The 113,580-nt window shown below is 69.0% G+C and carries 107 protein-coding genes, 1 tRNA gene and 1 riboswitch (2 of these 109 cut by a window edge); of the genes, 61 read left to right on the top strand and 47 right to left on the bottom strand.

What is annotated here, in order from left to right; all coding sequences use genetic code 11:
• The 10 genes from G545_RS0108935 to G545_RS0108890 form a co-directional block, all read left to right on the top strand.
• A protein-coding gene (locus tag G545_RS0108935; protein WP_052106551.1) for a protein-disulfide reductase DsbD family protein crosses the window boundary here: on the top strand, nt 1-460 show its final stretch. 1,667 nt of this gene lie to the left of the window's left edge; the window shows 460 of its 2,127 coding nt (coding positions 1,668-2,127); its start codon lies beyond the left edge, outside the window; it ends in the stop codon at nt 458-460.
• Complete coding sequence (locus G545_RS0108930) at nt 457-1,047, top strand: TlpA family protein disulfide reductase (RefSeq protein WP_027070073.1); 591 nt, start codon at nt 457-459, stop codon at nt 1,045-1,047. Before G545_RS0108935 ends, G545_RS0108930 begins: the two co-directional genes overlap by 4 nt.
• 120 nt (nt 1,048-1,167) lie before the next feature.
• The gene (aroQ, locus tag G545_RS0108925; protein WP_027070072.1) at nt 1,168-1,617 is read left to right on the top strand and encodes a type II 3-dehydroquinate dehydratase; all 450 of its coding nucleotides are present in this window, start codon (nt 1,168-1,170) and stop codon (nt 1,615-1,617) included.
• 58 nt (nt 1,618-1,675) lie between these two features.
• Nucleotides 1,676-2,164, top strand: a complete 489-nt coding sequence (gene accB, locus G545_RS0108920; RefSeq protein ID WP_027070071.1) for an acetyl-CoA carboxylase biotin carboxyl carrier protein — start codon at nt 1,676-1,678, stop codon at nt 2,162-2,164.
• A 6-nt stretch (nt 2,165-2,170) separates the two neighbouring features.
• Nucleotides 2,171-3,538: an acetyl-CoA carboxylase biotin carboxylase subunit gene (accC, locus tag G545_RS0108915; RefSeq protein ID WP_027070070.1), complete on the top strand. Its 1,368-nt coding sequence runs from the start codon at nt 2,171-2,173 to the stop codon at nt 3,536-3,538.
• Nucleotides 3,539-3,544: 6 nt separating this feature from the next.
• Nucleotides 3,545-4,462: a 50S ribosomal protein L11 methyltransferase gene (gene prmA, locus G545_RS0108910; RefSeq protein ID WP_027070069.1), complete on the top strand. Its 918-nt coding sequence runs from the start codon at nt 3,545-3,547 to the stop codon at nt 4,460-4,462.
• 252 nt (nt 4,463-4,714) lie between these two features.
• Nucleotides 4,715-5,224 carry a DUF3426 domain-containing protein gene (locus G545_RS15375; RefSeq protein WP_161625783.1) on the top strand — a complete coding sequence of 170 codons (510 nt, stop codon included), beginning with the start codon at nt 4,715-4,717 and terminating at the stop codon, nt 5,222-5,224.
• A 114-nt stretch (nt 5,225-5,338) separates the two neighbouring features.
• A complete protein-coding gene (locus G545_RS15990) occupies nt 5,339-5,626 on the top strand; it encodes a helix-turn-helix domain-containing protein (RefSeq protein ID WP_036136113.1) in 288 nt (95 codons plus the stop codon).
• 105 nt (nt 5,627-5,731) lie between these two features.
• Nucleotides 5,732-7,312, top strand: a complete 1,581-nt coding sequence (gene purH, locus G545_RS0108895) for a bifunctional phosphoribosylaminoimidazolecarboxamide formyltransferase/IMP cyclohydrolase (RefSeq protein ID WP_027070067.1) — start codon at nt 5,732-5,734, stop codon at nt 7,310-7,312.
• Complete coding sequence (locus G545_RS0108890; RefSeq protein ID WP_027070066.1) at nt 7,312-8,385, top strand: calcium/sodium antiporter; 1,074 nt, start codon at nt 7,312-7,314, stop codon at nt 8,383-8,385. The genes purH and G545_RS0108890 overlap by 1 nt, the downstream gene beginning before the upstream one ends.
• Here G545_RS0108890 and G545_RS0108885 read toward each other — a convergent pair.
• Nucleotides 8,378-9,841: an alanine/glycine:cation symporter family protein gene (locus tag G545_RS0108885; protein WP_197050183.1), complete on the bottom strand. Its 1,464-nt coding sequence runs from the start codon at nt 9,839-9,841 to the stop codon at nt 8,378-8,380. The two genes, G545_RS0108890 and G545_RS0108885, sit on opposite strands and share 8 nt — an antisense overlap.
• 111 nt (nt 9,842-9,952) lie before the next feature.
• Here G545_RS0108885 and purD point away from each other — a divergent pair, with 111 nt between their 5' ends.
• Both purD and G545_RS0108875 read left to right on the top strand, forming a co-directional pair.
• A complete protein-coding gene (gene purD, locus G545_RS0108880; protein ID WP_027070064.1) occupies nt 9,953-11,233 on the top strand; it encodes a phosphoribosylamine--glycine ligase in 1,281 nt (426 codons plus the stop codon).
• Nucleotides 11,234-11,246: 13 nt separating this feature from the next.
• The gene (locus tag G545_RS0108875; RefSeq protein WP_027070063.1) at nt 11,247-13,130 is read left to right on the top strand and encodes an MFS transporter; all 1,884 of its coding nucleotides are present in this window, start codon (nt 11,247-11,249) and stop codon (nt 13,128-13,130) included.
• A gap of 4 nt (nt 13,131-13,134) precedes the next feature.
• Here G545_RS0108875 and G545_RS0108870 read toward each other — a convergent pair whose 3' ends face one another.
• The 6 genes from G545_RS0108870 to G545_RS14250 form a co-directional block, all read right to left on the bottom strand.
• Nucleotides 13,135-14,034 carry a hypothetical protein gene (locus G545_RS0108870; RefSeq protein ID WP_027070062.1) on the bottom strand — a complete coding sequence of 300 codons (900 nt, stop codon included), beginning with the start codon at nt 14,032-14,034 and terminating at the stop codon, nt 13,135-13,137.
• A 9-nt stretch (nt 14,035-14,043) separates the two neighbouring features.
• Complete coding sequence (gene nudC / locus G545_RS0108865) at nt 14,044-14,937, bottom strand: NAD(+) diphosphatase (RefSeq protein ID WP_407059637.1); 894 nt, start codon at nt 14,935-14,937, stop codon at nt 14,044-14,046.
• A 62-nt stretch (nt 14,938-14,999) separates the two neighbouring features.
• Entirely contained in the window at nt 15,000-15,389 is a 390-nt protein-coding gene (gene erpA / locus G545_RS0108860) for an iron-sulfur cluster insertion protein ErpA (RefSeq protein WP_036138834.1), read from the bottom strand.
• A 54-nt stretch (nt 15,390-15,443) separates the two neighbouring features.
• Nucleotides 15,444-16,157, bottom strand: a complete 714-nt coding sequence (locus G545_RS14255) for a DUF6776 family protein (RefSeq protein WP_052347302.1) — start codon at nt 16,155-16,157, stop codon at nt 15,444-15,446.
• A 129-nt stretch (nt 16,158-16,286) separates the two neighbouring features.
• A complete protein-coding gene (locus G545_RS0108850) occupies nt 16,287-16,721 on the bottom strand; it encodes a bactofilin family protein (RefSeq protein WP_036139544.1) in 435 nt (144 codons plus the stop codon).
• Nucleotides 16,721-17,452: a DUF6776 family protein gene (locus G545_RS14250; protein WP_052347301.1), complete on the bottom strand. Its 732-nt coding sequence runs from the start codon at nt 17,450-17,452 to the stop codon at nt 16,721-16,723. Before G545_RS14250 ends, G545_RS0108850 begins: the two co-directional genes overlap by 1 nt.
• A gap of 68 nt (nt 17,453-17,520) precedes the next feature.
• Between G545_RS14250 and G545_RS0108840 the strand changes: the two genes are divergently transcribed.
• The 8 genes from G545_RS0108840 to G545_RS15365 all read left to right on the top strand — a co-directional run bounded on the left by G545_RS0108840 (nt 17,521) and on the right by G545_RS15365 (nt 30,287).
• The gene (locus G545_RS0108840; RefSeq protein ID WP_027070058.1) at nt 17,521-18,099 is read left to right on the top strand and encodes a DUF4126 domain-containing protein; all 579 of its coding nucleotides are present in this window, start codon (nt 17,521-17,523) and stop codon (nt 18,097-18,099) included.
• 172 nt (nt 18,100-18,271) lie between these two features.
• On the top strand, nt 18,272-19,456 hold the full coding sequence (locus tag G545_RS0108835) for an efflux RND transporter periplasmic adaptor subunit (protein ID WP_197050168.1): 1,185 nt from the start codon (nt 18,272-18,274) through the stop codon (nt 19,454-19,456).
• 3 nt (nt 19,457-19,459) lie between these two features.
• On the top strand, nt 19,460-20,659 hold the full coding sequence (locus G545_RS0108830) for an ABC transporter permease (RefSeq protein ID WP_027070056.1): 1,200 nt from the start codon (nt 19,460-19,462) through the stop codon (nt 20,657-20,659).
• Nucleotides 20,652-21,353, top strand: coding sequence for an ABC transporter ATP-binding protein (locus G545_RS0108825; RefSeq protein WP_027070055.1), 702 nt, complete (start codon nt 20,652-20,654; stop codon nt 21,351-21,353). Before G545_RS0108830 ends, G545_RS0108825 begins: the two co-directional genes overlap by 8 nt.
• 374 nt (nt 21,354-21,727) lie before the next feature.
• Nucleotides 21,728-23,650, top strand: a complete 1,923-nt coding sequence (locus G545_RS15370) for a UvrD-helicase domain-containing protein (protein WP_081677814.1) — start codon at nt 21,728-21,730, stop codon at nt 23,648-23,650.
• 12 nt (nt 23,651-23,662) lie between these two features.
• Nucleotides 23,663-26,839, top strand: a complete 3,177-nt coding sequence (locus G545_RS14245; RefSeq protein ID WP_081677813.1) for a helicase-related protein — start codon at nt 23,663-23,665, stop codon at nt 26,837-26,839.
• Nucleotides 26,832-28,685 (top strand): DUF1998 domain-containing protein, encoded by a 1,854-nt coding sequence (drmB, locus tag G545_RS14240; RefSeq protein WP_036135763.1) that lies wholly within the window; start codon nt 26,832-26,834, stop codon nt 28,683-28,685. Before G545_RS14245 ends, drmB begins: the two co-directional genes overlap by 8 nt.
• A 6-nt stretch (nt 28,686-28,691) precedes the next feature.
• Complete coding sequence (locus G545_RS15365) at nt 28,692-30,287, top strand: DNA/RNA helicase domain-containing protein (RefSeq protein WP_081677811.1); 1,596 nt, start codon at nt 28,692-28,694, stop codon at nt 30,285-30,287.
• A gap of 102 nt (nt 30,288-30,389) precedes the next feature.
• Here the strand turns inward: G545_RS15365 and G545_RS15360 are convergent, their stop codons facing one another.
• Nucleotides 30,390-31,457 carry an HNH endonuclease gene (locus tag G545_RS15360; protein ID WP_231553146.1) on the bottom strand — a complete coding sequence of 356 codons (1,068 nt, stop codon included), beginning with the start codon at nt 31,455-31,457 and terminating at the stop codon, nt 30,390-30,392.
• Between the two features lie 692 nt (nt 31,458-32,149).
• Between G545_RS15360 and G545_RS0108805 the strand changes: the two genes are divergently transcribed.
• Both G545_RS0108805 and G545_RS15355 read left to right on the top strand, forming a co-directional pair.
• Nucleotides 32,150-32,641 (top strand): hypothetical protein, encoded by a 492-nt coding sequence (locus G545_RS0108805; RefSeq protein ID WP_027070053.1) that lies wholly within the window; start codon nt 32,150-32,152, stop codon nt 32,639-32,641.
• A 133-nt stretch (nt 32,642-32,774) separates the two neighbouring features.
• On the top strand, nt 32,775-33,455 hold the full coding sequence (locus G545_RS15355) for a recombinase family protein (RefSeq protein ID WP_081677809.1): 681 nt from the start codon (nt 32,775-32,777) through the stop codon (nt 33,453-33,455).
• A 166-nt stretch (nt 33,456-33,621) separates the two neighbouring features.
• On the opposite strand, the gene G545_RS0108800 is transcribed toward G545_RS15355, so the two are convergent.
• The gene (locus G545_RS0108800) at nt 33,622-34,527 is read right to left on the bottom strand and encodes a hypothetical protein (protein ID WP_027070052.1); all 906 of its coding nucleotides are present in this window, start codon (nt 34,525-34,527) and stop codon (nt 33,622-33,624) included.
• Nucleotides 34,524-35,360, bottom strand: coding sequence for a hypothetical protein (locus tag G545_RS15650; RefSeq protein ID WP_154656553.1), 837 nt, complete (start codon nt 35,358-35,360; stop codon nt 34,524-34,526). The genes G545_RS0108800 and G545_RS15650 overlap by 4 nt, the downstream gene beginning before the upstream one ends.
• Nucleotides 35,361-35,804: 444 nt before the next feature.
• Here G545_RS15650 and G545_RS0108790 point away from each other — a divergent pair, with 444 nt between their 5' ends.
• On the top strand, nt 35,805-37,016 hold the full coding sequence (locus tag G545_RS0108790; protein ID WP_154656552.1) for a hypothetical protein: 1,212 nt from the start codon (nt 35,805-35,807) through the stop codon (nt 37,014-37,016).
• A gap of 796 nt (nt 37,017-37,812) precedes the next feature.
• Here the strand turns inward: G545_RS0108790 and G545_RS15020 are convergent.
• Both G545_RS15020 and G545_RS0108780 read right to left on the bottom strand, forming a co-directional pair.
• Entirely contained in the window at nt 37,813-39,387 is a 1,575-nt protein-coding gene (locus G545_RS15020) for a site-specific integrase (RefSeq protein WP_331439504.1), read from the bottom strand.
• Nucleotides 39,388-39,470: 83 nt separating this feature from the next.
• Nucleotides 39,471-39,547, bottom strand: a tRNA-Met gene (locus G545_RS0108780).
• 153 nt (nt 39,548-39,700) lie between these two features.
• On the opposite strand from G545_RS0108780, the gene G545_RS14225 reads away from it, so the two are divergent.
• From G545_RS14225 to G545_RS0108695, 16 genes are all read left to right on the top strand, one after another.
• Nucleotides 39,701-40,279: an RNA pyrophosphohydrolase gene (locus G545_RS14225; RefSeq protein WP_081677808.1), complete on the top strand. Its 579-nt coding sequence runs from the start codon at nt 39,701-39,703 to the stop codon at nt 40,277-40,279.
• A 69-nt stretch (nt 40,280-40,348) separates the two neighbouring features.
• Complete coding sequence (locus G545_RS0108770) at nt 40,349-40,546, top strand: (2Fe-2S)-binding protein (protein ID WP_027070048.1); 198 nt, start codon at nt 40,349-40,351, stop codon at nt 40,544-40,546.
• 86 nt (nt 40,547-40,632) lie between these two features.
• Entirely contained in the window at nt 40,633-41,103 is a 471-nt protein-coding gene (gene bfr, locus G545_RS0108765; protein WP_027070047.1) for a bacterioferritin, read from the top strand.
• Nucleotides 41,104-41,317: 214 nt separating this feature from the next.
• Nucleotides 41,318-42,067 carry a glycosyltransferase gene (locus tag G545_RS14220; RefSeq protein WP_052106489.1) on the top strand — a complete coding sequence of 250 codons (750 nt, stop codon included), beginning with the start codon at nt 41,318-41,320 and terminating at the stop codon, nt 42,065-42,067.
• Nucleotides 42,068-42,133: 66 nt separating this feature from the next.
• Nucleotides 42,134-44,740 carry a Fe/S-dependent 2-methylisocitrate dehydratase AcnD gene (acnD, locus tag G545_RS0108750; RefSeq protein WP_027070046.1) on the top strand — a complete coding sequence of 869 codons (2,607 nt, stop codon included), beginning with the start codon at nt 42,134-42,136 and terminating at the stop codon, nt 44,738-44,740.
• Nucleotides 44,741-44,909: 169 nt separating this feature from the next.
• On the top strand, nt 44,910-46,109 hold the full coding sequence (gene prpF / locus G545_RS0108745) for a 2-methylaconitate cis-trans isomerase PrpF (protein ID WP_027070045.1): 1,200 nt from the start codon (nt 44,910-44,912) through the stop codon (nt 46,107-46,109).
• Between the two features lie 85 nt (nt 46,110-46,194).
• Entirely contained in the window at nt 46,195-47,592 is a 1,398-nt protein-coding gene (gene hemN, locus G545_RS0108740; RefSeq protein WP_027070044.1) for an oxygen-independent coproporphyrinogen III oxidase, read from the top strand.
• Between the two features lie 25 nt (nt 47,593-47,617).
• On the top strand, nt 47,618-48,364 hold the full coding sequence (locus G545_RS0108735; protein ID WP_027070043.1) for a helix-turn-helix domain-containing protein: 747 nt from the start codon (nt 47,618-47,620) through the stop codon (nt 48,362-48,364).
• A 130-nt stretch (nt 48,365-48,494) separates the two neighbouring features.
• Nucleotides 48,495-50,795 (top strand): nitric-oxide reductase large subunit, encoded by a 2,301-nt coding sequence (locus tag G545_RS0108730; protein WP_027070042.1) that lies wholly within the window; start codon nt 48,495-48,497, stop codon nt 50,793-50,795.
• 141 nt (nt 50,796-50,936) lie between these two features.
• Complete coding sequence (locus G545_RS0108725; RefSeq protein WP_027070041.1) at nt 50,937-52,166, top strand: NnrS family protein; 1,230 nt, start codon at nt 50,937-50,939, stop codon at nt 52,164-52,166.
• A gap of 19 nt (nt 52,167-52,185) precedes the next feature.
• The gene (locus G545_RS0108720) at nt 52,186-52,587 is read left to right on the top strand and encodes a SirB2 family protein (protein WP_027070040.1); all 402 of its coding nucleotides are present in this window, start codon (nt 52,186-52,188) and stop codon (nt 52,585-52,587) included.
• Nucleotides 52,571-54,550 carry a pyridoxal phosphate-dependent decarboxylase family protein gene (locus G545_RS0108715; protein WP_081677807.1) on the top strand — a complete coding sequence of 660 codons (1,980 nt, stop codon included), beginning with the start codon at nt 52,571-52,573 and terminating at the stop codon, nt 54,548-54,550. The genes G545_RS0108720 and G545_RS0108715 overlap by 17 nt, the downstream gene beginning before the upstream one ends.
• Nucleotides 54,547-55,635: a PLP-dependent cysteine synthase family protein gene (locus tag G545_RS0108710; RefSeq protein ID WP_027070038.1), complete on the top strand. Its 1,089-nt coding sequence runs from the start codon at nt 54,547-54,549 to the stop codon at nt 55,633-55,635. The genes G545_RS0108715 and G545_RS0108710 overlap by 4 nt, the downstream gene beginning before the upstream one ends.
• A 105-nt stretch (nt 55,636-55,740) precedes the next feature.
• Nucleotides 55,741-57,228, top strand: coding sequence for a UbiD family decarboxylase (locus tag G545_RS0108705; protein WP_027070037.1), 1,488 nt, complete (start codon nt 55,741-55,743; stop codon nt 57,226-57,228).
• Between the two features lie 67 nt (nt 57,229-57,295).
• Nucleotides 57,296-58,294, top strand: coding sequence for a ubiquinone anaerobic biosynthesis protein UbiU (gene ubiU, locus G545_RS0108700; RefSeq protein WP_027070036.1), 999 nt, complete (start codon nt 57,296-57,298; stop codon nt 58,292-58,294).
• A 19-nt stretch (nt 58,295-58,313) separates the two neighbouring features.
• Nucleotides 58,314-59,216 carry a U32 family peptidase gene (locus G545_RS0108695; protein WP_027070035.1) on the top strand — a complete coding sequence of 301 codons (903 nt, stop codon included), beginning with the start codon at nt 58,314-58,316 and terminating at the stop codon, nt 59,214-59,216.
• Between the two features lie 15 nt (nt 59,217-59,231).
• On the opposite strand, the gene ubiT is transcribed toward G545_RS0108695, so the two are convergent.
• Both ubiT and queD read right to left on the bottom strand, forming a co-directional pair.
• Nucleotides 59,232-60,095 carry a ubiquinone anaerobic biosynthesis accessory factor UbiT gene (ubiT, locus tag G545_RS15350; protein WP_027070034.1) on the bottom strand — a complete coding sequence of 288 codons (864 nt, stop codon included), beginning with the start codon at nt 60,093-60,095 and terminating at the stop codon, nt 59,232-59,234.
• An 86-nt stretch (nt 60,096-60,181) separates the two neighbouring features.
• Nucleotides 60,182-60,535, bottom strand: coding sequence for a 6-carboxytetrahydropterin synthase QueD (gene queD / locus G545_RS0108685; protein WP_027070033.1), 354 nt, complete (start codon nt 60,533-60,535; stop codon nt 60,182-60,184).
• A 63-nt stretch (nt 60,536-60,598) separates the two neighbouring features.
• Between queD and G545_RS0108680 the strand changes: the two genes are divergently transcribed.
• Entirely contained in the window at nt 60,599-61,378 is a 780-nt protein-coding gene (locus G545_RS0108680; RefSeq protein ID WP_027070032.1) for a helix-turn-helix domain-containing protein, read from the top strand.
• A 3-nt stretch (nt 61,379-61,381) separates the two neighbouring features.
• Here the strand turns inward: G545_RS0108680 and G545_RS0108675 are convergent, their stop codons facing one another.
• From G545_RS0108675 to nirK, 13 genes are all read right to left on the bottom strand, one after another.
• Nucleotides 61,382-62,110, bottom strand: coding sequence for a sulfite exporter TauE/SafE family protein (locus G545_RS0108675; RefSeq protein ID WP_027070031.1), 729 nt, complete (start codon nt 62,108-62,110; stop codon nt 61,382-61,384).
• A complete protein-coding gene (ccoS, locus tag G545_RS15345; protein WP_027070030.1) occupies nt 62,100-62,360 on the bottom strand; it encodes a cbb3-type cytochrome oxidase assembly protein CcoS in 261 nt (86 codons plus the stop codon). The genes G545_RS0108675 and ccoS overlap by 11 nt, the downstream gene beginning before the upstream one ends.
• The gene (locus tag G545_RS14215; protein WP_052347300.1) at nt 62,357-64,813 is read right to left on the bottom strand and encodes a heavy metal translocating P-type ATPase; all 2,457 of its coding nucleotides are present in this window, start codon (nt 64,811-64,813) and stop codon (nt 62,357-62,359) included. Before G545_RS14215 ends, ccoS begins: the two co-directional genes overlap by 4 nt.
• Before the next feature lie 9 nt (nt 64,814-64,822).
• Entirely contained in the window at nt 64,823-65,398 is a 576-nt protein-coding gene (locus G545_RS14210) for a FixH family protein (RefSeq protein ID WP_052347299.1), read from the bottom strand.
• Nucleotides 65,398-66,948 (bottom strand): 4Fe-4S dicluster domain-containing protein, encoded by a 1,551-nt coding sequence (locus G545_RS0108655; RefSeq protein ID WP_027070029.1) that lies wholly within the window; start codon nt 66,946-66,948, stop codon nt 65,398-65,400. Before G545_RS0108655 ends, G545_RS14210 begins: the two co-directional genes overlap by 1 nt.
• An 8-nt stretch (nt 66,949-66,956) precedes the next feature.
• Nucleotides 66,957-67,265, bottom strand: coding sequence for a hypothetical protein (locus G545_RS0108650; protein WP_027070028.1), 309 nt, complete (start codon nt 67,263-67,265; stop codon nt 66,957-66,959).
• On the bottom strand, nt 67,262-68,203 hold the full coding sequence (ccoP, locus tag G545_RS0108645) for a cytochrome-c oxidase, cbb3-type subunit III (protein ID WP_027070027.1): 942 nt from the start codon (nt 68,201-68,203) through the stop codon (nt 67,262-67,264). The genes G545_RS0108650 and ccoP overlap by 4 nt, the downstream gene beginning before the upstream one ends.
• Complete coding sequence (locus G545_RS14205; protein WP_036136692.1) at nt 68,200-68,409, bottom strand: CcoQ/FixQ family Cbb3-type cytochrome c oxidase assembly chaperone; 210 nt, start codon at nt 68,407-68,409, stop codon at nt 68,200-68,202. Before G545_RS14205 ends, ccoP begins: the two co-directional genes overlap by 4 nt.
• 3 nt (nt 68,410-68,412) lie before the next feature.
• Entirely contained in the window at nt 68,413-69,027 is a 615-nt protein-coding gene (ccoO, locus tag G545_RS0108635; protein ID WP_027070026.1) for a cytochrome-c oxidase, cbb3-type subunit II, read from the bottom strand.
• A gap of 19 nt (nt 69,028-69,046) precedes the next feature.
• Nucleotides 69,047-70,543: a cytochrome-c oxidase, cbb3-type subunit I gene (ccoN, locus tag G545_RS0108630; RefSeq protein ID WP_081677805.1), complete on the bottom strand. Its 1,497-nt coding sequence runs from the start codon at nt 70,541-70,543 to the stop codon at nt 69,047-69,049.
• A gap of 266 nt (nt 70,544-70,809) precedes the next feature.
• The gene (locus tag G545_RS0108625; RefSeq protein WP_027070024.1) at nt 70,810-71,376 is read right to left on the bottom strand and encodes an SCO family protein; all 567 of its coding nucleotides are present in this window, start codon (nt 71,374-71,376) and stop codon (nt 70,810-70,812) included.
• On the bottom strand, nt 71,373-72,143 hold the full coding sequence (locus tag G545_RS0108620; RefSeq protein WP_027070023.1) for a formylglycine-generating enzyme family protein: 771 nt from the start codon (nt 72,141-72,143) through the stop codon (nt 71,373-71,375). Before G545_RS0108620 ends, G545_RS0108625 begins: the two co-directional genes overlap by 4 nt.
• Nucleotide 72,144: 1 nt before the next feature.
• Nucleotides 72,145-73,683, bottom strand: coding sequence for a copper-containing nitrite reductase (nirK, locus tag G545_RS14200; protein ID WP_081677804.1), 1,539 nt, complete (start codon nt 73,681-73,683; stop codon nt 72,145-72,147).
• Between the two features lie 181 nt (nt 73,684-73,864).
• On the opposite strand from nirK, the gene fabA reads away from it, so the two are divergent.
• The 3 genes from fabA to G545_RS14195 all read left to right on the top strand — a co-directional run bounded on the left by fabA (nt 73,865) and on the right by G545_RS14195 (nt 76,289).
• Nucleotides 73,865-74,380 carry a 3-hydroxyacyl-[acyl-carrier-protein] dehydratase FabA gene (gene fabA, locus G545_RS0108610; RefSeq protein ID WP_027070022.1) on the top strand — a complete coding sequence of 172 codons (516 nt, stop codon included), beginning with the start codon at nt 73,865-73,867 and terminating at the stop codon, nt 74,378-74,380.
• A 1-nt stretch (nt 74,381) separates the two neighbouring features.
• On the top strand, nt 74,382-75,617 hold the full coding sequence (fabB, locus tag G545_RS0108605; protein ID WP_036136695.1) for a beta-ketoacyl-ACP synthase I: 1,236 nt from the start codon (nt 74,382-74,384) through the stop codon (nt 75,615-75,617).
• 123 nt (nt 75,618-75,740) lie between these two features.
• Nucleotides 75,741-76,289 (top strand): hypothetical protein, encoded by a 549-nt coding sequence (locus G545_RS14195; protein ID WP_036136697.1) that lies wholly within the window; start codon nt 75,741-75,743, stop codon nt 76,287-76,289.
• A 40-nt stretch (nt 76,290-76,329) separates the two neighbouring features.
• Here G545_RS14195 and bioD read toward each other — a convergent pair whose 3' ends face one another.
• Nucleotides 76,330-77,046, bottom strand: coding sequence for a dethiobiotin synthase (bioD, locus tag G545_RS14190; protein WP_052106650.1), 717 nt, complete (start codon nt 77,044-77,046; stop codon nt 76,330-76,332).
• A gap of 78 nt (nt 77,047-77,124) precedes the next feature.
• Between bioD and G545_RS0108590 the strand changes: the two genes are divergently transcribed.
• The 3 genes from G545_RS0108590 to btuB all read left to right on the top strand — a co-directional run bounded on the left by G545_RS0108590 (nt 77,125) and on the right by btuB (nt 80,219).
• Nucleotides 77,125-77,607 carry a GAF domain-containing protein gene (locus tag G545_RS0108590; RefSeq protein WP_027070020.1) on the top strand — a complete coding sequence of 161 codons (483 nt, stop codon included), beginning with the start codon at nt 77,125-77,127 and terminating at the stop codon, nt 77,605-77,607.
• On the top strand, nt 77,604-77,963 hold the full coding sequence (locus G545_RS14185; protein WP_081677803.1) for a TfoX/Sxy family protein: 360 nt from the start codon (nt 77,604-77,606) through the stop codon (nt 77,961-77,963). Before G545_RS0108590 ends, G545_RS14185 begins: the two co-directional genes overlap by 4 nt.
• 6 nt (nt 77,964-77,969) lie before the next feature.
• A riboswitch (cobalamin riboswitch) is annotated at nt 77,970-78,209 on the top strand.
• Between the two features lie 135 nt (nt 78,210-78,344).
• Entirely contained in the window at nt 78,345-80,219 is a 1,875-nt protein-coding gene (btuB, locus tag G545_RS0108580; protein ID WP_027070019.1) for a TonB-dependent vitamin B12 receptor, read from the top strand.
• Between the two features lie 115 nt (nt 80,220-80,334).
• On the opposite strand, the gene G545_RS15785 is transcribed toward btuB, so the two are convergent.
• The 3 genes from G545_RS15785 to glmS form a co-directional block, all read right to left on the bottom strand.
• Nucleotides 80,335-80,598: a hypothetical protein gene (locus G545_RS15785; protein WP_169449570.1), complete on the bottom strand. Its 264-nt coding sequence runs from the start codon at nt 80,596-80,598 to the stop codon at nt 80,335-80,337.
• A complete protein-coding gene (locus G545_RS14180; RefSeq protein ID WP_197050201.1) occupies nt 80,526-81,596 on the bottom strand; it encodes a BCCT family transporter in 1,071 nt (356 codons plus the stop codon). Before G545_RS14180 ends, G545_RS15785 begins: the two co-directional genes overlap by 73 nt.
• Nucleotides 81,597-81,738: 142 nt before the next feature.
• Nucleotides 81,739-83,571 (bottom strand): glutamine--fructose-6-phosphate transaminase (isomerizing), encoded by a 1,833-nt coding sequence (gene glmS / locus G545_RS0108570; RefSeq protein ID WP_027070018.1) that lies wholly within the window; start codon nt 83,569-83,571, stop codon nt 81,739-81,741.
• 183 nt (nt 83,572-83,754) lie between these two features.
• On the opposite strand from glmS, the gene G545_RS0108565 reads away from it, so the two are divergent.
• The 7 genes from G545_RS0108565 to G545_RS14175 all read left to right on the top strand — a co-directional run bounded on the left by G545_RS0108565 (nt 83,755) and on the right by G545_RS14175 (nt 91,220).
• Nucleotides 83,755-85,032 (top strand): efflux RND transporter periplasmic adaptor subunit, encoded by a 1,278-nt coding sequence (locus G545_RS0108565; protein ID WP_027070017.1) that lies wholly within the window; start codon nt 83,755-83,757, stop codon nt 85,030-85,032.
• Nucleotide 85,033: 1 nt separating this feature from the next.
• Nucleotides 85,034-85,180 (top strand): hypothetical protein, encoded by a 147-nt coding sequence (locus tag G545_RS15645; RefSeq protein WP_154656550.1) that lies wholly within the window; start codon nt 85,034-85,036, stop codon nt 85,178-85,180.
• Nucleotides 85,181-85,209: 29 nt separating this feature from the next.
• The gene (locus tag G545_RS0108555; RefSeq protein ID WP_027070016.1) at nt 85,210-85,920 is read left to right on the top strand and encodes an ABC transporter ATP-binding protein; all 711 of its coding nucleotides are present in this window, start codon (nt 85,210-85,212) and stop codon (nt 85,918-85,920) included.
• Between the two features lie 62 nt (nt 85,921-85,982).
• The gene (locus G545_RS0108550) at nt 85,983-87,293 is read left to right on the top strand and encodes an ABC transporter permease (protein ID WP_027070015.1); all 1,311 of its coding nucleotides are present in this window, start codon (nt 85,983-85,985) and stop codon (nt 87,291-87,293) included.
• Nucleotides 87,294-87,301: 8 nt separating this feature from the next.
• Complete coding sequence (locus tag G545_RS0108545) at nt 87,302-88,522, top strand: ABC transporter permease (RefSeq protein WP_027070014.1); 1,221 nt, start codon at nt 87,302-87,304, stop codon at nt 88,520-88,522.
• 9 nt (nt 88,523-88,531) lie between these two features.
• On the top strand, nt 88,532-89,869 hold the full coding sequence (locus G545_RS0108540) for a sigma-54-dependent transcriptional regulator (protein ID WP_027070013.1): 1,338 nt from the start codon (nt 88,532-88,534) through the stop codon (nt 89,867-89,869).
• Between the two features lie 28 nt (nt 89,870-89,897).
• Nucleotides 89,898-91,220: a sensor histidine kinase gene (locus G545_RS14175; RefSeq protein WP_052106884.1), complete on the top strand. Its 1,323-nt coding sequence runs from the start codon at nt 89,898-89,900 to the stop codon at nt 91,218-91,220.
• Nucleotides 91,221-91,229: 9 nt separating this feature from the next.
• Here the strand turns inward: G545_RS14175 and glmU are convergent, their stop codons facing one another.
• A complete protein-coding gene (gene glmU, locus G545_RS0108530) occupies nt 91,230-92,600 on the bottom strand; it encodes a bifunctional UDP-N-acetylglucosamine diphosphorylase/glucosamine-1-phosphate N-acetyltransferase GlmU (RefSeq protein WP_027070012.1) in 1,371 nt (456 codons plus the stop codon).
• A gap of 71 nt (nt 92,601-92,671) precedes the next feature.
• Between glmU and G545_RS15005 the strand changes: the two genes are divergently transcribed.
• On the top strand, nt 92,672-94,696 hold the full coding sequence (locus G545_RS15005; protein ID WP_027070011.1) for a hypothetical protein: 2,025 nt from the start codon (nt 92,672-92,674) through the stop codon (nt 94,694-94,696).
• Entirely contained in the window at nt 94,693-95,079 is a 387-nt protein-coding gene (locus G545_RS0108520) for a GtrA family protein (RefSeq protein WP_027070010.1), read from the top strand. The genes G545_RS15005 and G545_RS0108520 overlap by 4 nt, the downstream gene beginning before the upstream one ends.
• A gap of 59 nt (nt 95,080-95,138) precedes the next feature.
• On the opposite strand, the gene G545_RS0108515 is transcribed toward G545_RS0108520, so the two are convergent.
• From G545_RS0108515 to G545_RS0108475, 9 genes are all read right to left on the bottom strand, one after another.
• Nucleotides 95,139-95,567: a F0F1 ATP synthase subunit epsilon gene (locus G545_RS0108515; RefSeq protein ID WP_027070009.1), complete on the bottom strand. Its 429-nt coding sequence runs from the start codon at nt 95,565-95,567 to the stop codon at nt 95,139-95,141.
• 67 nt (nt 95,568-95,634) lie between these two features.
• Nucleotides 95,635-97,041, bottom strand: a complete 1,407-nt coding sequence (atpD, locus tag G545_RS0108510) for a F0F1 ATP synthase subunit beta (RefSeq protein ID WP_027070008.1) — start codon at nt 97,039-97,041, stop codon at nt 95,635-95,637.
• An 82-nt stretch (nt 97,042-97,123) separates the two neighbouring features.
• Nucleotides 97,124-97,987, bottom strand: a complete 864-nt coding sequence (atpG, locus tag G545_RS0108505; RefSeq protein WP_027070007.1) for a F0F1 ATP synthase subunit gamma — start codon at nt 97,985-97,987, stop codon at nt 97,124-97,126.
• Nucleotides 97,988-98,017: 30 nt separating this feature from the next.
• Nucleotides 98,018-99,583, bottom strand: a complete 1,566-nt coding sequence (gene atpA, locus G545_RS0108500; RefSeq protein ID WP_027070006.1) for a F0F1 ATP synthase subunit alpha — start codon at nt 99,581-99,583, stop codon at nt 98,018-98,020.
• A gap of 76 nt (nt 99,584-99,659) precedes the next feature.
• Nucleotides 99,660-100,184, bottom strand: coding sequence for a F0F1 ATP synthase subunit delta (locus tag G545_RS0108495; RefSeq protein ID WP_027070005.1), 525 nt, complete (start codon nt 100,182-100,184; stop codon nt 99,660-99,662).
• Between the two features lies 1 nt (nt 100,185).
• Nucleotides 100,186-100,656, bottom strand: a complete 471-nt coding sequence (locus G545_RS0108490; protein ID WP_027070004.1) for a F0F1 ATP synthase subunit B — start codon at nt 100,654-100,656, stop codon at nt 100,186-100,188.
• Between the two features lie 90 nt (nt 100,657-100,746).
• Nucleotides 100,747-101,046, bottom strand: coding sequence for a F0F1 ATP synthase subunit C (gene atpE, locus G545_RS0108485; protein WP_027070003.1), 300 nt, complete (start codon nt 101,044-101,046; stop codon nt 100,747-100,749).
• A 73-nt stretch (nt 101,047-101,119) separates the two neighbouring features.
• Entirely contained in the window at nt 101,120-101,917 is a 798-nt protein-coding gene (atpB, locus tag G545_RS0108480) for a F0F1 ATP synthase subunit A (RefSeq protein WP_027070002.1), read from the bottom strand.
• A 21-nt stretch (nt 101,918-101,938) separates the two neighbouring features.
• Nucleotides 101,939-102,304 carry an ATP synthase subunit I gene (locus tag G545_RS0108475; RefSeq protein WP_052106597.1) on the bottom strand — a complete coding sequence of 122 codons (366 nt, stop codon included), beginning with the start codon at nt 102,302-102,304 and terminating at the stop codon, nt 101,939-101,941.
• Between the two features lie 201 nt (nt 102,305-102,505).
• On the opposite strand from G545_RS0108475, the gene G545_RS0108470 reads away from it, so the two are divergent.
• The gene (locus G545_RS0108470; RefSeq protein ID WP_027070000.1) at nt 102,506-102,751 is read left to right on the top strand and encodes a DUF2061 domain-containing protein; all 246 of its coding nucleotides are present in this window, start codon (nt 102,506-102,508) and stop codon (nt 102,749-102,751) included.
• A 109-nt stretch (nt 102,752-102,860) separates the two neighbouring features.
• On the opposite strand, the gene lpdA is transcribed toward G545_RS0108470, so the two are convergent.
• Nucleotides 102,861-104,723: a dihydrolipoyl dehydrogenase gene (lpdA, locus tag G545_RS0108465; RefSeq protein ID WP_027069999.1), complete on the bottom strand. Its 1,863-nt coding sequence runs from the start codon at nt 104,721-104,723 to the stop codon at nt 102,861-102,863.
• 27 nt (nt 104,724-104,750) lie between these two features.
• Entirely contained in the window at nt 104,751-106,217 is a 1,467-nt protein-coding gene (locus tag G545_RS0108460) for a dihydrolipoyllysine-residue acetyltransferase (RefSeq protein ID WP_027069998.1), read from the bottom strand.
• Between the two features lie 221 nt (nt 106,218-106,438).
• On the opposite strand from G545_RS0108460, the gene G545_RS0108455 reads away from it, so the two are divergent.
• Nucleotides 106,439-107,065 (top strand): OmpW/AlkL family protein, encoded by a 627-nt coding sequence (locus G545_RS0108455; protein ID WP_027069997.1) that lies wholly within the window; start codon nt 106,439-106,441, stop codon nt 107,063-107,065.
• Between the two features lie 267 nt (nt 107,066-107,332).
• On the opposite strand, the gene G545_RS14165 is transcribed toward G545_RS0108455, so the two are convergent.
• Nucleotides 107,333-108,265, bottom strand: a complete 933-nt coding sequence (locus G545_RS14165) for a DMT family transporter (protein WP_231553172.1) — start codon at nt 108,263-108,265, stop codon at nt 107,333-107,335.
• Between the two features lie 90 nt (nt 108,266-108,355).
• Between G545_RS14165 and G545_RS0108445 the strand changes: the two genes are divergently transcribed.
• Nucleotides 108,356-108,838 (top strand): YajQ family cyclic di-GMP-binding protein, encoded by a 483-nt coding sequence (locus tag G545_RS0108445; protein WP_027069996.1) that lies wholly within the window; start codon nt 108,356-108,358, stop codon nt 108,836-108,838.
• A gap of 36 nt (nt 108,839-108,874) precedes the next feature.
• Nucleotides 108,875-109,426, top strand: a complete 552-nt coding sequence (locus G545_RS0108440; protein ID WP_027069995.1) for a DUF1415 domain-containing protein — start codon at nt 108,875-108,877, stop codon at nt 109,424-109,426.
• A 90-nt stretch (nt 109,427-109,516) separates the two neighbouring features.
• On the opposite strand, the gene G545_RS0108435 is transcribed toward G545_RS0108440, so the two are convergent.
• On the bottom strand, nt 109,517-110,227 hold the full coding sequence (locus tag G545_RS0108435) for a pseudouridine synthase (RefSeq protein ID WP_027069994.1): 711 nt from the start codon (nt 110,225-110,227) through the stop codon (nt 109,517-109,519).
• Nucleotides 110,224-111,324, bottom strand: a complete 1,101-nt coding sequence (locus G545_RS0108430) for a class I SAM-dependent methyltransferase (RefSeq protein WP_081677802.1) — start codon at nt 111,322-111,324, stop codon at nt 110,224-110,226. Before G545_RS0108430 ends, G545_RS0108435 begins: the two co-directional genes overlap by 4 nt.
• Before the next feature lie 38 nt (nt 111,325-111,362).
• Here G545_RS0108430 and G545_RS16120 point away from each other — a divergent pair, with 38 nt between their 5' ends.
• Complete coding sequence (locus G545_RS16120; protein WP_027069992.1) at nt 111,363-111,599, top strand: hypothetical protein; 237 nt, start codon at nt 111,363-111,365, stop codon at nt 111,597-111,599.
• An 87-nt stretch (nt 111,600-111,686) separates the two neighbouring features.
• The gene (locus G545_RS0108420; protein ID WP_027069991.1) at nt 111,687-111,953 is read left to right on the top strand and encodes a hypothetical protein; all 267 of its coding nucleotides are present in this window, start codon (nt 111,687-111,689) and stop codon (nt 111,951-111,953) included.
• Nucleotides 111,954-111,956: 3 nt separating this feature from the next.
• Here G545_RS0108420 and G545_RS16060 read toward each other — a convergent pair whose 3' ends face one another.
• A protein-coding gene (locus G545_RS16060; protein WP_052347298.1) for an ABC transporter permease crosses the window boundary here: on the bottom strand, nt 111,957-113,580 show its 3' portion. The gene runs 944 nt beyond the window's last position; the window shows 1,624 of its 2,568 coding nt (coding positions 945-2,568); the start codon falls outside the window, past its right edge; its stop codon occupies nt 111,957-111,959.

Here is a 113,580-nt window from a genome sequence, read left to right as displayed (position 1 = left end):
GCTACCCATCGTGGTGCTGGGCCTGCTGGCGATGGCTTGGCCGCTCTATTCCCTTCATACGCTCGAGCGCCCGGCGCGGGCGGAGGCCGGGGTGGCCGACGATGCGGGCGCGGAGCCGTTCTCGCAGGCCAGGCTGGCGGAACTGCGCCAGGCTGGCCAGCCTGTCTTCGTGAACATCACCGCCGACTGGTGCGTGACCTGCAAGGCCAACGAGAGCACGGTGCTCTCGCGCGATGCGTTCCGCGAGGCGCTGGACCGCACCGGCATGGCCTACCTGGTTGGTGACTGGACCGACGTGGACCCCGCGCTGACCCGCTACCTGCAGGAACACCGGGCGGTCGGCGTGCCGCTGTACGTGGTCTACCCGGCTGGCGGCGGCGAGGGCGAGGTGTTGCCGATCGTGCTGACGCCGCAGGTGGTCCGCGACGCCATCGAACGAGCAACGGAGGCGACGACATGAGCAACCGCGGGATCCTGGTCGCGGCGCTGCTCGCCGGACTGGCCGGCGTGGTAGCAGGCCTGGTGATCAACGGCCCGGGACCGCTGCTGGGTTCCGAGCCGGGCCAGCGCGCGATCCAGACGCTGGCCGCCGCCGGCGCCCCCGCCCCGCCGGAAGGACTCGAGGTGGCCGGCCGCGGCGATGCCATCCCGCGCCTGGAACTGCCCGGCCTGGACGGCGACGCGGTGGCGCTGCCCGACGGCAGCGGCCGGCCGCTGCTGATCAACTACTGGGCCAGCTGGTGCGCCCCGTGCATCGAGGAGATGCCGGAGCTGGACCGCTACGCCGACACCCAGGGCGAGGATGGCGTGCAGGTGGTCGGCATCGCGCTGGACGATCCGGACGCGGTGCGCCGCTTCCTGGAGCAGGTGCCGGTCGGCTACCGGATCCTGCTCGACCAGCCCGGCCCGGCCGACACCAGCGTGCAGCTGGGCAATCCCGCCGGGGTGCTGCCGTACACGGTGCTGGTCGATGCCGCGGGGGTGATGCGGCGGCAGAAGATCGGCCCGTTCAAGCACGGCGAGATCGATTCCTGGGTCGACCTCTGAGCCGGCGCGGCGAATCAAACACCTGCTTAAAACCTTACAACTTCGGCGATCCTGCAGGGATTTTCTGGACAGCCGGGACGGCGTGTTCCACACTGCCGCCCTTTCCCGTGGTCCCCGGCGATGGCGCAACTGCTGGTCCTGCATGGTCCGAACCTCAACCTGCTCGGCACCCGCGAGCCGGAGGTGTATGGCCGCATGACCCTCGCCGAGATCGATGCCCGCCTGCACCGCCGCGCCGAGGCGGCCGGGCACCGGGTCGAGTGCTTCCAGTCCAATGCCGAGCACGCCCTGGTCGACCGGGTGCAGGCGGCGGCGACGGACGGCACCGCGTGCATCGTGATCAACCCGGCCGCCTTCACCCACACCTCGGTGGCCCTGCGCGATGCACTGGCCGCGGTGGCGATCCCCTTCTACGAGGTGCACCTGTCCAACCCACATGCGCGCGAGCCGTTCCGCCACAAGAGCTACTTCAGCGACCTGGCCGTCGGCGTGGTCGCCGGCCTCGGGGCGGACGGCTACGCGCACGCACTGGACGCCGCCATCGCGCGGCTGGCCACGGACCCGGCCTGAGATCCCAGGCTGCCGCGACGCGCGGCGCCCTCCCGAAAACCAGAAAGAGGCTCCGACCATGGACCTGCGAAAGATCAAGAAACTCATCGACCTGCTCGAAGATTCCAACCTCGCCGAGATCGAGATCCGCGAGGGCGAGGAATCCGTCCGCCTGGCGCGTACCCCCACCGCTGGCACGCACACCTACGTGGCCGCCCCCGCCGCGCCCGCCCAGGTGATGCCGATGAGCTCGCCCGTGCAGGCCGCGACCGGCGGGCGCCCGCAGGCACCGGCCGAGTCCGAGCCGGCGCAGTCCGGCCCGGACTTGCCCGATGGCCACGTCGTGCGCGCGCCGATGGTCGGCACCTTCTACGCCGCCTCCGCGCCGGACAAGCCGCCGTTCGTCACCGTCGGCCAGCAGGTCAAGGCCGGCGACACGCTGGGCATCATCGAGGCGATGAAGATGTTCAACCCGATCGAGGCCGACACCTCCGGCACCGTGCTCAAGATCGTCCCGGAGAACGGCGAGCCGGTCGAGTTCGACCAGCCTCTGTTCGTGATCGGGTAAGCGGCCATGCTCGACAAGGTCGTCATCGCCAACCGCGGCGAGATCGCGCTGCGCATCCTGCGCGCGTGCCACTCGCTGGGCATCCGCACGGTCGCGGTGCACTCCACCGTGGACCGCAACCTCAAGCACGTGGCCATGGCCGACGAGTCGGTCTGCATCGGTCCGGCGCCGTCGGCGCAGAGCTACCTCAACATGGCGCAGATCATCGCCGCCGCCGAGGTCACCGACGCCCAGGCCATCCACCCCGGCTACGGCTTCCTGGCCGAGAACGCCGACTTCGCCGAGCGCGTCGAGGAGTCCGGGTTCGTCTTCATCGGGCCCAGGGCCGACACCATCCGCCTGATGGGCGACAAGGTCGAGGCGATCCGCGCGATGAAGGAAGCCGGCGTGCCCTGCGTGCCCGGCAGCGGCGGCCCGCTCGGCGATGACCCGGCCGAGAACATCCGCATCGCCCGCGAGATCGGCTACCCGGTGATCGTCAAGGCCTCCGGCGGCGGCGGCGGGCGCGGCATGCGCGTGGTCCACACCGAGGCGGCGCTGGTCAACGCGATCAGCACCACCAAGGCCGAGGCCAAGGCGGCGTTCGGCAACGACATGGTCTACATGGAGAAGTTCCTGGAGAACCCGCGCCACGTGGAGATCCAGGTCCTCGCCGACGGCCAGGGCAACGCCATCCACCTGGGCGAGCGCGACTGCTCAATGCAGCGCCGCCACCAGAAGGTGGTCGAGGAAGCCCCGGCGCCGGGCATCACCCCGGAGCTGCGCGCGGAGATCGGCAAGGTCTGCGTCGAGGCCTGCCTGCGCATCGGCTACCGCGGCGCCGGCACCTTCGAGTTCCTGTTCGAGAACGGGCGCTTCTACTTCATCGAGATGAACACCCGCATCCAGGTCGAGCACCCGGTCACCGAGATGGTCACCGGCGTGGACCTGATCCGCGAGCAGCTGATGATCGCCGCCGGCCAGAAGCTGTCCATCCGCCAGGAGGACATCGTGCTGGAGGGCCACGCGATCGAATGCCGGATCAACGCCGAGGACCCGGAGTCGTTCCTGCCCAGCCCCGGCCAGGTCCACCACTTCCATGCACCCGGTGGCCCGGGCGTGCGCGTGGACAGCCACGTCTATGCCGGCTACACCGTGCCGCCGAACTACGACTCGATGATCGGCAAGCTGATCGTGCACGGCCCGGACCGCGAGACGGCGATCTGCCGCATGCGCGTGGCGCTCAGCGAGATGGTGGTCGACGGCATCCGCACCAACATCCCGCTGCAGCAGCGGATCATGGCCGACGTGGGCTTCCAGCAGGGTGGGCAGAACATCCACTACCTGGAGAAGCGGCTGAAGGAGCAGAAGGAGAAGTCGCTCTCCATCGGGTGACCCGCCATGGCCTTCCTTGAACTCTCCATTCCGTGCACCGAGGCCGAGCAGCCGCGCATCGAGCGGGCGCTGGAGGACGTAGGCGCGCTGTCGGTGACGATGGTCGACGCGCACGCCGACGCGCCCGACGAGCAGGCGATCTTCGAGCCCGGCGTGGGGCAGACGCCGCTATGGGGCGAGATGGTGCTGACCGCCCTGTTCGAGGGCGGCACGCCAAGCGAATTGCTCCTGCATGCGCTGTCCGCGCTGGACCACGGCGTGGACTGGTCGAACGCCAGCTTCCGCGAGGTCGACGACCAGGACTGGGAACGGGCGTGGATGGACCAGTACGAGCCGCTGCGCTTCGGCGAGCGCACCTGGATCGTGCCGTGGAACCACGAGCTGCCGGCGGAGGCGGACACGCCCGACGCCGCGATCGTGCGCCTGGACCCGGGCCTGGCCTTCGGCTCCGGCACCCATCCGACCACCGCGCTGTGCCTGCGCTGGCTCGACCAGCTCGCCGCTGAAGGCGTGCTGCAGGGCGAGCGCGTGCTCGACTTCGGCTGCGGCTCCGGGATCCTCGCGCTGGCGGCGCTGAAGCTCGGCGCCGCGACCGCGACCGGGGTCGACAACGACCCGCAGGCGCTGGCGGCGACGGCCGACAACGCCGAACGCAACGACCTCGACGACCGCCTGCAGGTGTTCCTGCCCGCGGACGAGCCGGAGGCGCGCTACCCGGTGGTGGTCGCCAACATCCTCGCCTCGGCGCTGGTCGAGCTGGTCGATGTCCTCGCCGCGCGCGTGGAGTCTGGCGGGCGCATTGCCCTGTCCGGCATCCTCGCCGGCCAGGAGGACGAGGTGCTGGCGGCGTACCGCCCCTATTTCGACCCGCTGCGCGTCGAGCAGTCGGAAGACTGGATCCGCATCGATGGCGTGCGCCGCTGACCGGTTGCCCCCGCTGATGGACACCGTGGCCTGCTGATGTTCGTGCCCTGCCCCCACTGCGGCTTCCTGGTGGCGCTGAGTGCCGGCGGCGAGGCCGACCGGCAGCCCTGTCCCCGCTGTGGCGGGGCGCTGGAGGATGACGCGGCAGGGGCCGCGCCTGTGGCCGACGCCGCGACATCCAAGCAGCCGGTGCCGCCTGCGGCTGCCGTGAAGTCGCCCGCCACGAAGTCCCCTGCGGGCCGCGGAGCTCGCGTGGCGACCCCGGCATTTGCACGCCGCCGCGCGCCCGATGGCGGCCGACGCGGACAGGCGTGGTCCTGGCTGGCGGTCGCCGTGTTGGGGGTGCTGCTTGCGCTCCAGCTGTTCCTCGCGCAGCGGGCGCAACTCGCAGCCGACGCAGGCACCCGTCCGTTCGCCACTGCCGTGTGTTCGGTGCTCGGCTGCACGGTGCCGCCGTGGCGCGAGCCCTCCGCCTGGACCATGCTCTCGCGCGATGTCGCGCCCTCCGCCAGCGAGGCCGGCGTGCTCGAGGTGACCGCCGCCTTCCGCAACCAGGCGCGCTGGCCGCAACCGCTCCCGGTGCTCACCCTCTCGCTCACCGACCGGCATGGCCGGGTGGTCGCGGCGCGGGCGTTTACCCCGGAGGAGTACCAGTCCAGCGGCGTGCCGTCCGTGGTCGCCAGCGGCGAGGCGGCGCAGGTCCACCTGCGCGTGCGCGAGCCGGACACGGACATCGTCGCGTTCTCGTTCGAGTTCCGCTGAACCGTTCCGTCCCACGCAACGCCCTGCCTGCCCGGCGCGGTCGCGTTAGACTACCCCGCCGCCAGCGCGCGACCGGTGTGCGTGGTGCAGGGGGAGTTCCATCGGGGGAAGTCCTTGAACGCTGTATCCGACCGCAACGTGCCGGCGCCGCCGGCAGGCCCGCTCTCCAGGAGCCGCACGCCGCTGCGTGAACACGTCGGGATCGCCGTGCGCCGCTACCTGCGCGACATGGGCGAGTGCACCGACGCCGACCTGTACCAGGTCGCCCTGGCCGAGCTCGAGATCCCCCTGCTGACCGAGGTCCTGGCCCACTGCGACGGCAACCAGAGCCGCGCCGCGGAAGTGCTTGGCATCCACCGCGCCACGCTGCGCAAGAAGCTGCGCGAGTACGGACTGGCCTGACTGTCCCGGCCTGACGCGCCCTGCGGCGCAAGCGCCGTTTCAACGGGGCGACCCGGGGCGGCGGCTATACTTTGCCGCCCTCCCAGTCCGCCTTCCGGAGTCCCCATGCACGCCGCCTCCCTGCCGCCGGTGAAGATCCGCCGCGCGCTGCTTTCCGTCTCCGACAAGACCGGACTGGTCGAGCTGGCACGGGCACTGGCCGACCGGGGCGTGGAGCTGCTGTCGACGGGAGGCACCGCCAGGGCGATCCGCGAGGCCGGCCTTCAAGTGCGCGACGTCAGCGACGTGACCGGCTTCCCGGAGATGATGGACGGGCGGGTCAAGACCCTGCACCCGGTCGTGCACGGCGGCCTGCTGGGCCGCGCCGGCGTCGACGAGGACGTGATGGCCGAGCACGGCATCGGCGCCATCGACCTGCTTGTGCTGAACCTGTATCCGTTCGCGAAGGTCTCCGCCGACCCGTCCAGCAGCTTCGAGGACATCATCGAGAACATCGACATCGGTGGTCCGGCGATGCTGCGCTCGGCGGCCAAGAACTTCGCCCGCGTCACCGTGGCGACCGACCCGTCGCAGTACGACGCGCTGCTGCAGGAGCTGGAGGCCAACGACGGCGCGATCGGCGGGTCGACCCGCTTCGCGATGGCGGTGGCCGCCTTCAACAACGTCGCCTTCTACGACGCCTGCATCAGCAACTACCTGTCGGCGCGGCAGGACGACGGCAGCCAGGGACTGTTCCCGGCGCAGAGCAACAGCAACTTCACCAAGGTGATGGACCTGCGCTACGGCGAGAACCCGCACCAGGCGGGCGCCTTCTACCGCGACCAGTGGCCGGTGCCGGGCACGCTGGCGACCTTCACCCAGCTGCAGGGCAAGGAGCTGAGCTACAACAACCTGGCCGATGCCGACGCGGCCTGGGAGTGCGTGCGCCAGTTCGAGGCCCCGGCCTGCGTCATCGTCAAGCATGCCAACCCCTGCGGCGTGGCCGTGGCGTCGGGCAACACCGAGGCCTACGAGGCCGCGTTCGCCACCGATCCGACCTCGGCCTTCGGCGGCATCCTCGCCTTCAACCAGCCGCTGGACGCCGGTACGGTCAAGGCCATCCTCGACCGCCAGTTCGTCGAGGTCCTGATCGCCCCTGACTACGACGCCGGCGCACTGGAGTACGCCGCGAAGAAGGCCAACGTGCGCGTCCTGCGCATCCCGCACGGAGACGGGCGCAACAACTTCGACGTCAAGCGCGTCGGCTCCGGGTTGCTGATGCAGACCAGCGACAACCGCGAGGTCACCCGCGACGAGCTGAAGGTGGTCACGAAGCTGGCGCCGACCGATGCCCAGCTCGACGACCTGCTGTTCGCCTGGCAGGTGGCCAAGTTCGTGAAGTCCAACGCGATCGTCTATGCGAAGGGCGGCCGCACCGTGGGCGTGGGCGCCGGGCAGATGAGCCGGGTGGTCAGCGCGAAGATCGCCGGACTCAAGGCCGAGGAGGCCGGGCTGCAGGTACCGGGGTCGGTGATGGCGTCGGATGCGTTCTTCCCGTTCCGCGACGGCATCGACGCCGCCGCGGCCGCCGGGATCAAGGCGGTGATCCAACCGGGTGGCTCGATGCGTGACAGCGAGGTCATCGCCGCCGCCGATGAGCACGGGATCGCCATGGTGTTCACCGGCGTGCGCCACTTCCGCCACTGATGACGGTCGTCCTGCTCTTCCTGGTTGGCCTGGCGGCGCTGGTGGGTGGCGCCGAGGTGCTGGTGCGCGGGGCATCGCGGCTCGCCCTGGCGACCGGCCTGTCGCCCCTGGTCATCGGACTCACGGTAGTCGCGCTCGGCACCAGCGCACCGGAGCTGGCGGTGGGGATCGACGCCGTGCGCGGCGGATCGGCGGACATCGCGATGGGCAACGTGGTCGGCAGCAACATCACCAACGTGCTGCTGATCCTCGGGATCAGTGCGCTGGTGCTGCCGCTGGTGGTGTCACGCCAGCTGGTACGGCTGGACGTGCCGGTGATGATCGGCTGCTCGGTGCTGGTGCTGCTGCTTGCGCTGGACGGCACCATCGGCCGCTGGGAAGGCGGTCTGCTGGCGGCCGTGGGTGCCGCCTACCTGGCGCTGCAGGTGGTGCTTGGGCGGCGCGAGGGCAACGACGAGGCTCCCGGAGTGCCCGCCGGCAAGCCCGGGAACATGCTGCTCAACATCGCAATGGTCGTCGCCGGGCTCGTGCTGCTGGTGCTGGGCGCCGGCTGGCTGGTGGACTCGGCGGTGGAGATCGCCGGTCGGCTGGGCGTGAGCGAGCTGGTCATCGGGCTGACCGTGGTCGCGGTCGGCACCTCCGCGCCCGAGCTCGCCACCTCGGTGATCGCCGCCGTGCGCGGCGAGCGCGACATGGCGGTCGGCAACGTGGTCGGCAGCTGCGTGCTCAATCTGCTGGTGGTGCTGGGGCTGACCGCGGTCTTCGCGCCAAATGGCGTGCCGGTCGGCCATGCAGTGATCACCTTCGACCTGCCGGTGATGATCGCCACCGCGGTCGCCTGCCTGCCGATCTTCTTCACCGGCCACTGCATCCAGCGCTGGGAGGGCGCGGTGTTCCTGGGCTACTACGTCGCCTACACCGCGTACCTGTTGCTGGACGCGACCGGACACGATGCGCAGCCTGCCTTCGGCATGGTGATGATGTACTTCGTGGTCCCGCTCACGGTGCTCACCCTGGCCGTGGTGCTGGTGCGCTCGCTGCGCGAACGGCGGGCTGCGGGCGGCGTCAGCTAGGCCGGCGCTCGCGCCAGATTCCGGGATCTACCCCGTCCGCCAGGTCCGCGTGGTCGGCGATGTGGAACACCGGGGACCGGCCCGCCGCAAGCTGGCGGTCGTAGTCGCGGGTCAGCTTCACCACCACGCCCGCCAGCATCACGATCGCCACCAGGTTGATCGAGGCCATGATCGCCATCGCCGCGTCGGCCGCGTCCCAGACGATCTGCACCCTTGAGTACACGCCCCAGACGATCACCGCGAGCGCGGCGAGGCGCAGGACCAGCAAGCCCGCCTTGCCGCCGCCCAGGTAGAGCAGGTTGTTCTCGGCGTAGGTGTAGTTGCCCAGGATGGTGGTGAAGGCGAAGAAGAACATCGCGATCGCCACGAACCAGCTGCCGGCCTCGCCGAAGAACACCGTCATCGCCTGCTGGGTCACCCGCACGCCGTCGTGACCATCGGCGACCACGCCCGACAGCAGGATCACGAAGCCGGTCGCGCTGCAGATCAGCAGGGTGTCGATGAATACGCCAAGCGACTGCACCAGGCCCTGGCTGGCCGGATGGTGCGGCACTGGCGTGGCCGCGGCGGCGACGTTGGGCGCGCTGCCCATGCCCGCCTCGTTGGAGTACAGCCCGCGCTTGACGCCGTTGAGCATCGCCGCGGCGATGCCGCCCAGCACCCCGCCCGCCGCCGGTTCCAGTCCGAAGGCGCTGCGCACCACCAGCGACAGGACCGCCGGCACCTCGGCAAGGTTGGTCGCGACCACCCACAGCGCCAGCGCCAGGTAGCCGACCGCCATGAAGGGGACTGCCCATTCGGCGAAGCGCGCCACCGAGCGCAGGCCACCGAAGATGATCACCGCGGTGAGCAGCACCAGCCCGATGGCGATCTGCGCGCGGCTGAAGCCGAACGCGTCCCCCAGTGCCAGCGCCATTGCGTTCGCATGCACGCTGCTGAAGACCAGGCCGTAGGTCAGCAGCAGCGCCACCGCGAAGGTGATGCCCATCCAGCGCTTCCGGAGTCCGAGGGTCATGTAGTACGCCGGACCGCCGCGGTACTGCCCGTCGGCGTCGCGCACCTTGTACAGCTGCGCGAGGGTGCTCTCGGCATAGGCCGTCGCCATCCCGACGATCGCGGTGCACCACATCCAGAACAGCGCCCCCGGGCCGCCCACGCCCAGCGCGATCGCCACCCCGGCCAGGTTGCCCGTACCCACGCGCGAGGCGAGGCTGGTGCAAAGCGCCTGGAACGGCGAGATGCCCGCGTCGTCGCCGTCGGTGCCGCGGCCGATCACATGCAGCATGTGCGGCAGGCGGCGGATCTGCAGGAAACGCAGCCGCAGCGTGAAGAACACGCCGACGCCCAGCAGGCCGTAGACCAGCACGTAGTTCCACAGCACGCCGTTGACCAGGCCGACGACCGGCGACAGTGCCGACTCCACCAGCTGCACCAGGAAGTCCATCGGCGTTCCCATGCGGTAAACCGATGATGCTAGCAGCGGGCACGCAGGCCGGCGCCGCAACTCGCCCGGCGCGGGGCGCCCCCGTAGAATCCCCGGATCCCGCACGCCCTACCAAGGTGCCCCATGAAAGTGCTCGTCATCGGCTCCGGCGGCCGCGAACACGCCCTCGCCTGGAAGCTCGCCCAGTCCCCCCGCGTGGACGAGGTGCTGGTCGCCCCCGGCAACGCGGGGACGGCGACCGAGGTCGGGTGCCGGAACGTGCAGGTGGCGGCCACAGACATCGAGGGACTGCTCCGGCTCGCGGCGGACGAGGGCGTGGCGCTGACCGTCGTCGGCCCGGAGGCCCCGCTGGTGGCCGGGGTGGTCGACCGCTTCCGCGACTCGGGGCACCGCATCTTCGGCCCCACTGCCGCGGCCGCCCGGCTGGAAGGCAGCAAGGCCTTCGCCAAGAACTTCCTGGCCCGCCACGGCATCCCGACGGCGCGGTACGAGGTGCATACCGAGGTCGGCCCGGCGCTCGACTGCGTGCGCGCCATGGGCGCGCCGGTGGTCGTGAAGGCGGACGGGCTGGCCGCGGGCAAGGGCGTGATCGTGGCCACGACGATCGAGGAAGCCGAGGCCGCGGTGCGCGACATGCTGGCCGGCAACGCGTTCGGCGACGCGGGCGCGCGGGTGGTCATCGAGGAGTTCCTCGACGGCGAGGAGGCCAGCTTCATCTCGATCGTCGACGGCGCCACCGCGCTTCCGATGGCGACCAGCCAGGACCACAAGCGCGTCGGCGACGGCGACACCGGCCCCAACACCGGCGGCATGGGCGCCTACTCCCCTGCCCCGGTGGTCACGCCGGAGGTGCACGCGCGGATCATGCGCGAGGTGGTCGAGCCGACCGTGCGCGGCATGGCGGCGGACGGCGTGCCCTTCACCGGCTTCCTGTACGCCGGGCTGATGATCGGCCGGGACGGCGCGCCGAAGGTCATCGAGTTCAACGTCCGCTTCGGCGACCCGGAGACCCAGCCGGTAATGATGCGGCTGCGCTCGGACCTGCTGGACCTGTTGGAAGCCGCGGTCGACGGCAGGCTGGAGGGCGTCGAGGCCGACTGGGACCCGCGTGCCAGCCTCGGCGTCGTGATGGCCGCCGAGAACTATCCCGGCACGCCGCGCACCGGCGACGTCATCAGCAGCTGGGACGTACCCGAGCCGGAGGACAGCAAGGTCTTCCACGCCGGCACCCGGCTGGTCGACGACCAGGTGGTCACCGCCGGCGGCCGCGTGCTGTGCGTATGCGCCCTGGGCGAGGACGTCGCCGAGGCGCAGCGCCGTGCGTACGAGGCGGTGGCAGGCATCTCCTGGCACGGCGAGTTCCATCGCCACGACATCGGCTGGCGGGCGATCGAGCGCGGTTGAGGCCGCCCGCGCGATGGCCAACAACCAGTACGCGCTGCTCGGCCAGCGCCGCTTCCTGCCGTTCTTCCTGACCCAGGCGCTGGGGGCGTTCAACGACAACGTCTACCGCCAGGCGATCATCGGCATGCTGTTCTGGCTGGGCGTGTCCAGCGGCGACATGGCGCTGTACGCCAACCTCGCGCCTGCACTGTTCATCCTGCCGTACTTCCTGTTCTCGGCCATCGCCGGGCAGATCGCGGAGAAGGTCGAGAAGGCCACGCTGATCCGCATCACCACGGCGATGGAGATCGCCATCATGTCGCTGGCGGCGTTCGGCTTCGCCACGACGAACATGGCGCTGCTGCTGGTGGCGCTGTTCCTGACCGGCGTGCAGTCGACGCTGTTCGGCCCGGTGAAGTACTCGATGCTGCCGGCGGTGCTGCAGCCGCGCGAGCTGACCGGCGGCAATGGCCTGGTCGAGATGGGCACTTCCCTCTCGATCCTGCTGGGCATGATCGCCGGCGGCTCGGTGTTCGCCGTGGCCGGCGAGCATGGCCGCTGGGTCGCGGGCGCGGCGCTGGTCGCGCTGGCGGTCACCGGCCACCTGGTCAGCCGCGCGATCCCCCCGGCGGGTGCCGGCGAGCCGGGGCTGAAAATCAACTGGAACCCGATTCCCGAATCGCTGGCCGTGCTGCGGCTGGCGAAGAACCAGCGCGCGGTGCGCAACGCGGTGCTGGGCGTGTCCTGGTTCTGGTTCTTCGGCACCATCATCACCAGCCAGCTGCCCGCCTATGCGGACGTCAACCTGGGTGGCTCGGCGACGCTGTACATCTTCGCGCTCGCGCTGTTCTCGATCGGCACCGGTACCGGCTCGCTGCTGTGCGAGAAGCTCTCCGCGCGCACGGTGGAGATCGGCCTGGTGCCGCTCGGTTCGGCCGGCATGAGCGCGTTCCTGCTCGACCTCTACTTCGCCCGGCCCGGCCCCGCGCTGGCCAGCGGGCTGGACGTAGCCGGTTTCCTCGCCGCCGAGGGCAGCGCCCGGATCGTCATCGACCTGCTGGGCATCGGGGTGTTCACGGGCTTCTTCGTGGTGCCGCTGTTCGCGCTGATCCAGAGCCGTACGCCCAAGGCAGAAATGGCCCGCGTGTTCGCCGGGCTGAACATCCAGAACTCCGGCTTCATCGTCGCCGCCTCGCTGGTTGGCCTGGCCACGCAGCGCCTGCTGGGCTGGGACGTGCCGCAGTTGCTGCTGGCGCTCGCGATTGCCAACGCGCTGGTGGCGGCGTGGATCTTCACGATCGTGCCCGAGTTCGCGATGCGCTTCGCCAGCTGGCTGCTGGTGCGGACCCTCTACCGGCTGCGCGCACGTGGCATCGACCACGTACCGGAGGAAGGCCCCGCGCTTGTCGTGTGCAACCACATCAGCTACATGGACGCGCTGCTGCTCGCCGCGAGCATCCCGCGACCGGTCCGCTTCGTCATGTACTACCGGATCTTCAACGTCCCCGGCCTGCGCTGGATCTTCCGGACCGCCCGCGCGATCCCGATCGCCGGGGAACGCGAGGACCCGGCGCTGATGCAGCGTGCGTTCGAGGAGATCGATGCAGCGCTGGCGAACGGCGAGGTGGTGGGGATCTTCCCGGAAGGCCGGCTGACGGCGGACGGCTCGATCGCGCCGTTCCGGCCGGGCGTGGAGCGCATCCTGGAGCGCCGGCCGGTGCCGGTGGTGCCGATGGCCCTGCGGGGGATGTGGGCGAGCATGTGGAGCCGGCGGGATGGGCGGCTCGGGCGCTCGCGGCTGCCGCGGCGTTTAAGAGCGCGCGTCGAGGTGGTCGCCGGGGCGCCGCTGGATGGGAGCCGGGTCACGGCGGCGGAGCTGGAAGCGGTCGTGCGTGGGCTGCGCGGGGACGCGGAGTGAGCCGCTAGCTGACGAAGCCGGCGATCACGAACAGCGCCAGCACCACCAGCCAGGCGAGCAGGCAGCGCCACACCAGCGCCATGGCCTTGCGCAGGCGGACCACCCCGCCGTCGCCCACGTACGGATCCGCGCCCGCCCCGGGCGGCGCGACGGTGCCGTCCCAGGCCAGCTCGCTCGCCACGGCGGCACGCCCCGCGGCACCGAGGAAGTCCGCCCGAGGCTGCAGGCCGGCGCCGCCGGCGGCACGCCAGGCGGTGACCACGCGGTCGAAGCTTCCCACCAGCGCAAGCGCCAGGCTCATCAGCTGGGCCACGGGCCACTCGATCCAGCGCAGCACCGCACTCGCCCCGCGCGCGGTCCCAGCCGGCAGCCGCCCGGCCGCCGCGGCCGCGGCCAGCAGGGCCACCAGCCGGTAGCCGACCGCGCCCACCGGCCCGAGCAGCAGGAACCACAGCAGCACCCCGAACCAGCGCCGGAGCGCGTTCCGGAACACCGCAGTCACCAGCGCGTCGGCGTCGGCAGGCGCCACCCCGCTGTCGGAGAGCGCGACGGCGGCATGGCGGCGGGCAATAGGGTCCGGAGCGTCCACGACCGCATCCACGTCGCGGTCCAGGTCCCGCGGCCCCCATGCGTAAAACAGCGCGGCGACCCCGAACAGCAGCCCGCCCAGCCCCCACACCGCGTCGTCCAGCAGGCCCTGCAGCAATCCGACCAGCAGCAACGGCGGAACCACCGCCAGCACCACGCCCCAGCCGCTGCGCCACCATGCGGCGAGCGCCGGCCGCGCGGCCAGCCAGCGCAGCCAACGCGCGAACCAACGATGGTCGCGGACGGCCCGCGCTAGGCCCGGCGCAAGATGGCCGAGCACGAGCGCGAGCACGGTGGCGATCAGGGTCAGGGCCATGGGCGGATGCTACCGCGCGACCGCGTCCAGCCAGTGTTCGATCAGCCAGCGCGCGATCGAGACCGACGGCGGCAGGGTCGGACCGGTGCCGTCGTCGTCGACATCGCGCGCCAGCGCCCGGCGGACCTCGTCGGGGGTGAACCAGCGCGCGTCCTCGAGCTCGTCGAACACCCGGGGCTCGTCCGGATGCGCCAGCGCCATGTACCCGAGCATGAGCTGGCCGGGGAACGGCCACGGCTGCGAACCCATGTAGCGGCAGGCGCGGACGCGCACCTGCGTCTCCTCGAGCACCTCGCGGGCGACGGTCTGCTCCAGGGTCTCGCCGGGTTCGACGAAGCCCGCCACCAGCGAATAGCGGTGCGGGATCCAGGTGGCCGGCCGGCCGAGCAGCAGGCGCTCGCCATCGGTGACGGCGGCGATGATCGCCGGGTCGGTCCGCGGATAATGCTCGCGCCCACAGTTGCTGCACCGCCCGAGCCAGCCGCCGCGCTCGAAACCCAGCGTGCCGCCGCACAGGCCGCAATGGCGATGGCTGTGCCGCCAGTGCAGCAGCGCGCGCGCCTGCGCGAACACCCCGGCATGGAAGGCCGACCAGGTGCCTGCCGCGGTGCGCACGTCCACGCGCAGCGGGGCATCCACCGCGGCGGTCTCGGCATCCAGGGCGAACCAGGCCGTCCCTTCCGGATCCAGGCCCAGGAAGATGGAGATGCCCGGCCCGCTGCTCAGCTCGCGTCCGAGCGGGGCGTGCGGCGTATCGTCGGTATCCGCCAGGGCGCGGCCTTCGCGGTCGACCAGCAGCACGCGGCCGTCCCGCCAGTGCCGCGCCAGCGCCTCGGGGTCCTCACGCAGCGCATCGGCGCGGTCGAGCGCGCCCACGCAGGCCGGGTCGTCGCCGGTCGGCAGCAGGGAGCCGCCCGGGGCGAAGGCACCGGCCCCGACGAAGCCGAACGGGGCCGTCCGCCCGCTCACGCAGTGAACGAGGAACCGCAGCCGCAGGTGGTCTTCGCGTTCGGGTTGCGGATCACGAACTGGGCCCCATGCAGGCTCTCGGTGTAGTCCACCGTGGCGCCCATCAGGTACTGCAGGCTCAGCGGATCGACCAGCAGGGTGACCCCGTCGGTCTCCACGCCCAGGTCGTCCTCGGCCTGCTCCTCGTCGAACTCGAACCCGTACTGGAAACCGGAGCAGCCGCCACCCTGGATGTAGACCCGCAGCTTGAGGTCCGGATTGCCCTCCTCCGCCACCAGCTGCGCGACCTTGGCCGCCGCCGCGGGGGTGAAGTCGAGCGGACGCTCGATGGCGTGGTAGTCGGGCGCTTCGTCGAGGCCCGGCAGGGGGATGATCTGGCTTTCCATCCCTGCAGCATGGGGCGCGCGGCGGGCGCGTTCAAGCGCCCGGGGCCGGATGGTTCATTCCGCGGAACGGCTTTCCTGCGCGGGCTGGGAACCGGCGGACTGGGCGCCCGTCGCCTCGGCCCAGGTGAAGGACTGCTCCACGTCGGGGCCGTTCTCCGGGTCCAGCTGCACGTTCACCCGCACCGGCTCGAAGCCCTCGGGCAGGAACACGTCGCCGCGCACCTGCTGGAAGTAGCGGAACGAGAAGTCCACGCCCGGCGCACCCGGCTGCTGGCGCAGGTCCTCCCATTCCAGCGTCTGCAGCCGCCCGCCCAGCGAGCCCTCGATGGACAGGGTCACGTTGCCGGCGCTGACCACCTCGCGGTCCAGGTTGCGGGTCAGGGTGACGCTGAAGTGCCAGGCCCGCTCGCTCTGCGGCTGCATGCGGATGGCGTGCACGTTCAGGCCGCGGCGCTGGGCAGTGGAGCCGACCAGTCGCTCGTAGAAGGCGACGTCCGCCCGCAGGCCGGCGATCTCCTCGTCGCGCATCGCCAGCGCGCCCTGCAGTTCGCGGTTGGCGTCCCGGCTGATCTGGTCCGAGCGCGAGAGCGTGGCGGTCCTCTGCTGCTCGGACGCGAGCTGCGCCTGCAGCTCTTCCAGTTGTTCCTGCGTGCGCGACAGCTCCCCGCGCAGGTCGCCCGGGGCCGGCACGGCGACGCGCCACAGGCCCCAGGCACCGAACAGCAGTGCCAGCAGCAGCACACCGCCAGCGATCGCCAGCGTGCGCATGGGAATGAAGAGACCCGGGTCGGCCGTGCCGTCCGGGTCGGGAGGAGGTACGGGTTGTCCAGGAGGTGGGGTGGCCATCGGGTCACCGGCTGTGGACCGGCGCCAAGACTACCCGCACTGGCGTGATGATCAGCCTGCGACGGCGGAAAGGCGCGCCTTGGAGCCGGACTCTTCGGCCTCGGCCGCCTCGGCCGCCTCGGCCTGCGCCGCATGCACCAGGCGCCCGGTGAGCACCGCGCCGGCCGCCATCTCGACCACCTGGTAGTGCACGTCGCCGGTGACGCGCGCCTTGGGCGCCAGCTGGACCCGGCCGCTGGCGTGGATGTCGCCGTCGACCTGGCCGTTGATCACCACCATCGGGGCACGCACCTCGCCCTCGATGCTGCCGCCCTCGGCCAGGGTGACGACCGCCTTGGCGTCCTCGCCCGCGATCACCCGGCCGACCACGCGGCCTTCGATGTACAGCCCGCCGTCGAAGTGCAGGTCGCCCTGCAGCACGACCTTCGGTCCGATCAGCGTCTCGACCGGGCCGTCGACCGCCACGGCCTTCGAATTCTTGAACATCACACGTCCCCTCGGGATTGGGGCTGCATCCAGGCCAGCGCCTGCTCGAGGTTGGCGTCGGGCCCGCGCAGCTGGACCTTCACCCGCTGCGGGGTGAAGCCCTCGGGCAGCATCACGCTGCCTTCCAGGCGCTGGAAATAGCGGAAGGCGAAGGTCTGCGCCGGCGCCGCGTCGCGCTGGTGCAGCGCGTCCCAGTCCAGCTCGGCCAGCTGGCCGTCCTTCACCCCCTCGATGGTGAAGCGCAGCTGGCCCCGGCTGGGCGCGGTGCGCTCCAGGTCCTGGGTCAGCACGATGTCGTAGGCCCAGCTGCCCGCGGCCTGCGGGACGAACTCGGCCGAGTGCACGTTCAGGCCCTTGCGCGGGCCGTCGCCGGCGGCGATGCGCTCATAGAAGGCCAGGTCCGACCGCAGCCGGGCGATCTCGGCCTCGCGCTCGGCCAGCTCCTGCTGGATCTCGCGGTTGGCCGCGCGGCTGACCTGGTCCGAGCGCGCCAGTACCGCCTGCTGCTGCCGCAGCCGGTCCAGCTCGGCGCTGGCCTCGTCGAGCTCGGCCTGCAGCGCGCGCGCGCCGGCACCCTGCAGCACGGCGGGCGGCGCGGAGTGCCAGCTGGCGGCGGCCCAGGCCGCGGCCACGCTCAGCACCCAGCCCAGCGCGAGCGCCGGCCAGAACAGGCGTCGTCGGGGTGCCTGCGGCACCACCCGGTAGCGTTGGATGTTCCCCGGTGCGTCCATATCCCACGGGGCGCGTGGGCGCCCGTGATCCCCATATACTCGGCGTCCGAGTCTACGGGGTTCGCGCCATGAGTGATGCGCACCTGTTCGCAGTTGGGATAGTCCTTGCCTGGCTGGCCGGGGTCCGCGCCTACCTGACCGTGTTCGGCGTCGGCGTGGCCGGGTACTTCGGCTGGCTGGACCTGCCACCGGCCCTGGAGGCGACCACCTCGCCCTGGGTGCTGGGCGTGTGCGGACTGCTGGCGGCGGTGGAGTTCTTTGCCGACAAGATCCCGGGGGTGGACTCGGCCTGGGACCTGGTCAATACGCTGGCGCGGGTTCCTGCGGGGGCGTTCCTGGCGGCGGCGACGCTTTCGCCCGACGGGGAGCTGGGCGCGGGGGCGATGCTGACGGGGGCCGCGGTGGCCATGGGCAGCCACGTGCTGAAAGCCGGCTCTCGGGTCGCCCTCAACACCTCACCGGAACCGGTGACCAACTGGACGGCCTCGGTCGGCGAGGACGTGGCCGTCGTGGGTGGGCTGGCGCTGGTGTTTGCGTATCCGTGGGTGGCGTTGGGGAGTGCGTTGCTGGTGAGCGTGGCGGTCGGCGCGATGCTTTGGTGGTTGTGGCGGGTGGTGTTTCGGCGCAAGGGTGGAGAAACGCGATAGCGTCGTAGCGGGACGGACCCTTGGGGCGCAATGGCAGGACCCACCTTTCACGGGCATGGCTGCCGCCCTCACGAACTCCCGGGCACCATGCAGGCTCCTCCTGCAGGCATGCCCCATGTCCCGACCCTCTTCGCGGCGCAGATGGATGGTGGCCGTTGCGGCTGTTGGCCCGGTGTTACTCCTGGCCTGGCTCGTCGCGCTTCTGCGCGGACCGGTCGTGCCGGGCTACGAGGTAGCAACCGGGCCGCTGGTGCAGCAGGTCGTGGGTACGGGGCGCGTGGTGGCGCCGTCACGCGTCCAGGTGGGGGCGGAGATCGCCGGGCTGGTGCTGGAGCGGCGCGTCACCGACGGTGACCGGGTGGAACCGGGCGACGTGCTGGTGGTGCTGCGAGCAGCCGATCTGGAGGCGCGCCGGGACGAGGCCCGCGCCGCGCTGGAGACGCTGCGCGAGACGGAACGGCCCGATGCCCAGGCAAGGCTCCAACAGGCGCGGGCCGAATTGGCACAGGCCGAGCGGGAGGCCGCCCGGCGCAGTGAACTTGGCGATCGCCAACTGGTGTCCCGCGAGAGCGTCGAGCAGGCGACGCAGGCCGTGGTGGCAGCGCGGGCTGCCGCGCGGCAGGCGGAGCTCGCGGTCGCGAGCCTGGACGGCGGTGCGCGCGAAGCCCAGGCACGGGAGCGGCTGCGCGCCGCCGAGGCCGAGCTCGCGCGCTCGGTGATCCGCGCCACCGTGGCGGGCACCGTGCTGACCCGCGACGTGGAACCCGGCGACACGGTGAATCCCGGCGACCTGCTCCTGGAGATCGCCCGCGACGCGCCCGGCGAGATCCTGGTGCCGCTGGACGAGAAGAACCTGACCCGGCTTGCCGTGGGCCAGGACGCGACCTGCATCGCGGATGCGTTTCCGGCACGCCCCTTCGCAGCCAAGGTCCACCACATCGCGCCGGGCATCGATCCGTCCCGCGGGACGGTGGATGTCCGCCTGCGCCTGGATCCCGAAGCCGACTTCGTGCGCCAGGACATGACGGTCACCGCGACCATCCTCACCGGCCGCCGCGACGCAGCGCTGGCGGTTCCGAACGACGCGCTGCTCGATGCCCGGGACGGCTCGGACCAGGCCACCGTGCTGCGGGTGCGGGGTGGCCGGGTCCAGAGGACGCCGGTACGGCTGGGGCTGCGCGGACTCGCAATGAGCGAGGTGCTGGAAGGGCTGCAGGCCGGCGACCACGTGGTCGCCGCCGGCGCGCTGGAGCCCGGCTCGCTGCCCGCCGACGGCAGCCGCGTCCGCATCGAGGGCCAGCCCGCCCCGGACCCGGGCGCCAGCACCCGCGGCGAGTTGCCGGTCTCGTTCGACTGAGCGATGTGGATCGAGTCCACCATCGCGATGCGCTTCCTGCGGCAGGGTCGCGCGCAGACGCTGTTGATCCTGTTCGGCATCGCCGTGGGGGTTTCGGTGATCGTATTCGTGACGGCCCTGATCGCGGGGCTGCAGGACAACATCATCGAGCGCACCCTCGGCACGCAGGCGCATGTCCGGGTGGAGGCACCGCGTGAGGTGAGCCGCATTGCCCCGGCCCCGGAGGGGACGATCCAGCTGGTGCTGGAGGATCCGCGCCCGCAGGCGTTGCGCCCCATCGACAACTGGCTGCAGGCGCGCGACGTGCTCGACCGGCTGCCCGGGGTGGTCGCGGTTTCGCCGGTGGTGTCCGGCCCTGCCTTCGGGCGCCGCGGCGAGGCGGTGGAGTCGGTGGCGCTGGTCGGCGTCGACCTGCCCCGCTACCTGCAGGTGATCCCGCTGGACGAGAACATGGTGGAGGGCCGACTGATCGTCGGCTCGGGCAACGGCGTGGTGGGACGGCAGCTCGCGGAGGACCTCGGCCTGCGTCTCGGCGGCAAGCTCCGACTGGACGCCGGCGACGGGCGCGAGGCCATCGTCAACGTGGCAGGCATCTTCGAGCTGGGGGTGCGCGAGCTGGACGCGCGATACGTCTACCTCGACCTCAAGCAGGCCCAGGCGCTGCTCGGCCTGCCGGGCGGGGTCACGGTGATCGACCTGACCGTGGAAGACCTGTTCGGGGCGGACCGGATCGCGGCCCGGATCGACGGACTCACCGGCCTGCAGGCGGAGAGCTGGATGGAGACGAATGCGCAGCTGATGAACGCGCTGACCTCCCAAAGCATGTCGACGCGGATGATCAGCTTCTTCGTGGCGATCTCGGTCGCGCTCGGCATCGCCAGCGTGCTTGCCGTCAGCGTCGCCCAGCGCACGCGTGAGATCGGCATCCTGCGCGCGATGGGAACCCGCCGCCGGCAGATGTTGCAGGTGTTCCTGGTGCAGGGCGCGGTGCTGGGGCTGGCCGGATCGTTGTTGGGCGCACTGGCGGGCTGGGGCCTGGTGGCGGCCTTCAACAACTTCGGGCCCGGGCTGTTCACGGTCCCGATGCCTGCCGCTTTGATCCCGTCGGCGATGGCGGTGGCAACGCTGGCGGGCGTCGGGGCCGCGCTCGTGCCGGCCTCGCGCGCGTCGCGACTGGACCCGGTGGAGGCGATCCGTGGCTGAGGCAGCGAAGGACGTCCTGCGCCTGGAAGGCCTGCGCAAGTCCTACAACCTGGGGCGGCCCAACGAGGTCGAGGTGCTGCACGGCATCGACCTGTGCGTGGACAGTGCCGACTTCGCGGCCCTGGTCGGCCCGTCCGGTTCGGGCAAGAGCACGCTGCTGAACCTGATCGGCCTGCTCGACTCCCCGACCGACGGCGAGCTGTACCTGCAGGGCGAGCCCACGCGCGAGATGGACGACGAGGCACGCACGGCGTTGCGGGGGCGGCACATCGGCTTCGTGTTCCAGTTCCACCACCTGATCAGCGCCTTCACTGCCCTGGAGAACGTGCTGATGCCATGGATGGTGGCCAACGGAAGGCCCGACAGTGAGATCACCGACCGGGCCCGCGGCCTGCTTGCGGACGTGGGGCTGGAGAAGTACCTCGACCGGCGGCCGGACGAGCTGTCAGGCGGGCAGCAACAGCGCGTCGCCATCGCCCGCGCACTGGTCACCCGCCCGTCGCTGCTGCTGGCGGACGAGCCCACCGGCAATCTGGACACGAAGACGGCCGCGGAGGTGTTCGAACTGCTGCGGCGCTTCAACGAGCAGTTCGGCTGCGCCGTGCTGGTGGTCACGCACGACCCGCGGCTGTCGGAGACCTGCGACCGGACCATCAACCTGGTGGACGGGAGGATCGTGTCGGACGAGCACTAGCTCGTGGTGTTGCCGATACGGCGACGCTTGTTGCCCGCTCGGCACCAGCCGCGTGCAGGCACAAAAAAACCCGCGCTTGGCGGGTTCGGACCTGTCGCGATCAATGGTGGCTATGGGTGGACTTGAAGCGCAAGCAATCACGCTACTAAGTGCCTGATCCAGAAGCGTTTGACGTGGCCGCAATTCGATTACTGTACCAAACTTGAGGCCCGGTACTGTGGCGGGGGCGGCGCAAGCGTCGCGAGGTTGTTCAGTGGGCAATCCTGACTTCGCCTGTTGGGAAGGCGTGGAATTGGTGTGATCATCGGCAAGTGTGGCCTTCGGACAGTAGGCTGATGCCGCGTTGTAGCCAGCTAGCGAATCGCTAAGGAAGGGTGCTTGTGGGGGTACAGGGGCAGGGGGAGCAGCCCGGCAGCAGTGCCCTGAGGGGCGCGGGAACGCCGTGGACCGAGGAGCAGAGGCGCGTCATCGAGGCAGAGGCTGGGGCGCGAATCCTGGTCGACGCTGGGCCGGGGACGGGCAAGACAGCAACGGCGTGTGCGCGGATCGCTTGGTTGATCGAGACGGGAGGACTTGACGCGTCCGAAATCTGGTTAATCAGCTTTACCAGAACTGCTGTCCACGAGTTGCGCAGTCGAGTGGCGAGCTATGTTAAGGATCCGGCCACCATTGCTGCGCTCCGCATCGCCACAATCGACTCCCATGCGTGGGCTATCCACTCTGGATTCGACGAGCGCGCATCAATAAGCGGGTCTTTCGAAAGCAACATCGCGCGTGTCATTGAGCTTGTCCGTGAGCACGAAGGCGTTTTCGAGTACCTCTCAACAGTACGCAACCTCGTGGTCGATGAGGCTCAGGACATTGTCGGCTCGAGATCCGAACTGCTGCTCGAGGTTATCCACGCACTGCCGGAGGAAGCGGGCGTAAGCGTCTTTTCGGACGACGCTCAGGCCATTTATGGCTTTGCAGAGCCTGCCGATGGTGCGGTGGAGGGGAACCTGCCCGAGCAGATTCGCGAGTTCATGGCAGATCAATTCTGCGAAATGGATCTAAGTCAAGTGCATCGCACTCAGGACGCGACACTTCTGCAGGTGTTCGCTGAAGGGAGGCTGTTGATTCGAGGACAGGGACAGAAAGGCGCGGAGCGCCTTCAAGCCGTCAAGGATCTGATTGGATCAAGCAATCATGGACGCCTCGGCTTGTACCGCGATGATCTCAAGAGTCTGCCGGAAGATATCGAGGACGCTTTCCTGCTATTCAGGACGCGCGGAGAGGCACTGGACGCATCCAGCTGGTTAGCAGGCCGCCCTCATCGGCTGAGAATGGCCGGGCTGCCCGTCTGCGTCCATGGCTGGGTCTCGGTCCTATTCTGGGACTGGGTTGAGCCATATATGGAGGAAGCCGAGTTCACCAAGCGTTGGGCGTCACGGACGCCGACGTCCTCGGTGAACGCTGAGAGCGCTTGGAAGCTACTTCTTGGCTCGTTCGGACGAAACGATGGTCGGCTGTCGATTGTCAAAATGGCCACTCGGCTGGCAAGTGCCTCACCCCCGTTGGAGCTATCAACGCCCGAATTCGGAGCCACTGGCCCTGTGGTCGGGACCATCCATGGCTCTAAGGGAAGGGAAGCAAATGAGGTTCGCCTGTATCTGGCCGACTCCGCATTTCCTAATGGCGACGAGAGCAGTCTGGACGAAGAGGCAAGGGTTGTCTTTGTGGGAGCAACTCGTGCCCGGGGTCGACTTCATGTCGGGGGCGCCGCTTCGAAAGTGAGTTCAAAAACACTCAAACCCTCCGGTAGGGCATACACGCCCTACCATTGGGCCAACGGCAAGCCATGCGCGCGTGCGCGTGTGGAAGTCGGGCGGGCTCGAGATATTGACTCGGCGGGGCTTGTTGGTATTCGGCTTTTCCATTCACGTGCGGACGCCGAGGCAGCGCAAGCTCGAGTGATGAGCTTGGGCTCTCAAATGTGGCAAGGCTACGCCTCGTCGACGAGCGAAGCGACCGAATGGCGCTATCAAGTCTGCCTCAATGACTCTTCGGACCGCCTTTGTTACCTCTCGTCTACGTTGAACCACGACATGTTCGCCATAGCGAAGACCGTGGAGGAAAAGGTGAGGCTTGGACGCACCAGGCCTCCCTCCCAGCTGAGATACATGACGATTTTTGGGTTCCGAACGATCGCGCTCGCTCCGGATGACCCTGCTCGAGAGCTGCTTCATTCGCCGTGGCGGGAATCTGGGTTCCTTGCCGCACCAATGCTGCTCGCGTACCCGTTTGCTTACTTTCGGTGAGAGAAAGTGAAGATGTCGCCTGTTGAAGTCAGATGTCAAATCACGGAGCGCCTGCGCCGCGACCTGATCGGCCCGCATGAAAAGGACGAGGTTCTCGAGGGCGAACGCGTGCGGCCATCAGATGTCTATCTCACCGGGGTCCTGTGGCCGCTAGGTGAGCGAATGGGCGCTGAGGAAGATGACGGCGCTGAAGGTGACGATGAAGCGGATGATGTTCCATCAACATCTACCCCGGTCGGCCAACAGCGCCCCTGCACTATGGGGATCTCATTCTGTGTCGCCGAAACTGCCGGCCCAGCCTCTGTCGACATTGAGATCGAGTTCGCGACGTATCGCCACGAAGCGCTCACACCACCAAGGCACCGCTGGACGCGAGAGCCGCACCGCATCTGCCTGAAAAGCTACGAATTACCGGAGAGTAGCGAGAAAAGCCACTTGCTGAGCGCCGCGAACCTTGAGGCGACGGTGGATCTCCATGTCCGCACTCGTCGAAGCTCGGTTGGCACACTGGTGACCGTCACTCTGATCAACCGGAGCACGCCGCCGCGCGAGGAACGAAATGTCGGTGAGAGCCTCACGCTGTTTCAGACCAGAATGAGAATAACGCCCGCGGGCGACACTCGAATCATTCCTCGACCTCAGCGACTCGTTGCTAATGACGCGGATGAGAGAGTTGCTCGCCTTCTTTACCGGAACTCACCCGAGTTTGCGACAGGGCATCAATGCTCGGCGTCATGGCAATCAACCGGAGTTGAAGCCCAGGAAGTGACAACCGAGTGGATTCCCGAGACACCTGTCATTGCCTTTCGCGAAGATGGCCACGATGTCTTCGCCGGCTTGGTTGCAAGTGGCGCATTCCAAGCTGAGAGGTTGTCGCGTCTGGAGGACGACCTGCTTCTCGCGCAGCTCAAAAAGCTGCCCGAAGCATACGGTGAGTGGATCAAGCTCAAGCAGGGGGAGGCGGAAGGTTTGGCTGAGAGCCTCAGGCCGATTGCATCCTCCCATCTTCAGGTCTGCGCCGACGTCATGCGGAGGATGGAGACCGGCATCGATGCCATGGCAGCTGATCGTGAGTTGCTCGGTTCCTTCCGTCTCGCGAACGCAGCTATGGCGCTCCAACACTCCTGGAAGACTTCGGCCGGCCGTGGACCTTTGTGTTGGCGACCATTCCAGCTTGGCTTCATCCTCTTGGCGGCCGAGTCTGTCTGTAAGCCGGATGCTCACGGGCGCGATATCCTCGATCTGCTCTGGTTTCCCACGGGTGGCGGCAAGACAGAAGCCTACCTGGCACTGGTCGCAATGCTGGCGTTTCATCGGCGCACCCTGCACACCAACCCGGACGCCGGTGCAGGGAATGCTGCAGTTATGCGATATACGCTACGGCTCCTGACAGCTCAGCAGTTCGAGCGTGCGACGTCCTTGATACTCGCCTGCGAGCTCATCCGCAGGAACCGTGTAGCGGGTATGCCTTTCGATCGAGACGCTGGGAACGTGCCATTTTCCATCGGCCTGTGGGTTGGAGGCGATGCCACTCCAAACTCATTCAAGGACGCCTTGGCAAGCAGATCGAATCGAGACGGCACGAGTGCGGAGCAGATCGATTCCTGTCCTTGTTGCCAGGGGCCTGTCCGCTGGCACTACGATGAGCGCGCATCGTCGGTTCAGCCTTATTGCGAGAGCCAATCGTGTTCACTTGGCCCAGGTTTCGGTTCGTGGCCGGTGTTTACTGTGGACGAAGATATCTATCGCCAAAGACCTACTCTGTTGATCGGGACGATAGACAAGTTCGCTCTGCTCCCAACAAGAGCCGAAGTGGCAGATCTATTTGGGTTCGGAACAGACCAGTCACCCGACCTCATTATCCAGGATGAACTCCACCTGATATCTGGGCCATTGGGAACGATCGCGGGGATCTACGAAGTTGCTTTTGACTGGCTTTTGCGAAAAGGCCAGCGGCGAGCCAAGATCATTGGGTCGACCGCAACGATCAGGCGCGCTGCGGATCAGGTTCGAGCCTTGTTCGATCGGGAAAGTTGTCAGTTCCCACCGCCTGGAATCGATCATGATGACTCCGGCTTCGCCGTCAAGGATCTGACTAAACCCGCACGGCTCTATTTGGCAGTCACTACTGCAGGCCGGTCGGCCAAGTTTGCTCTGCAGGCCACCGCGGGATCGCTGCTTCAGTCGTGCGGCGATACTGTAGGCCTGTCGGACCAGAGTCGCGACGGGTACTCGACACTTCTCGCGTACTTCAATTCTTTGAGAGAGCTTGGCGGAGCGATCGTGCAGATGCTCGACGACGTGCCCGACTCCATGCGCTTGTACGCAACTCAAAGGGAGGAAGATGTGCGTTTAATGGCGCCTCCGCGTGAGCTTACCTCCCGCGTTTCACAGAAAGAGATCCTTGAAATACTGAATGAGCTAAAGATAAAGGCGGGCAATGCCGGCTCGGTAGACGTTGTGCTCGCAACGAACATGGTCAGTGTGGGCGTGGACGTTTCGAGACTAGGGCTGATGGTAGTCAACGGACAGCCAAAAACCCGATCAGAGTACATCCAGGCAACCAGCCGTGTTGGCCGTAGTGTCTTCCCCGGGATCGTAGTGTCGGTACTTAATGCTGCGAAGCCTCGCGATCGGTCGCACTATGAAACGTTCGTCGGGTGGCACTCCTCACTGTATAGGGACGTTGAGGCAACGAGCGTCACACCATTTGCATCCCGTGCTCGAGATCGCGCGTTGCATGCAGCCCTTGTGGCGATGATCCGCCACGGTGACCCGGCTATGCGGAGTCGTCCAGACTTGGGGGCTGCGCCGGACAGCCTGCTGGCGCACGTGGTAGCGGAGATAGAGCGGCGCGTGTCGTCAGTTGACGAGCGAGAGCTGCGGGCGTGTTCGAGTGAAGTTGACGAGCGCCTAGGTAACTGGGATGCGAGAAAGCCCGTCGCGTACAACAACCGGTGGAAGCCAAATGAATCGCTTCTCATCTCTGCGGACTTGAACGCACAGAGGCGGGCGGCGGGCAGGTTGCCCCCGGCGGCGTGGCCGACGATGAACAATATGCGCAGTGTCGAGGCTTCGACCCGCTTCAGAATGGCCGAAGTGTTGAGGCCGCGAGGCGGTCGACCGTCGGACCAAACTGCGGGCACTACGCAGAAGCCGGTCCCGAGGTGGAGGAAAACTAGTGGTTGATAACCTTGTGGGAGAGCTCCGGCGGAGCGCGGTCGTTATGACTTACGCACCCGGGGCCATCATGGATATGCGTGCCGAGCAGGGGCCTGTCTCAGGCGTGAGCGCAGGTCTTGAAGAGTGGGACTCAGGTGCCCCGCTCGCGGGGAACCTCAAATATCAGAAGGTGATCGAGCGGCGTCTCTGCAAGAAGCTCGGCAAGAAGTACTTCCGGCTTGCTCCCGTCTTGGACAAGGATGCGAAGTTGGCGGATGGCGTCACTCCAGATCCGGCCGCGCTCGTAATTCGACGATTTCCCGAGTGGCTCCAGTGCCCAAGCTGCGAGATCCTGCGGCCGGCGTCCAAGTGGGGCGCTCTTCCCGGACGTGCACACCGGTACTGCGCGGCGTGCACCAACGCGCGTCGGGACGAGAAGGTGTTCGCAATCCCGGTGCGCTTTGTGACTGCCTGTACCGAGGGCCATTTGGACGAGTTCCCATGGAACTGGTGGCTGCCCCACAAGCCCGGCTGCAAGTGTAGGGACAGGCTAAAGCTATCTTCCGTCGGTCCAGGCCTTGGCGGCCTCATCCTTGAGTGCCCAGAGTGCAGACAGCGTCGTTCGTTGGATGGGGCCTTTGGGGAGAAGGCGCTTTCGGGTCTGGTGTGCAACGGGAAGCGTCCATGGCTGCATACTCCTGATGCGTCGTGCAAATGCAGTGGAGATGAGGGGAGCTTTCGCGTCGTCCAGCGTGGCGCGTCCAACCTCTACTACCCTGTGACGGAGTCCGCGCTCGATATTCCACCATGGACTCGCACGCTGCAGCGGGTCCTGGGGGATTACTGGGACACGCTGCTGGATATTGTCGGGGAGGAGAGCCGGGTTGCCTACATCAAGTCCTCTCAGCATCTCAGCCGGGTCCTGGAGCGCGAAAACACTAGTGCCGAAGAGCTTGCAAGGGTGTTTGAGGAAATGCTCGTCGATGTTGACGCGATTGACACGGGTGACTTGAGGCGCGACGAGTACCAGGTGTTCACGGGGGCGGTCGATGAGCGGGACGAAGAGTTTGAAATCCATCGCGAGGTGGTACCGGACTCGTTGCGGGAGCACGTCATTCGAGTCGTCCGGGTGGCCCGTCTTAGAGAGGTTCGGGTAGTGAAGGGGTTCACGCGGATCTCGCCTCCGTTTGATCCGGAAGGAGGAGGTATTGCGCCGCTCTCCAATTCTGAGCTGGAGTGGCTGCCAGCAGTGGAAGTGAGAGGCGAGGGGATCTTCATTCAGCTCAATCCAGAAAGACTGAGCGTTTGGGAGCGTGATCCGGTTGTAGCTCAGCGCGTGGAGCCTGCAGCAAAGTCTTGGCAAGCTGATTGGAGGCGTCGGCATCCAAACGATCCAATCCCGTTTGATGCTTCACCGAGGCTCCTGATGGTGCACGCCTTTGCGCACGCGCTGATCTCACAGCTCACGCTTGAGTGCGGGTACTCAAGCGCATCCCTGAGAGAGAGGCTCTACGTCAGCGACGATGAGGACAGCGGGATGTGTGGCGTGTTGATCTATACGGCTACTTCCGACTCTGACGGAACCTTGGGCGGATTGCAGCGGCGAGCGAACCCAGAACTACTTGAACCCACTCTCCTTGGTGCATTGCAGTCAATGCGCTGGTGTGCAGCGGACCCTCTATGTATGAGTGGAGAGACTGGCGCGCCAGAGAGTCACTCGGTTGCTGCCTGTCACTCATGCCTGCTTGTGCCGGAGACGTCATGCGAGCTTCACAATCGCTTCCTTGATCGTGCTTTGCTTACCGAACGCATATGGGACGGCGCTCAGGGTGTCGAGGCGTCCGTCGGCTTCTTTGCGGACTTGGCGGAGTAGCGAATCATGGCAGTGATGTGGCCGCGTCGACTGCCGACGTGGGTGGTAAGCGATCCTCGCCGCCGCGCTGAGCGTGAGGTCTATGCTGCATTTCAGCAGACCTTGGATGACGCGTGGTCAGTTTATTACTCGCGTCCATGGTGGGGGCTGACTAGCACCGGCGCCGAGGTCGACGGTGAGGCGGACTTTGTGGTCGCTCATCCCCGTCACGGAGTCCTGTTCCTGGAAGTGAAGGGGGGGCTGGTCAGCCACAATCCGAGCGCCGGGTCTTGGACATCTAAGGACTCGATGGGAATAACTCATCGGATCAAGGACCCGCTCGGTCAAGCCATGAAGTCAAAGCATGAACTCCTGAAGAAGTTCAAAGCGGCTCGTGGATGGCCCGATGCGCGGGTTCGACTTAGACATGGGGCGATTCTCCCTGATTGCCAATCAAGAGATTCGCTGGTGGCGGGATACGAGCGCGAGCTCTTCTGCTTTTCAAGTGATCTCAGAGACAGATTTGAGGATTGGTTGCTGGCGCGCCTTTCGTCCCACGCCTGCTCTGATAGGGAGGTCGGCCCTGGTCGTGAAGGAATGGAGGCGATCGATAGAGTTATCGCTGCGCCTGCGAACCTGACAGTTCCGCTGCATCGCCAAGTTTCCGCGGATCTTGCCGAACAAGATGCACTTCTAACTGGCGCTCAGCTTCTGGCTATCAGTTCCATCGACGAATACCCTCGCGTCGTCGTAGAAGGCGGTGCAGGAACCGGGAAGACAGTTGTCGCGGTAGAGCTTTCCATCCGCTATGCAGGGAGGGGCTTGAGGACGTTGTTGTGCTGTTTGAGTGGCGCATTGGTGGAGGACTTGCGCCGCCGCATCGGGGATCAGGCCAACCTTGACGTTGAGACACTCGAGACCGTCGTGAGATCTCCTCGCGACCGCTACGATGCAGTGATAGTAGATGAAGGGCAGGACGTAGACTGGAATCAGTGGGATGAGCTTGAGCGCTGCCTCTTGTCCACCGGCCTGCTTCGCGTTTTCTTCGATTCGAATCAAGCAGTTTACCGAGCGAGGGATGACCTTCAGACGAGGCTGCAGGCGTCAGGATTTCCATTGCGCCTGAACTTGAGGAACACCCGGCGGGTCGCCGCAGTCACTGAGCGACTGTACCGCGGACCATTAATCAGCTGCTGCGGGCCTGAGGGCCGGCGCGTCGTTCATCTGGAGGTGCCATTTTCCAGAGGTCCGGATGAAGTAGTGGACGCGGTGCGTGAGCTGGTTCGTGATCAGGAGATGCTGCCGACGGAGATCGCCGTATTGGTTCCTGGTCTGAAGGTTGCCGATGCAGTAAGAGCCATGCTTTCCGCGGCGGGGTTCATGACAACGAACGCCCTTCAACGGGATGCAGGCGCTGTGACAGTGGACACCATAGCTGGATTCAAAGGCTTGGAGTCGCCAGCTGTCATTCTGTTAGTGGACTTCGTATCGGCCAACAATGACGAGCTCAGTTACGTCGGGGCATCCAGGGCCAGGTCACTACTAGTGATAGTGGGAGCTGTGGCAAGAACAAAGCTAGGGAAGGCAGTTGGCGCCGACACTGGGAGTGATGCTGGCGCATGACGTGTTCTGGTGGGCCGGCTCGGCAATACGGCAGGGCCGGGATGGTCACCGGCCCTAAGGAAAACACTTGGAGAGTTCGCATCTCGAAATTCCAGTTGCGTTTTATGGATGTCCTTCGGGTCCACCGGGATCCTTGTGAATTCCATGAGAATGCGCGGCGGGTTCCTTAGCCATTTTTTCTAGACCGCATGGGGTCATGTGGTTACGAACAAATATGCTCCACCTAAGTTGCAGTGCTGCCGCCGATGGTAGTGGTTTTGTAAGTCTAGTTCCGTCAAGCTGGGCGTAGCCGCCAAGAGCGGCGGCTTTCGAAAACTTGGCCGTCATGGTTATCGGCTCGATCGCCAGGTGTCCAAGGTCAAACAGTGTGTGCAGATCGGCGCGGAGCAATAGTCCGTTTTCAAGGTGGTGGTCTGCCGCGCCCTTATATGGAGAGATGTGTGCGGCTTCCAACAGGTCGAGAAGTTCGCATCCGCTAACCGCACAGCGACCTCCGTAGGCTCTTATAAGTCGCCTGCGAAAGCTCTGCTGCCCGCGTCGAATCCGGATTGATCTCAGCACTGCCTCGCGCTCGTCGCCCTCCCAGATCGCGTAATTCGATGGATTTTCGGTGGCTGGTGACGCATCAGCGTCTCCTGGATCAAGCGTCTTGCTGAGAGCCGCTGTGCGGAGCAAATCGCCTGCCGACAGAAAAGCGCCGCCTAATACTTTCGCAAGCTTGCCAACGTCAAGGCGTTCGATCGCAAGCTGGTCGTTGGGGGAGGCTGCAGCCTGCTTCAGTAGTCTTGCGTCGAGGTTGGGAGGCGCAGTCCGAAATGTCTTGCCGTAGTGGGCAGTAAACGATCTGACATCGACAATATTCTCGACCGGATTCTCGAATTCGGCGCGGCACTTCGAACAGCGCCAAGCCGGATTTCTCGATTTGCGCTCACGTACATTTACAGCGCCGCAGCTTGGGCACCGACGCTCCATCTTGCTTCCCGGTTGCGACGAAACTGACTCAACCAGAGCTGCACCAAGTATATGTGTGGCATTTCGGACGAAGACCACATCGCCCTCTGCGAGCTGTTTGTGGTTTGGAACTCGACTGTCATACGTGTAATACGCGGAGGGGTTTTCTTCGTAGCCATCGTTGCCCCCGTACTGACGACCTGAGTCGATTGTGATCAATGACCAAGCGTTCGACATGGCTTGTTATCCTTCCTCATCAACTCGCGTTAGGCCCGAGCATGACTGAGACGAGCTCAGGGGCCAAGGCATCGTCCGCGTCATCCTCTGATGCATTTCAAGCTCTGCGAATCCAGAATTAGTGGATCTCCTATAGCGCAGCCAGAGCTTTTCCTACCGTACCTGCGCGCCTGCAGAGTGAGGGTAGTAGCTCCTCTGGAGGTGATTGTATGGTCAGGATCATTGAGATTGCCGGCGGCTTCGAAGTTGTCTCCTCTCGGCACCGAGAATTCTTCGACAGCCGTCTTAGAGCACTGATGGCAGCGCATGCTCTTGCGGCCGGGGGGGGTGAAACAGATAGCCGCGATCACGAACGAGAGTCCTCAGGACCGGAGTGGCGCTGTGCGGCCCTTCGGTTCGCCCAGCGCGTAGTCCTTCCGGTGGCGAGTCGTGGGTCTGCCTGAGGCTGGGCTGACGCTTTCGAGAAAAATTTCCGCGGGCCTTCGATGAGCGACTGCTAGCTGGATTCCCCCCATGCCCCCGTCAGGTAGTAGTGATAGGGCGAATGTGGCGTGTGCGTTCGAGCGACTATAGCGGTGCAGCACGCAGGCTCAGAGAGCAGGCGCGGTTCCAGGCCGCCGCTTGCAATGGTGGCGGCCAAACCATTCAATGAGAAGACGTTGTCGGAGACTTGTATGCGTTCGAAGTACTCAGTAAGGGTAGTGCGGGCTGCTGTTGAGGCCGCGGTGATCGAAGTCGAGGCTGAAGATGCGTCGACTGCAATGCTTCGCGCTGTCGAGCTGGCCGCGAAAGATGTGGCGTGGGAGAGAATTACGGCCGAAGAGGACTACACCGTTCACCCGCTGTCCGCAGAGCGTGAGGGCGAGGCGTGGGCGCCGGACGATGGCCTCGTACACGGTTACGACAGGTTTCTCCTGCTCCATGCAGACACGAGTAGTGGCGAGGGCGAGCTCCTTCTCGAGCCTTGGATGAGTCAGGAGTCAGACTTGCTGGTGGCTGATGTGACCGGCGATTGGATCGGCAGGCTTGAAGCCGTGCTCGAGGACCAGGCGGGGGCATACCTCCGCGACCTGCAAGCGAACCACGCAGGTGGAAACGTCGTGGACTTTGGTCTGTGGGCTGCCAGGAGGCGCCTGCGGCAGATGGCCGACTTGGCTGACAAATGACCTTCGTTCGGAGCCGCGAGCTAGGTGTCGGCAGTGCCGCTCCTCTAGGCAGGCCGCTCAATGCGGACGCGCTGGACCTCCATAACCGCCTGATGTACAAAGTCGCCTAACGACCGTTACGCGGAGTTGTACAGTGAAGTACGTGGCCTACCTACGTGTCTCGACAGCCAGGCAGGGCCAGTCGGGGTTGGGGCTGGATGCCCAGCGTGGCGCCATCTCCGCATTCGTATCCCAGCGCGGCGGTACCGTCTTGGAGACTTTCGTCGAGGTTGAGAGTGGCAGGCTCGACGCCCGTCCTCAGCTCACCAAGGCCCTGCACCTTTCCAAGGTTACGGGCGCCACGTTGGTGATCGCCAAGCTCGACCGCCTCTCTCGCAACGCTGCCTTCCTTCTGGCACTGCAGGACAGTGGCGCAAAGTTCATCGCTGCCGATATGCCAGACGCCAACGAACTGACTGTGGGGATCATGGCGCTGGTGGCTCAACAGGAGCGTCAAGCGATCTCAAGGCGCACCAGAGAAGCCCTGCTGGCAGCCAAGGCTCGGGGGCAGAAACTCGGGAATCCGAACGGAGCAGCGGCACTGGTTCGGGCGGCACAGGGCAATGTTGCAGCTGTGGCAGCCGTGCAGCAGAAAGCAATCCGACATGCTGAGGCGCTCCGCCCAATTCTATGTGAGCTCCACACAGCTGGGGTAGAAAGTCTCGGAATGATTGCAGCCGAGTTGAATCAACGTGGCGTCCTGACGCCTCGAGGTGCGCGCTGGCATCGGTCCTCAGTCGCTAACCTCAAGAAGCTCTTAGAAAAGATGAACTGAAAGCCGCGATGGCCTTTTCGTGGGAGTCCTGCTTGGAGCCGGACTTGTGCGATTCAGCGTACGCGCAAGTGAAGGCGTTCAGACGTAGCTCTTCAAGGCATCAGGAATCAGCTTCGCCAAGTCCCTAACGTCCGCACACGGTGGCTGGTAGGTACAAGGATCCGCCTCAAGCAGCCTCAAGCCACTCCTCTAACTTCTCGGAAAGCGATTCTGCATCCTCTCCCTGCTCGACCTGGATGTTTGCCACCTTTCTCAGCTGCCACGAGGCCTCGTCAATTTCGTTGTCTATCGCGTTCAAATCGTCCTGCGAGTAGCCCTCCTCCTCCATCGGCCTCATGACGAATAAGCCCAGCCGCTCGGTTGGGGATTGTGCCTGCACCGTTCCGAGATCGAGACCGGCCTGAGCGAGCTGAAACTTCCGCCTGTACCTCTCCTTTGCCCAAAGCGAGACCACTGTCGCGCACAACTTCCCTGGAGCCCGAATCGGAAGATCCAGTTGGTGCACCTGACCTGTAGGTTCACTCAGTGTCCATGGACCGCGCGCGATGTACGGCAGCGCCCTCTGTCCCATACGCTGCATGAGGCGCTGAATGACGCTATCCCTTGCCGTTTGGGTAGAGATGCTCCTCGTGCGTGTTGTGCGCACTCCTTTGGCCCCTTCTGGCCGCTTGCCAATCGGCACCGTTGCCTCGTAGAAGCTCGAGAGGATCTCGCTGATGCTGGTACCGGAAGCGTACCTGCCGCCACTCAGCGAGACGTGTGCGCTCAGCTGGGACAGCCTGAAGTCTTCCCAGTTCGCACCGTCAAAGGCCTCTTCGATCAGCATTGAGAGCTGCTCGAAGCTTTGGACATCGACTCGGTCGTCATACAGGCACTTCAACCTGGACAGATCCCGGGCCATCCTCAGGTGAACGCGGCTTCCTTCGTCGACGAAGGCCACGCCGGCGTTGAGGAGCTCACCGCTTCCCAAGTCAGGGCGGATCTGGAGGTTGTGCCAGCGCCCTGAGACCGCGTGTTTCGCCCTGTGGTCTTGGCACGCGATGAAGGCTGCGATTTCATCTGGATTCTTCATGCAACCACCCCAATCCTTCGCGCAATAGAGCCGGGGGCAGAGCGCCCGTGGAGGAAATCATGTGCCGCCCTCGAGTCGAGAGGGTCAAGCAAGTGGTCGAGCAGCTGCTTCAGCTCGGGCATGGCAGGAGAGACCTTCGAGACGATGGTGGTGTACTCGGCCATTACCGCCCCCCTGAAAGGCAGCGTTTCTGCGGCCGGACCTAGGAGGTCACGAACAACGTTCATGAAGGCGTTCCCGGCCACGAGGTCCGGTCGACGCCACGCAGGGCCAGTCAGGGAACGTCCGTGGTCGATGAGGGTGAGCGAGCCGGGGCTGTGAAGCAGGTTGCCAAGGTTGCGGTCGACATTAGCGATGAGATCATCGAGCGCAACGATGCTTGGCGTGGAACAATGCTTAATCAGGAACTCCCGCGCCTGTGCCATCGCATGTATCAGGGCGGCTGACCCTTGGGGAAGCGCTTGGAGGTTCCAGGTAGCACGGATCGAGGGAAACCCGGCATCTTGCGACCACCAGCCGATCACGGGTTGACCGGGATCGAGCCACGCGGGCGGGGTGGAAAGTTGCGCGTGCTGCAACGAGATCAAGCCGGCCGTCGGGGGAACCGGCAGGCCTGCACGCTCCGCGCAAAAGTATCCGACCAGTTCATTTACCAGCCCGCGAGCCGTTTGGCCGCCTACGTAAGCCCTCGGGTAGACCTTCACGAATGCGCGCACAGGGGCTTCACTGGCGGCAACCGTGAGTGACGCTAGATGCGTGTACTCGACCCCACTTTCGTCGAGAGGTGCGAGTTCGCCCCGATACGAGTTGCTGCCCAGCAGTATCAGTGGCATGCCGCCTCCCCAGAGCGATGGATGCGCAACACTCTACACAGGAGCGTTCTCACTTGCTGAGCCGTGGAAAGGCGATTGCCGACTGGGCACGCTCGGCAGGCAAACCCTGAATGCCAAGGAAGCAAGACACCTGATTCCTCACAGGCTTTTTAAAGTGGTTCCCAAGGGCCGCCTTGGATCTACAGCTATCGTCAAACCGACGAACAGCGCCGTCTCCCTGACGGCTCTTCTTTAAGTTCCTGAGAGGGGCGAGAATACTAACGCGCGCGGGGCGCTGTGCGAGCCTCCGGTCCTCTCGCGCTGTCTCGACTCTCACACCCGCATCCCCTCCGCCCGGAACGGGGCATCGACTTTTGCAGCTGGCTGATGGACGAAACAACACGCAATATCCCGTTGGATAAAGACCGCCCTTTCGAACCTTCCAAGACCCCAGCCAGTCAACCAATGCGACAGCTGGTGGCCGAAGTGTTGGTGAAAATTGCCGAGACGGAGAACCGCGTTCGACGTCGGCGGCCGGCGGATCAGATAGTCCACGAGGCGGCAGTATCAGCGCTCGTCTGTGACCTAGTACACCGCGAGTTACGCGAGTCGCGAGCATGGCTGGTGGTGGAGCTGTCAAATTCTGCCTTGGCACCAGGGACCAGGAGAGCACCGTTCCTGACTGAGCAATTTCGCAGTCTGGTACGGACGTTAGGATCACCTGAGGTTGACATAGTCGACCTGCAGCTGGGTCATCGATCCCCCTTCGGGGGAGTTCGGTCGACGATTCGCGCCAGTGCTCGGTTGATCGAACGGATCAACGAGCTCGAACTGACTTTCAGGGACATCGGGCGAAACTCCGCTCTGATGGGTGACCCCATAGTCCTGCGAGGCCCCAAGATCAATGGCAGGTCGGGAAGACTTACTGTCCCTGATGCGCCGCTGGCTCACCAGCTCCGCGCCGAGATGGTAGAGATCAATGAGTGGCTAGCTCAAGCAGATCTCGGTTGGGCAGGGTGCGAGGTCTCCGACGGCGTCGACTTGGGGCAGCGCTACCTCAGGCGCATCTTCAACGATGGCTCGTTGGAGCGCGGCGGCCGCCTCTTCAACGGGTTCTGGCAAGAGCTCAAGAAGGAAGCACGGCAGGACTTGCTTAGAATCGAAGGCCGGCCTGTTGCGTCCTTGGACTTCGCTCAGCTCGCCGTACGACTCGCGTACGGCCAGGTCGGGGTTGAACCTCCCACTGGCGACCTCTATGGCGTGCCGGGCGTGGGGGCCTCACGCGAAGGGGTAAAGAAGGTCTTCAACGCGCTGCTTGCTGCAGACAAGCTCCCAACCCGGATGCCGCAAGGAACCCGGCAGCTCTTCCCGAGGTGGGTCAAGATTGAGGACGTGATCAAGGCAATCAGTCTTCGGCACCCCGCATTGGTTCCATTGTTCGGGACCGCGCAGGCTCTGGTGCACCAGAATATGGAAAGTCGTGTAGTGGTCAAAGCGCTGTTGGCGCTGAAGGAACGGGGGGTGATTGCTCTTCCTGTTCATGACTGTTTACTGGTCAAGGACGAGCATGCGTCACTAGGAAGAGAGGCTCTCGAAGAGGCCTTCAGGGACATAACGGGGGTGAGGGGCAGGGTGGAGGTGGAGCTACCTAAGGTATCTAGCTCGGCTCCCCTTTAGTGGGGGGCGTAAGCCCAAGTTCGTGAGGTCGTTAGTTGGTCATGCCCGGCTTCTTGACCTATCAGTCCGGCCTTCCGCCATTGTTTGCGCCGACCTCCGTTCGTACGCCCGTATTCTCTGCTCTCGGATTCCGCTGCTGTTCCGGCGGGAGCGGGTCCCGCAGCGTCAAGTGTTCAAAGGGTTCCCCCGTGGGGACGCGCTTTGCGGCCTGAACTCGATGGGTGTCCATTGACTTAGGATAGCGACGTCGGTCGCCACGCAGGCGACACATGGCGCGTAGCGTCTAGCCGGCGAGTAAGCCCGGCAGGCGGGCGTTCCAGGAAAGGGCGACCCTGGCCACTTCCGATTTCTCTGAGCGCTCGCTAGACGGGAAAGGCGCATACGCTTCCTGCTTGGCGGCTGCTGCCCCCTGAGTCCCACGCGGCGCGCCCCCGCAGTCGTGCGAGGTGGCTGACCTCTGGGGGTTCGATTACTCCTCACCCTAGGAGGACAGATATGGTCTGAGATGTTGGCCGCATGGGAAGCGGGTGACCCGTCCGCGTGAACACAGACTCCCTGAGTACGCGTCAAGCCGCTGCCCCTCCTTCGCCGCAGGAGCGTTCCTGACGCGCTTCAGGCGCCGCGGCTAGCCCTTCCCGGCGCCACTCTCTCACGAGGCTCTACGGGCCTCCTAGCGCGTCCCACGAGCCGCTGGGGAGTGCTCAATGCGCTTCGAGGAATGCGGCACTCCGTGCGACTCAGTCGCTGCCGAATGTGCCCCCTCCTATCAGTTTTTTTGCACGCGTCAGGCGCCAAGTCAGATAGGTAAGGAAAGCTGACTCAGCACTTGGTGAAGGCGTTGCACGTCGGTCCTCGCCCCATAGCGACCCGTGGTGATGCTGTCACTCTCATGGCCAAGAATTTCAGCGATGTGGTACTCGGGGACGTCAAGACCCTTTAGGCGTGTTGGGATGGTGTGACGGAAGCTGTGGGCCGCTGTCTTCTTTGGGTCGTCGACACCGGCCTTTCGCAGGCGATGCGCCAAGAGCTTCTGGAGCTTGTCGACAGCACTCCGTGTGGCATCGGCGGCTGTTCTAACCTCGGCCGGCCAAAGGAATCCTTCGGATGCACCGGCTACAAACTCCAGGAGTCCAAGCTCGACGAGGCGCGGGTGCAGGGGTACTAGGCGAGCGCTCGACGCGGTCTTCAGGCGTTTGCCGTCCGCGGCGTCATTGATGTCGATAACCCAGGTTTCGCCCTCGCGGCGGATGTCGCGCTTCTGCAGCTGCGCGGCCTCGCCGAGCCTGCACCCGCTGAACGCCATGATGTACGGGATCCAGTAGAGGTAGGGACGCCTCGTTCGCTCCTGTCGGAGAACATTGAAATAGGCGACTAGGTCCTCGTCGTCGAAGGGCTTGCGGTCGTCTTGCGCTCGACCACGTTTGACATCCTTCAAGACCGAAGCTGGGCTCTGCTGAACATAGTCATGCTCCTCCGCCCAAGAGAAGAAGCTCCGAACTGCTTGGTAATAGGCGTTGACGCTATTCGGCGCGAGTCTTGGGATGCTCGGGTCATCGCCAGCTGCCTTCAGCGCCGCGCTCGGCGTGAGGCCAGGAAAGCGCTTCTTCAGATTTGCCGGTAGCGCAATCAGGGACAGGCCGAGGCGGCGCATGTCGTCCTTGGTTACTGACCCGATCTCCGGGTCTCCCAGCAAATCAGCGAGAACAATTAGGTAACCGCGGTACTGGTGCTCTGTCCTGGGGGACCAGCTCTGGAGTGCCACTCGCTCGTCGCCGTAAAGCTGTGCGACTTCCGACACCCTTGGGGTCGCCTTGGGCGGCTCGGGATGCGCGTGTGGTTGGCTAGGTGCCCATCCCACAGGCAACCGCAGAGTTTCTCCTGAAAGCGCAGCGAGCTCTGCCTTGACGGCTTCGAGCTTCGCTTCAATCAGGCGGCGCGCAAGCTTCCTCTGGGTCTCTGGTTCCGCACCGGGCAGCATTTGCCGCGCCATCGCCATCCCCGGTGCGCAATCGGCATGCGCCAGTGCAGCGGACAGCCGCTCAGCCTCCTCAATAAGATCGAAGCGGTGAGCGTCCAGCCCTGTCTCTTCCCACCCCTCCAGAGCCAAGCGGTTCTCGATCTCATCAAAGGTCGCTTCGAGATAGCGTCGACTCAGCCGGTTCAGCTCTTCCTGCGTCATCTTGCTCTTGCGCTGACGTACGAGCGCCAGGTATGTACGGATGTGGGTTTCCCACAGTGCAAGGCGGCGGGATGCTTCCCGGCGGTCGCCCGTGCGCAGGCTGCGGGTGATCTCGACCCTGCAGAGGCGACCTTGGAGGTCAACCGGCACGATCACTCTAGAAGTGTAGGTCTTACCGCGTCGCTGTAGCACTTTCTGCAGCGTTCCCTGTAGCGCGGCGCTGGGAACGTCAGAAACGCTTGCAAGTCCTTGTCGCGTAAGCTATTCGCAAGGACTGGTGGCTATGGGTGGACTCGAACCACCGACCCCAGCATTATGAGTGCTGTGCTCTAACCGGCTGAGCTACATAGCCACGGGGAACCGCCAATTTTCCGGGCCTTGGGCGGCCGTGTCAATGACCACGGCACCCGCACTCTCCCCGCCTGTACGGCACGCCGTCGCCGCCTTGCCGACCCCGGCACCCCGTGGCAGAGTCGATCACAGTGACGCTTCGGGAGTCCGCGCCGTGATCGATCCGGACGGGTTTCGCCCCAACGTGGGCATCGTGCTGATGCACGACGACGGGCGGCTGTTCTGGGCCCGGCGGGTACGGCGTGATGGGTGGCAGTTCCCGCAGGGGGGGATGAACACCGACGAGACGCCGCTCGAGGCGATGTACCGCGAGCTGAACGAGGAGACCGGGCTGGAGCCGCGGCACGTCGAGGTCCTGGGCACCACGCCGGGCTGGCTGCGCTACCGGCTGCCGGAGCGTGCGATCCGCCGCCACGAGAAGCTCGTGTGCATCGGGCAGAAGCAGGTCTGGTTCCTGCTGCGCCTGACCGGCCGCGAATCCGACGTCCGGCTGGACGTGACCAGCACGCCGGAGTTCGACCACTGGCGCTGGGTGGACTTCTGGTACCCCGCCGAGCACGTGGTCATGTTCAAGCGCGGGGTCTACATCCGGGCGCTGCAGCACCTGGCACCGTTCGCGCGGGAGGTCGCCGGCCCCCACGCGGTGCCGCCCCCGCAGCCGGAACTCACCCGCAGGCGACGCCGGCCACCCCGCCCCGGCGGCGCGCAGCTGCACCGTCCGGCCCGCGCATGATTGACAATCATTCTCATTCGTAGTGGAATGACGACCGCGCCTCCCCCCGGCGCGCAATCGTCTTCCGCCGTGTACGTCTGCATCTGCAACGCCGTCACCGACCACGAAATCCGCCAGGCTGCGACGGCCGGGTGCAGCTCGATGGCCGAACTCACCATGCGCACCGGCGCCGGATCGTGCTGCGGCACCTGCATCCCGGAAGCCGACGACCTGCTGGCCGCCACCCGCGCGGAGCTCGATCTCCCGCTGCTCGAACAGGCGGCCTGACCCCTTCCACCTGCAGGTGATTCGCGTTCCGCCACCCCGCGTGGCGTCGCGCTAGAGTCGTGTCATCCCCACCACGGAGCACGGCCATGAAGGGCGACGCGAAGGTCATCGAGTTCCTCAACAAGGCGCTCTACAACGAGCTGACCGCGATCAACCAGTACTTCCTGCACGCCAAGATGCTGAAGGACTGGGGCCTGAAGGAACTGGCCGAGCACGAGTACGAGGAATCCATCGACGAGATGAAGCACGCCGACGTGCTCGCCGAGCGGATCCTGTTCCTCGAGGGCCTGCCCAACTTCCAGGCGCTGGGCAAGCTGCGCATCGGCGAGGGCCCGCGCGAGATCCTCGAGTGCGACCTGGCGCTGGAGCTGGACGCCCTGCCCCTGCTGCGCGAGGCGATCGCCTACTGCGAGTCGATCGGCGACTACGTCAGCCGCGACCTGTTCGCCGACATCCTCGAGTCCGAGGAAGAGCACGTGGACTGGATCGAGACCCAGCTGGCGCTGATCGCGCGCATCGGGGAGCCGAACTACCTGGCGCAGCAGCTCGACAAGTAGGCCCTGCAACGCTGCGGGAGACACTGCCAGCGATCGTGCGCGGCGCAAACTGGGTTGGACCCCGGTGCACACCGGCCTGGAGTCGATCCTGTCCAGCGCCTGGCGCTGGCACAGCGTGGTGGCGGCGCTCGATATCGCCGTCTGAGCCGCGCGGTTCACTTGCCCGGCCTGCGCGGAGGGCCACACTCGGGTGTCCACCTTGCCCGTGCCCGCGATGCTCTCGGTCATCATCCCCGCCCACGACGAGGAACGCCTGATCGGCGCCACCTTGGAGGCGCTGCGCGAGGCCACCGCCGGGCTGCCCGGCGGGGTCGAGGTGATCGTGGTGGACGATGCGTCCACGGACCGGACCGCGGAGATCGCCCGGTCGCTTGGTGCGCGGGTGCTGCACGTATCCCACCGGCATATCGCCGCGACCCGCAACGCCGGGGCGGCAGCGGCGCGGGGCGACCGGTTGCTGTTCCTGGATGCCGACACCCGGGTGGACCGGCAGGTCGTCGAGGCCGCCATGGCAGCGCTGGACCGGGGGGCCGTCGGCGGCGGCACCGCAGTGCGCTTCGCCGGCCCCCTGCCCCTGCACATGCGCGTGCTGGAGCGCGCCTCGATCCTGGCGTTCCGCGTGGCCGGCATCACCCCGGGCTGCTTCGTGTTCTGCACCCGCCCGGCGTACGAGGCGGTGGGCGGCTTCGACGAGCGGCTGTTCGCCGCCGAGGACGTCGCCTTCGGCAGGGCACTGGCGCGCCACGGGCGCGTGGCCATCCTGCGCGAACCGGTGCTGACCTCGGCGCGAAAGATGCGCACCTACTCGCTCGGTGAGAAGGCCCGCTTCCTGGCGCGCTTCGCCTGGGACGCCCCGCGGATGCTGCGCTCGCGCGAGGCGATGGTGTTCTGGTACGGCGGGCGGCGGCATGACGCGCTGGACGAGCCGGGCCCGGACCGGGAGCGCTCAGGGGGCAACCGGTAGAATGACCGGCTGACCCGCGCGGTGACCGCCACCGGCGCGGGACCCTCTCGCAACGCCAGGTCCGCCATGAATTCCCAGTACCGCAAGCCGCTCCCCGGCACCCAGCTCGACTACTTCGATGCCCGCGAGGCGGTGGACCGCCTGCAGCCGGGTGCCTGGGACCGCCTGCCCTACACGGCGCGGGTGCACGCCGAGAACATCGTCCGCCGCGCCGAGCCGGACATGGTCGATGCCTATCTGGGCCAGCTGGTCGAGCGCCGGCGCGACCTGGACTTCCCGTGGTTCCCCGCCCGCGTGGTCTGCCACGACATCCTGGGCCAGACCGCGCTGGTCGACTTGGCCGGGCTGCGTGACGCGATCGCCGAGAAGGGCGGCGATCCGGCGCAGGTGAACCCGGTGGTGCCGGTGCAGCTGATCGTCGACCACTCGCTGGCGGTGGAGTACGACGGCTCCGACCCGGCGGCCTTCAACCGCAACCGCGAGGTCGAGGAGCGCCGCAACGCCGACCGCTTCCACTTCATCGACTGGACCGCCGAGGCCTTCGAGAACATGGACGTGATCCCGCCGGGCAACGGGATCATGCACCAGATCAACCTGGAGAAGATGTCGCCGGTGGTCTACGTGCAGGACGGCGTGGCCTTCCCCGACACCTGCGTCGGCACCGACAGCCACACCCCGCACGTGGACGCGCTGGGCGTGATCGCGGTCGGCGTGGGCGGGCTGGAGGCCGAGAGCGTGATGCTCGGCCGCGCGTCCTGGATGCGCCTGCCCGACATCGTCGCCGTCGAGCTGTCCGGCCGCCCGCAGCCGGGCATCACCGCCACCGACATCGTGCTGGCGCTGACCGAGTTCCTGCGCCAGGAGAAGGTCGTCGGCGCGTACCTGGAATTCCGTGGCGAAGGGGCGGCGGCGCTGACCCTGGGCGACCGCGCGACGATCTCCAACATGGCCCCGGAATACGGCGCCACCGCGGCGATGTTCTTCATCGACGACAACACCCTGGACTACCTGCGCCTGACCGGGCGCGAGGAAGAGCAGGTCCAGCTGGTGGAAACCTACGCGAAGCACACCGGCCTGTGGGCCGACGCGCTGGCCACCGCCGAGTACGAGCGCACCCTGCACTTCGACCTGTCGTCGGTGGGCCGCAACCTGGCCGGTCCGTCCAACCCGCACCGGCGCCTGCCGACCAGCGCGCTGGCCGAGCGCGGCATCGCCGCGGACATGGCCACCGCGCGCGAGCAGGAGGCCCAGGGGCTGATCCCCGACGGCGGCGTGATCATCGCCGCGATCACCAGCTGCACCAACACTTCCAACCCGCGCAACGTGATCGCCGCCGGCCTGCTGGCGCGCAACGCCAACCGGCGGGGGCTGGCGCGCAAGCCGTGGGTGAAGTCCTCGCTGGCGCCCGGCTCCAAGGCGGTCGAGCTGTACCTGCGTGATGCCGGGCTGCTGGAGGAGCTGGAGAACCTCGGCTTCGGCATCGTCGGCTTCGCCTGCACCACCTGCAACGGCATGTCCGGCGCGCTGGACCCGAAGATCCAGCAGGAGGTCATCGACCGCGACCTGTACGCGGTGGCCGTGCTCAGCGGCAACCGCAACTTCGACGGCCGCATCCATCCGTATGCCAAGCAGGCCTTCCTGGCCTCGCCGCCGCTGGTGGTGGCCTACGCGATCGCCGGGACGGTGCGCTTCGACATCGAGAAGGACGTGCTGGGCGTGGACGCCGACGGCAACGAGGTCACCCTCAAGGACCTGTGGCCGAGCGACGAGGAGATCGACGCGATGGTGGCCGCGCACGTGAAGCCCGAGCACTTCCGCCAGGTCTACGAGCCGATGTTCAGCCCGCGCGCCGCCCTCGGCCGCAAGGTCGAACCGCTGTACGACTGGCGCCCGCAGAGCACCTACATCCGCCGCCCGCCGTACTGGGAGGGCGCACTCGCCCGCAAGCCGTCGTTGGCCGGCATGCGGCCGCTGGCGGTGCTCGGCGACAACATCACCACCGACCACATCTCGCCGTCCAACGCGATCATGGCCAGCAGCGCCGCGGGCGAGTACCTGGCGTCGATGGGCCTGCCGGAGGAGGACTTCAACTCCTACGCCACCCACCGCGGCGACCACCTGACCGCCCAGCGCGCGACCTTCGCCAACCCCAAGCTCATCAACGAGATGGCGGTGGTCGACGGCGAGGTGAAGCAGGGCTCGCTGACCCGGCTGGAGCCGGAGGGCAAGGTCATGCGCATGTGGGACGCGATCGAGACCTACATGGAGCGCAGCCAGCCGCTGATCATCATCGCCGGCGCCGACTACGGCCAGGGCAGCTCGCGCGACTGGGCCGCCAAGGGCGTCCGCCTGGCCGGCGTGGAGGCGATCGTGGCCGAGGGCTTCGAGCGCATCCACCGCACCAACCTGGTCGGCATGGGCGTGCTGCCGCTGCAGTTCGAGACCGGCATCACCCGCAAGACGCTGGGCATCGACGGCAGCGAGACCTACGACGTGCTCGGCGAAGTGGCCCCCGGCGCCACCCTGACGCTGGTGATCCACCGCCGCGACGGCGAACGCCTCGAGGTGCCGGTGACCTGCCGGCTGGATACCGCCGAGGAGGTGTCGGTGTACTCGGCCGGCGGGATCCTGCAGCGGTTTGCGCAGGATTTCCTGGAAGGGCACGCCGCTTAGGTTTTCCCTTCTCCCGCTAGCGGGAGAAGGTGCCCGAAGGGCGGATGAGGGCGCCTTTGCTTCTTTCGGATCAGATCAAAAGCAAAAGCTCCCTCACCCCAACCCTCTCCCGCACGCGGGAGAGGGGGTAGGAACGCGCGAAGCACATAGCACTAACCAGAGACGACCGATGACCCACGCCCCCCAACTCCGCATCCCCGCCACCTACATGCGCGGCGGCACCTCCAAGGGGGTGTTCTTCCGCCTGGAGGACCTGCCGGAAGCCGCACGCGTGCCCGGCCCGGCGCGCGACGCATTGCTGATGCGGGTGATCGGCTCGCCCGACCCCTACGGCAAGCACACCGACGGCATGGGCGGGGCGACCTCGTCGACCAGCAAGTGCGTGATCATCTCGAAGTCGTCGCGGCCCGACCACGACGTCGACTACCTCTACGGCCAGGTGTCCATCGACACCGCCTTCGTCGACTGGTCGGGCAACTGCGGCAACCTGAGCACGGCGGTCGGCCCGTTCGCGGTCGCCAACGGCTTCATCGAGGCGGAGCGCATTCCGGACCACGGCACCGTCGAGGTGCGGGTGTGGCAGGCGAACATCGGCAAGACCATCGTGGTGCACGTGCCGGTCGCCAACGGCGAGGTGCAGGAGAGCGGTGACTTCGAGCTCGACGGGGTGGCCTTCCCGGCGGCCGAAGTGGTGGTCGAGTTCATGGATCCGTCCGACGACGAGGGCGACGGCGGGGCGATGTTCCCGACCGGCAACCTGGTCGACGATCTGGAGGTGCCCGGCGTCGGCACGCTGCGGGCGACGATGATCTCCGCGGGAATCCCGACCGTGTTCGTCGACGCGGCCGACATCGGCTACGACGGCACCGAGCTGCAACCGGCGATCAACGGCGACCCGGCGGCGCTGGTGAAGTTCGAGGCGATCCGCGCCCACGCCGCGCTGCGCATGGGCCTCATCGAGGAGCTCGCAGGCGCCGCGAAGCGCCAGCACACGCCCAAGGTCGCCTTCGTGGCCCCGCCGAAGGACTACGCCGCCAGCAGCGGCAAGGCCATCGCCGCGGGCGACATCGACCTCAACGTGCGTGCGCTGTCCATGGGCAAGCTGCACCACGCGATGATGGGGACCTGCGCGGTGGCGATCGCCGCGGCCGCAGCGGTGCCTGGCACGGTGGTGAACCTCGCCGCGGGGGGCGGTGAACGCAATGCGGTCACCTTCGGACATCCCTCGGGCACGCTGCGCGTAGGCGCCGAGGCGCGTCAGGTCGACGGCCGGTGGACCGTGTCCAAGGCGGTGATGAGCCGCAGCGCGCGGGTGCTGATGGAAGGGCGGGTGCGGGTGCCCGCGGGCACGCTGGACGCCACTGGCTGAACGGCCGGGACGCCCTGCGGCGTCCGCGGCACCGGATTGACGCGGGTCAAGGCGGGGCGCCGGCGGCGCCCGTAGCCTGCTCTCCATGGCCAGCCAACCCTCCTTCGACACCGGGCTGCTGCAGCGCTACGACCGTGCCGGTCCGCGCTACACCTCCTACCCCACCGCCCCGCAGTTCCACGCGGACTTCGGCGAGGAAGCGCTGCGCGCGGCGGCGGCGGCCAGCAACGGCGACCCGATCCCGCGGCGGCTGTCGCTGTACGTGCACGTGCCCTTCTGCATGAGCCCGTGCTTCTACTGCGGCTGCAACCGGATCATCACCCGCGACCTGGCCCGCGGCGAGACCTACCTGGTCCGGCTGTACCGCGAGATCGCGCTGACCGCACAGCTCTTCGACCGCGACCGCGAGGTGATCCAGCTGCACTTCGGCGGCGGCACGCCGAACTTCCTGTCCCCGGCCCAGCTGGAGGAGGTCGTGGAGACGCTGCGAAGCCAATTCACGTTCTCCCAGTCAGGCGAGCGCGACATCTCGATCGAGCTGGACCCGCGCTTCGTCAAGCCGGCCGACGTGCTCGAACTGGGCCGGATTGGCTTCAACCGCGCCAGCCTGGGCGTCCAGGATTTCGACCCGGCCGTGCAGGAGGCGGTCAACCGCATCCAGTCGGTCGAAGAGACGATGGCGATCATCGATGCCTGCCGCCAGGCAGGCTTCCGCTCGGTCAACGTGGACCTGATCTACGGGCTCCCGCGGCAGACCCAAGAGGGGTTCTCCCGCACCCTGGACACCGTGCTGGAGGCGCGCCCGGACCGGCTGGCGGTCTACAGCTACGCCCACCTGCCGCAGATGTTCAAGGCGCAGCGCCAGATCAACGCCGACGAGCTCCCCAGTGCCGCCGACAAGCTCGCCCTGTTGCAGCTGGCAATCGGCAAGCTGACCGACGCTGGCTACGTCTACATCGGCATGGACCACTTCGCCCTGCCCGACGACGACCTGGCGCGGGCACAGGAGCGCGGCGGGCTGCACCGCAACTTCATGGGCTACACCACCCACGCCGACACCGACCTGGTCGGCATGGGCGTGAGCGCGATCAGCCACATCGGCGACAGCTTCAGCCAGAACCCGCGCGACCTGCCCAGCTGGCAGATCGCCCTGGACGAGGGGCGCCTGCCGGTCTTCCGCGGGATGCAGCTGAGCGAGGACGACCAGCTGCGCGCGGACCTGATCCAGCGCCTGATGTGCCAGGGCGAGATCCCGGTCGGCGCGCTGGAGCGGCGCTACCTGATCGACTTCAACGCCTACTTCGCCGATGCGCTGGAGCAGCTGCGCCCGCTGGCCGAGGACGGCCTGGTGCGGTTCGAGGACGGGATGATCCGCGCGACCTCGCGCGGCCGGCTGTTACTGCGTAACATTGCCATGTGCTTCGACGCCTACCTGACACCGCCGAGCGCGGACACCGCGCCCCGCTTCTCACGCTCGATCTGAGCCGCACGGGGGTTGCCCGGTGGCGCTGACGCCCTTCCCGCGCCAGGACGTGCGTACGCTCGCCGATGACGGCGACGAGTACCGGTTCTGCTCGACCTGTGCCTTCTCCCAGGCCTGCCTGGACGAGGGCATGGACAAGAGCGGCCTGCGCGACCTGCACATGCTGGTCGAGCACACCGGCCCGCTACATGCCGGCGACCACATCTTCCGCGAGGGCGATCCGTTCGAGGCGATTGCCGCCGTACGCGCGGGGACGGTCAAGACCTACATGATCGACCGCGACGGCCGCGAGCACGTGCTGGGCTTCTTCCTGCCCGGCGAGGTGATCGGCCTGGACGGCATCGACGGCGACCGCTACCCGGTCAACGCGGTCGCGCTGGACACGGTCATGCTGTGCCGCTTCTCATTCCCGAAGATCTCGGTGCTGGCGACCCAGCTGCCCGGGTTGCAGCGCCACCTGTTCCGGCTGCTCAGCCGCGACATCGGCCGCGCCGCCCTGCTGGCCGGGGACTGGACGGCCGACCAGCGCATGGCCGCGTTCCTGGTCGGCCTGTCGCGGCGCCTCGCCGCCCGCGGCTTCTCGCCCAACCGCTTCCAGCTGACGATGCCGCGCACCGACATCGCCAACTACCTGCGGCTGGCGCCGGAGACCGTCAGCCGGGTGCTCAAGCGCTTCCAGCGCGATGGCCTGGTCCAGGTCGACCGGCGCGACCTGGAGCTTGCCGACCGCGACCGGCTGGAAGAGCTGGCCGGGCCGGTGCTACGCAGCTGATGCCCCCCTGCCGGATCGTGCACCCCGGCAGAACCTTTCGAACCCCAAACGCCAGCTGACTTGATCCAGGTCAGCCCGGCCGCGCGCGCCCGGAACCAGACTTCCGCAACCTTTTCCGGGAGAGCGCACCATGGATACGACGAGGCGATTGTGGATGGGGCTCGGCGCCCTGCTCATCGTCAGTTTCGGGATCATGCTTTGGATCGGGCGGGACATCTACCAGACCGCGCCCCCCATTCCGGAGCAGGTCGTCACCGAGAGCGGGCGGGTGGTCTACACCCGCGAGGACATCGAGACCGGCCGCCAGGTGTGGCAGAGCATCGGCGGGCACCACAACGGCTCGATCTGGGGCCACGGGGCCCTGCTCGCGCCCGACTGGTCGGCCGAGTGGCTGCATCGCGAACTCGTCGCCATCCTCGACATGCGGGCGCGCGAGCAGTTCGGCATGGCGTACGCCGAGCTCGACGAGGGCGAAAAGGCAAGGCTGGAGGCGCAGCTGCGGCCCCGGTTCCGCGCCAACACCTACGACCCGGCCACGGGGACGATCACCATCACCGACGAGCGCGCGGCGGCGATCGACACCGTCGCCGCGCACTACATGAGCGTGTTCTCCGACGACCCGGCCACCGCCGACCTGCGCGAAGCCTACGCGCTGCGCGAGAACCCGGTGCCGGAGGCGGAACACCGCCGGCAGATGACCGCGTTCTTCTTCTGGGCGTCGTGGGCGACCGGGACCGAGCGTGGCGACGACACCGGGCTGACCTACACCCACAACTTCCCGCACGAGCCGCTGATCGGCAACACGCCCAGCGCCAGCAGCTTCATGTGGTCGATGTTCTCGATCCTGTTCATGATCGCGGGCATCGGCCTGCTCGGGTGGCACTACGCCGTCTGGCATGGCCGTGAGCCCAAGGTGGAACCGCCGCTGCAGGATCCGTCGCTCAGCATCGTGGTCACCCCCTCGATGCGAGCCATCGGCAAGTACTTCTGGCTGGTGATGGCCCTGTTCCTGACCCAGATCCTCCTGGGCGCGACCACCGCGCACTACCAGGTCGAAGGCCAGGAGGCGTACGGCTTCGCCCTGGCGGAGATCCTGCCCTACGCCCTGACCCGCACCTGGCACACGCAGCTGGCGATCCTGTGGATCGCGGTCGCCTGGCTGGCGACCGGCCTGTACCTCGCGCCGGCGATGTCAGGGCACGAGCCGAAGTTCCAGCGCGCCGGCGTCAACTTCCTGTTCGCCTGCCTGATCATCATCGTGGTGGGGGCGTTCGCCGGGCAGTGGTTCGCGGTGATGCAGAAGCTCGGGCTGGCCCACAACTTCTGGTTCGGCCACCAGGGCTGGGAGTACACCGACATCGGCCGCTTCTGGCAGATCTTCCTGTTCATCGGCCTGCTGCTGTGGCTGGTGCTGATGGGCCGGGCGCTGTGGCCGGCCCTGCGGCGCAAGAGCGAGATCACCTCCATCGCCGGGCTGTTCTTCCTCTCCACGGTCGCGATCGCGCTGTTGTTCGGCGCCGGCCTGATGTGGCGCGAGAGCACCCACATCTCGATCATCACCTACTGGCGCTTCTGGATCGTGCACCTGTGGGTCGAGGGCTTCTTCGAAGTCTTCGCGGTCGCGGTGATCAGCTTCATCTTCGTGCGCCTGGGCCTGGTGCGCGGCAAGTCGGCGACGATCAACGTGCTGTTCGCCACCATCGTGTTCATGGCCGGCGGCGTGCTGGGGATGTTCCACCACCTGTACTTCGCCGGCGTCACCACGGGCATCATCGCCCTGGGCGCGAGCATCTCGGCGCTGGAGGTGGTGCCGCTGGCGCTGATCGGCCTGGAGGCCTACGACACGTGGAAGAACGGGCGCGCCACGCCGTGGATGGCGCGCTACAAGTGGCCGATCCTGTTCTTCATCGCGGTCAGCTTCTGGAACCTGGTGGGCGCCGGCCTGCTCGGCTTCCTGATCAACACCCCGCTGGCGCTGTTCTACATGCAGGGCACCAACCTGACCGCGGCCCACGGGCACACGGCGCTGTTCGGCGTCTACGGCATGCTCGGCATCGGCCTGATGCTGTACTGCCTGCGCGGCATGCGGCCCGAGCGCCGCTGGCTCAACGGCCTGCTGAGCGGTGCGTTCTGGAGCTTCAACATCGGTCTGGCGCTGATGACGGTGCTCACCCTGCTGCCGATGGGCGTGCTGCAGCTGGAGGCCAACCTGACGCACGGCTACTGGTATGCGCGCTCGGCGGAGTTCATGACCCGGCCGATCATCGACGTGCTGGTCTGGCTGCGGGTGCCCGGCGATACGGTGCTGGCGATCGGCGCGTTCCTGGTCGCGCTGTTCGTGATCTCGCTGTGGCTGGGTCCGCGCCCGGTGTCGGAGGCCTCGCGGCAGCAGCGCGAACTTGCCCGGATCCGCGGGCAGGAAGCCGGCTGACGGGCGGCTCGCGGTAAGCGCCGGGTGCGAGCCCGGCTTGGAGAGGGGCGGCCACGGCCGCCCCTTTTCCATGGTTCGTGGGGACCGGTCCCTGACATGGATCAATGCGCCGGCCACTCCGCCGTTGCGACACTGCACGGCATGAACAGCCTTCCATCGCAAGGACGTCCCTCGCCGCGCCTGCTCGGTGCCGCACCCCATCGGCTGATGTTCTTCGTCGGTTCCAGCAACCTGCTGCTGGCCATGGCCTGGTGGGCCGCCTGGCTGGTATCAGCCCGCTGGCCCGGCGTGCTGCAGATGCACCAGCCCGATCCCTACGCCGGCTGGCTGCACGCCTTCATCATGCAGTACCAAGTGCTGCCGAGCTTCTTCTTCGGTTTCCTGCTGACGACCTTCCCGAAGTGGATGGGTCAGCCGGAGTTCGAGCGCTGGCGCTATGCGCCGGTGGGCGTCGGCCTGATGGGCGGGCAGCTCGCCACCCTGTTGGGCGTGCTCGGCTGGGAGGCGGGCATCACCGTCGGCCTGTGGATGACCATCGCCGGCTGGCTGGCCGGCGTGGCCACGCTGGCGCCGCTGACCTGGCGCGAGGCCGGCACCACCTGGCATGCACGCTCGTGCCTGGCCGCGCTGCTGCTGGGCCTGGTCGGGCTGGCAGCCTGGACGGCGGCGATGCTCGGCGCCAGCGCCATGTGGGTGATGGCCAGCATCAAGCTGGGCACTTTCGGGCTGCTGCTGCCGGTGTACTTCACCGTCGCCCACCGGATGTTCCCGTTCTTCGCCAGCCGCGTGGTGCCCGGCTACGAGGCCTGGCGCCCGTTCTGGCTGCTGGCGGCGATGTGGCCGCTGGTGCTGGGGCACATGCTGCTGGAGCTGTTCCATGCCTACGGCTGGCTCTGGCTGGTGGACCTGCCGCTGCTGGCGCTCAGCGCGCTGATGCTGTGGAAGTGGTGGCCGCGCGGCGACAAGCCCGGGCTGCTGACGGTGCTGTTCGTTGGCCTCGCCTGGCTGCCGCTGGCCTTCGCCCTGTACACCACGCAGTCGATCGCCTACGAACTGACCGGCGTGTATTGGCTCGGCCGCGGCCCGGCGCATGCGCTGTTCGTCGGCTTCTTCGGCAGCGTGCTGGTGGCCATGGTTACCCGGGTCACCCAGGGGCACGCGGGCCAGAAGCTGTACATGCCGGCGGTGGCCTGGTTCGCCTTCGTCGCCATCCAGGTGGTCGCTGCGGCCCGGGTACTGGCGGAGGCGCTTCCGGACATGCTGGCCTGGCACGCGATCGCGGCGGTGGGCTGGCTGGTCGCCTTCCTGCCGTGGGTGCTGCGCCTGGGGCGGATCTACCTCAGCCCGCGTGCGGACGGCCGCCCCGGATGACGAACCAGGACGCTCTTCGATGATCGAGTTCTATCCCCAGATCAAGCACGCCCATGTCGGATTGGCCCTGCTCAGCGGCGCGTTCTTCGCCGTGCGTGGGCTGGCCGCCATCGCCGGCATGCGCTGGCCGCGCTGGACCGCGGTACGCATCACCAGCTACGTCATCGACACGGGCCTGCTGACCGCCGCGTTGATGCTGCTGACCCTGCTGCCCAGCGCGTTCTTCGCCAACGGCTGGCTCACCGCCAAGCTCGTGCTGCTGGTGCTGTACATCGTGCTAGGCGTGTTCGCGATGCGCCGCGCCGCCGGGCGAGGCGCGCGCATTGCGTGCTACGTCGCGGCGCTGGCGACCTTCGGCATGGTCTACACCATCGCTCGCGCACACCATCCGCTGGGGTTCCTGCATGGCGTCGTCGGCTGAGGCACGGCTTGCGGCGGTGCCCGCTCCGGAGGCGGGGCCGGACGGTCTGCACGCGATGTTCCTCGGGCCGTACGCAGAGAACGACAGCCTGCTCGAGAAACTGGTGCTGGAGTTCCTTCGCGACCACGTCTACTGGCGACGCAACTTCCACCCCGAGGACCCGCCGGCGATCCCCACCGATGCCGCATCGCGCCCCGGCTACCAGGCGTTCGAGGCGCGGATGCGCCGCGAACTGCACCTGTTGTCGGCCGCGCTGAAGCGTTCGGTACCGTTCCACAGCCCGCGCTATGTCGGCCACATGGCGTCCGACCTGCTGCTCCCGGGCCTGGCGGCGCAGATCCTCACCCTGCCCTACAACCCCAACAACGTCAGCGAAGACGCCGCGCCGGTCACCATCGACCTGGAAGTCCAGGCGGGCCTGCAGCTGGCCAGGATGGTCGGCTATCCCGACGATCCGCAGCGGCCCGACTGCGCGTTCGGCCACCTGACCTCCGGCGGGACCCTCGCCAACTACCAGGCGTTGCGGCTCGCACTGGCGTTGAAGGCGTTCCCGGTGGCATTGCGCGCCGCGGGCGTGCCCGCCATCGACGTGCCCGAAGACGACTGGGCCGCGTTCAACCTGGGCCCGGACGCGTCGATCGCGCTGCTGTCGGACTGGACCACCTGGCTGGCCGGCCTGCCCCCGCGCGAGCGCCGGCACTGGAGCGCCGCGCTCGCCGCCGAGCGCGTGGAGACGCTGGGGCTGGTCGACTTCTTCGCCCGGCATCCGCAGCTCAAGGTCCCGAAGGTACTGGCCCCGATCACCGCGCACTACTCGTGGAGCAAGGGACTGAAGCTGCTCGGCCTCGGACGCGACCAGCTGGAGCTGCTCCCCGAACGCGGCATGCGCCTGGACCCGGTCGCGCTGGAGCAGGCGCTGGAGCGCTGCCAGCGCGAGCGCCAGCCCGTGCTCATGGCGGTCGCGGTGCTGGGCACCACCGAATACGGCACCGTCGACCCCGTGGATGCGGTGGTCGACGCGCGCGACGAATGGCGTGAGCGGGGGCTGGGATTCAGTGTCCATGTCGATGGCGCCTGGGGCGGCTACCTGGCGTCGCTGTTCCGCAATCCCGACGGCAGCTTCCGCCCGCTGCACGAAGTCCGGCAGGGGTTCCGCCGGTTCCCGCAGCCCGAGGTCCACGCCGCCTTCGCCGCGCTGGGGAGGACGGACTCGGTCACGGTCGATCCGCACAAGCTGGGCTACCTGCCATACGGGGCCGGGGCGTTCATCTGCCGCGACCACCGGGCGACCGCGCTGCTGGCCGAGTCTGCCGACTACGTGTTCCACGAGGACGCGGCGCGCGACGGGCGCTCCGAGGAGTACCTCGCGCGCTACCGCCGGCTCGGCCAGTTCATCCCGGAAGGCTCCAAGTCCGGTGCGGCGGCCGCGGCCGTCTACGTCAGCCACAAGGTGCTGCCGCTCGACCATGCACACTTCGGCCAGTTGCCCCGGCAGACGATCCTGGCAGCCGAGGCCTTCCACGAGGCCGCTGACCGGCTGGCACAGGAGCTGGAGGGCGTCGCGCGCGTCGTGGTGCCCTTCGCCCCGGACAGCAACCTGGTGTGCCTGGCGATCAATCCGCACGGGAACGAGCGGCTGGAGGTCGCCAACGCCTTCGTGCGCGCACTGCACCGGGAGCTGCGTACCGACGGCAGGCAGCCGTTGCAGATGCGGGAGTTCTTCGGCACCACCACCACGCTGCGCCCGCAAGCGGTGGGCGGGGCGGAAATGGCGCGGATCCTGCGGGACGTCGGCCTTGATCCTTCGACACTGGACGAGGAGGGCGATGGCGATGATGATCATCTGTTGATCCTCCGCCATACGCTCATGAACCCGTATCTCGTCGACCACGCCAACGGCATCAGCTATATCGACCGTTACCTGGAGTTCCTCGCGCAGCGCATCCGCGCCCTGCAGGCATGAGGACTCCCGCCAACGCCGCCACCCGCCAGTGGCTGGTCGACGCACTGGCCACCCTGCGCCGCGAGGCAGCCCGCTCGGCCGACACGCACCTGCTGCGGATCGAGTTCCCGGGCTTCCCGAACATCGAGTTCTACTTCAAGGACGAGGCGGCGCACCCGACCGGCAGCCTCAAGCACCGGCTGGCGCGTTCGCTGTACCTGTACGCGCTGTGCAACGGCAAGTTGAGCCCCGGCCAGCCGGTGGTCGATGCCTCCTCGGGCAGCACGGCCATCTCCGAGGCCTGGTTCGCGCGCATGCTGGGGCTGCAGTTCACCGCGGTGATGCCGCGCGCGACCGCTCCACGCAAGATCACCGACGTCGAGGTACTGGGCGGCAAGGTCGACCTGGTCGACGACCCGGGCGAGGTCTACGCGCGCGCCGCCTGGCATGCCGAACGCGGCGCCTGCCACCTGGACCAGTTCGGGCAGGCCGAGCGCGCCACCGACTGGCGCGGCAACAACAACATCGCCGAGTCGATCATCGGCCAGCTCGCGGCCGAACCGCACCCGGATCCGTCGTGGATCGTGTGCGGTGCCGGCACCGGCGGGACCTCGGCCACGATCGGCCGCTACCTGCGTTACCGCGGCCTGCAGACCCGGCTGTGCGTGGCCGAGCCGGAGGGTGCCGCGTTCGCGGTGGGCTGGCGCGCGAACGACCGCAGCATCACCGTCGACCGCCCCGCCGTCATCGAGGGCATCGGCCGCTGCCGGGTCGAGCCAGGCTTCCTGTTCGAGGTCGTCGACGAGGTGATCGAGGTACCCGACGCGGCCTCCATCGCGGCGATGAGGCTGCTGGAAGAACAGATCGGCCGGCGCTATGGCGGCTCGTCGGGCACCAACCTGGTCGCCTGCCTGCAGCTGGCCACCCGCATGCGCGAGCGCGGCGAGGAAGGCAGCATCGTCAGCCTGCTGTGCGACCCGGGCGAGCGCTACGACCAGACGCTGTACTGCCCGGACTGGCTCCGCCGCAACGGGCTGGACCCGGCCCCGGCGGAGAAGGCGCTGCGCGAGACGCTACGAAGCGGGGAGTGGCACCCGCTGGACTGAGGGCACGGCCGGGGCCCGCGGCGTCCGGGGCTGGCTTGACCGCCATCAAGGCACGGCACCGCCGTGGCATGGACGCTGGCGGCCCCTGTGCCGCCGGTGCCCGCCTTGAGCTTCCACGACCTCCGATCGTTCCTGTCCCGTCTCGAGCGTGACGGCCGCCTCGCGCGCGTGGCCGACCCCGTGGACCCTGAACTGGAGTCGACCTCGCTGTGCCTGCGCGCCCTTCGAGTTGGGGGGCCGGCACTGTTGATGGAACGGCCTGTCGGCTCGCGGCACCCGTTCCTGGGCAACCTGTTCGGCCACCGCGAACGCATCGAGGCCGCGCTCGCCGGCCGGCCCCTGGCCAGCCTGCGTGAACTGGGCGAACTGCTGGCCTCGATCCGCGAGCCGCGCTGGCCGTCCAGCCTGCGCCAGGCCCTGTCGAGCTGGCCGGAGCTGGCGCAGCTGGCCCATGTGGCGCCGCGCACGGTCCGCGAGGCGGCCTTCAACGAGCAGGTACTGGAAGGCGGCGACATCGACCTGTCACGCCTGCCGATCCAGCGTTGCTGGCCCGGGGATGCCGGGCGGCTGGTCACGCTCGGACTGGTGATCACCCGCGGCCCGAACAAGCCGCGGCAGAACATCGGCATCTACCGCATGCAGGTGATTGGCCGCGACCGGGTGATCATGCGCTGGCTACCGCATCGCGGCGGCGCGCTGGACTACGCGGAGTGGAAGGCCCTGCACCCGGACCGGCCCTTCCCCGTCCTGGTCGCGATCGGCACCGACCCGGCCACGCTGCTGGCCGCCGTGGCGCCGGTCCCGGACACCTTGTCGGAGTTCGAGTTCGCCGGGCTGCTGCGCGCCGAGCGCACCCGGGTGTGGCACAGCGAGCGCACCGGCCTGGACGCGCCCGCCGGCGCGGAAATCGTGCTGGAGGGCGTGATCCATCCCGGGGAGACCGCACCGGAGGGCCCGTTCGGCGACCACACCGGCTACTACAACGCGCAGGACCACTTCCCGGTGCTGACGCTCGAGCGCATGCGGATGCGCGACGGCGCGATCTACCAGGGCAGCTACATGGGCCGCGCCCCGTTCGACGAGCCCTCGGTGCTGGCAATGGCGCTCAACGAGGTGTTCGTGCCGCTGCTGCGCAAGGTGTTCCCGGAGGTGGTGGACTTCTACCTGCCGCCGGAGGCCTGCTCCTACCGCATCGCCGTGGTGTCGATCCGCAAGCACTACGCGGGCCATGCGCGGCGCATGATGATGGGCGTGTGGTCCTGGCTGCGCCAGTTCACCTACACCAAGTTCGTGGTCGTGGTCGACGACGACATCGACGCGCGCGACTGGTCGCAGGTGCTGTGGGCGATCTCCACCCGGGTCGATCCGGCGCGCGACACGATGCTGGTGGAGAACACCCCGATCGACTACCTCGACTTCGCCAGCCCGGTCGCCGGGCTCGGCTCCAAGCTGGGCATCGATGCCACCAACAAGTGGCCCGGTGAGACCAGCCGCGCCTGGAGCACGCCCATCGCGCTGGACGCGGCAGTCGAACGGCGGGTCGACGCGCTGTGGTCGCGGTTGCGCGTCGCGGCGGATCCTGCCGGGGCCTGACCCAGGTCAAGGACGGGCTTGCTGAACGGGGGCGACCATCCCGGCACCTTCACAGCCGGGGATGGCGATGCAACTGGTATGTCCGGCCGGCAACCTGCCGGCGCTGCAGGCGGCGGTCGACGCGGGGGCCGACGCGGTCTATGCCGGCTTCCGCGACCAGACCAACGCCAGGGCCTTCCCGGGCCTGAACTTCTCCGACGCGGAACTGCAGGCCGGCATGCGCTACGCCCGGGCGAAGGGCGCGAAGGTCTACCTGGCGCTCAACACCTACCCCGACAGCGTGCGCCTGAAGCAATGGCATGCCGCCGTGGACAAGGCGGCCGAACTGGGTGCCGACGCGATCATCGCCGCGGAGATGGCGGTGCTCGACTACGCCGCACGCACCCACCCCGCCATGGCGCGGCACCTTTCCGTGCAGGGTTCGGCGACGACCGAACCGGCGCTGCGCTACGCGTACGAGCGCTTCGGCATCGTCCGCGCGGTACTGCCGCGGGTGCTTTCGATCCAGCAGGTGGAGCGGCTGTGCGAACGTTCGCCGGTGGCGATCGAGGTGTTTGCCTTCGGCAGCCTGTGCATCATGGTCGAGGGCCGCTGCCAGCTTTCCAGCTATGTCACCGGCGCCTCGCCCAACCGGCACGGGGTGTGCTCGCCGGCCGGCTTTGTGCGCTGGGACGAGTTCGCCGACGGCAGCCGCACGGCGCGTCTCAACCACGTGCTGATCGACCGCTTCCAGCCGGCCGAGCCGGCCGGCTATCCGACCGTCTGCAAGGGCCGGTTCGACGTCGGCGGGGAGATCTTCCACGCCCTGGAGGAGCCGACCAGCCTCAACACCCTGGAACTGATCCCGCGGCTGGCCCGGGCGGGAGTGGTGGCGCTCAAGATCGAAGGCCGCCAGCGCGGCGCCGCCTACGTGCGCGCGGTCGCCCGGACCTGGCGCGAGGCGATCGACCGCCACGCCGCCGCGCCCGACCGCTGGGAACCCCGGCCGCAATGGAAGCAGGCGCTGTCCGCGCACGCCGAAGGCCACCAGACCACCCTCGGGCCCTACCACCGCTCCTGGCACTGAGCGCCACGGGAAATCGATGATGAAACTCAGCCTCGGCGCGCTGCAGTACTTCTGGCCGCGCGAAACCACCCTTGCCTTCTACCGCGAAGCCGCCCACTGGCCGGTGGACATCATCTACCTGGGAGAAACGGTCTGCAGCAAGCGCCGCGAACTGGGCACCGAGGACTGGCTGGAGCTCGCCAGGGAACTGGCCGGCAGCGGCAAGCAGGTAGTGCTGTCGAGCCTGGCGCTGATCGAAGCGGAGTCCGAGCTCGGCGTGCTCGAGCGGCTGGTGGCGGACGGCGGCTTCTGGCTGGAGGCCAACGACCTGTCCGCGGTCCAGGTCTGCCGGAATGCGGGCCTGCCCTTCGTCGCCGGGCCCACGCTCAACGTCTACAACCACGATGCATTGGCGATGCTGATGGAGGACGGCCTGCGACGCTGGGTGCCGGGCGTGGAGCAGGGCCACCAGCTGGTCACCGAACTGCGCGATGCGCTGGTGGAAGGCGGTCGGACGATGCCCGAGCTGGAGGTGATCGCCTGGGGCCGGTTGCCCTTGTCGTTCTCGGCACGCTGCTTCACCGCGCGCGCTCTGGACGTGCCAAAGGACCGCTGTGGCTTCCGCTGCATCGACTACCCGGATGGCCTGCCGCTGGCCACGCGCGAGGGCGAATCCTTCCTGCGCATCAACGGCATCCAGGTCCAGGGCGAGGAGATCACCGACCTGGGACCCGAGTTGCCGGAGTTGCGTGCGCTGGGCGTGGACGTGCTGCGGATCTACCCGCAGGCCACGGGCTGCCGCGAAGTGGTCGAGCACTTCGACCTGGCACGCACCTCGCCGGTGGCGCCACCCAGGCTCGGCGCGCGGAACGGCTACTGGCACGGCGAGCCCGGCATGCGGGCCGGGCATTCGCAGCCGGCGCTGGCGGACCCGGCCGGCTGACTGGCCAGCCGCTGGTCAGTGCCCGCGGTGCGCGGCGCGGGCCGCGCGCGCCAGGCGGGCGCCACGGTTGAGCGCGACGCGCAGCCCAAGCGGCACGGACTCCCATGGCAGCCGTTCCAGCAGGTTGCGCACCGTAAGGCCAAGCTCGGTGTCCCCGGTGAGTTCCAGCCGCCGCTGGAAGAACAGCGTGTCGGCGTCTTCGAGCCGGCTGGCCAGCAACAGCAGGTCGGTGGCGTCGCCGCGCACGCTGGCCTCGGCCCCGGCGTCCACCACTTCCAGTACGTCGCCGCGCAGCTCCACCACCCAGGACAGGCCAAGGTCGCGGACCTCGATGCCCAGCCGGCGCCCGCGCATGAAGTCGAGGTCGCCGCCCTCCAGGGACGGCGCAAGGACCCGCGCCATGGCGGATTCGAGCCAGCGCCGTTGGCGGCTGGCGGGGATGGCACGGAACAGCGGTGCCAGCCGGCGCGGCGGCGGGAGCAGGCGCAAGGCGCGGCGGGCGCCGGCGGCGGCCGGCTTCGCTTCGGTGTCGATGTGCATGGTGGAGGCGATGATCCCCCTCCCGGTACCGCCACGGCCTTGATCCAGGTCAGCTCCCAACCCCTGCCGCCTCCGGGCCTCGGCGACGGCGATGGCCTGAAGCGCGCCGGCGGTTACCGGCTCCACCCCGAAGCGTTCCGCCAGCCGCAGCGCGCGTTCCCGCACCCGCGCCTCGCGCTCCGGGTCGCTACCGGGCAGCCCGGCGAAGTGCTTGGCGCGTCCGGCGCGCACCGCCAGGCGGCCGCGCATGCCCAGCAGCGCGAGCTGCAGGGTGTCGATGGCATCGATGGCCGCGCGCACGCCGGCGAGCGCAGGCCGGTGCGGTCCGGGTAGTTGCATGGCGCCTCCTGGCGCCATCATGGCGGGCGCCGGCAGCGCGGTACCTGACGCAGGTCAGGCGAAGGCCAGCTGGTGTCGTGCCCGGCTCAGCCGCGGTAGCGGCACCCCGACGTGCAGGTCTCGTGGACCACCACCTCCGACAGCTGCGGCAGCGCGGGCTTCAGGCGCTCCCAGATCCAGACGGCGAGGCGCTCGCTGGTCGGGTTCTCCAGCCCTTCGATCTCGTTGAGGTAGTGGTGGTCCAGCTGCCGGTACAGCGGCTCGAAGGCGGCCTTGATGTCGGCGTAGTCCATCACCCACTCCGTGCCGGGCTGGAGTTCGCCCTCGACCCGGATCTCGACGCGGAACGAATGGCCGTGCAGGCGGGCGCACTTGTGCCCCTCGGGGACGTTGGGCAGCCGGTGCGCGGCCTCGAGGGTGAATGCCTTGAAGATCTCCATCCGCCGCATTGTAGCCCTGCGCGGCACATGTGCCGGACGGGGCGGCGTGGCACCATTGCGGCAATGGACAGCTCCGCCCCCGCCCGCCATGGGCGCCTCGACCTGGAACGCCTGCGGAGGAATTGCGCGCGCTGCTCCCTGCACCGGCTCTGCGAGCCCGCCGGCATCGGCGCCAGCGAGCTGGAACGCCTGGACCACGTGGTGCGCCGGCGGCGACCGGTCGCCCGCGGCGAGCGCCTGTTCCACGCCGGTGACCCGCTGGGCGCCCTCTTCGTGGGCCGGGAGGGCGCTTTCAAGACGGTGCTGGTGAGCGAGGACGGCGAGGAGCAGGTGCTGGGGTTCCACCTGCCGGGCGAGCTGATCGGCCTGGACGCGCTGGGCAGCGGCCAGCACCGCTGCGAGGCGGTGGCGCTGACCGACGCCAGCGTCTGCGAGGTCCCCTACGAGCGCCTGACCTCGATCGCCATGCAGCTGCCGGAACTGCAGCACCAGTTGCTGCGTATCATCGGCCAGCGCCTGGAGCGCGAGCAGGACCACATCGGCATGCTGGTGCGGCGGCAGGCGGGCGAGCGGATCGCGCTGTTCCTGCACGGGCTGTCGCGGCGCGTGGCGCAGGCCGGCGGCTCGGCGACTTCGCTGGTGCTGCCGATGAGCCGCGACGACATCGGCCACTTCCTCGGGCTTGCGCTGGAAACCGTCAGCCGCGGCTTCAGCCGGCTGCAGGACGAAGGCGTGATCCAGGTGTCGGGCCGGCGCGTGGAGATCCTCGACGCCGACGAGCTCGAGCGCATGGCCAACCGGGAAACCGACACCCCGCGCCTGCAGGCCCGCGGCTCGGCCTGAAACTCAGTGCGCCTGCGGCGGCAGGCAGCCCAGCGCGGCCAGCAGCCCGTGGAGCCCGGGGACCTGCATCAGCCAGGGCGAGAGCATGGTGAGCACGCCGGCAAGCAGCACCAGCGAGCCGGCCGCGGTGCGCAGACCTCCGCGCTGGAGGCGCTGCCCCAGGCGCGCGCCGGCCCAGGTCAGCGGCAGCATCATCGGCAGCGTGCCCAGGCCGAACGCGGCCATGGTCAGCGCGCCGTTGCGCGCGTCCGCCTGCAGCCAGGCGGCGGCCAGCATGGTGGTGCTCAGCCCGCACGGCATCCAGCCCCACAGCATGCCCAGCCCGATCCGCCGGGCGGGCGTGTTGGCCGGCAGCATCCGCCGTTGCAGCGGCCGCAGCCATTGCCACAGGGTGTTGCCGGAGCGCGAGAGGAAGGCGAGCCGGCCCTTGCGGTCCAGCAGCCGCAGCGCGGCGACGACCAGCACCAGGCCCACGGCCATGCGCAGGCCCCAGCCGAGCCAGTCGATCCGCGCCACCTCGACGATGCCGCGCCCGATGCCGCCGGCGATGAGCCCGGCCAGCACATAGCCCAGCACGCGCCCCAGGTTGGGCTGCAGCGCCACCCACCAGCTGGCGCGGGGCGCCATCGCCGAGAAGCCGGTGGCGATGCCGCCGCACATGGCCGCGCAATGCACCCCGCCCAGCAGGCCGGTGAGCAGGGCCGCGCCCAGGGTCAGCCAGTCAATCGGCACCGGGGTTCCTGTCCGTGCGGTCGTCTCCGGCCGGCCGCTCATCGGCATCAGCCGTGCCCTGCATGGCGGCAGCGCGGCGCGCCTCCACGCGCGCGCGGGTGGCGCGCTCGGTGGGGTCCTCGCGCAGGATGTCGATGGCCGGCGTGTCCAGGTCCTCGAACTGGCCGCGGCGGACCGCCCAGACAAAAGCCAGGATCGCGGCCACCAGCAGGACCAGCGCCAGCGGGATCATCAGCAGCAGGATGTTCATGCGGGGGCCTCCAGGGGCTGGCTCGAGTCCCGGCGACGGTCGCCGCGGCGGGACAGCCGCAGGGCGTTTACGGTCACCACCAGCGACGACAGCGCCATGCCCAGCGCGGCCAGCCACGGCGTCACAAGGCCAGCGGCGGCGAGCGGGATCGCCAGCACGTTGTAACCGGTCGCCCAGGCCAGGTTCTGGCGGATCACCCGCTGGCCCTTGCGCGCGACCTCGATCGCCTGCGGGATCCGCAGCAGGGTGGGCCCGGTGAGCACCAGGTCGGCGGCGCGCTGGGCCAGGGCCGCGCCCTCGCCCACCGCCAGCGACACATCGGCGCCGGCGAGCACGGGCGCGTCGTTCAGCCCGTCCCCCACCATCGCCACGACGCGCCCTTCGGCCTGCAGCGCACGGGCAAAGGCCAGCTTGTCCTCGGGGGTCTGGCGGGACCGCGGATCGGCGATGCCCACGCGGGCGGCGAAGCGCTCCACCGGCGCGGCTGCGTCCCCGCTGGCCAGGTGGACGCGCAGGCCGAGTCCGCGCAACGCCTCCACCGCGGCGGCGGCGTCGGGCCGCTCGGCCTCCGACAGGCGGAAGCGGGCCACCGCGCGGGTGCCGTCGCCAAGCCAGACATGGTCGTCGTCCGGCTCGCGGCCGCCGGTGGCGTAGGCCGCGCGCCCGAGCCGCCAGGCCGTCCCATCGACCTCGCCGCCAATCCCCTGCCCCGGCACCGCCTGCACGCCCGAGGCGACCGGCACGGCGTCGACGCCGGCGAAAGCGCGGGCGATCGGATGCCCGCTGTCGCACTCCAGCGCGGCGGCGATGCGCAGCACGCCCTCCCGGTCGTGGGCGGGGTCCAGCACCTCGATCGCGGCCAGCTCCGGGTGTCCGTCGCTGAGGGTGCCGGTCTTGTCGAACACGATGTCGGTGACGCCCGCAAGGGTTTCCAGCGCGTTCTCGCGCACCGCCAGCACGCCGAGGCGGGCGAGCGCGCCGTGGGCGGAGGTCAGCGCCGAGGGCACCGCCAGCGACAGCGCGCACGGACAGCTGATCACCAGCAGGGCCAGCGTGACCTCGAAGGCGCGGGAGGGGTCGTAGATGCGCCAGCCGAAGTAGACCAGCAGGGTCGCGACGATCAAGCCGGCGACGAAATGGTGGGCGATGCGCCCCGCGCTGCGGGCCAGCTCCGGGCGCTGCGACTGCGCCTGCTCGACCAGGTGCGACAGCTCGGCCAGGCGGGTCCCGGCGCCGATGGCGAGCACTTCCAGCCGGGTCGGGCGCTCGCGGCAGACGGTGCCGGCGTACGCGATGTCGCCGGCAACGTGCTCGACCGGGGCGGGCTCGCCGGTCAGCAGGGCTTCCTCCAGCCGCGCCGGCTCCAGCAGGCGCCCGTCGGCCGGTACCACCTCGCCCACCGCGACGCAGGCGATGTCCCCCACCTCGAGTGCGGCGAGCGGCACCGATTCGCGGGTGCCGTCGGGCAGCTCGCGGGTGGCGAAGGCCGGGCGCGCCCGGGCCAGCGCGTCCACCTGCGCCGAGGCAACCGCGCGCGCGCGCTTTTCCAGCATGCGCGCGGCCAGCAGCAGGAACACGAACATCACCGCCGCGTCGTACCAGACGTGGTCGTGGCCCTGCACGGTGGCGACCACGCTGGCGAGGTAGGCCAGCAGGGTGGAACTGGCGATAAGCGTGTCCATGCCGAGCTGGCGGTTACGCAACTCGCGCCAGGCGCCGGACAGGAACGGCCATCCGGAATAGAACACCACCGGCGTGGACAGCAGGAAGGTGATCCAGCGCAGGAAGTCGCGCGCCGGGATCGACATGGTGTTGTTGAAGTCCAGGTACAGCGCCTCGGCGACCATCATCGCCTGCATCGACGCCAGCCCGGCGATCCCGATGCGGATCAGGTCGCGGTTGCGCTCGGCGCGGCGGGCCTTCTCGCGCTCCTCGCCACCGGCCAGGTACGGCTTGTAGCCCAGTGCCAGCAGCCGCTGCAGCGGCAGCGACAGGATCGTCTTCTCCGGATCCCAGGCCAGGCGGATGCGGCCGGTGACTGCGTTGGCGCTGGCCTCGATCACGCCCGGCTCGCGCACCAGCGCGCGGTCGATCAGCCAGGCGCAGGCCGCGCAGCGCATGCCGTCGGTCAGCAGGGTGACCTCGCGGCCACCCGGGATCTCGCGCACGTGCTCGGCCTGGACCTCGCTGCGGTCCCAGACCGACAGGTCGACGGCCTCGGTGCCCACCCGGCCGGCGTGCTCGCTGCGCAGGCGGTAGTAGTCGTCCAGCCCGGCCTCGTCGATCCACTGCGCGGCCGCGGCGCAGCCGTCGCAGCAAAAGCGCTGCTCGACGCCATCGACGCGGTGCACCGCCGGCTGCGCCGGCAGCGGCTCACCGCAATGGTGGCAGGTAGCGGCCGCGGTCACCGCGCTGGCGGTCCCCCCGGCCTCCCATGGCAGCGTTGCGGACATCGCATGCGCCTACTGCGCCTGGCCGTTGGCGAACGGCTGGCGCGGCGCGTCGTCGGGCGCGCCCAGGTCCATCGACGGCCGCAGGCTCACGGCCTGCTGGCCCGCCGGCAGGCGGCCGTGCAGGCGCCACTGGCCGTCCATCGGCTCCAGCCGCACCCGCCAGGCGTGCTCCACGCCGGGCGTGCCGTCGGCCCGCCAGCCGGTCTCGGTCGGCTGGACCTCGAAGGCCTGGTCGCCGTCTTCCAGCGCCGGGTGCAGCAGGTGCAGCCGCAGCGGGGCCTCGCGGTCGAAGTCGCCGTTGACCGGGAGCACCTCGACGAACGCGCCCTCCAGGTCGATCCGTGCGATCGCGCTCAGCCGCATGTCATGCGCAGTCTGGTCGGGGCCCAGGTCGGCGGTCTGGATCTGCGCGGTGCGCTGGACGTCGTCGGGCACGACGTCGGTCGCGCCCTCGCCACCGGCCAGGATGATCATGATGATCCCGGCGATCACGACCGCCACGGGCAGTCCGATCACCAGCCACATCACGGGCTGGCGCCAGGGCGAGGACCGGGTCCCGGTTTCCTGCTGGTTCTTTTCAGTCATCACATCGGTCCGAAGAAGCTGCTGTCGACGGTCTCGCGGGCGCTGCCGTCGGCGCTCTCGATCACGAAGGTCACGTCATGGCGGCCGCGGGTGTCGGCCGGCGCGGTCAGTTCCACCGGCACCGAGAGCACCTGCGCGGGCCCGGCATCGACCTGCACGCGCCCGCCGCCGCGCAGCGAGATCGCGGGGTTGGCCGACTCCAGCGTCACCACGTACTGCTGGGCGGAATCGGTCTTGTTTACGAGCTTGAGGGTATAGACGTTGTCCACGTCGTCCCCGACCACCCGGTACAGGGCGTTGCGGTCGCGCAGCACATCGGCGATCAGGGTGCTGCGGGCGCCAATGCCCCAGGCAAAGGCGACCACCAGCGCCAGAAGGAACGCCCCGTACACCAGGATCCGCGGGCGCAGGACCCGGGTCGGCTCGCCGTCGATGGCGTTCTGCGAGGTGTAGCGGATCAGGCCACGCTCGTAGCCCATCTTGTCCATGACGTCGTTGCAGGCATCCACGCACAGCCCGCAGGCGATGCACTCGTACTGCAGGCCGTTGCGGATGTCGATGCCGACCGGGCAGACCTGCACGCACATGGTGCAGTCGATGCAGTCGCCCAGCTCCTCGGGCTTGAACTTCGGCAGCGGCGCGGCTTCCTGGTCGCCCGCATCGAAGGTGATCACGCCACGCGCCTGCGCCCGCGAATCCGCCGCGCTGGGATGCTTGGCCGCCCGGAACACGTAGTCGTAGGCCGTGAACTTGTCCAGCAGCTCACGCCCGCGCTGGGCCACGCTGCCCAGCCCGCGCTTGCGCGGACCGCGCGGTTCGCCGCGCATCGGGTCGTAGGCGATGATCAGCGTGTTGCGGTCGAACATCGCGCTCTGGAAGCGCGCGTACGGGCACATGTACTTGCACACCTGCTCGCGCAGGAATCCCGCGTTGCCCCAGGTGGCCAGGCCGTAGAAAAACACCCAGAAGGTCTCCCAGCCGTTCCAGGCGAACGGCCAGGCCCGGGCGGCCAGGTCATGGATCGGGGTGAAGAAGCCGACGAAGGTGAAGCCGGTCCACACCGCGAAGACGAACCACAGGAAGTGCTTGGCGCCCTTGCGCAGCACCTTCTCGCGGGTCCACGGGCCGGCGTCGAGCTTCATCCGCTTGCTGCGGTCGCCCTCGGTCCAGCGCTCCATCCACAGGAACACCTCGGTCCAGACCGTCTGCGGGCAGGCGAAGCCGCACCACAGGCGCCCGGCCAGCGCGGTGACGAAGAACAGCGTCAGCGCCAGGATGATCAGCAGCAGCGCGAGGAAGCTGAAGTCCTGCGGCCAGAAGGTCAGGCCGAAGACGTGGAACTGCCGTGCGGGCAGGTCGAACAACACCGCCTGGCGGCCGTCCCAGCTGAGCCACGGGAAGACGTAGAACATGCCCAGCAGCCACCACACGGCGAGGCGGCGCAGGCGGTCCAGCTTTCCATGCACGTCACGGGGATAGACCTTGCGCTCCTTGACGTACAGCGAGTCTCCGCCGCCGTCGAGCAGGTCGATGTCGATCTTCTTGCTCACTGTTCCCTTTACTTGCCGCCCTCACGGGGCAGCGTTCGGTTGAACCGGCTCGCCGGGCGCAGCAGCCACCAGGTGAACAGGCTCGAGGACGCGGTCGCCAGCCAGAACATGAAGAAGGCGATCGTGTAGCCCATCGACCGGGTGATCTCGACACCCGGGAAGGTGATGTCCCGCAGTTCCAGCGGGTCGACGAAGGCGAAGAACACCATCGTCGCCACGCCCGCGGCGAAGAAGCTTGGCCAGCCGATCGCCCCGATCCGCTGCGCGAGCGGACGGGGCGGGTAGTCGAGCCGCTGGGAGGGCGGGATGCGCGTCACCGCGTGCCTCCCGCGGCACCCTCCGCGTTGGGCTGGTTGGACAGCGACCAGACCCAGGCGGCGACCAGGCGCGAACGGGTTTCGCCGAGCAGCTCGCGGTGGGCGGGCATGACGCCGTGGCGGCCGTTGGCGATGGTCTCGTACAGGCTTTCCTTGCTGTCGCCGTACATCCAGTAGTCGTCGGTCAGGTCCGGCGCGCCGAGCGCCTGGTTGCCGGTGCCGTCGATGCCATGGCAGGCCACGCACACGCCCTCGTACAGGCGCTTGCCCTGGGCGGCGAGGAAGTCGCTGCCGACCGCCTCCTGCGAGTGGCCGAGGGTGCGCACGTAGGCGATCACGTAGTCGACCGCGTTCGGGCCGCCCATGCCTTCGAGCACGGTGCCCCACTCGGGCATGATGCCTTCGCGCCCGTCGAGCACGGTCTGCAGGACCTGCTCGGGCTCGCCGCCCCAGTGCCAGATGTCGTCGGCCAGGTTCGGGTACCCGATCGCGCCCTGCGCCGAGGAGCCGTGGCAGGTCGCGCAGGTGTTGGCGAAGATCGAGCGGCCCAGTTCCATCGCCACCGGGTCGGCGGCCAGCGCCGGGAGCGGCTGACCCTGGTAGGGGCGGAAGGTTTCTTCCAGCCGCGCGTCGGCGGCCGCCTTCTGGATCGCGTGCTCCTGCGCCGAGCTCCAGCCGCTGACGCCGGGGATCGAACCCATGCCACCGAACCAGATCAGGTAGCCGATGCCGAAGGCGATCGCGATGTAGAAGCCGGTGATCCACCAGCGCGGCATCGGCTTGTTGTACTCGGTGACGTCCTCGTCCCAGTAGTGGCTGGTCTCCTCCGGGCGCGGGTCACCGGGGCGACGCTTGGCCGTCCACCACAGCAGCCACGCCACGCCGAGCAGGTTCAGCGCGGTCAGGGCGATGATGTACCAGTTCCAGCCCATGCTCATGCTTGCGTCCCCTTCTTGGTGCCGCGCCCGGCGTCCGGGCCATTGCCGTTGCCGTTGCCGGCGTTCTTGTCCCGGGCGTCCTGCTCATCCTCGACCGCCAGCCGGGCCGTGGCGTCGAAGCTCTTCTTGTTGCGCGGCAGCCACGCCCAGATCGCAATGGCGATGAACAGCAGCAGCAGGAACAGGGTGATGATTCCCGACAACATGGCTCAGCTCCCGCGCGGCGCGTAGCGGCCCAGCCCCTGGAGGTAGGCGACGACCGCGTCCAGCTCGGTCCTGCCCTCGACCTCGGCCGCCGCGGCCTCGATCTCCTCGTCGGTGTACGGGTCACCCAGCTTCTGCAGCCGGCTCATGCGCAGCTGCACGGCCTCCGGGTCGACCAGGTTGCGCTCCAGCCAGGGGAAGGCCGGCATGTTCGACTCCGGCACCACGGCGCGCGGGTCGATCAGGTGGACCCGGTGCCAGTCGTCGGAGTAGCGGCCGCCCACCCGCGCCAGGTCCGGCCCGGTGCGCTTGGAGCCCCACTGGAACGGACGGTCGTAGACCGACTCGCCGGCCAGCGAGTAGTGCCCGTAGCGCTCGGTCTCGAAGCGCAGGGTGCGCACCATCTGCGAGTGGCAGTTGTAGCAACCCTCGCGGACGTAGACGTCGCGCCCGGCCAGCTCGAGCGCCGGGTAGGGCTTCATGCCCGGCAGCGGCTTGATCGCCTCGGCCTGGTACATGAGGGGGACGATCTCGGCCAAGCCGCCCAGGGACACCGCGATGGCGACCAGGACGGCGAGCAGGCCGATGTTCTTCTCGAGTTTCCCGTGTGCAATGCTCATCGAAACTTCCTCAGGCCGGTCAGCTGCGGGCGGTGTCGGGGTGCGGCGGGATCACCGGGTTGGCGACCGGCGCCTCGACCGACTTCCACGTCTTCCAGATGTGCCAGCCCATCAGCACCATGCCGGCCAGGATCAGGATCCCGCCGAACAGGCGGCCCAGGTAGTACGGGTAGGTGACCACCAGCGACTCGACGAAGCTGTAGGTCAGGGTCCCGTCGGGGTTGGTGGCGCGCCACATCAGGCCCTGCGAGATGCCGGCAATCCACATCGACACGATGTAGAACACCACGCCCAGGGTGTGCATCCAGAAGTGCACGTCGACCAGGCGGGTGGAGTACATCCCCGCCGCGCCGATCAGGCGCGGGTACATCGAGTAGATCGAGCCGACCACGATCATCGCCACCCAGCCCAGGGTGCCGGCGTGCACGTGGCCCACGGTCCAGTCGGTGTAGTGCGACAGCGAGTTGACCGTCTTGATCGACAGCAGCGGGCCCTCGAAGGTGGCGATCATGTAGAAGCTGATGGCCACGATCAGGAACTTCAGGATCGGATCGGTGCGCAGCTTGTGCCACACCCCCGACAGGGTCAGGATGCCGTTCATCGCGCCACCCCAGGACGGGGCCAGCAGGACGACCGAGAACACCATGCCCACCGACTGCGCCCAGTCCGGCAGCGCGGTGTAGTGCAGGTGGTGCGGGCCGGCCCACATGTACAGCGAGATCAGCGCCCAGAAGTGCACGATCGACAGCCGGTAGGAGTAGATCGGGCGCTGCGCCTGCTTGGGCACGTAGTAGTACATCATCGCCAGGAAGCCGACGGTCAGCAGGAACGCGACCGCGTTGTGGCCGTACCACCACTGCGCCATCGCATCGACGGCGCCGCTGTAGATCGGGTAGGACTTCCACAGCCCGGCCGGGATGGCCAGGTTGTTGACGATGTGCAGCAGGCCCACGCCGATGATGAAGGCCGCATAGAACCAGTTGGCGACGTAGATGTGCTCGACCTTGCGCCGGGCCACGGTGCCGAAGAACAGCCAGCCATAGGCGACCCAGGTGACCAGGATCAGCAGGTCGAGCGGCCACTCCAGCTCGGCGTATTCCTTGCCCTGGGTGATGCCCAGCGGCAGGGTGATGACCGTGCCGACCATGGCCAGGTTCCAGCCCCAGAACACGAAGTACGCCAGCTTGTCGGAGATCAGCCGGGTGTGGCAAGTGCGCTGCACCACGTACAGGCTGGTGGCGATCAGCGAGGTCGCGCCGAAGGCGAAGATGACGCCGTTGGTGTGCAGCGGGCGCAGCCGGCCGTAGCTCAGCCACGGCGTGTCGAAGTTGAGCGCCGGCCAGTACAGCTGGGCGGCGATCAGCACGCCCACGGCCATGCCGACGATGCCCCAGAAGACCGTCGCGACGGTGAACCAGTGGACGATCTTGTCGTTGTAGTGGCCGGTGGCCGCGGCCTCCGCGCCCCGTCCGGCGGACACGGGGCCAGCCGCCACTGCGGCGTCTTGGACAGTCATGGGCAGACCTTCAGGATAGTTGCGGATATTGTGGGGGCCGGCTTCGTTGGCCGGCTTGACCGGGATCAAATCGCTCCCGCCAGGAGCGGTTCCCGGTGGGGCTGCGTGGGGGGACGCCCCCTTTCAGGGGCGGATCTGCCGGCGTGGCGCCGGCGCGCCTCAGTGCGCCGTACAGGATAAACCACACGCCCCCGGACGGGCGTGACACGGAGCGTTTCGACGGCCGGGTCCCCCGCCTCTATTCAGCCAACGGACAGTGTGCCGTTTCAGTCCACCGCAGCCCGCACCGCGTCGAGGAACGCGGGGTCCACCCGACTGCCGATCTTCTCGGTCCGGGCCAGCTCGCGACCCTGCGCGTCGAGCAGCACCAGCGGGCTGGTGTGGTTGAACTCGCCGTCGGCGAGTCGACGATAGCGCACTCCCAGCACCCCCGCGGCCGTGCGGACCTGGTCGGCCGGAGGCGCGGCCAGGCTCCAGCGGGTCGTGTCCAGCTTCCGCTGCTGGACCAGCTGGCGCAACGCGGCGGGATCGTCCCGCTCCGGGTCGATGCTGATCAGCACGATTCCCAGCTGGTCGGCGTGCTCGCCGAGATGGCGCTCGACCACCTTCCCGCTGTCGATGATCAGTGGGCAGATGAAGTGGCACGAGGCGTAGAACATGCCCACGACGCGCGGCTTGCCACGCAGCTGCCGCCAATCCAGCGCGCGTCCGTCCTGGTCGACCAGGTCCAGCGGCACCTGGTAGAGGGAGTCGCGCGGCAGCGGGGCCTCCGCGGCCACTCCCAGCGGGAGCGCGAGCATCGCGGCGAGCAGCAGGACGAGAAGTTGCTTCATGGCAGGCTCCTTGCGCAGCGGAATCCGAGGTTGCCGGTGGTGTGGGAGGCCTGCAGCGAGGACAGCATCGCCACCCGCATGAGCGTGGCGTAGTTCTCCCGGTCGCGCATCGACAGCGCGCCGGCCCCGCAGAAGCGCGTCGCGTCCGGGTCTCCCTGCAGCCGGTCATCGGCGTCCATCAGCAGGGCCGAGAAGTCGTCGGTCCACTCCCAGACCAGGCCGTGGATGTCCCGGACCCCATACGCGTTGGCGCCCTGCAGCCCGGCGCGCACCAGAGGGCGGTTGGAAGGCCGCGAGTACCACGCCAGGATGCGCTCGCGCCAGAGCGGGTCGTGGCGTGCATCGCGGCGTGTCTCGTCGGCGGCTGCGACGTACTCCCATTCGTTCCAGGTAGGCAGCCGCGCCTCCTGCGCCCTGCAATAGGCATCGGCGGCGAACCAGCTGACCTGGACGACGGGCCGCAGCGGCGCGTCGCCCGCTCCCGGCTCCAGGGCGCCGTCCCAGTGGGAGAGATAGCGGCCTTCGGCCATCGCCGTAGGAACCCGGTCGCGCCGCCACTGGGGGTTGTCCCGGACGAAGGCGGCGAACTCGGCGTTGGTGACCGGACGCTCCATCAGCGCGAACGCCTCGAGCCGCACTTCGCCGGGCACGTCCTCGTAGGCGAGCACGCTCCTCAGGCTGCCTGCCGGGATCTCGACGAACTCCGCCGTCGCCCCCGGGGGGGCGGCGATCCACAGCAACCCCGCCAGCACGACGGCGCGTCGCACGTCAGTGGCCCTCCGAGGCGAACGCCGGGTTGGTGGCGCGCGCTTCGGCCGCCTGCTCCTTGCTCACGCGACCTCCCGGATTGCCCCATGTGTTGAGCACATAGGTGGCGATGTTGGCGACCTCGTCGTCGGTGAGCTGCGGCATCGGCGGCATGATCGAGTTGTATTCCACGCCGTTTACGGTCACAGGACCCTGCATGCCGTGCAGAATGATCTGCGGAAGCTGCTCCGGATGCTCGGCAATGTAGTCCGAGCCCGCCAGCGGCGGGAACACCCCGGCGAGGCCTTCGCCGCTGGCCTGGTGGCAGGTCGAGCAGGTGCCGAGGAACAGCGCCTCGCCCGCGGCCACCTGCTGTTCGAGGGTCAGGTCGCCGGCCGATGCCGAGGACGCGGCCTGCGCCACCGCATCCATGTTGGCCTGCGCGCGGTCACCGAGGTAGACCTCGTCGACCTCCAGGCCCGAATAGATCTCCGGGTTCTCCTCGCCCGACACCTGCAGGATGCCCAGTGCACCCTTATTGAAGGCGCGCGTGAGGCTGTGGTCGACCAGCACGTAGCTGCCCGGAACCTCCAGGTGGAACTCCATCATCGCCGCGCCGCCGGCGGGGATCAGCGTGGTCTGAACGTTCTCCTGGAAGTTCGTGCCGCCCTCGTACCAGACCTTGTCGAAGATCTCGCCGATGACGTGGAAGCTGGAGACGAGGTTGGGTCCACCGTTGCCGACATACAGGCGGACGGTCTCACCCACGTTGCCCGTCAGCGCGTTGTCGCCCGTCAGCGCACCCTCCATGCCGTTGAACAGCACGTACGTTGCGTTTTCGTCGATGGCCTTCTCGAAGTCGAAGTTCTGCAGGCCTTTCTCCCGGTACCGGCCGGTCGTGTAGAAGTCGCCCTGGACCACGTGGTACTCGCGATCGACCTCGGGCAGGCCCTCCGGCGGCTCGACCAGGATCAGCCCGTACATGCCGTTGGCCACGTGCATGCCGACCGGGGCGGTGGCGCAGTGATAGATGTACAGCCCGGCGTTGAGCGCCTTGAAGGTGAACTGGGTGCGGTGCCCCGGCGCGGTGAAACTCGAGGAGGCGCCGCCACCGGGACCAGTCACCCCGTGCAGGTCGATGTTGTGGGGCATCTTGCTGTCGGGCATGTTGCGCAGGTGGAACTCCACCGTGTCGCCCTGGCGCACCCGGATGAAGCTGCCCGGCACGGTGCCGTCGAAGGTCCAGAAGGTGTAGTCCACGCCCTCGGAGATCGGCATCACCTTTTCGACCACGTCCATCTCGACGATGACCTTGGCCGGGTAGTCGCGACCTGTCGGCGGCGGCACCAGCGGCGGCGCGGTGGTGACCGCATGGATCGGCTCGCCCTGTGGAGGTCCGAAGTCGCCTGCACGCGAGCCACCGGTCCCGCCGTTAGTCCCTGTTTCGCTGTCGGTGCCGGCGGCGCCGGCGCGGTCCCCGGCCTCCTGTTCGGTGACGTTGCAGCCAGCCAGCACCAGCATGGTGGCTGCGAGCAGGGTGGCCAGGGTTCGTCCTGTCATGGTCAACGGTGCTCCGCGTGGGCGGCCGGCATCCGGCCGGGGGGTCCACCCTGCAGGCGTTTGCGCTTTGTTCATGTGAAGATGCGGCGACGAGTGCGGAACATGGCGGGTTGCGCCGGTCACCGCCGCGGGATTTCCAGACGCGGCACAATGGCGGGCCCTACGCGCCTTTCCGAGCCCAATGGAACGACCTTCCTCGTTTGATCGCGACCAGCTGCTGGCCTGCGCCCGCGGCGAGATGTTCGGCCCTGGCAACGCACGCCTGCCGGCGCCCCCGATGCTGATGTTCGACCGCATCACCGAGATCTCCACCGAAGGCGGCAAGTACGGCAAGGGCGTGATCCGCGCCGAGCTCGACATCCGCCCGGACCTGTGGTTCTTCGACTGCCACTTCATCGGCGACCCGGTCATGCCGGGCTGCCTGGGCGTGGACGCGATGTGGCAGCTGTGCGGCTTCTATCTGCCCTGGCTGGGCGAGCCCGGGCGCGGCCGTGCCCTGGGCGTGGGGCAGGTCAAGTTCACGGGACAGATACTCCCGGACGCGAAACTGGTGGCTTACGAGATCGACATCCGCCGGGTGATGCGCGGCAAGCTGGCCCTGGTCATCGGGGACGGGCGCACGCTGGTGGATGGGCGCGAGATCTACACCGCCTCCGACCTGCGGGTCGGGCTGTTCACCAGTACCGAGGGGTTCTGAGATGTCCGCTGCTGCAGACCGCCGCGTCGTCGTGACCGGGCTTGGTATCGTCTCCTGCCTTGGCAATGACGCCGCCGCCGTCGCCGATTCCCTGCGCGCCCTGCGCCCGGGGATCCGCCACGTCCCGGAGTACGCCGAGCTGGGGCTGCGCAGCCACGTGGCGGGCGTGCCCGACATCGACCTGGCCGCGGAGATCGACCGCAAGCTCAAGCGCTTCATGGGCGACGCCGCCGGCTACGCGTACGTGGCCATGCGCGAGGCGATCGCCGACGCCGGCCTGGACGAGGCGCTGGTGCACGGCGAACGCACCGGCCTGATCGCGGGCTCCGGCGGCGGCTCGCCGCAGTGGCAGATCGAGACCGGCGACCTGCTGCGCAACAAGGGCGTGCGCAAGGTCGGGCCGTACATGGTCCCGCGCACCATGGGCTCGACGGTGTCGGCGGCACTGTCGACCGCCTTCGGCATCCGCGGGCTGAGCTATTCGATCTCCGCCGCCTGCGCCACCTCGGCGCACTGCATCGGCGCGGCCGCGGACCTGATCCGCCATGGCGCGCAGGACGTGATGCTGGCCGGCGGAGGCGAGGAACTGCACTGGGGCATGACCTCGCAGTTCGACGCGATGGGCGCGCTGTCGACGAAGCACAACGACACCCCGGCGACCGCGTCGCGGCCCTACGACGCCGACCGCGACGGTTTCGTCATCGCCGGCGGCGGCGGCATGCTGGTGCTGGAGGAGTACGAGCACGCGAAGGCCCGCGGAGCGAACATCATCGCCGAGCTGGTCGGCTACGGCGTGACCAGCGACGGCGTCGACATGGTGGCGCCGTCCGGCGAGGGCGCGGTGCGCTGCATGCGCATGGCGCTGGAAGGCGCACGGACGCGTGGACGCGACCGGATCGACTACCTCAACACCCACGGCACCTCGACCCCGGTCGGCGACGTGGTGGAGCTGCAGGCGATCCGCGAGGTGTTCGGCGACGACGTGCCGCCACTGTCCTCGACCAAGGCGCTGTCCGGCCACTCGCTCGGCGCGGCCAGCGTGCACGAGGCGATCTACTGCCTGCTGATGATGCGAGACGGGTTCGTCGCCGGCTCGGCCAACATCGAGCAGCTGGACCCGAAGGCGGAGGGCTTCCCGATCCTGCGCGAGAGCCGGGACGCGGAGCTGGGCGCGGTGATGTCCAACAGCTTCGGCTTCGGCGGGACCAACGCGACGGTGATCTTCGCCCGCGCCTGAGGCGTCGCCGCCCATGCGGCCTGCGCCACGGCGATAGACCGGAGGGGACGCCTGCCTGACCTGGATCAGCTACCTTCGGCGGCGGAGGCCCCAACATGGGGCCGTCCGCAAGGAGGAAACGCCATGAAGATCCTTACCCCCGCACTCGCCGCAGCGCTTGCCGTTGCCGGTGGCCCGGCGCTGGCCCAGGAAGGCCACGGCCACGATCACCACGCGACCGCGGACCACGCGGCGCATGCCGCCCACGCCGCCAACCCGACCCACCAGCACGACCCCGACCACCACGCGGCGCACCACGGCGCGATGGAGATTCCGGCAGACCATGTGCCCTGGGCGCCCGACGCGCCCCTGATGGAGGGCATGCGCCGCGTGGGCGGGGCGGTCGGAACCCTCCGGCATCACGAGATGGGGCACCTGGCCGACGAACAGGTGCTCACCCTGGCCGAGGAGGTCGACGGGGCGATCGCCTACATGTTCGCCAACTGCAGCCTGGATCCGGAACCGGACATCGCGCTGCACGGTCTGCTGGCGCGGCTGATGGCGGGAACCCGCGACCTCGCGGAGGACCCCTCCGATGCCACGCCCGTCGCGGGAATGCGCGCGGCGGTGGAGGACTACCCGAAGCTGTTCGAGGACCCGGGGTTCACCGCGGACTTGGCGCCGGCGGAGTGAGCTGGGGCATCGCGCCGAAGCCGGCTCCGTCCGCGCCCGGCTAAAGCGCCCCCTGCCCCACTGGCGGCACCAGGCCAAGCGCTGCATCCGGAATCTCCACGTGCCGGGCCAGCGCCGCCGGGTCCACCGGGTCGGTGAAGGGGATCCGGCCCCAGCATGGGGCGGCGAGCCGTTCCCCCACGACACGGAAGCTCTCGTCCACGCGCTCCATGCCGGGGTCGACCTCGCAACCGATCCAGCCGGCCACCCGCAGGCCGTCGTCGGCGATCGCCCGCATGGTCAGCCGGGCGTGGTTGATGCAGCCGGTGCGCAGACCGACCACGAGCACCACCGGCAGCCGCAGGGCGCGCGCCACGTCGGCCTGGTCCAGCGTCGGAGACAGCGGCGCGGCCCAGCCGCCCACGCCTTCGACGACCAGCGTGCGGCCCGGCGCCTGCAGCCGCTCGAAGGCCTCCAGCAGCGGTGCGAGCTCGACGCTGCGCCCCTCCGCCATCGCTGCCAGCTCGGGCGCGAGCGGCCGCTCGAGCGCGTACGGGTTGAGGTCGTCGTAGGCCGGGCGCGGGTCGCTGGCCTCCAGCAAAAGCAGCGCGTCCTGGCTGCGCAGCACGCCATCGACGCGCGTCGAGCCGCTGGCCACCGGCTTCATTCCCACCGCCTCGCGACCGGACGCCCGCAGGGCATGCAGCAGCGCGGCGCTGGCCACGGTCTTGCCGGCGCCGGTGTCGGTACCTGTTACGTAGAATCCCGGGATCTCCATCCGGGCAGCATACGGGAGGGCGTTGCATGCGCCGCGTGGATCCCGGGTCCGGCCCTGGACCGCTGCTAGACTTGGCCCATGTTCACCACCTCCACCCTCACCGGTTCCAAGCCGGAGCAGTACGCGCAGCTGGCCGACCAGGCACGTGCGCTGCTGGCCGGCGAGCGCGACCGCATCGCCAACGCCGCCAACCTGTCGGCGCTGGTCTACCACAGCCTGCCCGACCTCAACTGGGTGGGTTTCTACTTCTTCGACGGCACCGAACTGGTGGTCGGCCCGTTCCAGGGGCTGCCGGCCTGCGTGCGGATCCCGCTGGACCGCGGCGTCTGCGGGGCCGCGGCCAGCAGCCGCCAGACGCAGCGGGTCGAGGACGTGGACGCGTTCCCGGGCCACATCGCCTGCGACTCGGCCTCGCGCTCCGAGCTCGTCGTGCCGCTGGTGCTCGATGGCGAGCTGCTGGGCGTGTTCGACCTCGACAGCCCCCGACCCGGCCGCTTCGATGCCGACGACCAGGCCGGGCTGGAGGCGGTCGCCGGCGTGTTCCTGGAATCGCTGAAGTGACCGCCGGCCTGCGCAACATCGGCCCCAAGTCCGCGGCCCTGTTGCGACAGGTCGGTTTGCACAGCCGCGAGGACCTGCGTGGCGCCGGTTCGGTGGAGGCGTTCCTGCGCGTGCGCCGTGCCGGCTTCAAGCCAACGCTCAACCTGCTGTACTCGCTCGAGGGCGCCCTGCAGGACTGCCATTGGCAAGCACTGCCACGCGCACGCCGCGAGGCCCTCGCCGCCGAGGTGGAGCGGGCAGGCCAGGAAGCGGGCGATCCGGCCGACCCGAAGGTCGCCGGGCCGGTGCGTACCACCGTGCACGTGGCCGACACCCTCCCGGCCGCCCCGCCAAGGGACCCGACCCCTTCGTCCTGATCGCGTACACTTGCCGCGCTTCGAGGTGACCCTGCGGCGTCCTGCCGCCGGGTTGAAACGGGAAGCCGGTGACGCCGCCGACGCGGCCATTCCGGCACTGCCCCCGCAACGGTAAGCAGGCGGCCTGCAGATGCAGGCCCGGCCGCGGCCACCGCCACTGTGCCCAAGTGCATGGGAAGGCGCCGCGGACGCGTCGCACCCGCGACGACTGCGAGTCCGGAGACCGGCCCCGGAGCCGACTGGTTGCGATGCGGAGGGCATGGCGGCGGCGATCCGGCACGCGTGCGCGCCCGTCCCCGTCCGTCCCGTTCTCCCGCGCGACTCCATGCACACCGCAGCACGCTGCCGGGGACGGCACGGCTGCGCCAGGAGAGTCCGTCCATGCGATCCACCCGCTCCACCCTCGCCGCCGCCGTGGCGGCCGCGCTTTCGCTGTCCACCCTCGCCCCCGCCGTCCACGCCGACCCGGCACCGCGCGTGCAGGCCACCGACCTCGACGAGGTGGTGGTGACCGCCACCCGCACCACGACAACGGTCGCCGAGGCACTCGCCCCGGTCGAGGTCATCGACCGCGCCGCCATCGAGCGCAGCCAGGCCCGCTCGCTGCCCGACCTGCTGCGCGGACGCGCCGGGATCTCGCTCTCGCGCCAGGGCGGCGCCGGCAAGCTCACCACGCTGTTCATGCGTGGCGCCGAATCCGACCAGACGGTGGTGCTGGTCGACGGAGTCAAGATGGGCTCCTCGACCTCCGGCCTGGTCTCCTGGCAGAACCTGCCGGTCGAGCTGATCGAGCGGATCGAGATCGTCCGCGGCCCGCGCTCCAGCCTGTACGGCGCGGACGCGATCGGCGGGGTGATCCAGATCTTCACCCGGCGCGGGGAGGCGGAGGGCTGGACGCCGCGTGCCCACGTGGGCGGCGGCAGCAACGGCGCCCATGAGTTCGGGACCGGCTTCGACGGCCGCAGCGGGCGCGGATGGTTCGGCGCCGACTACTCGTTCCAGCGCACCGAGGGCTACGACAGCTGCAACGTCGCCACGCCGACGCCGTTCGCCGGCGGCTGCTTCATCAGCGAGCCCGAACCCGACAGGGACGGCTACGTGCAGGACGCGCTGTCGCTGCGCGGCGGCTACGACTTCGGCGAGGCCTGGAAACTGGCCCTGCACGCCACGCGCAGCGAGGGCGAGAACGAGTTCGACGGCAACTTCAGCAACTACTCCGAGACCCTGCAGCAGGTGGTCGGCGGCACGCTGTCCTGGCAGGCGGGCGACCGCACGCGGGTGAGCCTGGCCGCCGGCCGCAACACCGACGAGTCCGACCAGTACAGCGATGGAACGCCCGCCGGCTGGTTCGGCACCGACCGCGACAGCGCCACGCTGCAGGCCGACTTCGACCTCGCCCCGGGCCGGGTGTTCACCGTGGGCGCGGACTGGCTGCGCGATCAGGTCGAGTCCGACACCGCCTATGACGTCGACACCCGCTCCAACCGCGCCGCCTTCGCCCAGTACCAGGGCCGCTTCGGCGCGCACAGCCTGCAGGCCAGCGCGCGCCACGACGACAACGACCAGTTCGGCGAGCACACCACCGGTGGCCTCGCCTGGGGCCTGGAGTTCGGCGGCGGGTGGCGGGTGAACGCCGGCTGGGGCAGCGCGTTCAAGGCACCCACCTTCAACGAGCTGTACTACCCGTTCTTCGGCAACCCGGAGCTGGGCCCCGAGGAGTCGGAGACGACCGAGCTGGGCATCGCCTGGCGCGGCGCGGCGTGGGACCTGCGGCTGGACGCGTTCGAAACCGAAGTCGACGACCTGATCGCCTTCGACGCCGCCCTGGGGCTGCCCAACAACATCGAACGCGCCCGCATGCGCGGCGCCGAGCTGTCCGCCCACGGCGAGCTGGCCGGCTGGTTCGTCGATGCGAGCGCGGGCTGGCTGGACACCGAGAACGGCAGCGGCTTCAACGCCGGCAACGAGCTGCCGCGACGGGCCGGCGAAAGCGCGCGGGTGGACGTCGACCGCAGCTTCGGCCGCTGGAACCTCGGCGTGACCGGCGTGGCCGAAGGCGCGCGGTGGGACGACGTGGCGAACACGATCCGCCTGCCCGGCTACGCCACCTTCGACCTGCGCGCCGAGTACGTACTCACGCCCGCGCTGACACTGCAGGCGAAGCTGGCGAACGCCTTCGACCGCGACTACGAAACGGCCGCGTTCTACAACGAACCCGGGCGGGAGTGGCACCTGACGCTGCGCTGGGCGCCGTAGGGCGCAATAGCCGCAGGCGTATTGCGCCGCATGCGGACGGGCATGTCTTCGTTTGCCATCCGGCGCAATACGCCGCCCCGGGGCGGCTATTGCGCCCTACGGGCGTGCGGGAGGATCACCCCTTCCCGCCCTCGAGGTCCTCGACATCATCCGCGTCCGGGGGGATTGCCGGATGCTGGTCCTTCGGCAACACCGCGGGCGTCAGCACCGAGGCGGTGTCCGTCTCCGAGGAGAAGGTCAGGAACGCCAGGTGCGCCTCGTAGCGGTCGAGCACGTCGTCGATCACCTGCTGCCGGGTCAGCCCCATCAGGTCGTAGCCGCCCGAGCCGGTCTGGGTGAACACCTCCAGGCGGTAGTAGACGTCCGTTTCGCGGGCCATGCGGCCTCGCCAGCGCGCTCCACAGGTTGAGCTCGGAGATCCAGCGGATGCCCCGGTCCACGCCCGAGGTGGTCGCACCGATGGTCAGGACCACGGCGCCGATGACCAGCGCGATCTGCCGCCAGCCCGTCCTGCAGCCCGAACAGCAGCGAGAAGCCGACGCTCAGCAGTACCACGCCGATGCCCATCGAGGTCGCCACGCCGAACACGGTGCCGACCAGTGCGATAGTGCTGATACCGTCGCCCAGCGGCCCGCGCACGCGTTTGCCCAGCAACGGGTAGAGCGCGGCCCGGATCGACAGCGGCATGCCCCACCGATAGGCGAAGTAACCCATCGCCATTCCCAGCAGCGCGTACATCGACCAGCCCGCGATGCCGTAGTGGAACATCGTCCACACCACCGCGTCCTGCACCGCCCGCGGCGAGCCCCCGTCGCCGGTGGGCGGGTAGAGGTACTGCGCCACCGGGCCGGTGACCGAATAGAACAGCATGTCGATGCCGACGCCCGCCGCGAACAGCATCGCCACCCAGGTGCCCAGCCCGTACTGCGAACGCGAGTGGTCCGGGCCCACCCGGACGTTGCCCTCCTTGGACAGCGCCACCCACAGCACGAAGCCGATCACCAGGGTGATGGTCACCACGTAGTACCAGCCCAGGTTGGTCGCGATCCAGTCGACGGTCGCCTTCATCGTGGTGCGTGCCTCGTCGGGCACCAGGCTGACCCAGACCGAGAAGGCCAGGATCACCACCGAGGCGATCACCAGCACCCGCCAGTTGGTCCGCGAGGCGCGGTGCTCGAGCAGTTCCTCCGGCCCTTTGCTCAGGTCGCTGCGCGATACCGGGGTGTCGTCCTCCTCGGCGCGCGCATGGGGACGCTCGCTGCCGCCGAAGCGGCGGCGCTCCAGCGGCGGCGGTGGCGGCTTGCCCGCCTTCCCGCCGGCCTGCCCGCGGCCGGGGTCCTGTTCGCTGGGTTCGCCTGGAGGTGGATCGATCGGCATGACTTCACTCCTTTCACGGGCGTGCCGGCCCGTGAAGGAGCAGGCGGGGCGCCGCGGTCACAAGTGCGTACGGATTACACCGGCACGGATGAGGAGCAAGCGACGGCCGGTCGCAGAGGCGGCCGTCGGGGTACGAAGGGCGCTATTCGACGGTCACCGACTTGGCCAGGTTGCGCGGCTTGTCCACGTCGGTGCCGCGCGCCAGGGCCACGTGGTAGGCCAGCAGCTGCACCGGGATGGTGTGCACGATCGGGCTCAGCACGCCCACGTGGCGCGGGGTGCGGATCACGTGCACGCCCTCGGACGGGCCGAACTCGCTGTCGGCGTCGGTGAAGACGTACAGCTCGCCGCCGCGGGCGCGGACCTCCTGCATGTTGGACTTCACCTTCTCCAGCAGGCGGTCGTTGGGGGCGATCACCACCACCGGCATGTCGGCGTCGACGAGCGCCAGCGGGCCGTGCTTGAGCTCGCCGGCCGGGTAGGCTTCGGCGTGGATGTAGGAAATTTCCTTGAGCTTGAGCGCTCCTTCCAGGGCGATCGGGTAGTGCACGCCGCGGCCCAGGAACAGCGCGTTCGCCTTGGGCGCGAAGCGCTCCGACCAGGCGGTGATCTGCGGCTCCAGGTTGAGCGCGTGCTGCACGCTGCCCGGCAGGTGGCGCAGGGCGTCGATGTGCGCGGCTTCGGTCTCCGGGTCCAGCCGTCCGTGCAGCTTGGCCAGCGTGCAGGCCACGGTGAACAGCGCCACCAGCTGGGTGGTGAAGGCCTTGGTGGAGGCCACGCCGATCTCGGCGCCGGCGCGGGTGTAGTAGACCAGCCGGCTGGCACGCGGAATCGCGCTCTCGGGCACGTTGCAGATCGACAGCGTCGCCTCGTGCCCCAGTGACTTGGCGTACTTGAGCGCCTCCATGGTGTCGAGCGTCTCGCCCGACTGGGAGATCGTCACGACCAGGTGCCTGGGGTGCGGGACGGCGTCGCGGTATCGGTACTCGCTGGCGATCTCCACCGAGCACGGCAGCCCGGCGATCGATTCGATCCAGTAGCCGGCGACCAGCCCGGCGTAGTAGCTGGTGCCGCAAGCGAGGATCTTGATGCCCTCGATGCCGGCCAGCACCTCCGCGGCGTCCGCGCCGAACAGCTCCGGCCCGAAGGCGTCGTTGTCGATCACCGCCTCGATGGTGTCGGAGATCGCGCGCGGCTGCTCGTGGATCTCCTTCTGCATGAAGTGGCTGTACGGCCCCAGCTCCAGCGAGGCCAGCGACACGTCCGAGACGTGAACTTCGCGCTCGGCCGCCTGGCCGTCCTCGCCGAACACCCGGACCCCGTCGCGGGTCAGCTCGGCGGTGTCGCCCTCCTCCAGGAAGATCACCCGGCGGGTGGCCTGGATGATCGCCGAGACGTCGCTGGCGACGAAGTTCTCGCTCTCGCCCAGGCCGACCAGCAGCGGACAGCCCATGCGCGCCACGACCATCCGGTCCGGATCGTCCAGGCCGACGACGGCAATGGCGTAGGCGCCGGTCAGCTCGCGCACCGCGGCCTGCACCGCCGCCAGCAGGTCCAGGCCCTGCTTGCGGTGGAAGTGGACCAGGTGGGCGATGACCTCGGTGTCGGTCTCCGACTCGAAGGCGTAACCGGCGTCCTGCAGGCGCGCACGCTGGGCGTCGTGGTTCTCGATGATGCCGTTGTGCACCACCGCCAGCTCGCCGAAGCTGATGTGCGGGTGGGCGTTGTCCTCGGTCACCCCGCCGTGGGTCGCCCAGCGGGTGTGGCCGATCCCGAGGCTGGCGGCGAGGCCCTGCTCGCGCGCCGCGGCCTCCATCTCCGAGACCCGTCCGGTGCGGCGCACCCGGCGCAGCCGGCCGTCGTCCAGCACCGCCAGGCCGGCGGAGTCGTAGCCGCGGTATTCCAGCCGCTTGAGGCCTTCGACCAGCACCGGGACGACATCACGATCGGCGATCGCGCCAACGATTCCGCACATGGCCAAGCAGTCCTGGAAAGGGGGCGCGCCATTGTACCGGGGCGCCGGGCCTGCCGTCCGGCGGACACCCGGGTGTCCGCGGACACTTTCGCGAGACGCGTAATCCTTGTGCATCAAGGACTTGCAGGTTGGCACGCAACCTGCTTCATCCAGGGTGAGCACTCCACAAGGCCGACGCCCTCCATGAGCATCCGCGACACCTCCGCCCAGGACCGCACGCTGACCGGCACCACGGGAACCGGCACGCGCAGGCGGCGCCTGGCCGCGATCGCCCTCGGCGTCGGCGGACTCCTGCTGGCCGGCTGGCTGGTGAGCGCCTGGAGCGCGGGTGCGCGCTCCTACGACGCCTCGCGCCTGCGCATCGCCGAGGTGGTCCGCGGCGACCTGGTCCGCGACATCGCCGCCGAGGGGCGGGTGATCGCCGCCAACAACCCCACCCTGTACGCGGTCGCGGCCGGCACCGTGACCCTGTCGGTGGTGGCGGGCGACCAGGTGGCAAAGGGCGATGCGCTGGCGGTGATCGACAGCCCCGAGCTGCGCAGCCGGCTGGCCCAGGAGCAGGCGACCCTCGCCAGCCTGGAGGCCGAGGCCGGCCGCGCGGCGCTGGACGCGCAGGTGGCGCGCTCCGCGGCGCGCCGCACCCTGGACCAGGCCGGCATCGACCACCAGGCCGCGATCCGCGACCTGGAGCGCAACCGGCACGCCTTCGAAGGCGGCGCGGTGGCGGCGATCGACGTCGCCCGCGCCGAGGACGACCTGCACAAGACCGAACTCGCCCTCGCCCACGCCCGGCGCGAGTACGAGCTGGAGGGCCAGGGCGCCACCCTGGACCAGCGCAACAAGCAGCTGGTGGCCGACCGCCAGCGCGCGGTGGTCGAGGAACTGCAGCGCCAGGTCGACGCGCTGACCCTGCGCTCGCCGTTCGATGGCCAGGTGGGCCAGGTGCTGGTCGAGCAGCACCAGCACGTCGCCGCCGACACCCCGGTGCTCGGCGTGGTCGACCTGACCCGCTTCGAGGTGGAGATCCGGGTGCCGGAGAGCTTCGCCCGCGACCTCGCGCCGGGCATGCCCGCCGAGCTGTCCGGCGCCGGCTCGACCTGGCAGGCCGAGGTCTCTTCGATCTCGCCGCAGGTGGTCAACGGCGAAGTCATCGGCCGGCTGCGCTTCGCCGGCGAGCAGCCCCCGGGGCTGCGGCAAAACCAGCGGATGCGCGCGCGCATCCTGCTCGATACCCGGGACGACGTGCTCATGGTCGAGCGCGGTCCGTTCCTGGAACAGGGGGGCGGCAACCACGCCTGGGTCGTCGAGGACGGCGTGGCCACCCGCAGGTCGATCCGCACCGGTGCAAGCAGCCTGGGCGCGGTGGAGATCCTCGATGGGCTGGAGCCCGGCGACCGCGTCATCGTCGCCGGCGCCGACCAGTTCGGCAGCAACGAACAGGTACGCATCTCTGGAGACTGAAATGAACGCCCCACGCACCTACAACCACTGGACCCGCATCGCCGACGAAGGCCCGCAGGCCCCGCACTCCACGCCCCGGCGCCGCCCGCTGTCGCGCAGCTACCTGAGCGACCCGAGCCCGGCCCAGACCTTCCGCATCCACGGCTGACCGCCGCCAAAAACCCCAGGGAGCCTCCCATGCTGCAGATGCAAGCCGTATCCAAGGTCTACCGCACCGAGCTGGTCGAAACCCACGCCCTGCGCGGGCTCGACCTGCACGTGCGCGAAGGCGAGTTCGTCGCCGTGACCGGCCCGTCCGGTTCGGGCAAGACCACCTTCCTCAACATCGCCGGGCTGCTGGAAACCTTCACCAGCGGCACCTACCGGCTCGACGGGGAGGACGTCAGCGGGTTGTCCGACGACGCCCGCAGCCGCCTGCGCAACCGCAAGATCGGTTTCATCTTCCAGAGCTTCAACCTGATCCCGGACCTCAACCTGTTCGACAACGTCGACGTGCCACTGCGCTACCGCGGCATGGGCAGCGCCGAGCGGCGGCAGCGGATCGAGGGGGCGCTGACCCGCGTGGGCCTGGGTTCGCGCATGAAGCACTTCCCCGCCGAACTGTCCGGCGGACAGCAGCAGCGCGCGGCGATCGCCCGCGCGCTCGCGGGCAGCCCGCGCCTGCTGCTGGCCGACGAGCCGACCGGGAACCTGGACTCGCAGATGGCCCGCGGGGTGATGGAGATGCTCGAGGAGATCAACGCCGAGGGCACCACCATCGTCATGGTCACCCACGACCCGGAACTGGCCGCCCGCGCACAGCGCAACGTCCACATCGTCGACGGCGTCGCGACCGACCTGGCCGCGGCGCACGGGCTGGTGCGCGAGCGCGCCGTCGCCAACGGCTGAGCCGGCCCCCGCACCCACCCGCGGCCCAGCGCCGCCCACGCACTACAGAAGGCAGGCCCGCCATGCTCGGCTACTACTTCGACCTCGCGCTCCGCAGCTTCCGCCGCAACAAGGTGCTGACCGCCCTCATGGTGCTGGCGATCGCCCTGGGCATCGGCGCGAGCATGACCACCCTCACGGTCTTCCACGTGCTCTCGGGCGACCCGCTGCCCGGCAAGAGCGACCGGGTGTTCTACCCGCAGATGGACCCGCGCTCGATGAGCGGCTACAGCGAAGGGGAGGACCCGGAGTTCCAGATGACCCGCTTCGATGCCGAGGCGCTGCTGCGCGACGGGCGCGGCAAGCACCAGGCGCTGATGACCGCCGGTGCGGTGGCGGTCGAGCCCCAGCGCAGCGGGCTGGATCCGTTCCTGGCGGGGGCACGCTTCACGTCGGCCGATTTCTTCCCGATGTTCGAGGCCCCGATGCTCCATGGCACGCCCTGGACGGCGGCCGAGGACGAGTCGCGCGACCGCGTCGCGGTGATCTCCACCGAACTCAACGAGCGCCTGTTCGATGGCGCCAACAGCGTGGGCCGGACCCTCCGGCTCGACCAGAACGACTTCCGCATCGTCGGCGTGCTGGACCGCTGGCGCCCGACGCCGCGCTTCTATGACGTGACCGCCTCGCGGTTCGGCGAGGTGGAACAGGTGTTCCTGCCGTTCTCCACCTCGCGCGACCTGGACCTGGGCACCAGCGGGAGCATGAACTGCTGGGGCAATTCGAGCGGGGATCCGGAAGGCCAGCGCGGCGTGAATGCACCCTGCACCTGGCTGCAGTACTGGGTGGAACTGGATTCGGCAGGCGACGCAGGCGAGTACCTGCGGTACCTGTCGAACTACTCCGACCAGCAGCGCGAGGCCGGCCGCTTCGAGCGGCCCACCAACGTGCGGCTGCACGATGTCATGGGCTGGCTGGACGAAAACCAGATCGTACCCAGCGACGTGCGGCTGCAGACCTGGCTCGCCCTGGGGTTCCTGCTGGTCTGCCTGGTCAACACCGTCGGGCTGCTGCTGGCCAAGTTCCTGCGCCGCTCGAGCGAGATCGGCGTCCGTCGTGCGCTGGGCGCGTCCCGGCGCGCCATCTTCGCCCAGTGCCTGGTGGAGGCCGGCACCGTGGGCCTTGCGGGTGGCGTGCTCGGGCTCGGCCTGGCGTTGCTCGGCCTGTGGGCCGTGCGGCAGCAGCCGGTCGGCTACGCCAGCCTGGCGCACCTGGACGCCACGATGCTGGTGACCACCTTCGTGCTGGCGATCGCCGCCAGCCTGGTCGCCGGACTCCTCCCCGCCTGGCGCGCCTGCCAGGTCGCCCCCGCCATCCAGCTCAAGAGCCAGTGAGGCCCGCCATGGACATCCGACCCATCCTGTCCACCCTGAGGCGCCACAAGACCGCCTCGGCCCTGATCGTGCTGGAGATCGCACTGAGCTGCGCGATCATCTGCAATGCCGTGTTCCTGATCAGCACCCGGCTCGAGCGCATGGACCGGCCCAGCGGGCTGGCCGAGAGCGAGCTGGTACAGCTGCGCTACGCGGGCCTGGGCCAGGACGGCGGCGACGCCGCGGCGCGCGTGCGCGAGGACCTGGCGGCCCTGCGCGCGATCCCCGGCGTGGAGTCGGCGAGCCTGGTCAACCAGATCCCCTATGGCAACGCGGTCTGGCAGGGCTCCGTCGAGCTGGAGGCCGACCAGCCCAACCCCACGCTGAACGCGGCGCTCTACCTGGGCGATGAGCAATTGCTGGAGACCTTCGGCCTGCAGCTGGTGGCCGGTCGGGACTTCAGCGACGACGAGTTCATCGATTTCTCCGCCCTGCAGGCGCCCGAGGCGGAGATCAGCATCCCCGCGGTGATCCTCGCCCGGGGCACGGCGGAACAGCTGTTCCCCGGAGAGGACGCCGTCGGCAACGTGATCTACAGCTGGGGCGACACGCCGATCCGGGTCGTGGGCGTGGTGGACCGCCTGATCCGCCCCAACGACGAGGGCGGGCCGGCCCAGGTCCCGCTGTCGATGATCCTGCCGGTGCGCGTGACGCAGGGCAGCTACGTGCTGCGGACCGATCCCGCGCGCCGGACCGAAGTGATCGAGGCCGCGAAGGCGGAACTGGACCGGCTGAACCCGAGCCGGATCCTGCTGGACGACGGCACCTTCGAGGAACTCCGCGACGCCTACTACCGGGCGGACAAGTCGATGGCGTGGCTGCTGGTCGCGGTCTGCATCGGGCTGCTGGTGGTGACGGCCCTGGGGATCGTCGGGCTGGCCAGCTTCTGGGTCCAGCAGCGGACCAAGCAGATCGGCGTGCGGCGTGCGCTCGGCGCCACCCGGGGCCAGGTGCTGCGCTACTTCCAGGTGGAGAACTTCCTGCTTGCCACGGTGGGCATCGTCATCGGCATGATGCTGGCCTACGCCATCAACATGAGCCTGATGGAGCGCTACGAACTGGCGCGCCTGCCGGCGGTCTACCTGCCGATCGGCGCGCTCACGCTGTGGCTGCTCGGGCAGGTGTCGGTGTTCGGCCCGGCACGCCGCGCCGCCTCCGTGCCGCCTGCGGTGGCGACCCGCAGCGTCTAGAGTCACTCCATGCCCACGGTCCTGATCATCGACGACAACCCGGCCGTCGCCACCGCCCTGGAGGTGCTGTTCTCGCTGCACGACATCCAGCCCCGGTCGGCGGCTTCGCCCGAAGAAGGCCTGGCGGTGCTCGGCGACGGCGGCATCGACCTGGTGGTCCAGGACATGAACTTCCACGCCGATACCACCTCCGGCGAGGAGGGCGTGGCGCTGTTCGAGCAGATCCGCGAACGGCACCCGGACCTGCCGGTGGTGCTGCTGACCGCCTGGACGCACCTGGAGTCGGCGGTCGACCTGGTCAAGGCCGGGGCCGCCGACTACCTGGCCAAGCCGTGGGACGACCGCAAGCTGATGGCGACGGTCACGAACCTGCTGGAGCTGTCGGAGGCCCAGGCCGAGCTGCGGCGCGAGCGCCGATCCCGCCAGCGCCGGCGCGAACGCCTGGCCAGCGACTACGACCTGCGCGGACTGGTGTGGGACGACCCGGCGACCGAGCAGGTCCTGACCCTGGCCTGCCAGGTCGCCCGCTCCGACCTGCCGGTGCTGGTGACCGGACCCAACGGAGCCGGCAAGGAGCGCTTCGCCGAGATCGTCCATGCCAACTCGGCGGTCCGCGACGGCCCCTTCGTGGCGCTGAACTGCGGCGCGCTTCCGTCGGAGCTGATCGAGGCGGAGCTGTTCGGCGCCGAGCCCGGGGCCTACACCGGTGCCAACCGCGCCCGCGAGGGAAAGTTCGAGGCGGCGGACGGCGGCACCCTGTTCCTGGACGAGATCGGCACCCTGCCCCCCGCCGGCCAGGTGAAGCTGCTTCGCGTCCTGGAGACCGGGCGTTTCGAACGCCTGGGCGGCAACCGCGAGCGCACGGTCAAGGTCCGGGTGGTCAGCGCGACCAACGCCGACCTGCCGGCCCTGATCGCCGAGGGGCGCTTCCGCGAGGACCTCTACTACCGGCTCAACGCCATCGAGCTGCGGATTCCGGCGCTGGCGCACCGGCCGGCCGACATCCTGCCGCTGGCCCGCCACTTCCTGCCGCCGGGCCGCCAGCTCTCGCCGGATGCCGAGCGCGCGCTGCTGGCACATGGCTGGCCGGGCAATGTGCGCGAGCTGCGCAACACGCTGCAGCGCGCCGCGCTGCTGGCGCGCGGCGACCGGATCGTCGCCGCCGACCTGGGGCTGCCCACGCCTGCCGCAGGGGCAGCGGCCACGGAACAGGAGCCGGACCGCGCGGCGATCGAGGCGGCGCTCGCCGACAGCGGTGGCGTGCTCGCCCAGGCCGCCGCGGCGCTGGGCCTGTCGCGGCAGGCCCTGTACCGGCGCATGGACCGGCTCGGCATCCAGCGGCCCTGAGCCGCGGCCTTCCGGAGGCATGGAGCACATGAACATCTCGAGCCACTGGTCGCAACGCCTCCCCCTGAAGCTGACGTTCACCGCGACCTGCCTGGGCTGGGTACTGGTGGCCACCTGCCTGGCGACCTGGTGGTCGGACTGGCTCCCGCCGTGGCAGGTCGCGCTGGCGGTGGTGGCGTTGCTGGCGGTGCCGGTCGCGCTGCAGGTCCGCCGTTTGATGCGGCCCATGGACTCGCTGTTCCGGGCGCTGGCCGGCACGGTCGCCAGCTACCGCGACGGCGACTACGCGTTCGGGCTTTCGTGGCGGGGCGGCGGCGAACTGGGCGAGCTGGTGGCCGCGCACAACCGCCTCGGCGCCGCGTTGCGGGAGCAGCGCCTTGCACTGGTGCAGCGCGAGCTGCTGCTCGACACCATGGTGCAGAACACCCCGGTCGGCATGCTCCTGGTCGATGCCGTCGGACGCGTCGTGCTCGGCAACCTGGCCGCCCGGAAGCTGCTGGGCGGTGGCCGACGGCTGGAGGGGCAATCCTTCGAGGCACTGCTGGAGGACACGCCCGAGCCGATGCAGGACGCCTTCGCCCGCGGCGGCGACGGCATGTTCACCATCGGCGACGCGGACGACGAGGACATCTACCACCTCGCCCGCCGCAGGTTCCGCCTGAACGGGCGCCCGCACGAACTGGTGCTGCTGCGGCAGCTCACCGCGGAGCTGCGCCGCCAGGAAGTGCAGACCTGGAAGAAGGTGATCCGGGTCATCAGCCACGAGCTCAACAACTCGCTGGCGCCGATCGCATCCCTGGCGCATTCCGGCGCGGAGCTGCTGCGGCGCGGGCACACCGACCGGCTCGACGTGGTACTCGGGACCATCGAGGAGCGCGCCCGGCACCTGGAGCGCTTCATCCGCGACTACGCCCGCTTCGCCAAGCTGCCGGCGCCACGGCTGCAGAACGTCGCCTGGGGCGACTTCATCGAAAAGCTTCGCAGCCAGGTCGACTTCCGGGTCCATCCCATCGACCCGGGCTCGATGGGCCGCTTCGACCCGGGCCAGCTGGAACAGGCCCTGCTCAACCTGTTGCGCAATGCCCACGAGTCCGGATCCCGCCCGGAGGACGTGTCCCTGGTGCTGCGGCGCCTCCCCCAGGCCTGGCGGGTGGACGTGCTGGACCGTGGCAGCGGCATGAACGAGGCCGTGCTCGCCAATGCGCTGCTGCCGTTCTACTCGACCAAGCGCAACGGCACCGGCTTGGGGCTGGCGCTGGCGCGCGAGATCGCGGAAGCGCACGGCGGGCGCATCGCCGTGCTCAACCGCGACGGCGGCGGGCTGTGCGTGTCGCTGGTGCTGGCCGACTGAGGGCGGTTATTACGGCTTCTTGGCGGGGCGCTGCCAGCCCTCGACCACGGCCTGCCGGGAGCGGGCGACGGTCAGCTTGCCGGCCGGCGCGTTCTTCGTCACCACCGACCCGGCGGCAATAGTCGCGTCCTGGCCGATGGTCACTGGGGCGACCAGGGAGGAGTTGGAGCCGATGAAGGCGCCATCCTCGATGGTCGTGCGCGACTTGTTCACCCCGTCGTAGTTGCAGGTGATGGTGCCGGCGCCGATGTTGACCTTGGCCCCGATCACCGCGTCGCCCAGGTAGGTCAGGTGGTTGGCCTTGCTGGCCACGCCGACGGTGGTGTTCTTGGTCTCGACGAAGTTGCCGACGTGGGCGCCGTCGGCCAGCACGGTGCCCGGGCGCAGGCGGGCGAAAGGGCCGATGGTCGCGGTGCCCTCCACCACCACGCCGTCCAGGTCGCAATGGGCGCGGACCTCGGTGCCCGGCCCGAGCCGGACGTTGCGCAGGCGGCAGAACGGGCCGATGCGCACGCCCTCGGCCAGCTCGACCTCGCCCTCCAGGACCACGTCGACGTCGATCTCCACGTCGCCGCCGGTCACCGTGACCTCGCCGCGCACGTCCAGCCGCGCGGGGTCGGCGATGCGGGCGCCGGCCATGCACAGCCGCCGGGCCAGCCGGCGCTGGCACTCGCGCTCCAGCTGGGCCAGCTGCCACGGGTCGTTGGCGCCCTCGGTCTCGATCGCATCCTCGACGTGGACCATCTCGGCGGCGGTGAACTCGTCCGCGGCGGAGGCGAACACGTCGGTCAGGTAGTACTCGCCCTGCGCGTTGTCGTTGCCCAGGTGCTCCAGCCACCGGCGCAGCGGCTCGCTGTCGGCGACCAGGATGCCGGTGTTGATGGTGTTGATCGCCTTCTGCTCGTCGGTCGCGTCCTTCTCCTCGATGATGCGGGCGACGTTGCCCTGGGCATCGCGCAGGATGCGGCCGTAGCCGGTCGGGTCCTCCAGGTCGGCCACCAGCACGGTCAGCCGGCCGGGCACTTCGAGCATGCGGCGCAGGGTTTCGGCGCGGATCAGCGGGACATCGCCGTACAGGACCAGCACCCGCGCATCCTGCGGGACCTGGTCCATGGCCTGCTGCACCGCGTGGCCGGTGCCCAGGCGCTCGCGCTGCTCGGCCCATTGCAGGTCCGGCTGGCCCTCGAAGGCCTCGCGGACCTCCTCGCCACCGTGGCCGTACACGATGTGGATGGCCTCGGGGCGGAGCTCGCGCGCGGTCTCGATGACGTGGCCCAGCATCGGCTTGCCGGCCACCTTCTGCAGCACCTTGGGCAGGGCGGACTTCATCCGCTTGCCCTCGCCGGCGGCGAGGATGACGACATGGAGCGGCAGTGGCATGGCGGGACTCGTCCAGTCAGCTTGCGGGGGGACGCCGATTCTACCGGGGTCGGCCTTGGTAGGATGCCGCGGTGCCGATTCCCGCCCAACATCACGCGCCGCCGCCCCGGTGGACGCAGCTTCCGGTCTGGCTCGGCGTCGCCGCGTGCCTCGCCGGGCTGGCCGCGTTCCGCATGTGGAGCGAGGTCGCCGCCGGCCGGGTCGCCGAGAACCTCGCACTGATGGCGCTGGCCGCGCTGCTTGCCTGGCCGCTGCGGCGCTGGCGCGGGATGTCCTGGGCGTCCGCCCTGGCGGTGGTCTGGCTGGGATTGCTGGCCTGGATGGGCGGGGTGCTTCCCGTCGTCGCCGTGGCCGCGTTGGCGCTGGCGGCCATCGTGCTGGGTCGCCTGGTGGTCCGCGAGGGTCCGGTGCCGTACGCACTGCTCACGGGGCTGGCGCTCGTCGCCGGCGTGCTGGGCTGGCTGCTGCCCCTGCCGGTGCACCAGCCGTGGACCTACGGGTCGCTGGGCGTGCTGGCGGTCGTGCTCGGGCGTCGGGGCCTGGCGCGTGACCTGCGGACGATGCAGACGGGGTGGCGTGAACAGGTCGCCGCCGCGCCGCTTGCGGCCGCGCTCGCGGTTTCGCTTGCGGGGCTGGCCTCCACCGGATCCTGGCTGCCCACGCTGCAGCACGACGACCTGGCCTTCCATCTCGGACTGCCGTGGCAGCTGCAGCTGGAGGGGCGTTACGCGCTCGATCCCACGCACCAGGCCTGGGCGCTTGCCGCTTGGGCCGGCGACGTGCTGCAGGCGGTTCCACAGGTCCTGGTCCGCGCCGAGTCGCGCGGTGCGCTGAACCTGCTGTGGCTCCTGGCCGGGGGCGCCGCGCTGTGGCGGCTGTCGACGCTGCTGGGGATGGTCCCGGGGCTTCGCTGGGCGACGCTCGCGGCCTGGGCCAGCCTGCCCCTGGTCGGCGCGCTGATGGGGGGCATGCAGACGGAGACCGCGGCAAGCGCGGTGACCGTCGCGCTCGCCGCGCTCGCACTGGAGCCGTCCGGCGCCGGGCGACCGGGCCGACGGCTCGTCGCCGGCGCCCTGCTCTTCGGACTGCTGGCCGGGCTCAAGCCGCTCCACGCGGTCGCGGCGTTGCCGTTGCTCGCCTGGGCCGCGTGGCGGCACCGCCGATCGTCCGGATGGCGTGCCCTGCCGCTGGGGGCCGCCGCCGCGCTGCTGGCGGGGGGTTCCAGCTATGCCTACGCCTGGATCATCGCCGGCAACCCGCTGCTGCCGCTGTTCAACTCGCACTTCGGTTCGCCCTTCTACCCGGACGCCGACTTCGAGGACCCCCGCTGGCACGCAGGTTTCGACCTTCGGCTGCCCTGGGACATGAGCTTCCATACCTCGCGCTACCTGGAGGCGTGGGACGGCGGCACCGGCTTCGTGCTGGTGGCACTCGCCGGCGCGTGGCTGGTCGCGCTCGCCCTGCCCCGCACCCGTGCCCTGGCGATCTGCGGCGCACTCGCGGTCGCATTGCCGCTGGCCGGCATGCAGTACGCACGCTACGCGCATCCCGGGATGGTGCTGCTGTTGCCGGCGCTGGTCCTGGCCCTGCAGTCCGCGCTGGCGCCGCGCGCCGCCGTGGGGCTGGTTGCCGCGCTGTGCGCACTGCACCTCGCGTTCCTGCCCAACGCACACTGGCTCCCGCACGTCGGGGGGGCCAAGCGGGCGCTCGCCTCGCTGGGTCGCGATGCACCGCTGTTCGAGCGCTACGCCCCGGAGCGTGGGCTGGTCCAGGCGATGCGGGAGCGGGGCGAGCCCCGTGCCCCGGTGTTGCTGCTGGACCCGGACCAGCCCTGGTACGCCGAGCTGGGGACGCTGGGACGCAGTACCTCCCGCTATGACCTGCCCTGGTCCCGGCGCCACGCCGAAGCGGAGGCGGATCCGTCGGGAGCGGCCTGGGCGACGGCCTGGCGCGAGGAAGGGATCGGCCATCTCCTGGTGCGCCCGCGAACCGTCTCCGCTGCCCAGCGGGCCGGGCTCGAACGGGCCGGCGCCACGCTGGAGGCGAGCTTCGACGGCGCGCAGTGGTGGCGGCTGCCGGCGGGCACCGCGCCATGAACAGCCTGGGCAAGCAGGGCAGCCATTACCTGGTCTTCGGTGCCGTGCAGTGGCTGCTGGATTGGGGCGTGATGGTCGGTCTAAGCCACCTGGGCCTCCCGGTCCGGCAGGCCAACGTGGCTGGACGGGTGTGCGGCGCGCTGATCGGTTTCTGGCTCAACGGCCGGTTCACCTTTGCAGGCGAGGACACCACCCTGGGCCGGGTGCAGTTCGTGCGCTTCGTGCTGCTGTGGCTGGCGACCACCTTCCTGAGCACGTGGATGATTGGCGCCGTCGATGACTACCTGGGCCTGAAGTGGGCCTGGCTGGCCAAGCCACTGGTGGAGGTGGTGCTGGGCCTGCTCGGGTTCCTGGTCTCCCGGCACTGGGTGTATCGCCGGTAGGCACAAACGAAAACGCCGGCCACGGGGCCGGCGATTCCAGACTGCTGCTTCGCGCAGCGTCAGTGCTTGATGTTGCGGCGCAGCCGCTCCAGCGCCTGCAGCTGGGCCATGACCTCGGCCATGCGGGCCTGGGCCTCGGCGGCCTCCATCGGCTCCGGACGGCCGGCGAGGATGCGCTCGGCCTCTTCCTTCGCCGCCCGCACCGCCGCCTCGTCGATCTCGTCGGCACGGATCGCGGTGTCGGCCAGCACGGTGACCACCTGCGGCTGCACCTCCAGGATGCCGCCGCTGACGGCGATGTCGATCTGCTCGCCGCCGGGGAGGGTCACCACCACCTTGCCCGGCTTCAGGCGGGTGATCAGCGGGGCGTGGCGGGCGACGATGCCCAGCTCGCCCAGCTCGCCGGTGGCAACCAGCATCTCGGCGTCGCCGCGGAAGATCTCTTCCTCGGCACTGACAATGTCGCAACGGAAGGTGGTGCTTGCCATTTCGTTTAAATCCCTCATCCGCCCTTCGGGCACCTTCTCCCGCGGAGCGGGAGAAGGGAGTTCATGCTCAGGCCTTTTCGGTCATCTTGTTGGCCTTCTCGACGGCTTCCTCGATGCTGCCGACCATGTAGAACGCCTGCTCCGGCAGGTGGTCGTACTCGCCCTCGACGATGCCCTTGAAGCCGCGGATGGTGTCCTTGAGCGGGACGTACTTGCCCGGGGCGCCGGTGAAGACCTCGGCGACGTGGAACGGCTGGCTGAAGAAGCGCTCGATCTTGCGGGCGCGGGACACGGCCTGCTTGTCCTCTTCGCTCAGCTCGTCCATGCCCAGGATCGCGATGATGTCCTTGAGCTCCTTGTACTTCTGCAGCGTGGCCTGGACCTTGCGCGCGACCTCGTAGTGCTCGGTGCCGATCACGTTGGGGTCGAGCTGGCGCGAGGTGGAGTCGAGCGGGTCGACCGCCGGGTAGATGCCCAGCGAGGCGATGTTGCGCGACAGCACCACGGTGGCGTCGAGGTGGGCGAAGGTGGTCGCCGGCGACGGGTCGGTCAGGTCGTCCGCGGGCACGTACACGGCCTGGATCGAGGTGATCGAACCGGTCTTGGTGGAGGTGATGCGCTCCTGCAGGACGCCCATTTCCTCGGCCAGGGTCGGCTGGTAGCCCACCGCCGACGGCATGCGGCCCAGCAGCGCGGACACCTCGGTGCCGGCCAGGGTGTAGCGGTAGATGTTGTCGACGAACAGCAGCACGTCGCGGCCCTTGCCGGACTCGTCCTTCTCGTCGCGGAAGTACTCGGCCATGGTCAGGCCGGTCAGCGCGACGCGCAGGCGGTTGCCCGGCGGCTCGTTCATCTGGCCGTAGACCATCGCCACCTTGTCGAGGACGTTGGAGTCCTTCATCTCGTGGTAGAAGTCGTTGCCCTCGCGGGTACGCTCGCCCACGCCGGCGAAAACCGACAGGCCCTCGTGCGCCTTGGCGATGTTGTTGATCAGCTCCATCATGTTGACGGTCTTGCCGACGCCGGCGCCGCCGAACAGGCCGACCTTGCCGCCCTTGGCGAACGGGCACATCAGGTCGATGACCTTGATGCCGGTCTCCAGCAGCTCGTTGGCCGCGGACTGGTCCTCGTAGCTCGGCGCGTCGCGGTGGATCTCCCAGGTGTCGGAAGCCTGCACCGGGCCGGCTTCGTCGATCGGGTTGCCCAGCACGTCCATGATGCGGCCCAGGGTGCCGGTGCCGACCGGCACCGCGATGCCGCGGCCGGTGTTGGTGGCCACCAGGTTGCGCTTGAGGCCGTCGGTGGAACCCAGCGCGATCGAACGGACCACGCCGTCGCCCAGCTGCTGCTGCACTTCCAGCGTGATATCGGTGTTCTCGACCTTCAGCGCGTCGTACACGTTGGGGACCGCGTCGCGCGGGAACTCGACGTCGACGACGGCGCCGATGATCTGGACGATCTTGCCCTGGCTCATTCTGGTTTCCTCGGACTCTCTGATGCTGCTGTGCGGGAGCGGCGCGGCGCACTGCCGGAAGCCGGCTCCTGCCTGGATGGGGTCAGACCGCGGCGGCGCCGCCCACGATCTCGGAAATTTCCTGGGTGATCGCCGCCTGGCGGGCCTTGTTGTAGACCAGCTGCAGGTTGTCGATCAGCTTGTTGGCGTTGTCGGACGCAGCCTTCATCGCGACCATGCGCGCGGCATGCTCGGAGGCGACGTTCTCCAGCACCGCCTGGTACACCAGCGACTCGATGTAGCGCGTCAGCACGTGGTCGAGCACCGTCGCCGGGTCCGGCTCGTAGAGGTAGTCCCAGTCATGCGGGGCGACCGACTCGTCCGACGGCGGCAGCGGCAGCAGCTGGTCGAAGGTCGGCCGCTGCGTCATCGCGTTGATGAAGTCGTTGTAGCAGAGGTAGACCCGGTCCAGCTCGCCGGCGGTGTAGCCGTCGAGCATGGTGCCGATCACGCCGATCAGCTGCTCCAGCTTCGGGGTATCGCCGAGGTGGCTGACCGAGGCCCGGATGTCCACCTTCACGCGGCGGAAGAACACCGAGGCCTTCTGGCCGATGGTCACCACGTCGACCTCGACGCCCTGCTCCCGCCACTTGGCGAACTCGCCCAGCAGGCGGCGGAACATGTTGTTGTTCAGCCCGCCGGCGAGGCCGCGGTCGGAGGAGATGATCACGTAGCCGACCCGCTTCACCGACTCGCGCTCGACCATGTACGGATGGCGGTAGTCGGTGTTGGCCTGGGCCAGGTGGCCGATGACCTGCTTCATGACCCGCGCGTAGGGGCGCGAGGTCTTCATCCGCTCCTGCGCCTTGCGGATCTTGGAGGCGGAGACCATCTCGAGCGCGCGCGTCACCTTGCGGGTGTTCTGCACGCTCTTGATCTTCGTCTTGATTTCGCGGCCACCGGCCATGTCGTTCCTCCCGTCTACCCGAGCTGGCGCTTACCAGGTACCGGTCTTCTTGTAATCCTCGATCCCGGCCTTGAACGCGGCCTCGATCTCGTCGTTCCAGGCGCCGGTGGAGTTGATCTTCTCCAGCAGGTCGGCGTTGGTGTTGGCGAAGTGGGCGTGCAGGCCCTCCTCGAAGGCGCCGAGCTTGTTGACCGGCACGTCGTCGAGGTAGCCCTCGTTGCTGGCGTAGATCGACAGCGCCTGCAGCGAGATCGGCAGCGGGGCGTACTGCTTCTGCTTCATCAGCTCGGTGACGCGCTGGCCGCGCTCGAGCTGCTTGCGGGTCGCCTCGTCCAGGTCGGACGCGAACTGCGCGAACGCCGCCAGCTCGCGGTACTGCGCCAGCGCGATGCGGACGCCGCCGGAGAGCTTCTTGACGATCTTGGTCTGGGCCGCGCCACCCACGCGCGACACCGAGATGCCGGCGTTCACGGCCGGGCGGATGCCGGCGTTGAACAAGTCGGTCTCCAGGAAGATCTGGCCGTCGGTGATCGAGATCACGTTGGTCGGCACGAACGCGGACACGTCGCCGGCCTGGGTCTCGATGATCGGCAGCGCGGTCAGCGAACCGGTCCGGCCCTTGACCTCGCCGTTGGTGAACTTCTCGACGTACTCCTCGGACACGCGCGCGGCGCGCTCGAGCAGGCGGGAATGCAGGTAGAACACGTCGCCCGGGTAGGCTTCGCGGCCCGGCGGGCGGCGCAGCAGCAGCGAGATCTGGCGGTAGGCCACGGCCTGCTTGGACAGGTCGTCGTAGACGATCAGGGCGTCCTGGCCGCGGTCCATGAAGTACTCGCCCATGGTGCAGCCGGCGTAGGCGCTGATGTACTGCATCGCGGCCGACTCGGAGGCGGTCGCGGCGACGACGATGGTGTGCTCCATCGCGCCGTTCTCTTCCAGGCGGCGCACGATGTTGGCGACGGTCGAGGCCTTCTGGCCGATCGCCACGTACACGCACTTGATTCCGGTGCCCTTCTGGTTGATCACCGCGTCGATCGCCATGGCGGTCTTGCCGGTCTGGCGGTCGCCGATGATCAGCTCGCGCTGGCCGCGGCCGATCGGGATCATCGAGTCGACCGCCTTGTAGCCGGTCTGCACCGGCTGGTCGACCGACTTGCGCCAGATCACGCCCGGCGCCACGCGCTCGACCGGCGCGGTCAGGTCGGTGCCGACCGGGCCCTTGCCGTCGATCGGCTCGCCCAGTGCGTTCACCACGCGGCCCAGCAGCTCCGGACCGACCGGCACCTCGAGGATGCGGCCGGTGGTGCGGGCGGTGTCGCCCTCGCCCAGGTGCTCGTAGTCACCCAGGACCACGGCGCCGACCGAGTCGCGCTCCAGGTTCAGCGCCAGGGCGTAGGTCGGGACACCCTCCGCGGAGGCCGGCAGCTCGATCATCTCGCCCTGCATCACGTCGGCCAGGCCGTGGATGCGCACGATGCCGTCGGCGACGGAGGTCACCGTGCCCTCGTTGCGCGCCTCGGCGGACAGGCCGACCTTCTCGATGCGGGTCTTGATCAGTTCGCTGATTTCGGACGGGTTGAGCTGCGTGGTTGCCATGTTCGTTTCCAATGTTGGGCGGGCCTGGACCCGCCATCACGGTCGGCGGGCGCGGGGCCCGCCGGGTGAATGCCAATCAGTTTGCGAGTGCGTTCTGCATGCGTTGCAGCTTGCCGCGCAGCGAGCCGTCGATGACGGTGTCGCCGGCGTCGATCACCGCACCGCCGATCAGGCTCTCGTCGACCGAGGTCTCGACCTCGACCTCGCGTCCGAAGCGGCGGCGCAGGGCGGCCACCAGGCCTTCCAGCTCCGCCGGCGCGAGCTCGGCCGCCGAGGTGATCCGGGCCCTGACGACCTGGTCCGCCTCGGCGCGCAGCTTCTCGTACAGCCCGGCGATCTCGGGCAGCAGCGCGAGGCGGCCGTGCGCGGACAGCTCGTCGATGAAGCGGCCGAACGCGTCCCCGGCCCCTTCCGCGAGCAGGGCGCGCGCGTCTTCCGTGCGCAGCCGCGGGTTGCCCAGCAGCGCCTGGACCTGCGGGTCGGCGGCGATGCGGGAGGCCAGCGCCAGTGCCTTGGACCATTCCTCGGCCTGGCCGGATTCACGCGCCACCGCATGGGCGGCGCGGGCGTAGGGTCGGGCGAGGGTCAGGGCTTCGCTCATGTCAGATCTCGGCAGCCAGCTCGTCCAGCAGCGCCTTGTGGGCGCTGGCGTCGATCTCGCGACGCAGGACCTTCTCGGCACCGGTGACCGCCAGCGCGGCCACCTGCTGGCGCAGCTGCTCGCGGGCGCGGTTGGCCGCGACCTCGATCTCCGCCTGGGCCAGCTCCTTCTGCCGGTTGGCCTCGGCGACCGCCTCGTTGCGGGCCTGCTCGATGATCTGGTTGGCGCGCTGGTGCGCCTGGTCGATCACCTCGTTGGCCTTGGCACGGGCGTCGCGCATGGCGGCGTCGACCTGCTCCTGCGCCTGCGCCAGGTCCTTCTGGCTGCGCTCGGCAGCGGCAAGGCCCTCGGCGATCTTCTTCTGGCGCTCCTCGATTGCATTGAGCAGGGGCGGCCAGATGAACGTGGCGATCAGCCAGATCAGCGCGGCAAACGCCAGCGCCTGTGCGATTAGGGTCAGATTGATGCTCATCGGCTTTCGCTATCTCTCGCGTGGATGGGCGCGGGGCCCGGGTTCACCGGCCGGGGCGTGGAGCGCCGCCGGCCGGGTCGCACGCGTGGATCAGCCGGCCAGGCGGGCCAGCTGCTCGGTCCACGGACCGATGAACGGGCTGGCGAAGGCGAACAGCAGGCCGACGGCGACCGAGATGATGAACGCGGCGTCGATCAGGCCGGCGGTGATGAACATGCGGACCTGCAGCACCGGGATCAGCTCGGGCTGGCGCGCCGCCGACTCCAGGAACTTGCCCGACATGATGGCCAGGCCGAGGCCGGCGCCCAGCGCCGCGAGGCCGATCATGATGCCGATGCCGAGGGCGGTCGAGGCCTGGACCTGGGCGAGGGTGGCGAGGATGGTTTCCATGGTTATCTCCGAGCGATGGTGCTGATGGTTGAACGAAGGGTTGGAGGTGGAACGTTGGGGATGCAGCGGTGGCTCAGTGCGCGTCTTCGACGAGGCTCAGGTAGACGATCGAGAGCATCATGAAGATGAACGCCTGCAGCGGCACGACGAGGATGTGGAAGATCATCCAGCCCAGGCCGAACACGGCACCGCCGAGCAGGCCGAGGATGCTGGCGCCGCCGAGCACCCAGATGAGCAGGAACACGATCTCGCCGCCGAACATGTTGCCGAACAGTCGCATCGCCAGCGAAATCGGCTTGCTGACCCACTCGACGATGTTGAGGATGAGGTTGAACGGCATCATCCACTTGCCGAACGGGGCGGTGAGGAAGCCCTTGCTGAACCCGCCGAAGCCCTGCGACTTGATGGCGAAGAACAGCATCAGGAAGAACACGCTGATCGACAGGCCAAGGGTCGCGTTCACGTCCGCGGTCGGCACCGGCTTCCAGTAGTCCACGCCGACCCAGCTGAGCGGGATCGAGATGAAGTCCGCCGGGATGAACTTGATCATGTTCATCAGCAGGATCCAGAAGAACAGGGTGATCGCGATCGGCGTCACCAGCTTGCTCGGGCCGCGGTAGGTGTCCTTGGCCTGGCGGTCGACGAACTCGAGCAGGATCTCCACGAAGGCCTGCCACTTGCCCGGCACCCCGGCGGTCGGCCGGCGGGTCGCCACCCAGAACATGCCCACCATCAGCAGCCCCATGAGCAGCGAGGTGACCAGGGTGTCGACGTGGATCGTCCAGAACGCACCGCCCTCCCCGACCTGGCCGGTCAGGTTGTGGAGGTGGTGCTGGATATAGCTGGTGGGAGTGAGTTCAGCGGCCGCCATTTCTCTGAAATCCTTCGAAAGCTACCGGCTGGCCAAGGCCAGCACCTGGACGACGAGCGCGACCAGCACGCCCGCCAGGACCCCCAGCGGCGGGAGGCCGCCGAGGCCGATGCCCAGCGCGAGCACGCCGAACACCAGCACCCACTTCAACATCGCCCCTGCAAGCAATCGCGCCAGCGCGCCCGCAGCAGGAGCCACTCCCCCGCCCAGCGACACCCGGCTGGACAGCCAGCCGCCGGCGGTTACGGCGAGTCCCCCCAGCAGTGCGCCCAGCGCCTGCGGCACGCTGAAGGCGATGAAGGCAAGTGCCAGCAGCGCGGTCGCGCCCGCCTGCCAGGCGGTCGCGCGCAACGCCAGCCGGCGGCCTGCGAACGTCGGATCGTGCACGCTGCTGGACTCGTCGTCTGGGGAGCCGGGCGCAGGAGGCAAGCGCCCGGTGAAGCCGCGGAATTATAAGCACCGCCTGCCGGCACGGCAACCTGCCAGACGCCGCAAGCTGAACGGGCCAGCCGTTCATGGATGAGAATGGTTATCACTTGCGGAGTGCCGCACGCACGCGGATACTGGGCGCGTACCCAGGAGGCATCCATGGCCAAGACCGCAAGCTTTGCCGCAGTCCACTTCACCGTCGCGTTCTGCGTCGGGACGCTGCTGACCGGGAATCCCCTGGTCGGGGGGTTGCTGGCGATCGTGGAGCCGGCCTGCAACACGGTGGCCTACCACCTGCACGAGAAGTTCTGGAAGCGCCGCGAGCAGCGGCGCCTGCACAAGGATGAACCCCGCGAAACAACGCCCGGCACGGGGACGGAACCATCGCTGCAGGCGGCGGTCTGACCCCTTGCCCGCCGCACTCTCTCTCCTCGTCAGGGTACCAGCGCAGCGGCGGGCCCCTTGAAGCCCCGGCCTGATCCGCCGGGGCTTCTCCTTTGCCGCCGGGGCGCGGCTACTTCTTCTTCGGCATGTACAGGTCGGTGATGGTGCCTTCGTAGGCCTCCGCCGCCATGGCCACCGACTCGCCCAGGGTGGGGTGCGGGTGGATGGTGTGGCCGATGTCGGCCGCTTCGGCGCCCATCTCGATTGCCAGCGCGACTTCGGAGATCAGCTCGCCCGCGTGCACGCCGACGATGCCGCCGCCGAGCACCCGGCCGGTCTCCTCGTCGAACACCAGCTTGGTGAAGCCTTCGGTGCGCGCGATCCCGATCGCCCGGCCCGAGGCCGCCCACGGGAACTTGCCGACGCCGACCTTCAGGCCCTTCTCCCGGGCCTCCCCCTCGGACAGCCCGACCCAGGCGATCTCCGGGTCGGTGTAGGCGACCGACGGGATCACCCGGGCGACCCATTCACGCTTCTGCCCGGCGGCGACCTCGGCGGCGAGCTTGCCTTCGTGGGTGGCCTTGTGGGCCAGCATCGGCTGCCCGACCAGGTCGCCGATGGCGAAGATGTGCCCGGCGGTGGTGCGCATCTGGCGGTCGACCGGGATGAAGCCGCGGTCGGTGACCTCCACGCCGGCCTTTTCCGCGTCCAGCTTGCCGCCGTTGGGGGCGCGGCCGACGGCGACCAGGACCCGGTCGAACACGCCGGCATCGGGTGCGTTGCCGCCCTCGTCGGCCGGCTCGAAGGCGACCTTCAGCCCCTTCTTCTGCGCCTCCACCTTCGCCGCCTTCACCTTGAGGTGGACGGTCACGCCCTGTTTCTTCAGGCGGTCGGCCAGTGGCTTGACCAGGTCGCGGTCCGCGCCCGGGATCAGCTGGTCCATGAACTCGACCACGGTGACGTCGCTGCCCAGCGCACGGTACACGGTCGCCATCTCCAGGCCGATGATCCCGCCGCCGACGACCAGCAGCTTCTTCGGCACCTCGGCCAGCTCCAGCGCGTCGGTGGAGTCCATCACCCGCGGGTCGTCCCACGGGAAGCCCGGCAGCTTCACCGCCTGGGAACCGGCGGCGATGATGCACTGCTCGAACCGGACCAGCTTGCTCCCGTCCTCGCCCTGGACCTCCAGCTCATGGGCCGATACGAAGCGGCCGGTGCCGGTGACCACCCGCACCTTGCGCTGCTTCGACATGCCGGCCAGCCCCTTGGTGAGCTGGCCGACGACCTTGTCCTTGTAGGCGCGCAGCCGGTCCAGGTCGATCTTCGGCTCGCCGAAGTCGACGCCGAACTCGGACGCATGCGCCGCCTCGCCGATCACCCCGGCCGCGTGCAGCAGGGCCTTGGAGGGGATGCAGCCGACGTTGAGGCAGACCCCGCCCAGGTCCGGGTAGCGCTCGACCAGCACGGTGTCCATGCCAAGGTCCGCGGCGCGGAAGGCGGCGGTGTAGCCGCCGGGGCCGGCGCCGAGGACGAGCATTTCGCACTCGATGTCCGCTTTACCCCCTCTCCCGCTTGCGGGAGAGGGTGGGGGTGAGGGCTGCCTTTGTTGTTGCTTCTGCTTCTGCGGGCTCTTCCCTGCAGGATCATTCCCCTGTCCACGATCCTTTTCGCGCCCGCCCTCACCCGCCGCGCCTTGCGCGGCGACCTCTCCCGCAGGCGGGAGAGGTGCATCTGTTTCGGAGTCGGCAGCGTCCGCTTCCGACTCCAGGATCGCCAGCACGGCGCCCTCGGCAACCTCGTCGCCGACCTTGACCCGGATCTCCTTCACCACGCCGGCGGCGCTGGAGGGGACCTCCATCGTGGCCTTGTCGGATTCCAGCGTCGCCAGGCCCTGGTCGACCTCGACCCGGTCGCCCACCGACACCAGCACCTCAATCACCGGGACGGCGTCGAAGTCGCCGATGTCCGGGACCTTCACCTCGATCTGTGCCATTGCAGCCTCCTCCTCAGTCCGCGCCGGTCACAGCAGCACCCGGCGCATGTCGCCGAGCACCTGGGACAGGTAGGTGGTGAAGCGGGCGGCGGCGGCGCCGTCGATGACGCGGTGGTCGTAGCTCAGCGACAGCGGCAGGACCAGGCGCGGCTCGAACTCCTTCCCGTTCCAGGCCGGGCGCGTGTCGGCGCGCGAGACGCCGAGGATCGCGACCTCGGGGGCGTTGATGATCGGGGTGAACTTGGTCCCGCCGATGCCGCCCAGCGAGCTGATCGAGAAGCAGCCGCCGCTCATCTGCGCCGGGCCGAGCTTACCCTCGCGGGCCTTGGCGGCGAGCTCGCCGGCCTCGGCGGCGATCTCCATCACGCCCTTGGTGTCGCAGTCGCGGATGACCGGGACCACCAGGCCGTTTGGCGTGTCGGCGGCGAAGCCGATGTGGAAGTACTGCTTGAGCACCAGGTTTTCGCCGGTCGCGTCGAGCGAGGCGTTGAACTCCGGGAACTTCTTCAGCGCGGCGACGCTGGCCTTGATCAGGAACGCCAGCAGGGTCAGCTTGGTCGCGTTGCCCTTGGCGATCGCCTTCTCGTTCTCCTTGTTGAGCTGGACGCGCAGTTCCTCCAGCCCGGTGATGTCGGCATCCTCGAACTGGGTGACGTGCGGGATCATCGCCCAGTTGCGGGCCAGGTTGGCGCCGGAGATCTTCTGGATCCGGGTCAGCTCGCGCGTCTCGACGGGACCGAACTTGCTGAAGTCCACCTTCGGCCACGGCAGCAGGTCCAGCCCGCCGCCACCGCCACCGGTGCGGGCGGTCGCGGCGCCTTCACCGGACATCACGCCCTTGACGAACTTCTGCACGTCCTCGCGGGTGATGCGGCCGGCGCGCGCACTGCCCTTCACCTGGCCCAGGTCGACCCCGAGCTCGCGTGCGAACAGCCGCACCGCCGGGCTCGCGTAGGGAACCTTGTCCGGGAGCAGCTCGTTGGCGTCGAAAGCGACCGGCGGCGAGCGGCGCGAAGTCGCGTCGGTACCGACATCGGCATCGCCGGTGCGATGGGCCGCCTCCTCGCGCTTGGCGAGGTTGTCGGGTTCGCCGACGTTGGCCGGCTCCACGACCGGGTCGGGCTCGCTGCCCTTGGGACGCGAGTCTTCCGATCCGCCGCTCGCGTCGCCGTCGGTCGCCTGCTTCGCTGCCTGCCGGGGCTTCGCGTCGGCAGCCTTCCCGGCCTTGCCGGAGCCTCCGGAATCCCCTTCGCCGGCCGGCTCGATCATCGCGACCACGGCGCCCTCGGCCACCTCGTCGCCTTCCTTGACCCGGATCTCGCGCACCACGCCCGCGAAGGGGGCCGGCACTTCCATCGTGGCCTTGTCGGACTCGAGCGTGACCAGCCCCTGGTCCACGTCGACCGTGTCGCCGACCTTGACCAGCACCTCGATCACCGGCACGCCATCGAAGTCCCCGATGTCGGGAACGCGCGCTTCCTTCAACTCAGCCATGTGGGGGGCCTGCCATGCACGAAAGACCCCTATTGTGGGCCGCTGTCCGGCGGAGCGCCAAGCATCCGCCTTGGCGCGTTGACGCCACGAAAACAACGGTGAACCTCCGCCCTGCCCGGTTCCGCCCTGCCCAAGCGCGGTTCAGACAGGCCCCGATAGCGTGTCGTCGCCGGTGTGGAAACGCCGGCCCACGACTACAAGAACGCAATCGGAGGTCCCCCATGAAACGCATCCACTCCACGCTTGCCCTGATCGGTGCCATTGCCATCGCGCCGGCCGCGATGGCCCAGGATTCCGGCGACAACCGCTTCGCCATCGTCGGCGGCTACGCGCTGAGCGAGCCGACCGGTGACGCCACCATCGACGGCCTCGACGCCGACCTGGACGGCGAGGGTGCCGCCACCCTCAGCGCCAGCTGGTACGCCACCGACAACATCGCCATCGAAGCCTGGGGCGCGGCCGACAAGTTCGGCCATCGCGTCACCGGACCGGGCGGGAAGGTCGGCAGCGTCGACGCCCAGCCCTACGCCCTGAGTGGCCAGTACCACTTCGGCACCAGCGAGCAGACCGTGCGTCCGTTCGTCGGCCTCGGCTACTACGAGATGAACTACGACGGCGAGACCGTCGAGCCCACCGGCGCGCTGGCCGGCGAGCGCCTTGGCGTGGAGACCGCCAAGGGCGCGATGGCCACCGTCGGTGCCGACGTGAAGCTCAGCGAGCACTGGTTCGCCCGCGGCGACATCCGCTACCTGCACGGCGATTCGGACGTGATGGTCAACGGGGAGACGGTCGGCGAGGCCGAGGCGGACCCGGTGATCATCGGCGTCGGGATTGGCGCGAGGTTCTGATGGGAGGAGCGGGAACCGGGAACAGGGAACAGGGAACGAGAGGCCGCGGTCGCCGCGACGGCGTTCCCTTCCTGTAAGGCCTCATCAGGTTCCGGTGTAGAGGACCTGGGGGTAGGCGGAACCAGGGCGGAACGGGGCAATGCCGAACTTTCGTTCCCTGTTCCCGCTTCACCTTTCCCCGTTCCCGCTCCACCAAGTCAGGGGAGCCGAGGCGGGATCACGGGACGAAAGGCGGCAACGGCCGCCCCTTCGTTCCCTGTTCCCGCCTCACCTGTTCCCCGTTCCCGCTTCATCTCCCCCCAGCGTCCCGGGTGGCGGCGGCGGATCCGCATCCCCCGCATGCACGATCCGGTCGCGACGCAGGAGGTACAGGCCGCTGGCGACGATGATGCCGGCGCCGATCCAGGTGACCGAGTCGGGCAGGACGCCCCAGATCATCAGGTCCAGGAGCAGGCTCCAGACCAGGCCGGTGTACTCCAGCGGCGCAAGCAGCGATGCCTCGCCGGTGCGGAAGGCCTCGGTCAGGGCGTACTGGCCGATCGCGCCCGCCAGTCCGAGCCCCACGATCACCCATGCGTCCGCGCGGCGGATGGGCACCCAGTCCGGCCAGGCCAGCAGGCCCGCGCCCAGGGCCAGGAAGAACAGCAGCCACACGATCATCGAGGCGGTCGAATCGGTGCGCGACAGCACCCGTACCGTGATCGCGCTGACCGCATAGCCGGTGGCGGCCAGCACCACCGCGAGCGCCGCCAGGCTCAGGGCGCCCTCGCCGGTCGGGCGCATCACCACCATCACCCCGATCATGCCGACCACGATGGCGGTCCAGCGCCTGGGCCCGACCTTCTCGCCCAGCAGCGGCACCGACAGCGCGGTGATCAGCAGCGGGGCGATGAAGAAGATCGTGTACGCCGTCGACATCGGCATCCGCGCCAGCCCGTAGGCGAAGCAGGCGATCATCATCACCGAGGTCAGCCCGCGGAACGCCTGCAGACCCCAACGCACGCGCCACAGGGTGGCGAAGGCCCCGGTTGCCGCGACCCAAGCCAGGATGAAGGGCAGCGAGGCGGCACCGCGTAGCGCGGCCACCTGCATCGGCGGGTAGCTGGCCGCCAGGTGCTTCAGGCCGGCGTCCATGAACGCGAAGGAGGCAACCGCCGCGAGCATGGCCAGCGCGGCACGGGTTTGCGGGGCGAGGGGCATCGGGGACCGGCGCGTGAACGACCGCCCAGCATACGGGCAGCGACCCGAACGCTGGGCTAACCTTGCCGGCAGCCCTCACTGGAACCCGCCATGCCCTCCTTCGACATCGTCTCCGAGGTCGACAGCCACGAGCTGACCAACGCCGTCGACCAGGCCAACCGCGAGCTCGGCAACCGCTTCGACTTCAAGGGCGTGGACGCCCGCTTCGTGCTCGAGGACGGGGTGATCACCCAGTCGGCGCCGAGCGACTTCCAGCTCCAGCAGATGACCGACATCCTCCGCGCGCGGCTGATCGCCCGCGGCATCGACGTGCGCTGCCTGGAGTTCGGCGACGTGGAGACGAACGTCGCCGGCGCCCGGCAGAAGATCACCGTCAAGCAGGGCATCGAACGCGAGCTGGCCAAGAAGATCCAGGCCACCCTCAAGGAAGCCAAGCTGAAGGTCGACAGCCAGATCAACGGCGACAAGCTGCGGGTCAACGGCAAGAAGCGCGACGACCTGCAGGCGGCCATCGCCCTGCTGCGCGGCCAGGAATTCGAACTGCCGCTGCAGTTCGAGAACTTCCGCGACTGAGCGCCGCCAGCCGACGCTCGCCGCAACGGACACCCGATGAACCACGACGCGGACCCGATCACCGCCACCCGCCGCTGGCTGGAGCGGGCGGTGATCGGCTTGAACCTGTGCCCGTTCGCCAAGGCGGTGCACGTGAAGGACCAGGTCCGCTACGTCCTCAGCGAGGCGACCACCGCCGACGCGCTGCTGCAGGAGCTCGCGGAGGAGCTTGCGTGGCTGGCGGAGACCGATCCCCGCGTGGTCGACACCACCCTGCTGGTCCATCCGCACGTCCTGCAGGACTTCGGCGACTACAACGACTTCCTCGACCAGGCCGATGCCGCGGTGGACGCGCTGGGCCTGGAGGGCGAGATCCAGGTCGCCAGCTTCCATCCCGGCTACCGCTTCGCCGGTACCGATCCCGATGACCCCGGCAACCTGACCAACCGCTCGCCGTACCCGATGCTGCACCTGCTGCGCGAGGCGAGCATCGACCGCGCCGTGGCGGCCTACCCCGACCCCGACGTCATCGTCGACCGGAACATCGCAACGATGGAACGCCTGGGCGCGGCCGGTTACCACGCCCTCCTGGCTCCCGACGACCCGTAGGGCGCAATAGCCGAAAGCGTATTGCGCCGAATGGCGAACTACGATGCACGCCCGATATCCGGCGCAATACGGCGTTCCGCCTATTGCGCCCTACCCGCCGGGTTGGGCAAACACCCGGGCAAGGTCGCCCTCGCCGAGCAGCCGCCATTCGCCCTCGGGCAGCCCGTCCAGCACCAGTTGGCCGACCCTGGACCGATGCAGCGCCTCCACGTGGTTGCCGACCGCGGCGAACATCCGCCGCACCTGGTGGTAGCGGCCTTCGGTGAGGACCAGCCGCGCGCGCCGGGGCGCGAGCACCTCCAGCATGGCCGGTGCGAGCGGGGTCTTCTCGCCCTCCAGCATCAGTTCGCCACTGGCGAAGACCGCCGCCTCGTCGCCCCGCAGGTCCTCGGCAAGGATCGCCTCGTAGGTCTTGGCGACCGCGGCCTTCGGCGAAATGATCCGGTGCAGCAGCTGGCCGTCGTCGGTCATGAGCAGCAGGCCGCTGGTCTCCCGGTCGAGCCGGCCCACGCTGGACAGCACCGGATTGCGCAGGCGGAAGCGCGGCGGCAGCAGGTCGTAGATGACCCGCGCCGGATCCTTGGTGGAACAGGTGTAGCCCACCGGCTTGTGCAGGACCAGGGCCATGCCCGGCGCCGGGTCGAGCGGCTCGCCGTCGAGCAGGACGCGCTCGTGGGGGACCCGGTCGTCCGCGTACAGCACCTCGCCGTCGACATCGGTGACCCGCCCCTCGCGAAACAGCCAGGCCACCTCCCGGCGGCTGCCGTAGCCCAGGTTCGCCAGCAGCCGGACCAGCTTCATCGCCGCCCCCTGCGTGCGTGCACCACCTTGAAGCCCTGGCGCTGGGCGACCGTCTCGACCTGGTCGAAACCGCTGCCCAGCGCCGCCTCGTACGGCAGGTGCCTGTTGGCCACCAGCCACAGCGAGCCGCCGGGGGCCAGCGCCGCGGCCGCGGCCGCGATGAAGGCCCTCCCCAGGTCCGGGCGCTCCGCGCGCCCCTGCCCATGGAACGGCGGGTTGCTGACGATCACGTCGTAGCGCGAGGGAAGCCCGGTGGTGACGTCGTGCCAGTGGAAGCCCAGCTGCGCGCGGTCGGCGAACGGCGCCAGGTTCCCGCGCGCCAGCTCCAGCGCCCGGGCGTCGGCCTCGTACAGGTCGAGCGCGGTGATGCCCGGGCAGCGTTCCAGCAGTTCCACCGACAGGTACCCGAACCCGGCGCCCAGGTCCGCGGCACGGCCCTTCAGGCCCGCGCGCAGATGCGATGCGAGCAGCGCCGAGGCCGGGTCGACCCGGTCCCAGGCGAACACACCGGGCCGGCTGCGGAAGCGCCCGCCGGCGACCTCGCGTGGCGCATCCAGACCCCGCCACTCGGCGAGCACGGTCTGGTCCACCGCGGAATCGCCTGCGCCGTCCAGCGGCCCGGTCCAGAACGCACGCGCCTTGTTCTTGCTCAGGCTCGACAGCGGTCCCGCCAGCGTTCGCAGGTCCTCTTCGGCCGAGCGGGCGCCTTCGTTGTTGGCCACGCAGGCCAGTACCCGCCCACCCGGCGCCAGCCGGTCCAGCGCACTGGCGTACAGCGTGCGCGCCCGCTCGCGCTGGCGCGGCGGCAGCAGCAGGACCAGCGGATAACGGCCCCCGTCCGCGGCATCGACCAGCGGCAGGCCGGCACGCCGCAGCGCGTCGACCTCGGGGCGGAAGTCCTGCGCGCACACCAGCCCGGGCAGGGGGCGGCGCTGCAGCGGCGCACCGGCGCGGGCACCAAGGAACAGCGCCCCGCCGTCTTCCGGCCAGGTGAGCGCACGCTGGTCGAAGGGCAGCAGCAGGGTCTCGAGGAGGTCGTCGTTCCCGGTCACTTGGAAAGCTGTCGATGGCAGGTGCGGCAGTGTAACGGGGCGCATGCACGCGCCGCCGACCCGCGCCCCGGCAGGCTGCGCCCATGCCCGAAGGCCCTTCCCTCGTCATCCTGCGCCAGCAGGCGGAAAAGTTCAGCGGTCGTACCGTGCGCGAGGTCGGCGGCAACAGCCGCGCCGGCATCGAGCGCAAGAAGCACTACCAGGTGCACACGCGCACCGAGTGTCCGCGATGCGGACGCAAGCTGGAGTACCACGCGGAGCTGGGGAAGAAGCAGCGCCGCGCCTTCGCCTGCGGCCACTGCCAGAAGCGCTACGGCTGAGCCCTTGCCGCGCCGGCAACACCGGCTTCATCGGCCGCCAACGTGGTCGCGGCCACGCTGGTGCCGGGTCCATTTCAGGAGCACGCCATGCGCGCACTCTTCGTCGGCGGGACGATCGACAACAGCGAGCTGGACATGGACGGCGAGCCGCCGATCCATTACCCGGAGAACACTGGCGGCGGCCAGCCGCGCTACCGGCTGTACCAGGTCGGCCGCAGCAACGGCGACATCGCCTACGCGGTCTACGCCGCCCCCGGGCTTCCCGACGAGGAAGCGGAACGCATCGCCGACGAGCGCGACTACGCGCGCCGCTTCAACGCCGAGGAGGTCGTCCGCGGCGTGGACGCCCGCTGAGCGCTACGCGTCCAGCTCCCGCAGCACCACCGACGGCGGGGCGTCCAGCACCCGCCGGGTGGCCAGCAGCCCGGCCACCAGCGCCGCCACCAGCCCGGCCAGCGCGCCGGCCGCGGCCATGCCCCAGTCCGGCTCCCACGGCAGGTCGAATGCCCGGGTCGAGAGCACGCCGGCCAGGGCGGAGGCGGCGAATGCCGCGACCAGCCCGGACAGCAGACCGATCGCCGCAAACTCGGAGGCCTGGGCCATCCGCAGCTGCCACCGGCTGGCGCCCAGGGTGCGCATCACCCCGCCCTCGCGCAGCCGCTCGTCCTGGCTGGCCGTGACCGCCGCCATCAGCACCAGCACGCCGGCGGCGATCGAGAACCAGAACACCACCTCGACCACGGTCGAGACCTGGTCGGCGGTGCCGCGCACCTGCTCCAGCACCGCGTCGATGTCGATGACGGTCAGGTTCGGGAAGCGCTCCACCAGCGCGCCGGTGAAGCCGGACTGTTCCGGGGGCACGCTCACTGCGGTGATGTGGCTGGCCGGGTACCCGTCCAGCGCGCCGGGTGAGACCAGCACGAAGAAGTTCGGGCGGAAGCTCTCCCAGTCGACCTCGCGCAGGCTGGTCAGCGTCGCCTCCAGTCGCTGGCCGGCGATGTCGAAGGTGATCCGGTCGCCCAGCTCCCAGTCCAGTGACTCGGCATAGCCGGCCTCCACCGAGATCTCGGGGGATGCCGGCACGCGCTCGCCCCAGTACTCGCCGGCGACCACGCGGTTGTCGTCGCGCAGCGGGCCGTCGGTGGAGAGGTTGAACTCGCGCGTGGCCCGGCGGCGGGCACGCCGCTCCTCCGGATCCTCGATCCCGGAGGCGGGGGTTTCCGGGACGCGGACCGCCTCGCCGTTGTGCGCGGCGAGCCGCGCCCGGACCATCGGGAACAGCACCGGCTCGCCGACGCCCTGCCCGGCGATGAACTCGCGGACGGGCCCGACCTGGTCGTCCTGCACGTTGATGATGAAGCGGTTGGGCGCTTCCTCGGCCAGTTGCAGCTGCCAGCGGTCGAGCAGGTCGGTGCGCACGAAGGTCAGCAGCAACAGCGCCATCAGGCCCAGCCCCAGCGAGGCGACCTGGGCGATGCTGGTGGCCGGGCGGCGGCCGAGGTTGGCGAGCCCGTACCGCAACGGGCCCCGCAGGCGAGTGCGCAGGGCCCGCACCAGCAGGACCAGCCCCCAGGCCAGCAGCGCCAGCACCAGGAAGGCGGCGGCGAACCCGGCCAGCATCGCGGTGCCGACCACCACCGATCCGGCCTGCCACCACAGCAGGGCCGCCAGTCCGCCCAGCCCGGCGAGGGCCACCAGCCACGCCGAGGGTTCGGCCACGTCCAGGTCGCGGCGGATCACCCGCAGCGCCGGCACCCTGCGCAGCGCCAGCACCGGCGGCGCGCCAAACGCCATCAGCACCAGCAGCCCGACGCCGTAGCCGGCCAGCGCCGGCTGCCAGCCCGCCGGCGGGATCTCCAGTCCCAGCACCGGCGCCAGCCAGAAGCCGACCGCCCACTGCAGGACGAAGGCGAGCACCACCCCGACCGTCCCGGCCAGCAGCCCGAGCATCACCAGCCCGCCCAGGTGGATCCCGGCCAGC

It is taken from the genome of Lysobacter defluvii IMMIB APB-9 = DSM 18482 (assembly GCF_000423325.1).
GTDB lineage: Bacteria > Pseudomonadota > Gammaproteobacteria > Xanthomonadales > Xanthomonadaceae > Novilysobacter > Novilysobacter defluvii.
The sequence above is the reverse complement of the archived record's forward strand: the minus strand, read 5'-3'. Positions and strand labels throughout refer to the sequence as shown.

Bases quoted from the DNA above. Each gene is read 5' to 3' on its own strand.
- G545_RS0108930 (WP_027070073.1), top strand. From the start codon at position 457: ATGAGCAACCGCGGGATCCTGGTCGCGGCGCTGCTCGCCGGACTGGCC.
- aroQ (WP_027070072.1), top strand. From the start codon at position 1,168: ATGGCGCAACTGCTGGTCCTGCATGGTCCGAACCTCAACCTGCTCGGC.
- accB (WP_027070071.1), top strand. From the start codon at position 1,676: ATGGACCTGCGAAAGATCAAGAAACTCATCGACCTGCTCGAAGATTCC.
- accC (WP_027070070.1), top strand. From the start codon at position 2,171: ATGCTCGACAAGGTCGTCATCGCCAACCGCGGCGAGATCGCGCTGCGC.
- prmA (WP_027070069.1), top strand. From the start codon at position 3,545: ATGGCCTTCCTTGAACTCTCCATTCCGTGCACCGAGGCCGAGCAGCCG.
- purH (WP_027070067.1), top strand. From the start codon at position 5,732: ATGCACGCCGCCTCCCTGCCGCCGGTGAAGATCCGCCGCGCGCTGCTT.
- G545_RS0108890 (WP_027070066.1), top strand. From the start codon at position 7,312: ATGACGGTCGTCCTGCTCTTCCTGGTTGGCCTGGCGGCGCTGGTGGGT.
- G545_RS0108885 (WP_197050183.1), bottom strand. From the start codon at position 9,841: ATGGGAACGCCGATGGACTTCCTGGTGCAGCTGGTGGAGTCGGCACTG.
- purD (WP_027070064.1), top strand. From the start codon at position 9,953: ATGAAAGTGCTCGTCATCGGCTCCGGCGGCCGCGAACACGCCCTCGCC.
- G545_RS0108875 (WP_027070063.1), top strand. From the start codon at position 11,247: ATGGCCAACAACCAGTACGCGCTGCTCGGCCAGCGCCGCTTCCTGCCG.
- G545_RS0108870 (WP_027070062.1), bottom strand. From the start codon at position 14,034: ATGGCCCTGACCCTGATCGCCACCGTGCTCGCGCTCGTGCTCGGCCAT.
- erpA (WP_036138834.1), bottom strand. From the start codon at position 15,389: ATGGAAAGCCAGATCATCCCCCTGCCGGGCCTCGACGAAGCGCCCGAC.
- G545_RS14255 (WP_052347302.1), bottom strand. From the start codon at position 16,157: ATGCGCACGCTGGCGATCGCTGGCGGTGTGCTGCTGCTGGCACTGCTG.
- G545_RS0108850 (WP_036139544.1), bottom strand. From the start codon at position 16,721: ATGTTCAAGAATTCGAAGGCCGTGGCGGTCGACGGCCCGGTCGAGACG.
- G545_RS14250 (WP_052347301.1), bottom strand. From the start codon at position 17,452: ATGGACGCACCGGGGAACATCCAACGCTACCGGGTGGTGCCGCAGGCA.
- G545_RS0108840 (WP_027070058.1), top strand. From the start codon at position 17,521: ATGAGTGATGCGCACCTGTTCGCAGTTGGGATAGTCCTTGCCTGGCTG.
- G545_RS0108830 (WP_027070056.1), top strand. From the start codon at position 19,460: ATGTGGATCGAGTCCACCATCGCGATGCGCTTCCTGCGGCAGGGTCGC.
- G545_RS14245 (WP_081677813.1), top strand. From the start codon at position 23,663: ATGTCGCCTGTTGAAGTCAGATGTCAAATCACGGAGCGCCTGCGCCGC.
- G545_RS15365 (WP_081677811.1), top strand. From the start codon at position 28,692: ATGGCAGTGATGTGGCCGCGTCGACTGCCGACGTGGGTGGTAAGCGAT.
- G545_RS0108805 (WP_027070053.1), top strand. From the start codon at position 32,150: ATGCGTTCGAAGTACTCAGTAAGGGTAGTGCGGGCTGCTGTTGAGGCC.
- G545_RS0108800 (WP_027070052.1), bottom strand. From the start codon at position 34,527: ATGAAGAATCCAGATGAAATCGCAGCCTTCATCGCGTGCCAAGACCAC.
- G545_RS15650 (WP_154656553.1), bottom strand. From the start codon at position 35,360: ATGCCACTGATACTGCTGGGCAGCAACTCGTATCGGGGCGAACTCGCA.
- G545_RS0108790 (WP_154656552.1), top strand. From the start codon at position 35,805: ATGCGACAGCTGGTGGCCGAAGTGTTGGTGAAAATTGCCGAGACGGAG.
- bfr (WP_027070047.1), top strand. From the start codon at position 40,633: ATGAAGGGCGACGCGAAGGTCATCGAGTTCCTCAACAAGGCGCTCTAC.
- G545_RS14220 (WP_052106489.1), top strand. From the start codon at position 41,318: ATGCTCTCGGTCATCATCCCCGCCCACGACGAGGAACGCCTGATCGGC.
- acnD (WP_027070046.1), top strand. From the start codon at position 42,134: ATGAATTCCCAGTACCGCAAGCCGCTCCCCGGCACCCAGCTCGACTAC.
- prpF (WP_027070045.1), top strand. From the start codon at position 44,910: ATGACCCACGCCCCCCAACTCCGCATCCCCGCCACCTACATGCGCGGC.
- hemN (WP_027070044.1), top strand. From the start codon at position 46,195: ATGGCCAGCCAACCCTCCTTCGACACCGGGCTGCTGCAGCGCTACGAC.
- G545_RS0108730 (WP_027070042.1), top strand. From the start codon at position 48,495: ATGGATACGACGAGGCGATTGTGGATGGGGCTCGGCGCCCTGCTCATC.
- G545_RS0108725 (WP_027070041.1), top strand. From the start codon at position 50,937: ATGAACAGCCTTCCATCGCAAGGACGTCCCTCGCCGCGCCTGCTCGGT.
- G545_RS0108720 (WP_027070040.1), top strand. From the start codon at position 52,186: ATGATCGAGTTCTATCCCCAGATCAAGCACGCCCATGTCGGATTGGCC.
- G545_RS0108715 (WP_081677807.1), top strand. From the start codon at position 52,571: ATGGCGTCGTCGGCTGAGGCACGGCTTGCGGCGGTGCCCGCTCCGGAG.
- G545_RS0108710 (WP_027070038.1), top strand. From the start codon at position 54,547: ATGAGGACTCCCGCCAACGCCGCCACCCGCCAGTGGCTGGTCGACGCA.
- ubiU (WP_027070036.1), top strand. From the start codon at position 57,296: ATGCAACTGGTATGTCCGGCCGGCAACCTGCCGGCGCTGCAGGCGGCG.
- G545_RS0108695 (WP_027070035.1), top strand. From the start codon at position 58,314: ATGAAACTCAGCCTCGGCGCGCTGCAGTACTTCTGGCCGCGCGAAACC.
- ubiT (WP_027070034.1), bottom strand. From the start codon at position 60,095: ATGCAACTACCCGGACCGCACCGGCCTGCGCTCGCCGGCGTGCGCGCG.
- queD (WP_027070033.1), bottom strand. From the start codon at position 60,535: ATGGAGATCTTCAAGGCATTCACCCTCGAGGCCGCGCACCGGCTGCCC.
- G545_RS0108680 (WP_027070032.1), top strand. From the start codon at position 60,599: ATGGACAGCTCCGCCCCCGCCCGCCATGGGCGCCTCGACCTGGAACGC.
- ccoS (WP_027070030.1), bottom strand. From the start codon at position 62,360: ATGAACATCCTGCTGCTGATGATCCCGCTGGCGCTGGTCCTGCTGGTG.
- G545_RS14215 (WP_052347300.1), bottom strand. From the start codon at position 64,813: ATGTCCGCAACGCTGCCATGGGAGGCCGGGGGGACCGCCAGCGCGGTG.
- G545_RS14210 (WP_052347299.1), bottom strand. From the start codon at position 65,398: ATGACTGAAAAGAACCAGCAGGAAACCGGGACCCGGTCCTCGCCCTGG.
- ccoP (WP_027070027.1), bottom strand. From the start codon at position 68,203: ATGAGCATGGGCTGGAACTGGTACATCATCGCCCTGACCGCGCTGAAC.
- G545_RS14205 (WP_036136692.1), bottom strand. From the start codon at position 68,409: ATGTTGTCGGGAATCATCACCCTGTTCCTGCTGCTGCTGTTCATCGCC.
- ccoO (WP_027070026.1), bottom strand. From the start codon at position 69,027: ATGAGCATTGCACACGGGAAACTCGAGAAGAACATCGGCCTGCTCGCC.
- ccoN (WP_081677805.1), bottom strand. From the start codon at position 70,543: ATGACTGTCCAAGACGCCGCAGTGGCGGCTGGCCCCGTGTCCGCCGGA.
- G545_RS0108625 (WP_027070024.1), bottom strand. From the start codon at position 71,376: ATGAAGCAACTTCTCGTCCTGCTGCTCGCCGCGATGCTCGCGCTCCCG.
- nirK (WP_081677804.1), bottom strand. From the start codon at position 73,683: ATGACAGGACGAACCCTGGCCACCCTGCTCGCAGCCACCATGCTGGTG.
- fabA (WP_027070022.1), top strand. From the start codon at position 73,865: ATGGAACGACCTTCCTCGTTTGATCGCGACCAGCTGCTGGCCTGCGCC.
- fabB (WP_036136695.1), top strand. From the start codon at position 74,382: ATGTCCGCTGCTGCAGACCGCCGCGTCGTCGTGACCGGGCTTGGTATC.
- G545_RS14195 (WP_036136697.1), top strand. From the start codon at position 75,741: ATGAAGATCCTTACCCCCGCACTCGCCGCAGCGCTTGCCGTTGCCGGT.
- bioD (WP_052106650.1), bottom strand. From the start codon at position 77,046: ATGGAGATCCCGGGATTCTACGTAACAGGTACCGACACCGGCGCCGGC.
- G545_RS0108590 (WP_027070020.1), top strand. From the start codon at position 77,125: ATGTTCACCACCTCCACCCTCACCGGTTCCAAGCCGGAGCAGTACGCG.
- btuB (WP_027070019.1), top strand. From the start codon at position 78,345: ATGCGATCCACCCGCTCCACCCTCGCCGCCGCCGTGGCGGCCGCGCTT.
- G545_RS15785 (WP_169449570.1), bottom strand. From the start codon at position 80,598: ATGGCCCGCGAAACGGACGTCTACTACCGCCTGGAGGTGTTCACCCAG.
- G545_RS14180 (WP_197050201.1), bottom strand. From the start codon at position 81,596: ATGCCGATCGATCCACCTCCAGGCGAACCCAGCGAACAGGACCCCGGC.
- glmS (WP_027070018.1), bottom strand. From the start codon at position 83,571: ATGTGCGGAATCGTTGGCGCGATCGCCGATCGTGATGTCGTCCCGGTG.
- G545_RS0108565 (WP_027070017.1), top strand. From the start codon at position 83,755: ATGAGCATCCGCGACACCTCCGCCCAGGACCGCACGCTGACCGGCACC.
- G545_RS15645 (WP_154656550.1), top strand. From the start codon at position 85,034: ATGAACGCCCCACGCACCTACAACCACTGGACCCGCATCGCCGACGAA.
- G545_RS0108555 (WP_027070016.1), top strand. From the start codon at position 85,210: ATGCTGCAGATGCAAGCCGTATCCAAGGTCTACCGCACCGAGCTGGTC.
- G545_RS0108550 (WP_027070015.1), top strand. From the start codon at position 85,983: ATGCTCGGCTACTACTTCGACCTCGCGCTCCGCAGCTTCCGCCGCAAC.
- G545_RS0108545 (WP_027070014.1), top strand. From the start codon at position 87,302: ATGGACATCCGACCCATCCTGTCCACCCTGAGGCGCCACAAGACCGCC.
- G545_RS0108540 (WP_027070013.1), top strand. From the start codon at position 88,532: ATGCCCACGGTCCTGATCATCGACGACAACCCGGCCGTCGCCACCGCC.
- G545_RS14175 (WP_052106884.1), top strand. From the start codon at position 89,898: ATGAACATCTCGAGCCACTGGTCGCAACGCCTCCCCCTGAAGCTGACG.
- glmU (WP_027070012.1), bottom strand. From the start codon at position 92,600: ATGCCACTGCCGCTCCATGTCGTCATCCTCGCCGCCGGCGAGGGCAAG.
- G545_RS0108520 (WP_027070010.1), top strand. From the start codon at position 94,693: ATGAACAGCCTGGGCAAGCAGGGCAGCCATTACCTGGTCTTCGGTGCC.
- G545_RS0108515 (WP_027070009.1), bottom strand. From the start codon at position 95,567: ATGGCAAGCACCACCTTCCGTTGCGACATTGTCAGTGCCGAGGAAGAG.
- atpD (WP_027070008.1), bottom strand. From the start codon at position 97,041: ATGAGCCAGGGCAAGATCGTCCAGATCATCGGCGCCGTCGTCGACGTC.
- atpG (WP_027070007.1), bottom strand. From the start codon at position 97,987: ATGGCCGGTGGCCGCGAAATCAAGACGAAGATCAAGAGCGTGCAGAAC.
- atpA (WP_027070006.1), bottom strand. From the start codon at position 99,583: ATGGCAACCACGCAGCTCAACCCGTCCGAAATCAGCGAACTGATCAAG.
- G545_RS0108495 (WP_027070005.1), bottom strand. From the start codon at position 100,184: ATGAGCGAAGCCCTGACCCTCGCCCGACCCTACGCCCGCGCCGCCCAT.
- G545_RS0108490 (WP_027070004.1), bottom strand. From the start codon at position 100,656: ATGAGCATCAATCTGACCCTAATCGCACAGGCGCTGGCGTTTGCCGCG.
- atpE (WP_027070003.1), bottom strand. From the start codon at position 101,046: ATGGAAACCATCCTCGCCACCCTCGCCCAGGTCCAGGCCTCGACCGCC.
- atpB (WP_027070002.1), bottom strand. From the start codon at position 101,917: ATGGCGGCCGCTGAACTCACTCCCACCAGCTATATCCAGCACCACCTC.
- G545_RS0108470 (WP_027070000.1), top strand. From the start codon at position 102,506: ATGGCCAAGACCGCAAGCTTTGCCGCAGTCCACTTCACCGTCGCGTTC.
- lpdA (WP_027069999.1), bottom strand. From the start codon at position 104,723: ATGGCACAGATCGAGGTGAAGGTCCCGGACATCGGCGACTTCGACGCC.
- G545_RS0108460 (WP_027069998.1), bottom strand. From the start codon at position 106,217: ATGGCTGAGTTGAAGGAAGCGCGCGTTCCCGACATCGGGGACTTCGAT.
- G545_RS0108455 (WP_027069997.1), top strand. From the start codon at position 106,439: ATGAAACGCATCCACTCCACGCTTGCCCTGATCGGTGCCATTGCCATC.
- G545_RS14165 (WP_231553172.1), bottom strand. From the start codon at position 108,265: ATGCCCCTCGCCCCGCAAACCCGTGCCGCGCTGGCCATGCTCGCGGCG.
- G545_RS0108445 (WP_027069996.1), top strand. From the start codon at position 108,356: ATGCCCTCCTTCGACATCGTCTCCGAGGTCGACAGCCACGAGCTGACC.
- G545_RS0108440 (WP_027069995.1), top strand. From the start codon at position 108,875: ATGAACCACGACGCGGACCCGATCACCGCCACCCGCCGCTGGCTGGAG.
- G545_RS0108435 (WP_027069994.1), bottom strand. From the start codon at position 110,227: ATGAAGCTGGTCCGGCTGCTGGCGAACCTGGGCTACGGCAGCCGCCGG.
- G545_RS0108430 (WP_081677802.1), bottom strand. From the start codon at position 111,324: ATGCGCCCCGTTACACTGCCGCACCTGCCATCGACAGCTTTCCAAGTG.
- G545_RS16120 (WP_027069992.1), top strand. From the start codon at position 111,363: ATGCCCGAAGGCCCTTCCCTCGTCATCCTGCGCCAGCAGGCGGAAAAG.
- G545_RS0108420 (WP_027069991.1), top strand. From the start codon at position 111,687: ATGCGCGCACTCTTCGTCGGCGGGACGATCGACAACAGCGAGCTGGAC.